The sequence below is a fragment of the Blastopirellula retiformator genome (assembly GCF_007859755.1).
Classification (GTDB): Bacteria; Planctomycetota; Planctomycetia; order Pirellulales; family Pirellulaceae; genus Blastopirellula; species Blastopirellula retiformator.
On sequence record NZ_SJPF01000006.1, the window covers coordinates 57,672 to 173,014 of the forward strand.

Below are 115,343 nucleotides of genomic sequence, written 5' to 3' on the forward strand. Positions count from 1 at the left end.
TGAATATCTTCTACGACGCGTGTAAGGCGGCCTGGGAAATCGATCCCAATGACGACCGAGTGAAAAAGCTGGTCGAAACCAAGCAGGCGATCGACAAGCCGGTGCCGATCGATCCAGCGCAAGAAAAGATCATGCGGGACTTCACCAAGAACCGCCAAGATATGAAATTTGTCCGCAGCAAGCACTTCCTGCTCTTGCACGATACGTCGAGCCGAAAGAGCAAACGGGACAACAAGACCCGGGCCGAAGAGCGTCTGGAACTGCTGGAAACGGTCTACGAAAGTTTCCTGATGAAGTTCTGCCTGGAAGGGGTCGAACTGGAGGTGCCCGACAAGTTACTGATGGTGGTGCTGTTTGCCGAACACCGCGAGTACCTGCAGTTCGTCACGCTGCTGGGCCCCGAGCTGGCGTCGGCGGCCGGGTTCTATCATCGACTCGACAACGTGGCGGTCTTCTACGATCAAGGGACCGACGAATCGTTCGAGGCGCTCAACTTCATCAGCAAGAAGATCCAAAGCGAGCGGGACGAAATCGTCCGCCGTAAAATCAGCGGCATGGCCGATGTGATCCGCTTCGCCGATACGCTTAATCTATTGATCGACGTGAAGCGAGAGAACCTCGACATCGAAGTGGTCAGTCACGAAGCGACTCACCAATTGGCGGCCAATACCGGGCTGATGCCAGAGAACCGCCCGATCCCGACGTGGGCGGCGGAAGGGATGGCGACCTACTTTGAGTCGCCCAAACAAGCGGCCTGGAGCGGCATTGGCGCCGTCAATTCGGAACGGCTCGGCTGGTACCGCGAACTGGCGCCAATCCGCAGCGTCTCGAACATCGACTTTATCGTCAGCGATCAGATCTTCACCCGGGCGGCCAACAACTTCACCACGCTGCACGCCTATGGGCAATCGTGGGCCTTCACCCACTTTCTGATGGAAAAGCACTTCGACAAGTTGATCGCCTACTATCGCGAACTTGGCAAACTACCCGAGGCGACTCACACCACGCCCGACGAGTTGCAGAAGGCGTTTGACAAAGTCTTTGGCCAGAACAAACAGGCGCTCGACGCCGAGTGGCGGGCGTACATGCGATCGTTGCGTACTGATTTGGAGGAGACGTTGGCGAAAGCGCGGTAAGCTACCCGAGAATCCGAGCAACAACTAGCCGTTTCGCGATTCACTATAGCTTGCCTCGAAGAATTTCAACTTCGTCCGCCAAGCTTGGAGCCAATTCATTCAAGCGGCTTGGTATATCACGGTTGCCATGAATTACCGTGAGAACGTAGATCGCTAACTCCGAACGATCACAAACCACCAGATGCCTATTCACGCGATAGAATTGGAGTGTCGCAGAAAACTGGGCTTCGTGCCGAAGTAGATCAGGCTGCTCTTTAATCCGGGCCAGGGCAGACTCTAAGTCGTCTAGATATTTTTCGGATTGGCGTTTTCCGAAATTAGCGGCTGTGTAGGTTCGAATTTCCGCCAAATCAGCCAGAGCGCGATCAGTGAGGAGTAGCTGAACGTTGCCCGCGTTCCTTTTCACTGCCGTACCTTCTTGTTGGCAAGCAACTTTCGCAGGTCGCCCTCAAACGGCGTCGTCCTTCCAGCAATCGCGTCCTGATATCCTTCCAGGATCTTGTCGCGCACTGCCTCGGCCTCTTGCGACACTTTCTGCCGTCGAATGAGATCACGAACAAATTCGCTCGGCGTCGCGAAAAGAGTTCCGTCGCCGCAATTTTGGTCGACAAATGCACGCAACTCGTCGGTAAGCGACAAATTCAATGAACTAGGCATGATCGCTCTCCTTCCCACCTTCCAAGCTAAACGATCGCCCGATATTCGTCAATATTCGTCAAATATCAACCTAAAGAGCGTGAATTCGGACCAGCGACTAAGGTCTAGTCTAACTCGTCGACAGTCGCTGCTCGTTACTCCACCAGCCAAACCCGAGCCACTTTCGTCACCTGAAACCCGCTCGTATCGCCATCCGTTTCTAGCACCAACTTGATCGTTCCGCCGTCTGCTTTTTCGCAAGAGATCACCCTGGCGGCAATTGGCTCAGCAGAGGGCTGTAGACTGGCGTCGGTTGGCGCCACTTTGACGGTCACCGGCGGCGCGTTTGGTTTCTTCCTATCGGTCATTTGCTTCGCCGTCAGTTCACTTCCTTCGCGGAACATCGTTAGCTCCAGATTGCCGCCGTCGACCAGATCAATATAGCCAGGCGCCCCTTCACGGCGATCGCACCATAAATCACGTCGCCAGCAACACTTCCAGCAGATAGGCGTCGTTCCGCCCCGCTTTTAGCCGCTTGTTCTTCACGCCCACCTTGGCCGTTTTGTTGTTCTTCAAGAGGCTCAAACTCGTTCTTCGCAGCAGGCTGAAGTTGATGTCGGCGTTTCCTTTTCGGATGCGGCTTTGGTCCTCGCCGAACGTTACGTCGAGTTGCCAATGCAAACTGTTCTCGATGCTCCAGTGACCGCGGACCGCTTCGGCGAAGCGTTTGCCCGTGAGGTATTTGCTAACGATATAGTAGCGGACGTCGCTTGTCTCTTTGCCGTTTTGCTTGACGATGTTGATCGTCATGCCGATCGCTTTCAACTTCTTCCACTTGCTCGCGTACGGAAAATCATCTGCGTCGATCGGGCAGAGATAATAGTAGCGCGACTCTTCGCGGCCATGCCCTTTCTCGTGCGTTTCGTGACGATGGACTTTCAGCTTCTTGAAGTCGACTTCCATCGCGGCGACGAAGTGATCGCGAATTGCCTGATGCAAGTAACGCTGATTTCCTTTGATCGCCAGGCAATAATCGCCGCCTGCGTCGACGATCTTTGCAGCGATCTCCTTTTGACAGCCCATCGCGTCGATCGTCACCAAACAGCCGGAAACCTCGATGATTTCGAGCAATTTCGGAATCGCCGTGATCTCATTACTCTTCGCGTCGGTCGCTACCTGACCCAGGCTCACATGATTAGCGGTCGCCCAGGCGCTGACCATGTGAATCGCCGCCTTGCTGCTGGCGGCGTCGAAACTGCGCCGCAACGTCTTGCCGTCGATCGCGATGATTTGTCCGTCGGTAATGTCCTGCAGCGCCGTGATCCAACTCAGCAAACACTTCTCCAACTCGGCCGGCTTGAGCGCGCCCAGAATCGCGTTGAATCGATCGTGCGAAGGGACGCCGCTGCTCATGTCGAGAAACTTCGAAAGCCACTCCTTCTTATCCTCCGCCCAATCGGCGATGGCGACAAAATCGTCCGCCCCGCCGAGCACCGCGCAGAGCGACATCGTGACGATGTTGACCAGCGGATAAGTCACCTTCCGCGTGCGCGGATCGGTCAGGTCGGCAAAGTGCTGTTGAATCGAAGCGGCCGAAGAAGACATGCGGAAGACCTCCCTGCAAAGCGAACGCCTGGCGGCGAAACGGACGTCGCGAAATCGCCAAGACGTATTTGCCGGATTATCGCAGATTGCCCATCATGGCGCAATCGCCGTGGGCGCCCCTTCCTTGGTGCTGCGGGCCGAGTGGACGGCGAGTTGTTTATCGCGAAACGCTTCCAGGCTTTCGTCATCCAGATACACATGCCAGGCGACGCGGGTCTTTCCCTCCCCTACTCCATGCGTTTTCGTGCGCAGTTTGTCGCCGAGCTTGATGTCGGCGAAGGTCGCCGGCTTGCCGTTTTTCCAGAACTTGGTTTCGTTCTCGGTATCGAGGAATAGTCCTTCCTGGCGGATGAAGCTTTTGTTTCCCTTCGCCCAGGTGAAGCCGATCCGTTTCTTCTCTGGATCGATGCTCTCAACAAAGAAGTACTCTTTGTGCCCACGGAGCATGTTCATTTCGTCTTGGATATACGTGAGCCAATACCATTGGCCCTGTTGGTTCGGATGCAGCCGAAAGATGGCCCGCTCGCCGATTTTGAAATCGGCCAGTTCGCCATTGGTCGCATGGTGCAGCATCTCGGCATACGGCATCACGGCGAAGGAATAGATCTTGCCGTCCCCTTCCGAGCGAAATGTGCCGGTTCGCGTCTTCAGGTCGACGCTGACCAGTTCGCCCCACATCCGCCGCATCGTCTCAAACGGCACGATCACTTTGCCAGGCGTGATGACTCGCTCCGCCTTCTTCTCCTCGGCTTGCAAAGTGAGGGGCGAAAACGACAGTCCAAGGACGGACAGTAACAGCAAGAGGCGCAGTGCAGACATGGCGAAGTCCCCAAGGAAAGAGGCGGCGGGCATGGGTGTGGAGAGAGTCTGGCAGGCGTCGTGCGGCAAACGCACGGCGTTCTCAGGGGGCTGTTATATACCGACCGCCAGCGCAGGGCGCGAAAACAGAGGCGCCCGCGATCAAAATGCCCAGAGCGAGTCTTATTCGGCCAGTTCCGCTTCGGCGATTCGCTGGGTCAGGTAACGCAGCAAATCTCGAATCGAGATCACCGCGGTAACCCGGCCGTCGACGTCGATGACCGGCAAGTGCCGATAATGACCGACATCCATCTGATGCACAGCAAAGGTGATCGGCGTGCTCTGATCGACCGTTTGCGGATCAGGCGTCATGAACTTCGAGATTGGCTCGGCCAGATGATCCCGATAGTCGGGGCCCACGCGGATGAGCGCGTCTCGTTCGCTGAAGATGCCAATCGGGCGATGGTGGTCATCGGTGATAACCACCGCCCCAATCGCATTGGTCGACAAGACCGTCAGCACGTCCCCCAGCGGCGCATCGGGGGAAGAGGTTAGCGGCATCTTCATCGGCAACTTTTTGATCGTGTCGCGCGAGAGCGCCGCCTCGACGCTGTTTTTCGGACTAGGCTCCAGGGCAAGCGGCTGTCCGCACGCTTCGCACTGGTCGGCACCTTGATAATTTTCTGCGCCGCAGGCGAGACAATACATCGTTATTCCACCGTCCAGGTGTCTCCGGAGTTGAACAATTTGTCGAGGTCCCCTTCCCCTTTCTCGGCTCGGGCTTGGGCGACTTGCTCGTTCAGCAAGTCGTCGTAGCGCGGAGCGTCGACGCACCGCAGCACGCCGATCGGTTCGGGGAATTCAGGATAGCGCATTCGGCTTAGCAAATAAGCGAGGGTCGGCTGGGTAGCCTGTTCGTCGTGGAACAGCAGATCGTCCTCGGTGATCCCTTTACCAAGTTCGACCACCTCGGGATGCATGCCGTTCAGGCGAATTCCCTTGTCTCTATTCTTGCCGAAAATGAGCGGCTTTCCATGCTCAATTTCAATAACATTATCGGCTTTCACCGCTTTGTCGGTTGCGTACTTATAGGCGCCGTCGTTGAAAACGTTGCAGTTCTGATAAACCTCGACGAACGAAACGCCAGGATGCTCAGCGGCTCGCTTCAGAGTGTCGGCCAGATGCTTGATGTGAACGTCAATCGAGCGGGCGACAAAGGTCGCTTCGCAACCAATAGCCAGCGAAAGCGGGCTCATAGGGTTGTCGATCGAGCCCATCGGCGTGCTCTTGGTCACCTTGCCCAGTTCCGACGTTGGTGAATACTGCCCCTTGGTAAGGCCGTAAATCCGATTGTTGAACAGGACGATGTTCAGGTTCACGTTACGACGCACCGCGTGCATAAAGTGATTGCCGCCGATGCTTAGCGCGTCGCCGTCGCCGGTGATGACGAAGACGTTCAGGTCGGGCCGGCAGCTCTTGATGCCGGTCGCAAACGCGGGGGCGCGACCATGGATGCTGTGCATGCCGTAAGTGTTCATGTAGTACGGAAAGCGGCTGCTGCAGCCGATGCCGGAGACGAACACGGTCTTCTCGCGCGGCCACCCCAAGGTCGCCATCACTTTCTTCATTTGCGCGAGAATCGAATAGTCGCCGCATCCGGGGCACCACCGCACGTCCTGATCGCTGCCGTAGTCGCCAGGCTTGAGGACGGGAAGTTCGACGGAAGCCATGATTCAATTCCTTCTGGATATCTCTGTGTCTTTGTATGGTTGGCGGAAAGCGCGTGCGAAAACGGGCCGAGCTTACGGCAGCAGCGTCTTCGCTTTCTCGATGATCTCGGTAACGTGGAACGGCTTCCCTTGAACCTTGTTCAGCGAGACCGCGTCGACCATGTACTGATTGCGAATCAGCAGCGACAACTGGCCCATGTTCAGTTCTGGGATCAACACCTTTTTGAAGCTCCCCAAGATCTCGCCCAGGTTCGCCGGGAACGGATTCAGCCAACGCAGATGGGCGTGGCTCACCTTGTGACCTTCGGCTTGCAGCTTGGTCACCGCCGTGCGGCACGATCCGTAAGGACCGCCCCAGCTAAGCACCAGCAGATCGCCTGACGGTTCGCCCATCACCTCTTGATCGCCAATCAGCTTGGCGACGTTTCGCACCTTTTGAGCGCGGGTGTCGGTCATGTGCTGATGGTTCTTCGGATCGTAGCTGACGTTGCCGGTACCATCCTGTTTTTCCAGGCCGCCAACGCGATGCATCAGACCTGGGGTTCCGGGGATCGCCCACGGCCGGGCGAGCATCTCATCACGTTCGTACGCCATGAACGGCTTCCCTTCGACCGGGCCTTCCGGATGCTTGATCGAAATCGGCTCGAGGTCGTCGAAATTGACGATCCGCCACGGTTCCGAGCCGTTCGCTAGGTAACCGTCGCTGAGGATCATGACCGGCGTCATAAAGCGAGCCGCAACGCGCCACGCTTCGATCGCGACTTCAAAGCAATCGGCCGGGCTGCGAGCGGCGATCACCGGCATCGGGCATTCGCCGTTGCGGCCAAACATCACCTGCAACAGGTCCGACTGCTCGGTCTTGGTCGGCAGACCAGTGCTCGGTCCACCGCGCTGCACGTCGACAACCAGCAGCGGCAATTCCAACATCACCGCCAGGCCCATCGCTTCGCCCTTGAGGGCGATGCCGGGACCGCTGGAGGTAGTCAGCGCCATGTGGCCCGAGTAAGCGGCGCCAATCGCCGAGCAAACGGCGGCGATCTCGTCTTCGGCCTGAAACGTGCGAACGCCGAAGTTCTTGTAACGGCTCAATTCGTGCAGAATATCGCTGGCCGGCGTGATCGGGTACGAGCCGAGGAACAAGTCCTTCTTGCTCAACTTGGCGGCCGTCATCAGGCCCCAAGCCAGCGCCTGGTTGCCGGTCATGTTGCGGTACTTGCCAGCCGGCAACTTCGCTTTGTCGACCTTGTACGAGCTGACGAAGGCGTCGGTCGTTTCGCCATAGTTGCGACCGGCGGTCAGTGCGCGGCGGTTCGCTTCGGCGATGGCCGGCAGCTTCTTGAACTTCGCTTCGATAAAGCGGAGGGTCGGGTCCAGCGAGCGACCGTACATCCAGAAGGCTAGGCCCATCGCAAAGAAGTTGCGGCAACGGTCGGCTTCTTTCTGGCTGAGATCGAGCCCGTCGACGGCGCGGCGGGTCAGGTCGGTCATCGGCACCTTGAACATCTGGTACGAAGCGAGCGAATCGTCTTCCAGCGGGTTCTCGGCATAGCCGGCTTGATCGAGCGACTTCTTGTCAAAGGCGTCGGCGTTGGCGATCAAAACGCCGCCGGCCTTCAGATCGGCGACGTTCGTCTTGAGGGCGGCCGGATTCATCGCCACCAAGGCGTCGACAGTTTCGCCCGGGGTGAAAATGTCGGTCGACGCAAAATGGACCTGAAAGCCGGAGACGCCGGCCAGGGTACCGCGCGGTGCGCGAATTTCGGCGGGGAAGTCGGGGAAGGTCGCGACGTCGTTGCCGGCCAGGGCCGACGTGTTGGTAAGCTGCGTTCCGGCAAGCTGCATGCCGTCGCCAGAGTCGCCGCAAAAGCGGACGGTCGCTTCTTCAATCTGCAGAACAGTTTTGGACTGCTCCGTTTCACTCTCAAATTCCGTGGACATGGTTCGCCTTGCCGCTTGGCTAGTAAATTTCCTCTTCACAAAATTATTCCGTTCCGCATCGCTGAAAGCAAAAATGCGAAACCCTCAATTGCAAAGTCGCAGCGAGACCGGAGATCCCAATTCTCTTCGCTACGCTCCTTCGCGCTCGGCCGAACTTCGCTGCGTGGGAGGCAAGTTGTAAATCGCCTCCGGGAAGTTTTCGACCATAAAGTGCAGCACGCCGGCTGCCGATATCATGCCGACGGCGTGACCGTTGGCGTCGACCAGGGGCAATCTGCGATGCCCGCCAGCCGCCATCTTCTTAATCGCCGCGGCGACGTGATCGTCGCGTCGCACCAACACGACGCTTCGTTTCATCCTCCGCGAAATTGGATCGCTCAACTCATCTCGATCAGCCATCAACTGTAGCGCGTCCCGCTCGGTGAAGATGCCGGTCAGGCGTCCGCCGGTGGTGACCAACACCGCTCCTACCTTGCGGTCGCTCATTTTGCACAGGACGGCGGCGACAGTTTCCGCCTCATCTACCGTTAGTGGAGCATCGGGATGCAAGCGCGTCACCGGCTCTGTCGTCAGCTGTAGCTGGAACTTAGTCATGGATTTCCGCCCTGCCAACGTCAATTGATCGGCATTTCGTCGTCCAAAGCAGGCAAAACAGCCACCTGCAAGCATTGCGAACCGGGAGTTCAAGCGGAGATTAACGGCTCCGTTTTTCGCTCCTGATTCGCTAGTCTTGGCCCCCAAATCGCTATCTGCCTGTTGAAAAATGCCATCGTGGCATTTTTCAACCTCGCCAGGCTCAGAGCATAGCTCTTCGCGGCTCGCAAAATAACGACTTACGTCGTTATTTTGGGATCGCATCCGTGCGATCACGCAGTCCGTCGAGAAAATCAACGGACTGCTATCGAGCGCGTGCGCTGGGCAGGTTGCTGCATGTCGGCGGGCGTCGAGCGTTCTCTCTTCTCGGGGAAGGCAAGGCGCCGAATGATCGCCGACTTGGGCCGTGTGGCCGTCAGGTCGCCGTCGTTTCGCTCTTCAATCTACCAAGGCCGCAACAACCACTTAAACGCAAGATCAGCCCAACTAATCCAGGATTAACAGAATTTAATCTGCCAGTCTATGGCCATTTGGTTTGTCTTCGTCGTCTGGATGCGAATAAAACTTCGAAAGGTCGAAGCCCCCTTTCTGATCTTCCTCGATCAGCTTCAATCGCGATTCAAGCGTGTTGACCCGCTGCGCTAGATTGTGGATCAGATCTTCCGCTTCTACATGCTTTTTGGGCTTAGGTACAGACGGGTATTTAAGCTGCCGCTGCAAAGCGGAAAAGAGCAATAAGGGATCCTTATTGCGGTTTGCTAGCGCGATCCGTCCTTCACGCGTTCCAAAGATGGGCGGCTCGTCGGGCATCGTGCCGTTTCGCCGCCGCGATTGTTGCTCGATATAGTACTCGCTCCGCACATAAATCAGATCGGCCAGATCGATCATTCCGATCCGCCGGCGCAGCGATTCCAGGAAATGCCGCCAATTTTCGTCGTACATCGGATCGCCAGCCATCGCGGCGAGACCGCCGTCGTATTTCAGCCGGTGTCGGCAGAGAACCTCAAACTGATAGACGAACATGGCGGCGGGAGTCGTCTTCTCGGCGGCGCGAAACTCGGCCTCGAGCTTCAAGACTTCTAATGCCACGCGAAAGTCGAATCGCCCCCGATCATCTTCGGCCGCCGCGATCAGAAAGGTCTGATACGGGGCGAAATAGTGCGACAACCGCCGCATCGCCGAGTTGAACAGGCCCAAATGTCGCAACTCCGCCAGGAGAAAATCGATCGCCATTGGCAACTTGGTGGTCGCCAAGATCTCTTCCCGCACCGACTGCAAAATGTCTTGCAGCGGGGCGTTGTCCTCGATCTTTTCACGTAGCGATTGAAAGAAAAACGATTGTTCGATGTACTCTTCGCTCGGCAGCAGCGGAGTTTGCGTCATGGATCGATCGGATCTGCCCAGGCGTTACGGGTCGGTGGCCGCAGGCGTCTGCAGCACTTCATTCAAAAATTTTACCGCTTCCTGCCGAGCTTGGGGACTCATGAATGAGCCGATATGCCCGGCGTTTTCAATTTCGCAGATCCGCGCGACGCAGCCCGCCATATCGAGTTCGGCGCACATCGACTTGACCGCGGTCAGCGGCGCCAGTTCGTCGGCGGTTCCATGAAAGAAGAACATCGGGGGAGTCTTCTCTGAGACAAACTTCGCCGGCGAGGCCTGCCGGTAGATCTCGGGCTTCTCGGCCCGGGTTCCCCCCAGAAAATAGGCGAGTCGAGCGCTTTTCGCTGGTTCCAGCGTCAGATCACAAGGAGTTCCTCCGGCGACGACCGCGCACAGGCCCTGGCTTGGATCGCTGGCCGTCATCGCCGTCAGGCAGATCAAGTGGGCGCCTGCCGAAAAGCCATATCCGGCGATCCGGTTGGGGTCGATGTGATAGTCGGCGGCGTGCTGTCGCAACCAGTCGAGGGCGGTCTTACAGTCGTCGAGCTGAGCCGGAAACTTGTGCATCGGAGCCATGCGATAGCCGATCGACGCCACGGCATAGCCGCTGCGGGCCAGTTGCAGCGCATGGATCGCCATTCGGCTCCGGTCCCCCGCGAGCCAAGCTCCCCCATGGACCATCAAGACCCCGGGAAACGGCCCCTCTCCTTCCGGCAAATAAAAGTCGACCTTCAGGTCCTCCCCCCCAGGGGAAGCGTAAACGACATCGGTAACGATCTTTACCGGCGCTTGGGCCTGAACGAATTTGCCGAAAAATAGAGACGCAAGCGTCAAAAACGCCACGATCTGCCAGCGGTTCCTATTCACAACGACTCCCTGTTCGAGCGATTCGCCTATAATGCAGCAGGTCAAGCTCGCCTGACGTCATTATTAACCGCAGGCAAGCGACGACGTAACGATTTTTCGTCGCCGGCATCGCATATTTTCGGGCGAAAGCGATCCAGCGATCCTTAGACTCTTTTGACGATCTCAACGTTTCAGGTAAACAGCGTGACCCATCGTTTTTCATCGGTTCAGGCGGCCGTCGACGCTATTAGCCGTGGCGAAATTGTCATCGTCGTGGATGCGGAAGACCGCGAGAATGAGGGGGATTTTGTCGCCGCGGCGGAGAAAATCACCCCCGAGGCGGTCAATTTCATGATCACGCATGGGCGTGGAATGCTGTGCGCCTCGATCCTGCCGGACGCCGGCGAGCGGCTCGATCTGCACCCGATCGTCGAGAACAACAACGCGCCGCTGCAAACGTCATTCATCACCCCGGTCGATCATCGCACCAGCAAGACCGGCATCACCGCCAAAGAGCGCTCCGACACCATTCTGGCGCTCGCCGATGCCAACAGCGCGGTCGACGATTTTGTTCGTCCAGGCCACGTTTATCCACTGCTGGCCAAAGAAGGTGGCGTGCTGCGTCGAGCGGGACACACCGAGGCAGCCGTCGACTTGGCTCGCATGGCGGGACTTCGCCCGGCCGGCGTGCTGTGCGAAATCCTCGACGAAGCGGGAGACCGGGCCGACCGCGATCAACTGATCGAACTGGCGAAGAAATTCAAGCTCGAGATCATCTCGATCGAGCAGCTGATCGCTCACCGTCGCGTCAACGAGAAACTGGTCGCCCGAGCCGCCGAGGCCGAACTGCCGACCAAATATGGCCCGTTTCAGATCGTGGTCTACACGGTCTCGTACGAAACGCAAGAGCCAGTGGCGCTGATCTTTGGCGAGCCCGATAAACAGGAAAAGCCCCCGCTGGTCCGACTTCACTCCAGCTGCTTCACCGGCGACTTGATCAGTTCGCTCCGCTGTGACTGCGGCGACCAACTGCATATGGCGCTAAAACGGATCAGCGAAGAAGGCCATGGCGTTCTTGTGTACCTGCCCCAGGAAGGGCGCGGCATTGGGCTGACCCAGAAGATTCGCGCCTACTCGCTGCAAGATAGCGGTCTCGACACGGTCGAAGCGAATCACGCCCTCGGCTTTAAAGCCGACATGCGCGATTACGGCATCGGCATTCAAATCTTGAAAGACCTCGGTCTTCGCAAAATCCGGTTGCTGACCAACAACCCGAAGAAGACCGATGCGTTCATCTACGGCGGATTCGACCTGGAAGTGGTCGATCAGGTTCCGATGGCCTCTCCGGTCAACGAGTTCAACGAGAAGTACCTGGCCACCAAACGCGACAAAATGGGACACACGCTGCCATAGTCGCATGCGGCGCCCGTTTGCGCCGATCATGCCGATCGCAACGGTCAGGCAAAGCGAAACGTTGCAAAAAGGAAGCGCCTGCGGCGACGTGTGGCGTTTTTGCATCGCATAGTTTAGGACGGACCTTTCCCTCCTTTCCGCGATGGCTTCCCTCCAATGCGTGCACTCTCCCTCCTGACGCTGGCCGCTTGCTGTTCGATCGCCCATGCCGCCACCACGGCGGTTCCGCCGGCGCTCGACATGGGCCGAGCCTTGATTGCCTCGGCCGCTCAGGCCGAAGAGGATATCCACGGTCCATCGGAACAGCAACACGCCGAAACCATGGCCCGCTTCCTGGCTCTGCGCCAACAGATCGCCGACCAGCGGCCGCATGACTGGACCGAGATGCTGCTGGAGGATCGCTCGGTTTGGCTGTTTCACGCCATGCATCGAGAGATCCTGACCGGCCGCTTTGACGCCAAAGCCTCCGCCATTTCCGGAGCGCTAAACGGCGGCGACTACAACTGCGTCAGCGGCACGATTCTGTATGTAGCGCTAGCCGATTCGTTGGCGCTACCGGTTGTTCCGCTGCAAATCGAAGGGCACGTCTGGTGCCGCGTCGCCGGCGAAAAGCGGCTCGACGTCGAGTCGACCTGCCCCCAATGGTTCGAATTATCCGAAGAAATGCGGCTTGGCGCCCCCGGCATCGTGGCCGGATCGGCGGCCGCTCCCCTGTCGCGGAAAGCGCTGGTGGCCAAGCTTTACTACAACCGCGCGGTCGATCAGTTGGAGCAGCGCAACTTCGCTGCGGCGATCGACCTGCTGCAGCAAACGCTCAATCTCGATCCGACCGACGCCGCCGCCGAGCAAAACTTGCTGGCCGCCAAGAACAACTGGGCGGTCGAACTCGCCCAGCAGTCCAAGTTCGACGCGGCCGAACGCCTGCTGAAGGAAGTTGCCGACGTCGCCCCCGGCTATGGTCCGCTGCTGGCCAATCGCCGGCATATCCGCATCTTGAAAGTCCGTGAGACTTTGGCCGCCGGAGAGTTCGCCGATGCGCTGGAAACGGCGGTACTGGACGATCCGCAGCACCAACTGCAATTGCGGTTTGAAATCTACCAGGCCTGGCTGAAGTCGCTCGTGCAAGCAGGCAAGCAAACGGCAGCGGAGCAGGTCTTCGCCCAGGCCGAAGTTGAGTTCCAGACCGACTGGCGATCGTCGGTCCGATTACAACGATTGTTGCGATCTCCCGCAGCTACGTAAAAGTATCGGCATTTGTGATTTGCTTACCGGCAGATTTCGACCTACTTATTGATCTGGAGCCGCATCCGATCGTTCATGAGCGAGCGGCCTCGATTTCCCCCGGCGTCGGTTTCTCTTCATGAGAAATCGTTCGTCGCTCGTCCCCTGCACTCGACGTTTCGTCACCCTTTTCTTTCCGCTTAAGACGACTGTCAATACGCATGCTTGTATCTCACGTATGATCTTCTAGCGATTACGATTTGCCAATATTAACAATTGAGAATCGCGCACATCGAGATGGGCGGAATGTGTCGCGGTTCGCAGGACATCGTGGAAAGCCAACGTAACCATGGAGCTATCGACGACTGACTTCACTTCTAGCGATTTCATGGCGACGCCGCTCCGGGTCAATCTGAGCGAGCACGAACATGAGGTCCGCGTGCAGATCCGTTCCATCATTGGAGCCACGAGCAAGAATGCCCGGCTGGCGTACGCGGACCGGCGTCGCGATCAGCGATATCCCTTTCCACATTTGCTGTACGTCACGCCGGTCGATCGCTCGGGCAAGCCGCTCGTCGAAGAGACCGTGGTGGTGGTTGGCAAAACGCTGACCGAGCGCGGCATGGACTTTTACCACCAACAGCCGATTACGCATCGCCGCGTCATCGTCACGATCGAGACTCAGGCAGGCTACGTCGCCAGTTTGCTGATGGATCTCACCTGGTGCCGCTACACGAAACAAGGTTGGTACGACAACGGAGGACGATTCCTCAACACGGTCCTCTCCCCTTTTCCCGAGGGATACTCCCAGATTTAACCGGCGATGTATGTCGCAACCTACGAAAAAGAAGAGCGAGCGTCCCGCTGGGATCGCTCGCTCTTTCTTGTTGGTCAAAGCGGATGTGACGCAGGCGATTAGCCTTCCTTCACTTCCAGCCCGGGGATCGCTTTCTTCAACTCTTCGACTCCCTTGTGGTCGATCTGCGCGAAGGCTATCGAGAGCTTCTTCAGGTTCTTCAGGTTTTTCAGGTACTGAACCGACTCGTTGGTGATATCACCGTTGCTGTTGATCGACAGCTCTTCGAGATTCTCCAGACCGGCCAGGTGCGCCATCGCATCGTCGCCCAAGCCTTGATCGTCCAGGTTCAGCTTCTTCAAGGTCTTCATGTCCTTGATCTGCTCCAGACCATCCGCGGTCACGCGGGTGAACCATAGATTCAACGATTCCAGGGCCGGCAACTTGGCGATATGCTCCATCCCGTCGTCGCCGAACGAGGTTTCGCTCAGGTCTAGCGACTTCAGCTTTTTCAACCCGGTCAGGTTGGCGATGCCCGGGCCTTCGATCGCCGTCTCTCGCAGCATCAAATGCTCCAGATCGGCCATGTCCTTCAGGTGAACCAAGCCTTCGTCGGTGATCAGCGCCCGGTAGAGTTCCAGCTTCTTCAGCTTGGCCAGCGGGGCGAGATGCTTGGCGCCTTCGTCGGTCATCGCGGTGCCGTTGGTCTCAAGCGTTTCAAGTTCGGTCATGTGCGAAATCGCCTCGAACCCGGCGTCGGTAATGTCCGTACCGCGCAGATTGAGGAACTTCATTTTGCTCAAGCCGGCCAGCTCTTTCAGGCCGGCGTCGCTGATTCGGGCGCCTTCCAACCGCAGGACCTGCAGGTTCTTCATCTTGGCGACCGTCGGCATCCCTACGTCATTGACCGCATCGTAACGCAGGTCGAGATACCGCAGCTTCGGCAGCGCCAACATCGATTCCAACGATTTGTTGGTGATGTTGGTGCGACGCAGTTGCAACACCGACAGCTCCGGCAGGGTCGCCAGCTTTGCGACCGCTTCGTCGGTGATCACCGTGTTGGCGGCGCTAAAGTCGCGCAGATCTTTCATCTGCGTGACGTTCTCAATGATCGTCTTGTCGTGAACGTCGGCGCCGTACAGCTTGAGCACCTTTACGTGCTTTAGCTTGCCGAGCGGGGCTAGTTGCTCGTCGCTAAACGACAAGGCCGACATGTCGGCGACCGTCACCACGCCCCGGTCATCCTTGGTCAGGCGTCCCCCCAGTTCTTCGAGCGCCGCGACCGCTTCGGCGTCATCCGGCTCCACTTTCTCTGGCTCGACTTGGGCGGCGCCCCCCCCAGCATCGGGCGTCGACTTGGACGGACAACCAGTCGAAAAAACCAACAATCCAACGGCAAGCCAAACAGGCAAGAATCGCATTAGGCGGGCATCCTCTGTATCGAAGTAGGGGGAACGTAGCGCGAGGCAAAACGTCCTATTTTACGGAAAAACGCCTGCTCTCGCAACGAGCGTACCGGCGGCCGCCAATAGGCGAGAATCAATCTCGGACGATGAAGAAAACGCAAAAAGTCTCAATTACCGTTTCAATTGGTAAGTTTGCTGTGACTTCTTCACCGCCAGCGACATCCAACGACAAGGTATACTCAGGCTGCGCTGCCATCTCCCCCGCGTTTCTTACTAGGAATCAGGAAATCGCCCATGATTCGGTCCGCTTCGTTGTTGCTATTGGCACTGATCACCGTCCCCGTTTCCGCCGCTGATTGGCCCCAATGGCTTGGTCCGCAGCGAGACAGCATCTGGCGCGAGAGCGGCGTCGTCGACAAATTCCCGCCATCGGGCGCTAAGATCAAATGGCGCGTGCCGGTCAGCTATGGCTACTCGGGCCCGGCGGTGTCGGATGGCCACGTTTTCGTCACCGACTATGTCAAGCAATCAGGCGATATCACCAACAATCCTGGGGGCCCCGATGTGCTGACCGGGGTAGAGCGGGTCCACTGCTTGGACGTCGCCACCGGCAAAGAAATTTGGAAATACGAGTATCCCCGCAATTACCGCATCAGCTATGGCGCTGGTCCGCGGGCAACTCCGACCGTCGATGGCGACAAAGTCTACACGCTGGGCGCCGAGGGAGACCTGATCTGCTTTAACGCCGCCAATGGCGAGGTCGTCTGGAAAAAGCTGCTGACGAAAGAATTTAAGTGCGACGCCCCATTCTGGGGTTATTCCTCCTCTCCGCTGATCGATGGCGATACCCTGTATTGCTTGGTCGGGGGCGAAGGCTCGATCGCAGTGGCGTTCGATAAGAACACCGGCAAAGAGTTGTGGCGAGCCCTCTCGTCCACTTCGCAAGGCTATTGCCCGCCGACGATGATCGAGTTCGGCGGCCAAAAACAATTGCTGATCTGGCATCCGCTGGCCCTTTGCAGTTTGAACCCCAAGACGGGCGACGTTTACTGGTCGGTACAGTTGGAACCCTCCTATGCCATGTCGATTTCGCCCCCCCGCCAACAAGGCGACCTGATCTTCGCCGGCGGCTATACCGACGCTAGCGTTCTGCTGAAGTTGACCGATGGTCCTGGCGCCGAGGTCCTGTGGCGCGGTAGCGGCAAAACGTCGATCGCCACCGCCAATGCTCCGCCGATCATGAGCGGCAAGACGATTTATGGCGTCGACGGCGTCAGCGGTCAGCTGATGGCCGCCAAGGTTGAAGATGGCGAGCGTCTGTGGGAAACGCAGAAACCGACCTCGCCCGAGCGTCGCCCCAAGCATGCGACCGCCTTTTTGGTGAAACTGGGTGAGTCGGGCGATCGCTATATCCTGGCGAGCGAAACAGGCGATTTGATCTTTGCCGACCTCACGCCGGAAGGGTACGACGAGATCAACCGCGCCCACATCCTGGAGCCGACCAACGACGCGTTTGGTCGTCCGGTCGTCTGGTCGCATCCGGCGTATGCCAACAAATCGGCCTATCTCCGGAATGATAAAGAGCTTGTCTGCGTCGACCTGGCGGCCGAATAGCCATCGTAGCCGCGCGAACCGCTCCCCAGATTGATCCCTCTAATGCCCCTGGCGGAAACTCGTTTCCGGCGGGGGCATTCCATTTTTGGCCCGTCTAGGAGAAAATCGCCTGTTTGCCTGGGAGCTTTGCTCCCAAGTTGTTCGATCGCTTGACTTTAAACCGAATACTGCGACATGTTTCCTGAAAACCAACAAAACGTGCAATTCCCGCAACTGGAAGCCGAAGTTCTGGATTTCTGGAAGTCGCAGAAGATTTACGAAAAATCGCTCGCTGCGCGGCGTGAAGGGCCCAAGTTCGTTTTCTACGAAGGCCCTCCCACGGCCAACGGCATGCCGCACCCGGGCCACTGCCTGACCCGCGCGATCAAAGACGTCTTCCCGCGATACCGCACCATGCGGGGCTACTACTGCGAACGAAAAGCTGGCTGGGACACCCACGGCTTGCCGGTCGAAGTCGAAGTCTGCAAAGAGATGGGGATCCACTCGAAGGAAGAGATTGAAAACTTCGGAGTCGAGCCCTTCATCCACAAGTGCCAGGCCAGCGTCTGGCGCTACATGCAAGAGTGGGAACGCCTGACCGAGCGGCTCGGCTTCTGGCTGAAGCTGGACGAAGCGTACGTCACCTATCACCAGAGCTACGTCGAAAGCGTCTGGTGGGCGCTGAAGAACTTCTACGATCGCGGGCTCCTCTACCAAGGGCACAAGATCGTCTGGTGGTGGGCGCAAGGTGGTACGGCCCTTTCCAGTGGTGAAGTCGGACAAGGCTATCGCGAAGTCGCCGACCCCAGCGTTTACGTTCGCTTTCCGCTGGTCGACGATCCCAAGACCGCGCTGTTGGTTTGGACGACGACCCCCTGGACGTTGCCCAGCAACCAGTTCGCCGCGGTTCACCCAGAGCTGGACTACTCCACCGTCGAAGACGAAGAGTCGGGCGAGCACCTGATCTTGGCGACCGCGTTGGTCGAGCCGCTGGCTGCCAAGACCAAGAAGACCTGGAAGACCGTCGCCACCTGCAAAGGCGCCGATCTGCTTGGCAAGCGTTACCTGCCGCCGTTCGACTACTACTACAAGACGCTGGGCGACGCCCAAGGGACGCTGGCCGACGGCAAGACGAAGCAGCACTTGGCTTGGCGCGTCGTCGCCGCCGACTTCGTCACCACCGACAGTGGTACCGGCGTCGTGCATCAAGCGCCCGCCTTTGGTGAAGTCGACTACGAAGTCTTGCGTGACGAAGCGGAGCGTTTTGTCGCCGGCGAAGGGCCCGAGTTGATCTGCGCGGTCGGTCCTAACGGCAAGTTCACCGACGAGGCGCCCGACTACAAGGGACGCTGGGTCAAAGAAGCGGACAAAGACATCGCCCACGAATTGAAGGCGAAAGGCCGCTTGTTCCTGCTCGATCAGTATCTGCACGACTACCCGTTCTGCTGGCGGGCCGAAGAAGATCCGCTGATCCAATATCCGCGCAAGAGCTGGTTCGTTCGCACCACGCAGTTCAAAGACGAAATGCTGGCGAACAACAAGCAGATCAACTGGATGCCCGAGCACATCCGCGACGGGCGATTCGGCAACTTCTTGGAATCGAACGTCGACTGGGCCTTGTCGCGCGAACGCTACTGGGGCACGCCGCTGCCGATCTGGGTTTGCGAAGAAACAGGCGAAATGGAAGCGATCGGCAACTATGCCGAACTGGAAGCGAAGCCGGGCGCGACCGGCTTTGAAGTCTGGGAAGCGGCCAAGAAAAAAAATCCCGATCTGGTCGAAGCCCTGAAGATCCACAAACCGTACATCGACGAAATCACCTACGATTCCCCCTTCGCGAAAGGCGCCAAAATGCGCCGCGTCAGCGAAGTTATCGACTGCTGGTTCGACTCTGGCGCGATGCCGTTTGCGCAGTGGGGCTATCCGTACAAGAACGAAGATCGCTTTGCGGAGCAGTTCCCGGCTGACTTCATCAGCGAGGCGATCGACCAGACCCGCGGTTGGTTCTACAGCCAAACGGCGATCAGCACGCTGCTGTTCGGACAAGGTGGCGACGGGCAAACGGTCCAGCACGACTATCCTCATCCGTTTAAGAACTGCATCGTCCTCGGACTGATGCTGGGCGAAGACGGCAAGAAGATGTCGAAGAGCAAGAAGAACTATCGCGAGCCGAACGAGATCTTCGACAAGTACGGCGCCGACGCGTTGCGCTGGTACCTGTTCGCCAATCAGCCTCCCTGGACGTCGATCCGCTACAACGAGCAGTCAATCAAAGACAGCATCCCCGAGTTCCTATTGCGGCTCTGGAACGTCTACAGCTTCTTCACGATCTACGCCAACATCGACGGCTTTGAGCCGGAGACGGCGGTCAGCGGCGAAGCGGGGCAATTGTCGGCGGCCGATTTGGCCAGCGGTAAAGGCTATCGTCCCTATGCCGAGCGAAGCGAACTGGACCGCTGGGTCTTGAGCGAACTGAACAAGGCGGTCGCCACCGTAACCGACCGCATGGACGCCTACGACAACTATGCCGCTTGCGGAGCGCTCATCGAATTTGTCGACGCGCTGAGCAACTGGTACGTTCGTCGCAGCCGCGATCGCTTCTGGAGCGGCGATAAACAATCGCCTGAGAAGCTGGACGCGTACTGGACGCTGTACGAATGTTTGATCACCACCTGCAAGCTGATTGCTCCGTTCACGCCGTTTTTGGCGGAAGGACTGTGGCGCAGCCTGGCCGGCGTCTTCGGCAAGCGGGCGATCGAAAGCGTCCACCTGTGCGACTTCCCGGCGGTGGACGACAAGGCGATCGACGAGCAATTGTCGACCCGCATGAACCTGATCCGCGAAATCTCGTCGCTTGGTCGCAAGGCCCGCATGGACGAGAAGCTGAAGGTTCGACAGCCGCTGTCGCTGGTCGAAGTGGTGCTGGCCGACGCGACGCATCAGCCGTGGCTCGAGTCCCACGGCGGTTTGATCTGCGAAGAGTTGAATGTCAAGGAAGTCCGCTTCACGCAGGAAGGGCAAGAGTACATCGACTACCAGGTTCAGCCGAATTTCAAGCGGCTCGGCCCGAAGATCGGCAAGCTGCTTCCCCAAGTCAAGGCGGCCCTGGGCAAAGCTGATGGCGGCGAACTGTTGTCGCAGCTCGATAGCAGCGGCAAGATCACGCTGGAAGTTGGCGATCAGTCGATTGAACTCGACGGTGAGGACATCCAGGTTCGCCTGCAAGCGAAGCCAGGCTGGGCCGCCGCGCAAGGGAAGATGTGCGTTGTCGTGCTCAACAAAGAGCTGACGCCGGAATTGCTTCGCGAAGGTTACTGCAAAGACCTGGTTCGCTTGATCCAGGATCAGCGGAAAGAGCTCGACCTGGCCTACACCGATCGCATTGAGATCGGCGTCGTGACCGAAGCGGAAGAGCTGCAGGAAGCGCTGACCGAGAACGGCGATTACATCACCGGCGAAACGCTCGGTAACAGCCTCAACGCGAAGGCGTTGGCCGAAGTTGATCCGATCGAATGCGAAATCGGCGACTTCCCCGCCAAGCTGTACGTCAAGAAAGCGTAGCGCATGAGCCACTCTGCCGACAACCCGCTGCGTGTGGCCGTCCTGATCTCAGGCGGCGGCACGACGCTGCGCAACCTGATCGAAAAGATCGCTACGGACAAGCTCTGGATCAAGATCGCCCTGGTCGTCGCTAGCACCGAAAAGGCGAAAGGCCAGCAGTACGCGATCGACGGAGACATCCCGATCTCGGTCGTCGATTGGAAGTCGTTCGATTCAACCGACGCGTTCAGCGAAGCGGTCTTTGGCGGTTGCCGCGCGGCCGGCGTCGACCTGGTCGTGATGGGCGGTTTCCTCAAGCATGTGCTGATCCCGGCGGACTTCGAGAACCGCGTCATCAACATCCACCCTTCGCTGATTCCCGCCTTCTGCGGCGAAGGATTCTACGGCGCCCGCGTCCATCAGGCAGCGCTCGACTACGGGGTCAAACTAAGCGGCTGCACGATTCACCTGGTCGACAACCATTACGACAATGGCCCGGTCGTCGCCCAACAGTCCGTTCCGGTCTTGGCGGACGATGACGCTGACGCACTCGCCGCGCGGGTCTTTGCAGCCGAATGCGAACTCTATCCGCAAGTGCTGCAATGGTTTGCCGAAGGCCGCGTGACGATTGACGGGCGAAAAGTCGCGGTGCGTTAGGCATCTTCACTTTCGAATAGTAGCCCGAAGCGCGAGGGCTTGTTGATTTAATCCAATTTTCCGAAATAGCAGCAGCCTTAGCGCCGCCCGACAAGTCGTAACGGCGCTTAATTGGTTGCAATTTTTGGGTTTGCGATTAAATCGACAAGCCCGCGAGCGAGGGAAATGCGGCCGCAAGTTGCTGTCGAATGTCGAAGCACGAACGACGAAACTATCTCAGTTCGTCATTCCGGTTTCGACATAGGTTATTTAGTCGAACGCATTTCCCTCGCTCGCGCTTCGGGCTACTATTGCGGCTAATCCCGCTTCTCAATCGGGCTCAACGACTCCGTCGGATTCCGACACTCGCCTAGATAGGTCGCCCCGCTCGGCTTCGCCCAGAGCGCCGCATTGGTCAGCACCTGCTGAATGTTGGCGTCGTAGTAGATCGGGTAGGTCTCATGCCCCGGGCGAAAGTAAAAGATCTTGCCGGCGCCGCGGGTGAAAGTGCAGCCGCTGCGAAAGACCTCGCCCCCCTCAAACCAACTGATGAAGATCACGTCGTCGGGCTGCGGGATATCGAAGTACTCGCCATACATCTCGGCATGCGGCAACTCAAAGTACTCGCCGCTTAGCCCGCTGGCGATCGGATGACCCGGCGCCGAAATCCACAGCCGTTCTCGTTCGCCCGCTTCCCGCCAACGGAGCGAACAGCGAGTGCCGAGCAGCCGCTTAAAGATCTTCGAGTCATGCCCCGAGTGCAGCACCACCAACCCCATTCCTTCCAGCACCCGCTGCTGCACCCGATCGACAATCTCATCCTGCACGTCGAGATGCTTGGCATGTCCCCACCAATAAAGCACATCGGTCGCGGCCAGCTTCTCGACGGTTAGTCCATGTTCTGGCTCGCCCAGCGTGGCGGTAGTCACCTCGGCGCCCGCGCCAAGTTTCTCGCGCAAGAACGTGGCGACCGCGTTGTGAATACCATCCGCGTAAAGCTTCCCAACATCCGGATTTTCCCGCTCGTGATGATATTCGTTCCAGATGCAAATCCGCAGCGGTGGGCTCGTCATAAGAATGCTCCTTCCAGGTTCCGACACACAAGAAAGAGTAACAAAGACAAGACGCCCAACACTAGCCCGCTGCGTCAGCGAGGCAATGCGGCCGCAAGTGAATGACTAATGTCTAGATCCTGATGACTAATGAAGAGGGCGTTCTTCCAGCATTGGACATTAGGGCTTAGTCATTCGACATTTCCCTATCCATTCCCTCGCTGGCGGAGCGGACGATTGTTGGGTCTACCGAAACCGCCGCGACGCGCCTTTCACATTCTGCGTGCGATACTGTCCCGGCGTTTGGCCCAGTTCGCGTTTGAAGACCACGCTCATGTATTCCGGGTGATCGTAGCCGGCGAGGGTGGCGATCCGTTCGAGCGGCAGGTCGGTTTCGCGGAGGAGTTGCCGCACTCGTTTCAGCTGGACGGCGCGGATTTCGGACTGCGGCGAACGGCCGATGTATTTGCGGAAGCGACGCTCGAGAATGCTGCGCGAGACCGGGACCTGCTTCAGCACATCTTCGACCGAGATACCGTCGCACGCGTGTTGGCGAATGTACTTCACCGCCGAGGCGACCAACGGATCATCGATCGCCAGCACGTCGGTCGATTGGCGGGTCACCACGCCGATTGGTTCGATCAGCTTGCTCATCTGCTTCGGCTCTTCGCCGCGCATCAAAGCGTCCAACATCGCCGCCGCTTCGTATCCGATCCGCTGCGGATTGGGCATGATGCTTGATAGCGGCGGGTCGCAGAGGTCGCAGACCAGCTCGTCATTGTCGACGCCGATCACAGCAATCTCTTCCGGCACCGCCACGCTGATCCGACGACAAGCGTCCAGCACATGCTGCCCCCGCATGTCGTTACAGGCCATGATCCCAATCGGCCGCGGCAGCGATTCGAGCCAACGGACGATCTGGCTTTGTTGTTCGTCCCAGGTTAGCGCAGTCGTCGTGTCCCAGGGAGAGTGATACTGGTGGAAGTCGAAGCCGGCCTTCGTGACAACCGCCTTGAACCCCTCCTGACGGCGGGTCGACCAATTATGTCCTGTAAATCCGCAGAAGGCGAAATGGCGAAAACCCCTCTCTAGAAGGTGCTGGGCGCCCATCTTGCCGACCGCTTCATGATTGGTGCCGATCTGCGGCAATCCCTGATTGCCGTAGATGTCGGTCAGGTCGACCGTCGGAATCTTCAGGGCGCGAAGTTTCTCAGCCAGACTCGGCGTTGTCGACCGGGTGATGATGCCATCCCCTTCCCATTTCTCCAACCATGCGGGGGGCCGAACAACTAGCTCACGCAGGTCGACGTAGATCGACCAAGGCTCATTCGCCACGACGTATCGATTAATTCCACGTAAAACCTCTCGTCCGTAGACCAGCGACGTTTCGACAATCAGCATCACGCGGTGACGTTCCATGGAGCGTAACAGTTCTCAAGAATCAGCAATGGAAAGAATCTCAAACCGCCAATTATGAACCACGCTGGCAGGCATACGCAATGCGATATTGAGATAGGGAACCCTTTTTTGGGTCTACATTGCCGTTTTTTCCACTTTTCGCGGCCGCGGCAGAACCGTCGCCTGCAAAACTTCTCAATTTCGGATTTCGAAAACTCATTGAATCGAAACGCTCAAACAGGAAGAATTAGATCATGACGTGACCATCCATTGTCCCTTCTGATGATTTCGTCATCCCTGCCTAACGAGAATTCCTGCCGATCACACGTCCTTTCTGACGTTTCCGGAGCATGCAATTGAGACGTTTTATCCCCAAGCTCATCTTGCCGTTGGTTTGTCTTTCGGCGCTTAGCGCAACCAGCTATGGCCAAGACGAAGTTGATTACGCGCGTGACATTCAACCGCTGCTAGCGAAACGATGTTACTCCTGTCATGGCCCCGGCGAGGGCGAATCGGGATTGCAGATCGACACCCGCGAAGGTGCGCTGTCCGAAGCCGACTCGGGCATGGCCGCGATCGTGCCGGGCAAACCGGACGAAAGCGAATTGCTGCGCCGCGTCATGTCGACCGACGAATTTGAAGTGATGCCGCCGGAAGGCAAGCCGCTGAAAAAGGAAGAGATTGATCTGCTGCGTCAATGGATCAGCGAAGGCGCCGAGTGGAAGAAGCACTGGGCGTTTGAAAAGCCGGAACCGCATACTCCGCCCGAAGTGAAGCACGCCGATCTGGTCGAAAACCCAATCGACAACTTTGTGCTCAATCGCTTGGAGAAGAACGGTCTCGAGCCGAACCCCAAAGCGAATCGTCGCACGCTGATCCGTCGCGCCTACTACGACATAACTGGCCTGCCGCCGAGCTATGAAAAGATCGAAGCGTTCGCCGCGGACGAGTCGCCCGACGCCTATGAGAAGCTCGTCGATCGTTTGCTGGCGATGCCGCAATACGGCGAACGTTGGGGGCGTCACTGGCTCGACCTGGTCCGTTTCGCCGAAACCAACAGCTTCGAGCGCGACGGCGACAAGCCTGACGCTTGGAAGTATCGCGACTACGTCATTCGTTCGCTCAACGAAGACAAACCGTACGATCAGTTTTTGATCGAACAGTTGGCAGGCGACGAGTTGCCGAACGCCACGCCCGAATCGATCATCGCGACCGGCTACTATCGCTTGGGCGTGTGGGACGACGAACCTGCCGACCCGCTGCAAGGCGAATACGATCACTACGATGACCTGGTGAACACCACCGGCAAGGCGATGTTGGGCCTAACGATCAACTGCTCGCGGTGCCACGATCACAAGATCGACCCGATTCCGCAGGCCGACTACTACAAGCTGGTCGCCCTGATGCGCGACGTCGCTCCGTATGGCGCCCGCGGCAACATCTCCAATAGCCGCCGCGAGGTCACCTCGGACGAAGTTCGCAAGCAGCATGAAGCGGCCGATCGGAAGATCGGCGACGTGCAAGGTCGACTCGACGACATCTATCGTCAGCTGGTCGACAAGTTGCCGGAAGATCAGCGGCGAGACGCTCGCAACCCGAAGAAGCGTCGTGAGTTCGCGAAGAAGATCGACGAGCTGCTCCCGGCGCAAAGCGAACAATACGCCAAGCTGCGGGAGGAACTGCAAGCCGCTCGCAACGAGAAGAACAAGCTGCCGCCGCGTCAATTTGCGATGGCGGTCAACAAGGCGCTCAATCCGCCGCCGTCGACCCACATCATGATGCGAGGCAACCCGCACGTGCCGGGCGACGAAGTGCAGCCGGGCTTCCCGGAGATCTTCGACGCGCCGGAACCGGAGATTGTTCCGCCGGCCGATGGCGAAACCTCGGGGCGTCGTTTGGCGCTGGCCAAATGGATCGCTTCGCCAGACAACATGCTGACGTCGCGGGTGATGGTCAATCGCTTCTGGCAACATCACTTCGGCCGCGGCATCGTCCGCTCGACCGACAACTTCGGCCAGCTCGGCAACCAGCCGACCCATCCGAAGCTGCTCGACTGGCTGGCTCTCGAGTTCGTCGATAGCGGCTGGAGCATGAAGAAAATGCACAAGCTGATCATGATGTCGCACACCTATCAGATGTCGTCGGCCGGTACCGCAGAAGGCCTGGCGAAAGATCCGGCGAACGATCTGATGTGGCGTCACGACATGCGTCGTCTGTCGGCCGAAGAGATTTACGACTCGTTGCTGGTCGCCAACGGCACCTTCAATGACAAGATGTATGGGCCCAGCTACTACCCGAAAGTTTCGGACGAAGTGAAAGCGGGTCAGTCGCAGCCGGGCTCGGGTTGGCACGACTCGTCGGAAGAAGAACGTGATCGCCGCGCGATTTACATCTTCGTCAAGCGTTCGCTGATTCCGCCGATGCTGGCCAACTACGACTTCCCCGAAACCGACGCTTTGTGCCCAGAACGTTTCGCCACGACGCAGCCGGCCCAGGCGCTGGGGATGCTAAATGGCGCGTTCCTGAATGAGCAAGCCAAAGAGTTTGGCGACGTGTTGCGGAAGGTAGCCCCGGGCGACGTGCGTCAGCAAGTTGCGTTATCGATTGAAAAAGGACTGGGACGTGCGGCGACCGAAGCCGACATCCAATCTGGCGAACAATTGATCGCCAAGCTGAAAGAGAAGCATTCGTTGAGCGACGATCGAGCCCTTGATCTCTACTGCTTGATGGTGCTGAACTTGAACGAATTCATTTTTATTGACTAGCCAAACTGCTTTGCGGCGGCGATCGCTGTGATCGCCGTCACCAACGCAGGAAGGGAGTGACATACGATGGCCAATTCATCACACGGCGACTTTTGCGGTCGGACGCGGCGCGAGTTCCTTTGGGAAGCAGGCGGTAAGTTTACCGGCCTCGCCCTGACGTCGATGCTGGCGCAAGATGGCTTCCTGACGAGCCAAGCGATGGGCTCGGAGTCGGGCAGCACGTTCCGGAACCCGCTGGCGGCGAAGCAACCGCACTTTCCGGCCAAGGCGAAGAGCGTCATCTTCCTGTTCATGTATGGCGGACCGAGCCACATGGACACATTCGATTACAAGCCGAAGCTGTATCCGCTGGATGGCAAGACCGTGCCGGTGAAAACCAAAGGTCGCGGCGGCGCCAAGAACAAAGGTCGCGTCGTTGGTCCGAAGTGGAAATTCAAGCAATATGGCGAGTCGGGGCAGTGGGTCTCGGACCTCTTCCCGAACCTGGCCACGTGCGTCGACGACATCGCTTTCCTGAAGTCGATGACCGCCGAATCGCCGATCCACGGCTCGGCCATGTTGAACATGAACTCGGGACGCATCCTCAGCGGTTTCCCCTGCATGGGTTCGTGGGTTAACTACGGCTTGGGCAGCGTCAACGAAAACCTGCCGGGGCACGTGGTGATGCTTGATCCGACCGGTGGTCCGATCAGCGGCGCCAAGAACTGGTCGAGCGGCTTCATGCCGGCGACCTATCAAGGCTCGATCTTCCGCTCGAAGGGAGCGCCGATCATCGACCTGAAGCCGCCGCAAGGGATCACCCGCGACATGCAGCGCGACATCCTCGACACGCTGAAGGATTCGAACGATCGCCACCTGGCGTCGCGCGTCGACAACACCGACCTGGCGGCTCGCATCGCCAGCTACGAGTTGGCCTACAAGATGCAAGAGTCAGCGCCGGAAGCGGTTGATTTTGCCGACGAGACCGACGACACCCGCAAGCTGTACGGCTTGGACGATCCGCAAACCGAGGAATTCGGCCGCCGCTGCTTGATGGCTCGCCGTCTGGTTCAGCGGGGCGTGCGTTTCGTGCAGCTCTACTCGGGCGGTCACCACAACGACAACAACTGGGACGCCCACGGCGACCTGGAGAAGAACCACAACCGGCATGCCGGTCGTACCGACAAGCCGATCGCCGGTCTGTTGAAGGACCTGAAGCGAACCGGCCTGCTGGACGAAACGCTGGTGATCTGGGGTGGTGAGTTCGGTCGCCAACCGACGGCCGAATATGCCGAAGGAACCGGCCGCGATCACAACTCGTACGGTTTCACCATGTGGATGGCTGGCGGCGGGATCAAAGGGGGCGTCTCGGTCGGGGCCACCGACGAACTGGGCGCCGAAGCGGTCGAACGCCCGCTGAAGGTGAAAGACATGCATGCGACGGTCCTACATCAGCTGGGTCTCGATCCCAATCATTTGAGCTACTTCTACAGCGGCCTGGATCAGAAGCTGGTCGGCGTCGAACATGTCGATCCGATTCACGAGATCGTCTAAAACCCAACTTCAATATCGAAGCAGCGCGAGAGCTGGCCCGCTGGGCCAGCTCTCTTTTTTTGCAAATAGCGTCCCATTTTTTGCAAATGCGCGGTTCCTGGCCTCCGCCGTCGGCCCCTCCTCTCCCTACATTCGTGGTAGGAATGTTAGAATTAAATCTGCAACTTTGGGCGGAAGGATTTCGATTCAGGAGGCAGGACGATGGGCACGACCGTAGATCTCACCCCGTATGGCATTAGTGTCGCGGATGTACGCCGCAATCTAGCCCCTTCGCGGCTTTATGAAGAAGCGATTCGCAACGACGAAAAGGCGGCCATCGCTGATTCCGGCGCCCTGATCGCCTACTCTGGCGTCAAAACCGGACGCTCTCCTCATGACAAGCGAATCGTCCGCTCTGACGAATCGGCCGACGAAATCTGGTGGGGTTCGATCAATATCCAGATCGACGAAGCGACCTACGAGATCAACCTGGAGCGGGCCAAGGACTACCTCAACACCCGCAAGGCGCTCTATGTCATCGACGCCTTCGCCGGCTGGGATCCGAAGTATCGGCTGAAAGTCCGCGTCATCTGCTCGCGTCCGTACCATGCTCTCTTCATGCACACGATGCTGATTCGCCCAACGCCGGAAGAACTGGCCGAGTTCGGCGAACCGGAGGTGGTGATCTACAACGCTGGGCAGTTTCCGGCCAATCAACACACGCCGGGGATGACGTCCAAGACGAGCGTCGACGTTAGCCTTGAAAAACGCGAAATGGTCATCCTGGGTACCGAATACGCCGGCGAAATGAAAAAGGGCGTCTTCACCATGATGAACTACTACATGCCGAAAGTCGGCGTGTTGTCGATGCATTGCTCGGCGACGACCGACCCCAAGTCGGGGCACAGTTCGGTGTTGTTTGGCCTCTCGGGCACCGGCAAGACGACCTTGTCGGCCGATCCCAAACGGCAGTTGATCGGCGACGACGAACATTGCTGGTCGGATGACGGCATCTTCAATATCGAAGGGGGCTGCTACGCCAAGGCGATCGATCTGGCGCCCGATTCCGAGCCCGAGATCTTCCAGGCCCTCCGCTTTGGCGCAGTGCTGGAAAACGTCGTCTACGACGAAGACGATCACCATGTCGACTTTAGCAATACCAGCATCACGCAAAACACCCGCGGCGCCTATCCGATCGAGTTCATTCGCAACGCCAAGATCCCCTGCGTGGCCGGGCATCCAAGCGACGTGATCTTCTTGACCTGCGACGCGTTCGGCGTGTTGCCTCCGGTCAGTCGGCTGACGCCGGAACAAGCGATGTACCACTTCATCAGCGGCTACACCGCCAAAGTCGCCGGCACCGAAATGGGCATCACCGAACCGCAGGCGACCTTCAGTCCCTGCTTTGGCGGTCCCTTCCTGGTCTGGCACCCCGGCAAATACGCTGAGCTGCTGGCCGAGAAAATGGCGAAGCACAACGCCAAGGTCTGGCTGGTCAACACTGGCTGGGCTGGCGGCGGTTATGGCGTTGGCTCTCGCTTCAAGCTGAGCTACACCCGCGCGATCATCGACGCGATCCATGCCGGCACGCTGAGCGACAGCCCCACCGAGACCGATCCCTACTTCGGCCTCGAGATGATCACCGCCGTCCCCGGCGTCCCCGGCGAACTGCTGGTTCCCAAGACCAGCTGGCCTGATTCGGCCTCCTACGCCGCCGCCGCGCAAAAACTGGCGAATCTGTTCACGGACAATTTCCAGAAGTACGCTGGCGGCGTCAGCGAGGCCGTCCTCAACGCGGGCCCTATCAAATAACGACAAATCGAAAATTCCGATGATTCGAGTAGGCCGCCAACGACTTGGCGGCCTTTCTTGCGCAGTGCCCCTTATCTGCGACAAGCGGCCCACGCCGTGGCGCAGCATGTTCCAGGAGTGCAACGCGTTCGCAATCGCATCGTTGTGCTCGAAACCGCACATCCGGCTGCCTGATAAGTCGCCCCATCAGGTAGTCGAATTTGGGCTGGATGCGTACCTTCAAACGCATCCAGCCTTTTTTCTTTTCTTGAAGGCCAACACCTCTTTGGTTAGCCGCGATAGCTGTTGCGATCGGGGTCGACGAAGTCGGCAGGAAGCATCAGGCCGAGGCCGATGCTAGAGCGGCGGCAATTGACGCCGTTTGAGCGTGGATAACCTCCGATGTAATTTCGATCTCGGCTCGATGCTTCCGACGGCTGCGCCGCCCCGATAGCGAGAGCTATCGCGGCTAACCATCTCTTGAACGACGCCTTCTTACGGTTCCCACCACTTCGGGCAATGGGCCGACAGGTTCATCGCCAGGCGCAACACGACCGTCACGATCAGGTAGGACGCGTAAATCATAAACCCAACGAAGAAGTCGACTTCAAAGCAGCCCATCGCCGCCCCAGCCCCAGCGGCGATACAGACCGAGACCCAGAGGAGCAGATACGGGAACTCATCTTCGTTGATTCCGACGTACGGAATTACAAACGCGTACAACCCCCACAGCACCGCGAACGCCATCGAGCAGAGCGCCACGCGGATCCACAAGTCCGTTCCCTGGAACGGCTCCAGCTCATCATTCCGCGCGAACCAATAGGCGCCATAGACAATCGGCAGCGCCAGCGCGAGCGAGCCGATGATCAGGATCGGCGTCTTCGAGGCGTCCTCCATCGGGCGGACCACGAAGTACGCCAGGGCCAACACCAGCAGCGCCGCGAAGAGCACGATCGCCAGGACCGTCGGCGAGAACTTGGCGTCTTCTCGCTTGATCGGTTCAAAGACCAGTCGCCCGGCCGTGTCTTTGACGCCTCCAAACGACTCCTTCTCATGAATCACGACCTGCTCGTCCATCGCCGGCACGCGGATCGTCTTCTTGCAGCTTGGACAGGGCCCCTCTTTGCCGGCAAATTTCTCGCTGACTTCGTACCGTTTAAAACAATGGGGACAAGTAACGCGTATTTTGTTCATGAGGGAGAATATTCCGGTCGAGAAAAGCAGGAAAGTCGCTGCGTCTAGTTTGGCGTCCTACGCCGGCCCGTCAAGCAATGGGAGGGCAAACAACCTTTCGGCCCAACCAATAACGGAAAGACAAGATAAAGTCGTGGCGCTTCTTCATAAATTTGCGTTACACACACTGGCTACTAAACTAGAATATGCGGCAAAAAGCGGCCTCAGATCGATTGCCGCGGTTGTTTGCGATGAGGTATACGTGTCTACATCCAAAGAAAAAGATCTGGTCTTTCTCTGTCCGAACGGACACAAGCTTCACGCCCCGCGTAAGCTGCAAGGACAAGCGGGCCAGTGCCCTCATTGTAACGTGAAATTTCGGGTTCCGGTGGTCGATGGCGAAGATCCCACCGTCGGCGGCGACGCCTCGCGGCTCGATTCGTCCGTCGACGTCTCCAACGCGGCCAACAAACTGATCGGTCCCAGCCTCAGCAGCATCTTTGACTCCTCCCCGACCGAGGTCGGCACTCGCGACGAAGCCGGCGCCTCCAACGTGCTTGGCCCCAGCGCCTCGCGCGGGTCGTCCCCCAGCGTCTTCGGCGCCCACAGCAAGCTCTTTCAAGAGTTTCTCCGACTTTGGAGCCTCCGCCGCGCGGGCGCAACGGTCGAAATTCACCTGCCGGAAGGGGAAATCTACGTCCCTGAGTACTTCTCGCCCTCTCGCTCTTCCGCCGAATTTGGCTTCTTCGCCCGTAGTCCCCAGCCGGGCGACTACGCGATCAATCTGATTCCGTGGCACTGCGTCTGCCGCATCGTGCTGACCGGCATCAAAGAGCTGCCATCCGACTTGGCTGGTTAATCGGCGTTGCACTTGTGCGGTTAACCCCTTAACAGGGTGTATGTTGCGCCGCGATACACGCCTGGGCGAACGCTGCCGGCCACGTTAAAATGGGCCCGCAGAGAAGCAACCCGAGCGACGCGACCAATTCGATAGGCGCCAGGTACAGATGCAGGCAGACTCGACAATCCGCGTCGGCAGAATCCGAGTCGGCGCCGTCCGGTACTTAAATACCAAGCCGCTGGTTCACGGACTGGCCGCCGCCAACCCCGACATTGATCTGTCGTTCGATCTGCCGAGCCGGCTGGCCGATAAACTGGCCAGCGGCGATCTGGACGTCGCACTGATCCCCTCGGTCGAATTCTTCCAAGATCCCAGCTACTCGATCGTTTCCGACGCCTGTATCGCCTGCCGCGGCCCGGTCTGGAGCGTCAAGATCTTCTTCCGCAAGCCGCCGGCCGAGGTTCGCACCTTGGCGTTGGACGAAGGCTCCCGCACCAGCGCCGCCCTTTCCAAAGTCTTGCTATCCGAACGTTTCGACTTGAAACCGCAAACCGTGCCGCTGCCGATCGATTCTGGTTTTGACTCGGTCGACGCCGACGCGGTGCTGATCATCGGCGATCGGGCGATCCACGCCCCGGCCGGCGACTTCGTCGAAATCTGGGATCTCGGCCAGGTTTGGCGACAGTGGTCGGGCAAGCCGTTTGTGTTCGCCGCTTGGGTCGCTCGGCCCGAGTTCGATACGCCGCAAATCGCCGCCGCCCTCTCGGCCGCCCGGGATGCCGGTCTTGCGCATCTGCAGGAAATCGCCGCCGCCGAAGCGCCACGGCATCGCCTGACAGCCGAGCAGTGCTTAACATACCTGCGAGACAATTTACACTTTACCTTGGGGCCCGACGAAGAGAGCGGTTTGTCCCTGTTTCACGCCCACGCGGTGCAGCGAGGTCTAGCGCCGCCGAACGATCGATGGACGCATCATGATTGCGAAGCTACTTGATAAAGCGGTCGCCGGAGAACGTCTGACCCCGGCCGAAGGTTTGCAGTTGCTCCAGTCGCATGACCTGGTCGCTTTGGGCCGGGCCGCCGACGCCGTCACGCGCCGACTCCACCCCGAGGACTACCGCACCTACAACATCGATCGCAACATCAACTACACCAACGTCTGCACCGCGGTTTGCGATTTCTGCGCTTTCTATCGCGGTCCCAAAAGCGAAGAAGGCTATGTCCTCTCGCAAGACCAACTGGTCGCCAAGGTGCAAGAAACGCTGGAACTGGGGGGCGAGCAGATTTTGCTGCAAGGCGGTCTCCACCCCAGCTTCAAGCTCGAGTGGTACGAAGAGATGCTCTCCGATCTGAAGCGTCGCTTTCCCACGGTCAACCTGCACGCTTTCAGCCCGCCCGAGATCTACCACTTCACCAAGGTCAACAAGCTTTCCTTGCGCGAAGTCCTCTCGCGTCTGAAAGACGCCGGCCTCGGCAGCTTGCCAGGCGGCGGCGCCGAGATCCTGGTCGATCGCGTCCGCAACGAAATCACCCGCGGCAAAGTGATGACCGACGATTGGCTTGATGTGATGCGCGTCTGGCACGAGTTGGGCGGACGCAGCTCGGCCACGATGATGTTCGGCCATGTCGAAACGCTCGAAGAACGGATCGAACATCTCGAACGGGTTCGCCAACTGCAGGACGAAACCGGCGGCTTTACCGCATTCATCTGCTGGACCTTCCAGCCCGACCATACCGACATGGCCGACATCGCCCCGTCCGGCTCGTTTGAGTACCTGAAGACGCAAGCGGTCTCGCGGCTCTATCTCGACAACATTCAAAACGTCCAATCGAGCTGGGTCACCCAAGGCCTGAAAATGGGCCAGCTGGCCCTGCTCTACGGCGCCAACGACATGGGCAGCCTGATGATCGAGGAAAACGTCGTCGCCGAAGCCGGCACGGTCCATTACCTGACCCTCGACCAAATCCGCGACTCGATCAGCGAACTCGGCTTCACCCCGCGACAACGCAACGTTCATTACCAATTGATCCCGGTAGAACAAGAAGTCAAAGCGATCGAAGCCAACCGCGCCCGCGATCAACAACTGCTGCAACTCGCGTAACAAGTCGGCAATCGTAGCGCGAGGCGCGAGCGAGGGAAAAGCGACGTCCACTCCCAAGGACGAACGTCGCCCCCGTTCGAACGGCCCCCCTCGTCTTCTTCGCGAACCTTCTTCCGCCACCGCGTCTCTTTGCCGCTGTACCTTTCGCTTCCTCCAACAGACCGACACCCGATGCCCAACGAATGGTCCAAACCCGAGCATTCCCTCGCCTACATGCGGCGCGCCAAACGTCAAACGCAGCGTCAAATGGGGGACGAAACGCTGCTGGCCGAGCTGCCCGCCGATACCCGCCGGGTGCTGGATCTCGGCTGTGGCGCGGGGCATTTGATCGGGTTGGCGCTGCAGCGTTTCCCGCAAGCGACCGGCGTCGGCCTCGACTTCTCGGCGACGATGCTCGACCTGGCCCGCCAGCAGTTCACCGGCGAAACGCGGGTTGAATGGATCGAGCGGAGCCTCGACGATCCTCTCCCCCAGCTTGGCACCTTGGACGCCATCATCTCCAGCTTCGCCATCCACCACTGCAGCGATTCCCGAAAACGAGCCATCTACCAGGAAGCCTTCGCCGAGCTTCGTCCCGGCGGCGTCTTTTGCAACCTGGAACATGTCGCCTCGCCGACGGTGACGATGCACGAAAGATTCTTGAGCGAACTCCACATCCCGCTGGAAGATGACGACCCGTCCAACCAACTTCTCGATCTCCATACGCAACTCACTTGGCTCCGCGAAATTGGTTATGAGGAAGTCGACTGCTACTGGAAGTGGCGCGAAATGGCCCTGCTGATCGGCAAACGCCCAAAGTTGTAGCCCGACGCGCCAGCCGAGGGAATGCGGCGTCCATTCCCAATGACGAATGTCGAAACCAGAATGACGAATCAATTCCCAAAGCCCGAATGACGAACCGGACTGGACGATTCTCATTGTCCCGGGTGGCCCGACCAGTCTGCCAAGACTGGTTGGGTTGCGCAGCAACAAGATGCCTCACCATTCGGTCTGTACAACGACATCCGCAACCATCCCCAATCGCCCACAATCTTCAGGCCCAACGGGCCGGCCCTAAAGTGGCCCAGGGCGAAGTCGCGCTTCGCGACGCAGCCCTGGGTTAGGCGATCGAACAAAACGCCAAGCCCTGCAGGGGGATCTAACCGGCGTCATGTGGGATCGCGACAACATAAATCCGCGCGGCGCCAAACGCCCATCTGCCGCCGGACCGGACCATTTATCTTTTTTAGATCGCCCCCTTGGGGCTTTTGATTCTCGCTTGCAACGTTTACCCAGGGCTGCGTCGCTGGCGCGACTCCACCCTGGGCTACTTTAGCGCGGCCCGTTGGGCCTTTTTTCTTAACCGCTGTTTGCGTATGCGTTTTGGCTGGCCCCTCCGGGGGCTTGGGTCTTCGGGACTGGACTGTCTCGCTGATTCGTGCGGTTCGACGGGACTGGACCGTTTTGATTTTTCGGCGACGGGACTCGTGGACGACTCTTTTTTGTTCGCGGCGTTGTTGATGACTTGATTGTCGACGTCGTTTGGTGGGGTCTTGGTCCGCACAGCGGACCCTACGGGCGGTTTGTGCAACTCGGGCGGACGGGACTGGACTGTTTCGTTTTTTTCGGTCGGTGGACTTGGTTCCTGCTTGACGTTCTTGTCTTCGGCAGGCACGGCCTGCCCTACGCTGGAGGTCGCTTCTTTTTTCAATTGGAAAGTGGCGAAGCCGCTTCGCCGGGCGGGGGTTACTTTTTCGATTTCGCCGGCTTCTTCTAGCCGCTCCCACGCGGCGGCGAACATCGTGCCGTTCATCCCGGCATGTTCGCGCACCGTTTGCTTCATCGCTCGGTCGGGGCCGAGGTTTTCGATCACGACGCGCAGTTTGGCGTCGTGCCGCTCGTCGCGGGTCAGCGCTTCGCGGGCGGCTTGTTCGTTCTTTAGCGACGAAGGGGAACGAACATTGGTCTGCCATCTTCGGCCATTGGCATCATTCAGACGACCTTCTTCGACATCAACGCCCCACAGGTCATCTTGCCCGGCGTCGCCGCCGACGGTTAGCCACAACTTGTGCTGCCCGCTGCCCAGTTCATAACTTTGGCGGCGATTGACCAGCAGCCATTGCCGGGCCAGATCGTGACAGCCGGCGCTTTGCAAGTCGGTCACGTCGAGCGTTCGCGGGCGAATCGTCTTGCGCGTCGCGCAGCACAGAATCGGCGTCGCGCCGCACTCAAGACAACAGCGGATCATCGCCTGCAGGTGCAACGTGTGGGCCTGCTTGGTTTTGGCCGCGACGTCGAGCGGATCGATCATCACCACTTCCAACTCGTACTTGCCGATCCAAGTCCGCAGTTGCCGCAGTTGCGTTTCCAGATTCACGCTCGCCCCTTGCAGCGCGCAGACGAACCGCGGCGTTTCTTCCCGCTGTTTGCTGGTCATCCACCGCCGCGTCAGGTCGACTAGCGATCGCTTCGCTTGTTCGCCGCTGAAGAACCCAACGCGAAATTTTCGCTGGAGCGCGAATCGCCCTAAGAATTTGCAGCCTGTCGACAGGGCCGCCACCAGGTCGACCGCCAGCGACGTTTTCAAACATTTGCTCGGCCCGCAGATGACCGCCGGAGCGCCGCGCGAGAGCACGCCAGGCACCAGCCACTCGACCTCGTTCGCCTGATCGAGCAGTTCGACCGAGGTGAACTCTTGCAGCGGTTTGTTGGTCGCTTCAAACCGGTCGACTGCCGCCTCGATCATCGGATCAGGCACGGCGACCGGAAACATCCCTTCCCCTTGCAACAACTCCCGCATCCGCTCGATCCGCTCACTACGATTCATGATTTTGCCTCCGAGAAAAGTTGAACGCGAAACCGACAGGAATGAGAAAAGAGGCCTGAATGAGAAGCAGGGTCTGGTCTCTTTTTCGCGAGTAAGGTTCCCACACGCGCAGCACGCGACCGCGAAAAAGCGACCTGACCCTTTTTCGAAGCGTGCGCGCAAACGCGCTGCCGTGGTCCGCACCGCGGACCCTACGAATTATTTCGAATCGTGATGTCGAAAACGCTGCACCAAGACACTGCTGGACAAGCCAGCAGTGGCACACGTTTCGAACTAAAAACGACTACGTCAAATGGCCACGGCGAAGAGCGTCGCCGGCCGGCGGGAAGAAACGACGGGCATCCGTCACCCATGTTGCGAGAGGCATTAGCCCAAAAGTCGAGTAATTTGTCAAACTGATTTTGACCCGAGAAAACAAGGGTGAAAACGCACGAAATAGTAGCCCGAAGCGCGAGCGAGGGAAATGCGGACGGAAGCAAAGCGGAAAGCGGAAAAATACTAACCCGAGTCGCGAGCCGAGGGAATGCGGCGTCCATTCCAAAGGACGAATGCCGAACCCCGAATGTCGAATCAAATCCGGATGCCCGAATGACGAACGCCATGAGGCCCGGAGGGCCGGTCCAATCTAGCCTGGGGCGCAGTCGCGCCAGGCGACGCAGCCCCAGGTCAGTGCGTGAAATCAATCGTTGACGTTGGACGGGATCGTTCGTTCGTTTGGATCGCCCCTCCGGGGCTTTCGATCAGGATGGCGACGTGACCTGGGGCTGCGCCCCAGGCTAGGTTGGATCGGCCCTCCGGGCCTGAAAACGGATGGGGGCGTTGTTGGCGGGGCAATCCGGACCTGACCGACATAACAGGGTCCCCTTCTCGGCGACACTCCCTCCACCTCGATTGCACCAGCTTGAGGTGCGTTAGAATCGTCTTTTCTGACGTGACGTTGTTCGTAGTTCTTCGTAAGACAACCTGTTCTCACGAGATAAAGATGGCGAACTTTCGCTGTGAGCGTATTCTACTTCGCCTGAATGAAATGATTCGCGACTTCGACCCCAACGGCGGTCTCGATCACGAAGAGCTCGCTTGGTCGTTAGGGGATCAAACGGATTATGGTCCCAATGATCCGCAAATGTGGGACTACGTCGTTGGGCCGGGTGAACGACCTCGCTGGCACTCCGCGATGGCTGGACTGAATACCTTACGTAGCCTGATAGAGCGTCTGGAGAATCCAGCTTTCTCGGCACAGCGAACGCCCGAAGCGGTTCAATCGCAACTGGTCGCCCTGCGAGCGTTGGAAGAGAAACTGGATCGGATCGATACCTACGATCGGAAGTTCTATCTGTTAGCCAAGGATTTAGGATAGCGGTCTCCGCGCCCTAAATTCCCCTGCACGGCATTTTTCTCGCTGACGGTTTGGGGACAAAGCCCATTTCTTCCTTGCATTCCCCCGGGCGATGCTCGATAACAGACGGACCTAGATCTCACGCGATATCTTGCCTCCTATTCCCGCCTGGAGATCCGCTAATGAAGTCGCCGTTTGGTCTGCTGTCGTTGGTTGTCATCACTTGCCTGTTCGCTCAGTCCTCTTTGGCAGGTGAGTTGCGATTGGCGACGTTTGCAATCGACGCCTCGCCGGAGGTTGGTTCGCCGCTAGCCTACGATCCGACGAAGGAAGTTACCTGGCCGCTTAGTTGTCGCGGGGTGGTGCTGACTGGCGCCGACAAGCCGATCGTGTTGTGTGCGGTCGATTGGATTGGGATTGCGAATGACTCCAGCCGATTGTTTCGCCAAAAACTGGCCGATGCGACCGGGACGACGATCGACCGAGTGGCGGTCCATACCTTGCATCAGCATGACGCGCCCCGTTGCGATTTTGGGGCGGCGAAGATCTTGGCGAAGTACAACGCCGAGAAGGTTCACTACGACGTCGAGTTTCTCCACGAGGTGATCGACCGCGCGGCCGCAGCCGCCAAAGCGTCGCTGCAGACTTCGACGTCGATTACCAGCCTGGCAATTGGTGCGGCCGAAGTGAACGATGTCGCCTCGAATCGCCGGATGCTCGACGCCGAGGGAAAAGTGGCGATCACGCGCTATACCGCCTGCAAGGATCCCAAGATTCGCAGCTTGCCGGTCGGCGTCATCGATCCAATGTTGCGACTGGTCACGTTTTACCAAGGGGAAAAACCGGTCGCCGTGATCACCACCTACGCGACCCATCCGCAAAGTTACTACCGCACCGGCGGCGCCAATCCCGACTTCCCCGGCATGGCTCGCGACATGCGACAAGAGACGACCGGCGTATTTCATCTTCACTTCAATGGAGCTGGCGGCAATATTGGCGCCGGCAAGTTTAATGACGGCTCGCGAGAAAATCGTCAGGTGTTGGCCGACAAAGTCGCCGACGCCATGCGGCGTGCCTGGGAGTCGCAGACCAAAACGCCAATCACCGCCGACGACGTCGGTTGGAACAGCGTCGCCGTTTTGCTGCCGGCCGCGGCGCATCTGGATGGCGAAGCCTTGGCGAAAGAAATCGCCAGCGAAGCGACGCCGCCTGCGTTGCGGGGGCACGCCGCCGACAAGCTCTCGTTTTCCAACAGCTTGAAGTCGGGCGAAAAAATCACGATCGGCTGCTTGAGCTTGGGCGATACCCGCGTCTTATTCATGCCGGGCGAGTTGTTCGTCGAGTATCAACTGGCCGCCCAGCAAATGCGGCCCGACCAGAACGTGTTGATGGCCGCCTATGGCGATTATGGTCCGTTTTACATCGGCACTCGGATCGCCTATTGGCAGGGGGGCTACGAGACCAGCGAGCGGGCGACCAACGTGTCGCCCGAGGTAGAACAGGTGCTGACCACCGCGATCGCGACCCTTCTGGAGGTTCCCGATACCCAAGTTCGGCCCAATGATTTCACCGACACGACCGGACCTGGCCTACCGCAATAGTCGCCCAACGCGATAAACCAGGCAAATCGCGTTGCGTCCACGCATCATAAAACGTTCACTTCTTCGCGGCTTATAGTAGAAATACTGCATCAACGCGGCGATTCTTTGCCAAGTTGCGACAGTATTTTCTCTCTTTGCTCATTTCAATCCGGTATCTTAAAGGTGGGCCTGCCAGAAAAACGGCTTCCTAGATTCGCCAAACGAACGGCTGCGGCGCCCGGCGCTGGCTGACCAGCGCCCCCCCGGCGGCGGCTGTTCTCTCCCACACACAACTGGATTGGAGGTGCGTTGATGACGACATCCGCGAAAGCCCTCGCTGCGCTGCTGCTGCTCGCGATCCCAGCCTACGGCCAAGAGGTAAAACCGCCCACCAAAGAGACGCAACCGGCCGAAACCGCGGCGCCCAAGGCGTCTCTCAACCAAGACGAAACCGCCATTGCGGCGGCGATTGAGTCATACGTGATCGCCTTCAACAAAGGGGACGCAGAAACGCTGGCGGCCCACTGGACGCCTGAGGGGACCTTCACCCCGCCTGGCGGCGAAACGCTAATCGGACGCAAAGCGCTGCAGGAGAGCTTTGCCGCCTACTTCGCCGAAAACAAAGAGGCGAAGATTGAACTGCTGGAGACCGCGGTCACCCAGGTCTCGCCCAGCGTCGCCAAGGAAGCGGGCGTCGCCCGGGTGATTGTGCCTGGCGGCGAGCCGAGCGACACCACCTATACCGCGATCCATGTCAAAACGTCGGAAGGTTGGAAGATCGACAGCATCGCCGAGCAAGCGCCCGCCGCGCTGCCGCCGAGTCATTATGAAGAACTGCAGGCGCTAGAGTGGATGGTCGGCCGGTGGGTCGATGCGGACGAAGCGTCTTCGATCGAGTCGACGACCCAGTGGACCAAGAACCGCAACTTTCTGACGACCTCGTTCAAAGTGGTGGTCGACGGGCAGGTTGAGTTTGAGGGGACGCAGGTGATCGGCTGGGATCCATACGCCCAGACGATTCGCTCGTGGGTGTTCGATTCGGACGGCGGTTTTGGGGCTGGACGGTGGACCAACCAAGGCAACCTGTGGACCGTGCAAACGATCAATGTCCTTTCGGATGGACGCCGCGGCTCGGCAACCCACATCTACGAGTCGATCGACGACAACACGATGCGGTTTGAATCGATCGGCCGCCAAGTCGATGGCGAACTGATGCCGAGCATCCCGCCGGTCACCGTGACGCGCGTCGCTGAGTAAGACTCCGCCGCGTCGTTTCGTTCCCCCAAACATCCCAATAGGAATCTTTCCCATGACTTTCAAATATGCAATCGGCGTCGCCGTCGTCCTGGCGGCTTCCCTTTCCGTAACGGACATATGGGCCCGCGGAGGTCGCTCCGGCGGCGGCGGTGGAGGCGGTCGCGTTGGCGGCGGGGGCGGCATCTCGCGTCCCAGCGGCGGCGGTGGAATTTCGCGTCCCAGCCCGGCGTCGCGCACCCCTTCGATGAGTCGCCCTTCCGCGTCGCGGCCGAGCGTCTCGCGGCCGAACATTTCGGCGCCTAGCGCTTCGCGGCCGAGCGTTTCTCGCCCTGACCATTCCAACCGCCCCAGCATCAATCGCCCATCGACCGGCGGCAATACGCCGAATCTCTCTCGTCCCGATTTGTCGAATCGGCCGAACATCAATCGTCCCACGACCGGCGATCGGCCGAACCTGACGAAGCCCGATCTCTCGAACCGCCCGAACTTGAATCGGCCCACGACCGGTGATCGGCCGAATTTGACCAAGCCTGACTTCGCCAACCGGCCCGACCTGAATCGTCCCGGAAGTGGCAATCGCCCTGACCTGTCGAACCGCCCGAACTTTTCGAGTCGGCCTTCTGGCGACGACCTGAAGAACTTCCTCGATTTGCCCGGCGGGGGAACGCGCCCCGGAACCGGTGATCGTCCTGACTTCGCCAATCGCCCCAACCTGGGCGACAAGACGAACATCGGCGATCGCGTCAATATCGGCGGCGGCGACAAAACGAATATCGGGGGAGATCGCATCAACATTGGAGGCGGCGATCGAACCAACATCAACATCGGCGGCGGCAACAAGGTCAACATTGGCAACCGCGAAAACAACATCAATTCAATTCGCGATCACTGGTCGAACTACGACAACCGCCACTTTGGCAATCGGCCGTTCGGCAACGACTGGTGGGGCAATCCGCACTACCGCAACAATCCGTCCTGGCGGTGGCAAGCCGGTTGGAACCGCTACCCCGGCAACTGGTGCTGGCGACCGGCGGCGTGGGCTTCGTTTGGCACTTGGTTCGTCTGGAACTGGTCACAGCCGGTCGTTTATGACTATGGCACGAACGTCGTTTATCGCGACAACTACGTCTACGTCAACGATCAGCAAACGGTCACTTACGAGCAGTACTACCAACAGGCCGACACGATCGCCGCCAGCATTCCGGCCGAGGCCGATCCTGCCGAAATCGAGTGGATGCCGCTCGGCGTGTTTGCGATCGCCGAAGAGAACGCCGTCGACACCGGCATGCTGATCCAACTGGCGGTCAGCAAAGACGGCATCATCGCCGGCACGTTTTATAACGACGCGACCGACGATGGTCGTCCGTTGCAAGGAATGGTCGACAAAGACTCGCAGCGGGCCGCCTGGAAGTTCGCCGATGGCAAAAATCCGGACATCGTGATGGAGACGGCGATTTACAACCTGACGCAGGACGAATCGACGGCGCTGGTCCACTTTGGCGAGGACCGCACCGAGTCTTGGCTGATGGTTCGCTTGCCAGAACCGGAGTCCGACGCGACGACCAAATAGCGGCGTCGCTGGCCGCAGACAACCGCACCGACCGGGCGATTCCCTACGAGATCGCCCGATTTTTTCGTGCGCGGTCCCGCCAAGCGTCTTGCGCAATTGGGATATATTTATGCGCATCCTATCACTTGGGATTCTCCCTCGCTCAGCCTACCATCGAAGCTATCTCCTGACATAAACTTCGCCCATTTCTCGCTCAGACCGAACTGTATGACGCCGCAGCTTCGCCCTCGACTTCGCTTGCTCGTTTTGCTCACGATCGCCGTCTTCTTCGCTAATTCCCCAGTTAGTGCGAAGCCGCCGGAAGATCGCCAGCAAATCGAAGCGGATTTGGCCGAAGCGCTCCTGCCCGCGCTGAAACGCCATCGAGGCGAAGCGGCGGTCGTCATCAAACATCTGCCTAGCGGCGCGACCTTCGCCTTTCATGGCGATCGCCCTCAATCAACCGCCAGCCTGATCAAGTTGCCGCTGCTGATGGCGCTGTACCAGGCGGTCAACGAGAAACAGGTGACGCTCGACGCGCTGGTCGAAATGAAAAAAGAAGACCAGGTCCCTGGCTCCGGCATTTTGACTGGCCACTTCTCGCCGGGGCTGAAGCTTTCGGTCCGCGACGCCGCTCACCTGATGGTCACCTACTCCGACAACACCGCGACCAACCTGGTCATCGACCAAGTTGGCCTGCCGGCGACCCGCAAGTTGATGAAGACGCTCGATTGCCCCAGCACGCAGCTCAACTCGAAGGTCTTCCGCCGCGACACCTCGATCGACATCGAAAGCAGCAAGCAGTACGGCCTGGGCGTTACCTCGTGCGACGACATGATTCGCCTGCTGGAGCTGCTGCACAAGGGCGAGTTTATAGACAAAGCGACCTCGCAGGCAATCATCGACCAGCTCGCCTTCGTCAACGACAAGTCGAAGGTGACCCGTTTTCTGCCCCCCGGCGTCAAACCGGCGCACAAGACCGGCGCCGTCAATGACGCCCGCACCGACGCCGGTATCATCCCGCTGCCGGAAGGGGCGCTGCTGTTTTGCGTGTTGACGCAGCAGAATGAAGACCGCAGTTGGGGGGACAAGAACGAAGCCGAACTGCTGGCCGCCGAAATCGGCCAGGTCGCTTACCATTATTTCGCCGATGGCAAGATCACCGCACCCGCCCCGACCAGCACGACGCTCGCCCTCGGCGCTGAAGGAGAGTTGGTCGAAGCGCTGCAGCGGACGCTCAACGCCCGGATGAAACCATCGCCCCAGTTAGGCGTCGACGGCGACTTCGGTCCCAATACCGAAGCGGCGCTGATCCGCTTTCAATCGGACAAGGGGCTGATCGCCAATGGCGCCGTCGATCGTCAGGTCTGGAAGGCGCTCGGTCCGCTGGTGACCGAAGACGAAGCGGTCGCCGACATCGCCGAAGTCAACGCCGCCGTCGCCACCAAGGCCCCGGCCGATTCGCTCGAAGGTTTGCCGTTCGTCACGGCCAAGGCCTGGACGGTGATCGACCTCGACAGCGGTAAGACGCTGGGCGGCGACAATGCCGACGGAGTTCGCGACCCGGCCAGCGTCACCAAGATCATGACCGCCTATCTCGTGTTGCAGATGGCCGAGGAATCGCCGGAGTTGCTGGACGAAATCGTCACCTTCTCGCAGCGAGCCGACAAGACGCCAGGCTCAACCTCCGGCTTAAAAGTGGGAGAACAGGTCTCCGTCGGCGAGTTGCTGTACGGCTTGATGCTCCCTTCGGGCAATGACGCGTCGGTCGCCCTGGCCGAACATTTCGGCGATCGCCTATCCCCCGATCCGGCGAAGAAAGGACACGACGGCTTTGTCGCCGCGATGAATAGCCAAGCCGAAAAGCTCGGCATGACCCAGACCGGCTACGCGAACCCGCACGGGCTGACCGCCAAAGGGCATGTCACCACCGCCGCCGATATGGCGAAGCTGGGCCGAGCCGCGATGCAACTGGAGCGGTTCCGCGAGATCGTCGCCACGCCGCAGCGCGGCGCCACCGTCGAGTCAAAGACCGGCTACCAGCGGAACGTCATCTGGCGAAACACCAATCGCCTGCTGCACCAGGAAGGCTATTTCGGTGTGAAGACCGGCACCACCGGCCAGGCAGGCGCCTGCCTGGTTTCCTGCTGCGAGCGAGACGGCAAACGCGTGCTCATGGTGGCGCTTGGTTCCAGTTCGACCGACTCCCGCTACGCTGATACCCGCAACCTCTATCGCTGGCTCTGGAACGAGTTGGCCAGCCAACCGGCCGAACCAGCGAAACCCATTGGCGGCTAACGGCTCTACCGCTTCTCTACTTTGACTGAATTGATACATGCACGACAACCATATATCCTGGCTGGCCGCGGCGCTGGTCACCTTGGCAGGCGTCTCCCCAATCCTGGCCGAGGACTCCACCTTCCAGCCGACTCCTCCCCAGTCGCGCGGCGACGTCGTCCTGACCGACGAAGCGAAGAAGTTGCACGAGGCGCTGCTGATGATCGACGGGCACAACGACATGCCGTGGGAGATCCGCATCAAGGGCTCCAGCGATTTCGACAAGCTCGACATCAGCAAACCGCAACCGAAACTGCACACCGATATTCCACGACTGCGCGAAGGAAACGTCGGCGCCCAGTTCTGGTCGGTTTGGGTTCCGGTGTCGACGGGCTACGATGGCACGGCGCTATTGTCGACGCTAGAGCAGATTGATCTGGTCAAAGCGATGATCAAGCGGTACCCAGACGATATGGAACTGGCCCTGACGGTCGACGATATCGAGCGGATCTCGAAGGAAGGCAAGATCGCCTCGCTGATCGGCGTCGAAGGGGGACACTGCATCGAGGATTCGATCGGCAACCTCGAACGCCTGTATGACCTGGGCGCTCGCTACATGACGCTCACCCACAGCGCCAGTCTCAGTTGGGCCGACAGTTGCACCGGCGAGAAGATCAGCGGCGGGCTCAACCCGTTCGGCGTGCATGTGGTCGAAACGATGAATCGCTTGGGGATGATGGTCGACGTTTCGCACGTTTCTCCGGCGACGGCGCATGCGGCGCTCGACGCCAGTAAGGCGCCGGTCATCTTCTCGCATTCGTCCGCAGCCGCGATCGCCGCATCGCCGCGCAACGTTCCCGACGACGTCCTGAAGCGGATGCCGGAAAACGGCGGCGTCGTGATGGTCAACTTTTTCTCGTCGTTCATCGTGCCGGAATCGGTCGCCCGTTATGAAGAAGGGAAAGCCCTGGAAAAGGAACTGACCGAAAAACATGGCGCCGAGCAGGCGGCCGTTTTGCTGCGTCGCTGGAAGAGCAAGAATCCGCAGCTGCCCGGCAACATCCACGACCTGCTTGACCACATCGATCACATCGTCAAAGTCGCCGGTTGGCGGCATGTTGGCATCGGATCGGACTACGACGGCGTCACGCTGGTGCCGAAAGGACTGGAAGACGTCAGCCGCTATCCCTACATCACGCAAGGTTTGCTCGACCGCGGCTACACGCCCGAGCAGATCAAAGCGATCATGGGCGGCAACCTGATCCGCGCGATGCGCGAAGTCGAAGCGACCGCCAAAAAGCTGCAAGCGCAAGCGGCGGCGAAGTAACGGCAGGCGTAGGGTGGGTGGAGCAAACGCGCCGCCGCGCGCTTGCTCCACCCACTCTACATTGGCTTTAGCGCGGCCCGTTGGGCCTGGTAAGAAATGGGCGAATTTTTAGTCCGCCATCAGCCGTTTTCGGAAGTTCCTCGGCGTTGTTCCAAAACTCTTGCGGAACGCGATCCCAAAGCGGGTGGCGTTGGAGAATCCGCAGGCGAGCGCCACTTCGGTGATCGACATCTCGCGATTACCGAGCAACTCGCGGCCGCGTTCTAGTTGCACGCGGCGGATTTCTTCGGCCGGAGAGCGGCCAAGGTATGAGCGGAATTGCATTTCCAGACTCCGCCGCGAGATCGGCACTTCGCGGAGGACGTCGGCGACGCTGATGCCGCGCTGCGTATGTTTTTGGATGAAGCGGAGCGCTCGGACGATCATCGGGTCGTCGATCGCCAACACGTCGGTCGACTGGCGACTGACCACGCCATGCGGCGAGATCGTCAGCGGCGTAGTCGACGCAGGCTGACCCTCCATCATCCGATGGATCATCGCCGCCGCCTCGTAGCCGATTCGTTCGCAGGCCAGCGAAATCGAAGAGAGCGGCGGCGTTGAAACTTCGCAGAGCAGTTCGTCCGAGTCCCCCGCTAAAATCGCAATCTCGTCCGGCACGCGAATCGAGGTGAAGTGGCAAACCTCGGCCAACTGTCGCGCATGATACGCGTCGACCGCCAACACCGCGATCGGCCGCGGCAGCGAAGTGAGCCAACGATTGACGCGCCGCTGTTGCTCACTCCACTTGATCTTGCGTCCCGCTCGATAGCCAGGCCGGTAGCTCTGGCACTCGAAACCCCGCTGTGTGACCGCTTGCTCAAACTCTTCCCAACGGCGGCTCGAATAGCGCTGACTGGGGGGCGCGAAAAACGCAAAGTTCGTGAACCCGCGAGCGACGAGATGCTCGACCGCCAATTCGGCCCGGGCGCCTTCATTGGTAATCACGCGTCCCACGCGGGGGAGATCGCCATAGACGTCGTCGACGTTGACCGAGGGCAGTTTTTTCTCGACGATTTGATCGGCTTGCAGCCGCGTCGAAATGCGGGCGATGATGCCGTCCCCTTTCCAGCCGTCAGGCAGCGAGGACCGCTGCTCATGGTCGCGGGGATCGATCAGCAGGTGCCAGAACGTATGTTTATCGGCATAACTGGCGATCCCGCGAATGACGCGACGTCCCCAACTCGTCTCGGTCTCGACCATGACGGCGATCTGGCGGATCTGCAGTTTCTCGCCGCGGCGATGCGAATCAGGTTCCATCAAAACGACGTGCCAATGGGTGGTGGTGAACGAGACAAGAGGAGCGGCAGGGCCAAACGTTTCTCCGCAAGGACGACTTGGCGGATGCGCAAACGCGATCTAGAATTCTCTCTATATCACCACGCTTCGGCAAGCCGACTATTTGGAAGCAGATCCTTCGTTCTGCAAAGAGCGGCAGGATTCGCCCTGCTATTTCGTGTAGGATGCCTGTTAGAGCTTTCTATTGACGAACAACCAGACGCCGACTGTTGTGGCAATGAATAAACAACATTTTGCAATTGGGCTGATGAGCGGCACCTCCGCTGATGGAGTCGACGCGGCGCTGATCAGCACCGATGGCGAAAGCGACGTTGATTTTCTCGGCGGGCTCACGCTCCCCTATCCCGAGCAACTGCGGGCTCGCGTGCTCGAGGCTTCGCAGCACAACGTCCGGATCGATGAGCTATTGCGCGTGGAGCGCGAGCTGACGCTCCATCACGTCCAGGCGGTCAAAGCGCTGATCGCGCAACTGGGCGACGCGGCTCGGCACGCGGCGATCATTGGCTTTCATGGCCACACGGTACGCCATTTTCCAGGCGAAGGACTCACGCTGCAGCTGGGCAATCCCTGGCTGTTGGCCGAGCAAACCGGCATTCAGGTCGTCTCCGACTTTCGCCGCCATGACATGGCCCGCGGAGGACAAGGGGCGCCGCTCGTCTCGCTATTCCATCGGGCGATCTTCGCCAACGAAACGGAACCGGTCGTCGTGCTGAACCTCGGTGGCGTCGCCAACGTCACCTGGCTTGGTCCCAACGGTGAGATCATCGCCGGCGACTCCGGCCCGGGGTGCGGCCTGCTGGACGAATGGGTCCAGGAGATGGCCGACATCAGTCACGACGAGGATGGCCGCTTGGCGCTGAAAGGAAAAGTGCACGAAGGGATCGTCCGCGAAGCGCTCTCGGTCGACTTCTTCCGCAAGCCGCTGCCGAAGTCGGCCGATCGATTTGATTTTGATCATGTCGACGTCTCGGGGCTCAGCGTCGAGGATGGCGCCGCCACGTTGTGCGCCGTCACCGTGCAAGCGATCAGCGGCGCCGTTTCTCGGATGGCGCAAGAACCGGCCGTACTATGGGTCACCGGCGGCGGCGTCCATCATCCGGTCATCATGAAGATGCTGGTCGACCGCTTCACAGACGTCCGCTCGATCAGCCAACGGGGCCTCTCGCCCGATACGCTCGAAGCGGAATGCTTCGCCTGGCTCGCCGTCCGCCACCAGCTTGGTCTGCCGCTGACGATCCCAGAAACGACCGGCTGCAGCGAACCGACCATCGGCGGCAGCATCACGCCGCTGCAGTAAAACTAACCCGAGGCGCGAGCCGAGGGAATGCGGCCCCCATCATTTACGGTCCTGCGCCTCGAGTGTGTAAATGATCGCGCCTACCAGCGCTACCTCGTCATTCAAGTCGCGTCCGCTGCCTAGTTCCGCCCACCACGCTTCGCGTGACGCCCCCATTTCGTTCAACCGCCGCGTCGCCCAATACTTCAATTGCCGCATCACTTCTTTAGGATGTACGTCGGCCGCGACCACGACGTGAACGTGATTCGAACGGCAGTTGACCGCGTGAAGGATCCAATTCCGAAAATGGCAGTGATCGCCAATCGCTTGCTCGACGACCTGCCGTTGCTCAAGATTCAGGAATACCTCCTCCTCTTTCATTGACTGCGTCGCCGCTCGTTGCCGAATCTTGTTAGCAGTCCGTTGATTTTCTCGACGGACTGCGTGATCGCACGGATGCGATCGCAAAATAACGACGTAAGTCGTTATTTTGCGAGCCGCGAAGAGCTATGCTCTGAGCCTGGCGAGGTTGGAAAAAGCCACGATGGCAGTTTTCAACAGGCAGTTAGGACGTTGGTCACCGCGAGACTTTTTCACCCACCCGCGATCGTCCCCCGGCAACCAACTGCCGTAGGTTCGCCTTGTCAAGAAATAGGCCAATGGTGCGGGAAGCGGCGGTTCGTTTGGGCGACGAATATTCACATTGCCTACGCTGAAAGAATAGCGAAGTGCGAAGCGTTCGTGTCAATGTAGCAGCCGGGTTGGAGTGGTGCACGCATTCCCTCGGCTCGCGCCTCGGGTTAGTGTTTCTGCGGTTTTACCGCAGAACGTTTAGCTCTCCGGCGAACTGGCCGTTGGCGGCTAGTTCGAGACAGGCATGAGTTGGGTCTTGCAGATGACGCAGCTGGACGGCGATTCTGCGGGCGATCAGTTCCTTTGCGAACTTCTCGCGGAAATAGTCGCCTGATTGGAACAGGCCGCCGGAGATGGTGAGCGGAATGCGGCCGTTGCGGTAGGTAACGAGCGTCAGTTCGATGCGGCTGCGAACGCGTTCGACCAGATCGACCAATTGGCGGATTGCCTGATCAACAAGCAGATCTGCGATCGATTCACCATCGACGGCCAACTCGATTACAGGCTGGGCGAGTCCGGCGATCAAGGCGCGTTGATCCTCGGCCGCGGACAGTCGATCAAGCGCTTCGGTCAATGAGCCGACGTGCCACTGCTGGCAAACCAGAATGGCCATTGGATCAAGCATAGGACCAAACTCCAGCGCCTCTAGCGCACAACGCAACGCCTGCCTACCTAGCGTAAATCCACTCCCCTCATCCCCGATCAAAGGCCCCCAGCCGCCGAGGATGACGATTTGCCCTTCGGCGTCTCGACCGATGCCGACCGAGCCGGTGCCGGCGACAATGCCGATGGCCTGCGTGTCGCTGGTTTCCGATTGCAGCAACGGGATCAGATCAGGCACAACATCGCACTTTGTCGCCACGCCGGCTGACAGAAGGCGTGTAGCCAGTTCGCGACGGAAGGAGAGATCAAGCGTGCCGGCGATCGCCAGCAAGGCCCGCTCACATGTTGTAACGCGAGCGCCCGCTTCTTCTTTGGCCAGCCGAACGCTTTCGACAATGGCGGCGACCGCCGCATCCATTCCGGTGGTGCGTGGATTGCTGCCGCTCGAAACGCCGCGGCCAAGAACATGCAGTTGTCCGCTAGGGCCGACCGCGCCCAGATAGCAAGAGGTCTTCGTCCCCCCGCCGTCGACGCCAAGATAGAAAGTACGCTGGTCCGTGGTTGTTTCGGGCGGCATCGCCGGCGCCTTGTCTTAGGCCGGCGAGCTTCCCTCGCCAGCGGTGCGTAACGCTTGTTTCAAATGGCCGTCCGCTTGTTCCAACAAGCGGCAGGCTTCTTCCGGCGTCTTGTCGGCCAGGTAGACGAAAATCGCCGTCTTCACTTCGCCCCCGCACCGCTTCAGCAACTGATCGGCTTCGGCTTCGCCCAGATCGGTCGCGGCGCCAACGATCCGAATCGCGCGAGCGTGCAACTTGATGTTGCTTGCTCGCAGGTCGACCATCAGGTTACCGAACGTCTTGCCAATTCGAATCATGGCGCCGGTGCTGAGGATATTCAAGACCATCTTGGTCGCGGTGCCTGCTTTCATGCGGGTCGAGCCGCTAACGACTTCGGGACCAACGACCGGCGTGATCGCCAGATCGCAGCGCGACGCCAGTTCGTTATTATCGTTACAAGCCAAGCCAATCGAAAACGCGCCGATCTGCTGCGCGTAGTCGAGTCCGCCAACCACATACGGCGTGCGTCCGCTGGTCGCGATGCCGACGGCGACATCTTTGCCAGAAAGCTGTATGCCCTGCAGATCTTGCACCGCCAGTTCAGGATGATCTTCGGCGCCTTCGACCGCGGTAGTCAGCGCGATCGGGCCGCCGGCGATCAAGCCGACCACCTGCTTGGGATCCGAGTTAAACGTCGGCGGACACTCCGAAGCGTCAAGCACGCCTAAGCGGCCCGAGGTGCCGGCGCCAAAGTAAATCAGTCGCCCACCTTTGGCCAAGCGATCGGCGATGACATCGATCGCATCGGCGATCGGCTGCGTCTGTTTGGCGACCGCTTGAGCGACTCCGGCGTCCTGACCGTTGATCAACTGGACGATTTCATACGTCGTGAAATCATCGAGCGACTCCGAGGCCGGATTAATTGCTTCGGTGGTGAGATGCTTGAGCATGTGAGTCTGCGATGAGTGTCCGACAGCTGAGATATTTTCAACACTTCCGAGTGTAACCGCGGGGTATCGCAATTCAAAGAAAACCTGCGCAAAGCGTAGAAATTACTGCGCTTTTGCGCCTAGCGATCCGACCTTGGCGATATAGACTAACATGGAAAGAAAACCGCGTATCAATCGCCACTTGCGCGTTCGTAGGCAGGGACTGAAATGGCGGTTTTCCCACCTGGCTCCTCGTCGCTCGTTCGGGTCTTTCGCAACGGATTCTATGATCTCTATCGCATCACTGGCGATTTCTCCGGTCGATATCGGCATCATTGGTTGCTACATCGTCGCCACCACGTTGTTCGGCGTCTGGTTGGGGCGGGGACAGAGTTCGACGACGCAGTTTTTCCTCGGTTCCCGCGACATGCCGTCGTGGGCGTTGCTTCTGTCGATCGTCGCTACCGAAACCAGCACCGTCACCTTCTTAAGCGTCCCCGGCAAGGCGTTCATTCCCGGCGGCAACTTCTCGTTCCTGCAACTGGCGATCGGCTACATCATTGGCCGGATCGCGGTGCTGACCTTTCTGTTGCCGCTCTACTTTCGTCATGAAGACTCGACCGCCTACGCGGTCTTGCAGCGGAATTTTGGTCCGTCGACCCGCAAACTCGCTTCGCTCTTCTTCTTGGGAGCCCGCACCCTGGGAGACGGCTTGCGGTTGTTTCTGACGGCGCTGGCGCTACAGCAGGTCGTCGACATTCCGTTTGCAGTCAGCGTGATGATCTTGGCGATCGCTACGGCCGTTTACGCGCTGTGCGGCGGCGTGCGGTCGGTCATTTGGAACGACTGTTTGCAATTCACCGTGTACATGAGCGGGGCGCTGTTGGTGATGGGACTGATTTTCTATCGCTTGCCCGGCGGCTTTGATCAGTACTGGCAATTCGCCGCCGACACGGGTCGCTTGCACCTGTTTGATCTCGCCTTCCTGCCGAGCGACGGTCACTTGACGCTGTGGGCCGGCATCTTTGGCGGCGGCGTGTTGAGCCTGGCGACGCATGGCGCCGATCAGTTGATCGTGCAGCGTTACCTGTGCGCCAAGAATCAACGGGCCGCCGGCTGGGCCCTGTTTTGGAGCGGGCCGATCGTCTTTTTGCAGTTCGCACTGTTCCTGGCGATCGGCGTTGGGCTGGCTTGCTACTTCACGCAGTTCAATCCCGAGATGCTCAGTCTGGCCGGCGATCAAGCGTTCGCCCGGTTCATTGTCGACGACCTGCCGATCGGCGTGCGCGGCGTCATTTTGGCGGCGGTCTTCGCCGCGGCGATGTCGACGTTGTCCAGCTCGGTCAACTCGTCGGCAAGTTCCCTGCTCGATGACCTGGGAGGAGACGCTTGGCGTCACCTGCCCGACGTTCGGCGTCTTCTTCTGGGTCGCAGTTTTACGTTGGTTTTCACCATCCTGCAGGCGGTCGTCGCGACTGGCGCCTATTGGTTCGCGTTCGGCAATTCGGTCGTCGACCAGGCTCTGGCGATCGCCGGATTTTCGGCCGGCCTGCTATTGGGACTTTTTCTGGTCGCCATCGTGATCGGACGGATCCCTAGTTGGCAAGCCAACACGGCGCTGATCTGCGGCGCAATTGTCATTCTGACTATCAAATACTCGACCAACGTCAGCGGCTATTGGTACGCTCCGCTCGCCGCCAGCAGTACGTTTTGCGTCGCCACGCTCTTATCGAAAATTCTTCCCAGCGAAGCGGCGCTGCCGCGAGGAACTCCCGCCGAGGAACACTCATGAAATATCGCTTGTTGATCTGGACCGCGTTGCTCTTGGCGTCCCCTTGTTCCGCCTGGGCGCAACTGCCTCATGCGACGCCGAACGAAGTCGGCATGCAGGCCGACTTTGGCGCCGATATCGAGCGTCAGGTCGCTATCGCCCTTGAAGAGAAGAAGATGCCGGGCTGCGTCGTGTTGGTCGCTCGCCAAGGCAAGATCGTCTTTGAAAAAGCGTTCGGCAATCGGCGAATTACTCCGACGGTCGAAGCGATGACGACCGACACGCTGTTCGATATGGCCTCGATCACCAAGCCGATCGCCACCGCCACCAGCATCATGCAACTGATCCAGCGCGGCGACGTCCGCTTGAACGAGAAAGTCTCGACCTACCTGCCCGAGTTCAAGGGGCATGGCAAGGAAAACGTCACCGTCGAGCAGTTGATGATCCACGTCGGCGGTCTGACGCCTGACAACGCCCTGGCCGACTACAAGAACGGTTGGCCCGAAGCGTACGAGAAAATCTGCGATTTGAAGTTGCTCTCGCCGGCGGGAGACAAGTTCCGCTATTCGGACGTCGGCTTCTTGGTGCTCGGCGAGATTGTCGCCCGGGTTAGCGGCAAGCCGCTTGATCAATACGCAAAAGAGAGTATCTTCGAGCCGCTCGGCATGCAGCAAAGCGGTTACAACCCGTCGCCGGAGCTGTGCGAAAAAGCGGTCACCACCGAAGAGGTCGATGGCCAGTGGCTGAAAGGAACGGTTCACGATCCGCGGGCTCGCGCCATGGGAGGCGTCGCCGGCCACGCCGGTCTGTTTAGCACGGCCGACGACATCGCGATCTACGCTCAGGCGATGCTCGACGCCCGTATCGGCGGCGAGAATACGGTCCTGAATCCGCAGACGCTGGCCAGGATGACCAGCCCGCATGACGCCGTCGGCAACAACCGCGGCCTGGGCTGGGACAAGCAAAGCGTTTACTCCCGCAATCGGGGCGACCTGATGACGCCGGCCGCTTATGGCCATGGCGGCTTTACTGGAACGGCCCTGTGGATTGATCCTGGTTTGGATCTGATCGTGCTGTTCCTCTCCAATCGGGTTCATCCCAACGGCAAGGGATCGGTCAACGATCTGGCGGGCAAGATCGGCACGATCGCCAGCGGCGCTTGTTTACCGAAGGCGCAGACCTCCCCTGCCCTGTCGACCAAGCTCGGCATCGACGTGCTGGCCGACAGCAAATTCGCGGCCTTGAAGGGACAAAAGGTGGGCGTAATCGGCAACCATACCAGCCGCACCAAGTCGGGAGAATCGATCGTCGAACTGATGGCCAATTCGCCCGACGTCGAACTGGTCACCATCTTCAGCCCAGAGCATGGCTTCTTCGGCGCGCTCGATCAATCGGAGATCGGCGACACCGTCGACCCGAAGACCGGCGTGGCGGTGAAAAGCTTGTACGGCAAGACGCGGAAGCCGACGCCCGAAATGCTGAAAGGGATCGATAGGCTCGTCTTTGACATTCAAGACGTCGGCTGCCGGTTCTACACGTACATCTCGACGATGGGGCTGGCGATGGAAGCGGCCGCCGAGAACAACATCAAGTTCGTCGTGCTCGATCGCCCCAACCCGATCAACGGCGTGACGATGGAAGGTCCGATGCTGGACGACGCCAAAGAGTCGTTCGTGGCCTTCCACGCGCTACCGATTCGGCATGGGATGACGATCGGCGAGATCGCCCAGTTGCTCAACGCCGAGAAGAAATTGGGCGCCGACCTGACCGTCGTCAAAATGGCAAACTGGCGGCGCGACGCCATGCTGTTTGATACCGGCCTGCCGTGGCGAAATACCTCGCCCAACATGCGCTCGCTGACCGAGGCCCTGCTTTACCCCGGCGTCGGCATCTTGGAAACGACCAACATCTCGGTCGGTCGCGGTACTGATACGCCGTTCGAGCAAATCGGCGCTCCCTGGATCAACGGTCCCGAACTGGCCGCCGCGATCGAAGCGTACGAGCCCCCGGGCGTACGAATCGTACCGATCGAGTTCACGCCGACCAGCAGCAAGTACGAAGGCGAACTTTGCAACGGCGTCAACTTTGTGATCACCGACTGGGAAACCTTTCGCCCGGTGCAATTGGCCTGGTCGCTGGCCGCCGCACTGAGGAAAACCTATCCCCAAGAGTGGGAAACGAAACGACTGCCGACGCTGCTCGGCAGTGCGTCGGTCCTGAAGCAGATCGAAGCGGGCGATTCTCCCGAGACGATCACCAAGTCGTACCAGGCGGGGCTCGACGAGTTTACCCAACGTCGCGAAGCCTTCCTGCTGTACTAAGCTGGGGCCTATTTTCTATACAGCCGATATGCTTTCTCCTCGGAATGAGCGCAGCCGATTATCGACGGCGGACGTCACTGCTTGCGCATTACGCGGCACGTTCCCTGCTTTTCCCTAACGGTCAATCTGAGCTACGCTGGGTTCTGTCCGTGGACGCCGCGCCAATGCCTTCGCAATGCGACCCGATGGGAGTCAGCCAAGCGTGTCAAACTTGCTCGCCCCGAATTTGCAATCTCGCTACTTTCCCGTTTTCATCTTCGTTTTTTCGGCCTTCTCGTCTGCCTGCATGGGGGAGGACCGCCTAAAGTGGACCGAACTGCCGCCGCTACCAAACCAACTTGGGGTGGCTGGCCCATTCGCCGGCGTCCACCAAAACGGGTTAATCGTCGCCGGGGGCGCAAATTTTCCCCGCCCCGTTTGGAAAAATAGTAAGCAGTGGGTCGACCAGATCCATGTGCTGACGAAACAAGATGGTCAGTACCAGTGGCGCGACGGTGGATCGCTGCCGCGGCCGATCGCGTATGGGGCCAGCGTCTCGACGCCGGAGGGGGTTTTGTGCATCGGCGGAAATGACGCCCAGCAAACCTATCGCGACGTTTTTCTGCTCCGCTGGGATGGCCAGCAAGTCAGCGCGACGCCCGGTCCGCCATTGCCGTCGCCCTGCTCTTACGTACAAGCGGCGCTGATCGACCAAACGGTCTACGTTACGTGCGGGCAAAAAGAGCTGGGTCTGTATAGCGCCACCAACCAACTGTGGGCGCTCGATTTGGCGAATCTATCGGCTACCGATTCCAACGTCTGGCAACCGCTGCCAGCGCTCCCCGGTCCGACGCGGGCCTTCGCCTTGGTCACGGGGCAGCACGATGGCTTTCGCGATTGCTTGTACGTCATCGGCGGGCGTCGTCAGGAGGCCGGCAAGACGCAGTTCTTGCGCGACGTCTGGCGGTACGAACCAATCTCTCGCCAGTGGAAACAACGCCGCGACGCTCCCCGCGTCGTCATGGCAGGCGAGGCGATCGGCAGCGGGCAAAGTCACATCCTGGTGGTCGGCAGCGCCGATGAGAGCAACTTCGATAAGTCGGATGAGTTGCAGGACGATCATCCCGGCTTCCCGCGCGAGGCGCTTAGTTATCACACGATTACCGACGCCTGGTCGACGGCCGGCGAAACGCCCGAAAACCTGGTCACCACCACCGCCGTCCGCTGGGACGGCGCGATCATCTTGCCCAGCGGAGAAGTCCGCCCGCGCGTTCGCTCGCCCCATGTCTGGCGAATTGAGACCGTCTCGTCGACCGCCAGTTTCGGCACGCTCAACTACCTCGTGCTGCTGGTTTACCTGACGGGGATGGTCGGCGTTGGGGTCTACTTCGCTCGGATGAATAAGAACACCGACGACTTCTTCCGGGGCGGTATGCGCATTCCGTGGTGGGCGGCCGGCTGCAGCATCTTCGCCACGATGCTCAGTTCGCTCACCTTCACCGGTCTTCCTTCCAAGGCGTACGCGCAAGACTGGGCGTTTGCGCTCGGCAACTTTGCAATTCCGCTGGTGGCGATTCTGGCCGTCTATGGTGCGCTTCCGTTTTACCGCCGCATCGACGCAACCAGCGCCTACGAATATCTCGAGAAACGTTTCGGCCGCTCGGTTCGCATGTTCGCCAGCGCCAGCTTTGCGCTCTTTCATACGTTTCGCATGGGGGTGGTGATGTCGCTGACCGGACTGGCGCTGGCGATTGCAACGCCGCTGACGCCGGCTCAGTCGGTGCTGCTGATGGGCGTACTAAGCATTCTCTACTGCACGCTTGGCGGTATCGAAGCGGTGATTTGGACCGATACCATCCAGACCTTTGTGCTGCTCGGCGGCGCGGTGCTGGCGCTCAGCTTGTTGATTGCCGGCGTCGATGGCGGGGTGAGCGGCTTTCTCTCGATCGCCACAGCCGAAAGCAAGTTCAACCTGGCCAACTTGCACTGGGATGCGACCGACACGCAGACGGCGCTCTGGGTAGTGGTGATCGGGGCGATCGCACAAAACGTTTCCTCGTACACCGCCGATCAAGCCGTCGTGCAGCGGTACATGACGACGCCGACGCAGTCGCTGGCTGCGCGGTCGATCTGGACCAACGCCGTGTTGGCGGTCCCGGCGACGATCCTCTTCTTTGGCATTGGCACGGCGCTGCACGCTTACTACCAAAGCCATCCCGAAAAGCTTGATCCGACGATCACCACCGATCAAATCTTCCCGCTGTTCATCGCCCGCGAAATACCAGCCGGGCTGGCGGGTCTGATCGTGGCGGGGATCTTCGCCGCCGCGCAGTCGACCGTTTCGACCAGCATGAACTCGACCGCCACCGCGGTCGTCACCGACTTTCTGCGCCCGCTGCGCATCTGTCGCAGCGAACAAGGGTATCTCAACGCCGCCCGGCTCTGCACGCTGCTGATCGGCGTAGCCGGAACGTCGCTGGGACTGATGTTCGCCGATCCGTCGATTCGTTCGTTGTTCGACGCCTTCATGCAGGTGATCGGGCTGTTCATGGGCGTCCTCGGCGGGCTGTTTCTGCTGGGGGCGTTGACGCGACGCACCACCGAAGCCGGCGCCATGATCGGCGCGCTCGTCGGCGCCGGCGTGATGTTCTCGCTATGGAAATACTCTTCCGTCAGCGGGTATCTCTTCACGGCAATCGGCATTACCGTCTGTTTTGTCGTGGGGTACCTGGCCAGTTGTTGTCTGCCGCCTGGCGAAAAGAACCTGGCCGGATTGACGCTGATTGACAATCCTCCGCCGGTTTCTGAATCGCCGACGGCTTACTAACCGACTTTTCGGGATGGCGAAGATGGCGCCTTCGGCGACAAAATCGCGCTGGTCAACGGATTAATGTTCCCCGTTGCCAGACTGCCAGTTCGCGCAAACTCGTCGATTTGCCATTCGCCGCAGCGCCCCCTCAGGCGTACAATTCCCCCAGTAGCGACTATCTCTCTTCTCGCCCCCACATATTGCGGAGCACCACCATGGCGATTCCTGTCCTCGAACTGATCGATCTTCTGTGGGGCAAGTTTCGCGCCATGAATCCTCAGGCCGAGCAGATCGTCGACTTGCTCTCGGCCCGCGGCGATTCTCTACAGAACGACCATATCGCGTTTCGCACCTTCAACGATCCGCGGATCGGGGTTGCGGAACTCGCCAAGTCGTTTGTGGCCGCAGGATACGTCGTGGGCGACGAGTACCACTTTGAGGCGAAGAAGCTGTACGCTCAGCATTTTGAACATCCCGACCCGGCGCTGCCGCGGATCTTTATCAGCGAACTCTTGCTCGAAAAGTTCGACGCGCCGGTTCGCAAGATAGTTGAGCGCATGGTTGATCAAGTCGATCAACAGGTGCGGGATGACAATCACCCGCTTTGCATCGCCGGTCGGATTTGGCAGTCGTCGTATTCAGATTGGCGGCAATTGCGCGACGTCAGCGAGTACGCCGCGTGGATGGCGGCCCACGGTTTCTGTGCCAATCACTTCACCGTCTTCGTCAACGCGTTGACTTCGGTTTCGTCGCTACAGGAACTGAACCAACTGCTGGTGGAACATGGGTTCGAGCTCAATCAGGAAGGGGGCGTGATCAAAGGCTCGCCGGAAGTCTTTCTGGAACAATCGTCGACAATGGCGTCGACCGTGTCGGTCCAGTTTTCGGATGGAGTGCACCGGGTCCCCGGCTGTTACTACGAGTTCGCCCGGCGATATCCGCTCCCCAGCGGCGAACTCTTTTCGGGGTTTGTCGCCAAGAGCGCCGACAAAATCTTTCAAAGCACCGACAGCCGCAGTTAAGCGATCAGTCGCTTGTTTCCCAGAATACGCCCCAACTCATCCAGCGACTCCTCCACTTCGTCGGCCAGTCGCGGGTCGGCCAGGTCGGCGATCGACAGTCGCTCGCGATAGTGCGTCTCGATCCAATCGCTGAGGCGCTGATGGAGTTTGGGGGTCCATAAGATCGCCGGCGGGATCGCCGCCAACTCCTTATCGGTCAGCACGACGCGCAGTCGCAAGCAAGCGGGGCCGCCCCCATTGCGCATGCTTTGCCGGACGTCGACAAACTCGCACTGGGCAATCGGGTTCGTTTCGGCTAGCAGCCGCTCAATCAACTTCCGTGCGGCGTCAGACCGCTCACACTCAGCCGGGCAGACCAGCGTCATCGTCTCGCCGGTTGAGAGCAGTTGGCTGTTAAAGAAATAGGTTCGCACCGCTTCTTCCAGCGGTAGTTCCGCTTCGGAAATCTCGAGCGTCGTCAGCTCACCGCCGAACTTCTCGTTCAACTCTTGCAAGACCGACGCCTGATCGGCGAAGGCGTGCTCGTGCACCAGGTGGACCGACGTGTTGCCGACCGCGATCACGTCGTTATGAAAAACCCCGGCGTCAATCGCGCGGCGGCTTTGCTGGGCCAAGACCGTCCGCTGAGGCCAAAGTTGATGCTGCTGCGAGATCCACTCGGCGGCCAAGCGCGTTTGGCGAGCCGGAAAACGCCCTTCGGCATCGTCCGCTTCCCCTTCCCGTCCATAGACGAACATTTCAACGCCACGATCGGCGTGACGCTGGCAAAACCGGGTATGATTGGCGGCGCCTTCGTCGCTAAAATTCGCCGCGTCGGGCAACGGATCATGCACGACAAAATATCTCGAATCGGCGAAAATTTCGCGTAACATCCGCGTCGTCGGCGCCGCCTCGATCCGCCGATGCGGCATCGTCCGCAGATTGGCTGGCGTCAAATGTACGCGACCGTCGGTCGTGTCGGCGCTCGGCGAAACGGTCGCCGCGTTGGCCGCCCACATCGCCGCAGCGCTGTAGGCGACGCTCAAGAGCTTCGGCTTCTGTTTGGCGACTTGCTTGATCACCTCATGCCGCTCGCCGGTAAAGCCGCACTCGCTTAAACATTCCCAGTGCGGTCGCCGCTGCGGCGGTAAGATCGCTTGCGCCACTCCCATATTCGCCACGCGGCGCATCTTAGCCAAGCCTTCCAAGGCGGCCTGCCGCGGCGATGAGACTTGATGGCGATGCGATAGCGACGCCAGGTTGCCCGCCGACAGTCCGCCAAAATGATGCGTCGGCCCCAACAGGCCATCAAAATTGACTTCGCATGCGGATGTCACGACTGGCTCTCCGGCAACTTGTCGGCCGGAACCAGTCCGGCGACCGGCACGCTGCAAAAGTCGGCGGCGAAATAACCGGCCGGGCGATAGTTGCCGCTGGCGCCGGTTCCTCCGAAGGGAAGCCGGCCGCTGGCCCCGGTGGTCGGCACGTTCCAATTGATCAGCCCCGCGTTGACCTCGCGGCGGAACTGCTCAAACGCCGCCTGGTCTCCGCCCAGCAGCCCCGCCACCAGACCGAAGCGGGTGTCGTTCGCCTCGGCGATCGCCGCCGCGAAATCATCCACCCGCACAACCTGCAGCAACGGCCCAAACATTTCCTCATCCGTTCGCACGCTGCAATGGGTAACGTCGATCAGCCCCGGCGAAAGAAACGCCGCGCTATTTGGCAACTGCCGACTCGCCAACAGCTCGACCGCGCCGCCGGCGATCAAACGCTGTTGTTCGCTCAAGATGCGTTCGGCCGCCGCCGCATGAATCAGCGGCCCCATGAAGGGCTCTGGAATTGCGTCGGCCGCATCAACCACAATTTGGGCAGTCTTTTCTCGCAAGGCGGCGAGAAACTGCTCGCATGGTCCGACCAAGATCAACCGCCGCACGCAGGTACAACGTTGCCCCGAAGTAATAAACGCCGATTGAATCACTTGGTCGACCTGCGTCAGGTTTTCATCCGGCTCAAGCACGACCAATGGATTGTTTCCTCCCAGCTCGAGCGCCAGCAGCACCTCGGGGCGATGGACCAGCGTCTCCCGCAACTTCAGCCCGGTTGGCAGACTGCCGGTGAAGAAGAGCCCCCGCAGGCCAGGGTGCTCGGCGATTCGCCGTCCCGTTTGGGCGTCTCCTTGCAGCAGATTGAAAACGCCCGGCGGCACGCCGGCTTCTTCCCAGAAGCGAGTCATTAGCTCAGCGACGTGCGGCGTCAGTTCGCTTGGTTTGAACAACACGCAGTTGCCCGCCAATAGCGCCGGGACAATTTGTCCGTTGGCGATATGAGCCGGAAAGTTGAAGGGGCCGAATACCGCGACCACGCCCAGCGGACGATACCAGGTTCGTCCGATGCGGGCCTTCAGGTCGATCGACTCTTCGGCACGGCGACGCACGTGGGCATCAATCGTCACCTCAATCTTGCCGACCGTCGCGTCGACTTCTGACGCGGCATCCCACCGCGGCTTGCCCACCTCGGCCGAGATCGCGTCGGCCAGTTCGGTCCGATTCAGACGGACGATTTCGGCGAATGCCCGCAATAGTTCCGCACGAGCTTCGACCGTTTGGACGCCCCAGGCCGAAAGAGCGTCCGAAGCGGCTGCAAACGCAGCGTCAACGTCGGCGCCGGCGGCTGCTGCGCCTTCCCACACCGTCTCTCCGTTGGCAGGATTGGTCGACGCGAACGTCTGCCCTGCCCCATTTTTCCACTTGCCGCCCATGTACAACATGACTACGCCTCCACTCGCAGGTCGACGTATCGCAGCGCATCGCCCGGCCTAACTTGCAACGCTTCGGCCAGCGTCTGTTCGATCACCAAGCCGTCCTCGCGCAGAAAGAGCAAGCCGCCGGCCGCCAGAAAAGGACCGCCAACGGTCGTCGCGATACACCTGCGAAACGCTCCCATGTCTTCAAAATGCGTTTCAATTTCTACAATGGCGTCGACGCGGCTGTCGCGCACCGCCCGGATCTCTTCTCGCTTGCACTGCAGGATGGGGCCGGCTTCAAAGATGTCGACCAGGTCATGCCACTCCAGGCCTTCTCCTTCGAGCAATCGCCGAGCCGGCGCGGTGAAGTGATGGACTTCGCCGATCGACGCTTGAGCCGCCGGCGGAAGGAGTCCGACATAGATCGGATGCCGCGGCATTAGCGTTTCGATGAACTCTTTGTTGTAAAGACTCAGCATGTCGGCGTTGGGAAAGTCGATCCCCAAGAAGTGATGGGCGAGCGAGTCCCAGAACGGACACGATCCATCCTCGTTGATCACGCCGCGCATCTCGGCGATGACTTCGCTCTCGAACAGATCCGGAAAGTTCGCCATGAACAGAAACCGGCAGAGCGAAAGCACCCGACCTGTTCCGCCGCCGCGAAACTCGCTCCGTAGGAAGAGACTGCCGATCTCGGTTGGCCCGTCGTGCTCGCGCACCAGGTACAGGACCTCATGTTCGTACCGCAGGCCCAGCGTCTCCGACTCGTGCACTTCGGTCCGCAGTTGGTAGGCGTAATTCGGTTTGAAGCCGCCGACCTTCGGCACGATGCCGCAGGTACCGACGATCTCGCCGCTCCGCTTTTCCTCCATAACGAACAAGAACAACTCGTGCTGAACGGAATCGTCTTCCATTTGAGAGAAAGACCGCACCGCCTGCTTCATGCGCTTCTCCATCAGCGACTCGTCGCGGGGAAGCGTTGTCAGTCCGGTCGCGGTCAGTTTAGCCAACGCATTGACTTGACTCAGGTCTTCCATTTGAATCGGACGCACGACGAGCAACGGTTCTTGGCTCATGCAGGACTCCCACTCGATTCCTGATGCGAACGCAACAAGGTTTGCTCCAGGATGTCGCAAACCGCTTCGATCTCGTCATCGGAGACCGCCAACAGCGACGGCAGAAAGCGAATCCGAGTCGGATCCGATCCCGCGGCGAAGGCGATCACGCCGGCCGAGAACAGCTCGGTCAACACCCGTTTCGCCGCCGCGGCCGAACCATCGAGCGCCGTCAGCGCCACCATGCCCCCCACGCCGAACGGCCCGCGAATCAGTTCCGGATGGCGCTGATTCAGTTTCTCGAAGCGAATGCAGAACCGACGATGAATTTGGGCATTGCGACCATCCGGGCCATAGAAGCCGCCATGCTGAAGCCGGTCCAGAATGTACTTGGCCGCCAGCAGCGCCGTTGTCGAACTGGTAAACGTCTGGCTCAGCAGTCCTGGTTTGGGGTTCATGGCGCCACCGAACAGCGTCGCGCAAACCTGCGTCATTTTGCCGACGGTCACGATATCGGCGTACTGATCGAGCCCGAGCATCTGATAGGCGAAAGGCGCCAGAGTGCGACCGAAGGTTTGGATCTCGTCAAAATAGATCGGCACGCTCGCGCTACGTAGTTCTTCGCACAGCGCGGCAAAGAACGACTTTGGCGCCGTTCGATAGCCCCCTTCGCCTTGCACCAGCTCCATGATGAAACCGCAATGGGCGCCCGGGTAGCGGGTCAGATACATGCGAAGCGCGGCGACGGCGTCGTGCTGGCTTTCTTCGCCGGCATCAGGATTGTAAAACGGCACGAAGTCGACCGGGATCGTCGCCGGCAGCCCGGCCCGGTATCGCGGCCGATCGGTAATTTGCGACAAAACGATCGAACGCCCGGCGAAGGCATGGTCAAACGCCAAGATGCGGTGTGAGCCGGTCCGATGCTGGAACAAAATCTTCAGCGCGTTCTCATTCGCCATTGCGCCGCTGGAGGTCAAAAAGCAATGGTCGATCGGGGCGCCTTGCCCGCGAGCGAGCGTGACCAACCGCTGGCAAACTTCCAGCGACTCCCGGTTCTGCTGCAGATTCCCCTGCATTACGGTGTCTTCGATCGCCGCATCGGTCAGCACGTCGACCAACTCGGGCAGGCTGTGCCCACAGACATGGACGCCAATGCCCGAGATCATGTCGTACTTGACGCTGCCGTCAGCCAATTCGACCAAACTGCCGCGGCCGATGCCGCTGCCGAGAAACGGATAGTAGAGCGGGTTACCGCGGAGATCGGCGAATTGCGAGAGCGCCGCTTCGTAATCGGCCTGCAGCTCTGGCAGCGGATCGCGACGAGCCAGCTTTTCGGAATGTTCCGCTAGAGCCTCGCGGAGGAGTCGTTTGGCCTCGACGACTCTGGGGTCGGCTTTCAACATTTCCGCAGTCAACTTCGGCTGATCCATCCCACTTGCTCCTAGAGCGTTTTTCTGATCGCTGTAGCGTTTCTGGCGCCGGTGAGGCAAGCTGGTCAAGGCGACCGAAGCAGGCGAATCCTCAAGATTCGTCGATGCAGGTCAACGCCGACCAGCGCGGCCGCAACCAGCCAGAACGATACAGATGGAGGAAAACCGCTCTAAAGGTTGACGACTTTCAATTATACGTGATTGCTCCGAAAAGAAGGGAAAATGTTCTCGCCGAAAGTTCGCCTAATTCCCGGCGCGACTCTTGGTAATTAGGAAACTGGCCGATAGCTTCGCTCGTTCGGCCAGACTGGCCCGCCACATGTATTCGCCGGTCGAGTGGATATTGCCGCCGCGTACGCCCAGCGTGTCGACATTGGGAACGCCCAGGGCGGCCAAGCGGTTTCCATCGCAGACGCCGCCCGATCGCTGCCATTCAAGCCCGATCCCTAACGACTGACCACACTGCTGGAATTGCTGCAACAGCGCTTCTTGCGGCAGGCTCAGCAACTTGGGCGGCGCCGAGAATTGGCCCTCTTGCTGCAGCGTGATCCCGTCACCCGCTGCGCCGCAAATCTTGGCGAGCGCCGCGGAGATCTCCGTCTCCAACTCGGGCCGCGGATAGCGGATATTCAGCCGTACCACGGCGACATCCGGCACGACGTTGTAGGGCGAACCTCCGTCGATCCGCGCAACGTTGAACGTCGCGCCAGGCCAGCGTCCGTTGAGAGCGTGCAACTGCCGAGCGACCTCGGCCGCGGCGACCACGGCGTTGCGTCCCTGGTCAAACTCGCGACCGGCATGCGCGGATCGTCCCCGGGCGATGATCGAGAAATTGCCAGAGCCGCCCCGCTCGCCGACCAGATCGCCATTGGGCAGGCTCGGCTCGTAGACCATGCCGAAGTCCGCCCCGGCGGCGTATCGCCCAAACAGTTCGGCCGAGCAAGGAGAGCCGATCTCCTCGTCGCTGTTCAAAATCACTCGCCATCCCAGCCGGGTATCTCCCGAGGCCTCGACATACCGTTCGAACGCGAGCAGCGCGTACAGTAGGACGACCAGGCCTCCTTTGGCGTCGGCAACGCCAGGCCCGGCAATTTGCTCGTCGGTGCACGTGACCGTTTGAAAGGGGGAGTCGACCGGATAGACGGTGTCGAGATGAATCGCGAGCACCGCTTGCAGCGGCGATTCGGCGCGGCGAGAGATGACCAGCGCGTCTCCAACCGGCATTTCGACCGCTTCGCCGCTGGCGTTGATCTCGTGGTGCGGCGACAGCGGAAGGCGCAAAACGCTGCCGGCGATCTCCTCGAAACTCCGATCGACCTCATCGGCCAGACGCTGAACGCCTGCCAGGTGATAGGTCCCCGTATTAATCGACGCCCAGTCGATAAGCAGCTTTTCCATCGCAGCTTGCTGCGAGTCGAGCCACGTGATAGCTGGGTCCATGATTGAACTCCTTCAATGCCCCACCCCTGCGGCAAACATAGCATGCGAACCATAAGGAAACTATTTTCTGGCGGGGTGAATTTCCTGCTTTGCGCAGCCTCCGATTAAATAAAATCCTTGACGAAGGCCCTCCAAACGGACTATAACCATGCTTCTCTCCTCCACTATTTTTCCCGCCTTTCACACCGCCAATCTCCATGCCACCACGGTACTACCAACTTGGTTTTGCGCTGACGACGTGGATTTGCGCAATCGTCCAGATCGGCCAAGCGGAATCTCCCAGTCACCCACCGTTCGCCAAGGCGATTGAGCCCTACCTGACGAAAAACTGCGTTCATTGCCATGGCGCCGATGCGCAGGAAGGGGACTTCCGCGTCGACACCTTGTCGCAGGATGTCGGCGAAGGGGCCTCGGTCAACCGCTGGCTGGAAGTGATCGAAAAGATCAACAATGGCGAAATGCCGCCCCCCGACGAGGCCGACTTGCCGACCGCCCAGCAAAACGCGGAAATCGTCGAATGGCTGGCCGCGCGCATTGAAGAAGGCCGCACGGCGCGACTCGCCCAGAAACAGCCGGTCTCGTTTCATCGTCTCACCCGCGACGAATACGCCAACACGATCGAAGACTTGTTTGGCGTCCAGTACGGCGTCGCCGACCCCGGCGGGCTCAACGAAGAGCCGGAATGGCATGGTTTTGAACGCATCGGCTCGGTCCTCTCGCTCTCGGCCTCGCATATCGAAAAGTATTATAGCGCCGCCGAAAAGATCCTGGAGGAAGCGTATCCAACCCGGCCGATTCCGCCAACGGTCGTTCGCAAAAACGCCCTGAAACTACGCGGCGGTCCGTCAGGTCAGGTCGTCAAAGAGCTGGAAGAAAAAGGGATCGCCGATCAGGTCCGAGTCGACATGTGGCCCGGCCACGAGATGCAAGGCGGTCGCCCGGGCCCGGACGGCGGCATGCTGAAAAACGGCGGCCTGTTCAAAGTTCGCATCAAAGTGAGCGGCCTCAAACCGCCAGGCGGTCGAGCCCCGCATCTGACGTTCTATGCCGACAAAATCGACCGCCTGCTGTTTGAACAAGACATTCTCGCTCCGGAAGATGAGCCGGCGATTGTCGAGTTTATGGCCGATTTGCCGGCCGGGGGTCATACCTTCAAAATGACCAACGACGTCCCAGGACCGTCGAACCTCCCTCGGTCAGGCCGTCACGGATCGCGTCCCTTCATCAGTCTGGAAGATGGACGCATTCCGTGGCAGCTAAAGCTGACCGACGAAGAAGGTTTGCCCCTTTATCCCTTCCTGATCGTCGATTGGGTGGAATGGGAAGGCCCGCTTGAGCCCGCCGATATCGCCGCCAAACGAGCCCGCTTTATGCCTGCCGAAGATGGCAATAGGGATCAAGCGAAGGCCTGCTTGGCGCGGCTGTGCGACGCGGCGTTCCGTCGCCCGGTCGAGACCGCCGAGCTGGAGCAGTACTACAACATCGTCGAGGAAGAAATCGCCGCCGGCGCCGACTTCCGCCAAGCGATGAAGACCGGGATGCTGGCGATTCTCTGTTCGAAGAACTTTCTGTTCGTCATCGAAGGGGATCTAGCACAGCCGCAAGCGAAACTCAACGACTTCGAGTTGGCGACGCGTCTCTCGTACCTGTTGTGGAGCACCATGCCGGATGAAGAATTGTTCGCCCTGGCCCGCGAAGGGAAATTGCGCCAACCAGAAGTTCTGAAGCAGCAGTTCGAGCGGATGATCGCCGACCCGCGGGCCGAAGAGTTCAGCCAAGATTTCTCGCGGCAATGGCTGCAAATGCACAAGCTCGGCATGTTCCCGCCGAACAAAGAGCTGTATCCCGAATATGATCCGCACCTGGAACGGAGCATGGCCGGCGAGACGTTCGCCTTCTTCCAGGAAGTGCTTCACAAAAACCTGACTTTGCGTGAATTCATCGACTCGGACTGGACGATGGTCAACCCGCGTCTGGCGATTCACTATTCGATCGACGGGATCGAGAAAGACGAATATCAGCGGGTTGCATTGTCGCCCGAGGATCCCCGCGGTGGGCTGCTGACGCAAGCGGCGGTCTTGTCGCTCACGTCCGACGGAACGCGGCAGCGCCCGGTCCATCGGGGCGTGTGGGTCATGCAATCTGTCTTTGGCAAATCGCCCCCTCCGCCGCCGGCCAATGTCGAGCCGATCGAGCCCAACCCGGTCGATTCTCCCAAGGCGACGATTCGGATGAAGCTTGAAGCGCACAAGCACGATCCCAACTGCGCCGCCTGCCACCGCAAGATTGACCCGCTCGGTCTGGCGTTTGACAACTTCGACGCCATTGGACGTTGGCGCGAAGAGGAAGTGGTCCCCCAGGGTACCGGCGCCAATCCGCCGGTCGACCCCAGCGGCGTTTTGCCCGACGGCCGCTCGTTTACGACTCCGCAAGAGTTCAAAAAGCTACTGTTGGCCGACATCGATTCATTCAACCAAACCTTCGTCAAGAAGCTGGCGACCTACTCGCTGCGTCGGGCCATGACGGTCGACGACCGCGCTGATTTGGAAGCGATCGCCAGCAAGAGCAAGGATGCCGACTACCGCGTGCGTGATTTGGTGGAAGCGCTAGTACTTTCCGACCTATTTCAGAAACGGTGACTCATGAGCCACTTCAATTTCAACCGGTGGAGAATTAACCGACGTCACGTCCTGCGAGGGCTGGGGGCGACGTTGGCGCTGCCGCTTTTGAACTGCATGGATTCGGGCAAACTGGTCGCGGGCGAGAACGTCAAAAACGATGCTGCGCCCGCCAAGCCGAAGCGGTCGGTATTCATCTACATTCCCAACGGCGTCAACACGCTCACCTGGCAGATCGAAAAGGCGGGCGCCGACTACGAACTAAGCGGTCCGCTGAAGTCGCTGGAGGAACATCGCAATCAAATCACGCCGATCAGCGGTCTGCACCATCCCAACGGGATCGGCCAGGCCCACGAGTGCGACAAAATCTGGCTGACCGGCGCCAAAATCAGCCAGGAAGGAGGCGCGTTCCGTAATACCGTCTCGGCCGACCAGATGATGGCCGAAGTGACGTCCCCGCATACTCGGTTTTCTTCGTTGGAACTGGCGGTCACCGGCGGCACGCTCGCCTGGTCGAAAGACGGCATTCCGCTGCCGGCCGAACGTCGCCCCAAGCAGATCTTCGATCGCTTGTTCGGCGTCGCACCCGGCGGCGCCGAAGCGGCGAAACGGAATCTGAACCGTCGCGGCAGCGTCCTCGACACGCTGCTGGCCGACGCCAAAGACTTCCGTAAGCAGATCGGTACCGAAGATCGCAACAAGTTAGACGAGTACCTGAACGCCGTCCGCGACGTCGAAAAGCGGACCCGCCGCTCGTACGAATGGCTCGACATTCCCAAGCCGGAAGTCGCCGCGGAAACCAAGAACAAACTGACCCGCGATATTCCCTATTCGGAAGCGGGCGACCTCTATCGCACGATCTACGACCTGATGGTGCTCGCCCTGCGGACCGATATGACCCGCGTCATCACCTGCATGAGCGGCAGCGAAAGCAACGGTCTGGCAATTCCGGAAATCGGCGTCGCCCAATCGCGGCATGAACTGTCGCACCACAATGGCGACCCCGAACAGCTCCGCCGTTTGACGCAGACCGACACCTTCCTGGCGCAGCAGCTTTCGTACTTCATCGGCAAGCTCAAGTCGCACCAGGAAGATGGCGAGACGCTGCTGGATCGCACGATGGTCTTGTTTGGCAGCGGCATGGCCTACGGCCATAGCCACGGCAACGCGAACCTGCCGATGGTGCTGGCTGGCGGCGGCGGGCTGGGCATCAAGCATGGGCAGCATGTCGACTTCAACCTGCCGAAGCTGGGCGCTTACGACTTGACGAACGCTCGCGGACACTACGGCGTCTGCTCGCGTCCGGTCGACAGCGACGCCCATCTCAGCAATTTGCTGCTGACGATGATGCAGAAGATGGACGTGCCGGCGGATTCCTTCGCCGACAGCAACGGCGTCGTTTCAGAAATTTTGGGATAAGTCGCGTGCGAAACTTACTGCTATTGGCGCTGGTCGCCGCTGGTTTCGGCTTCGCTGGTTCTTTGCTGGCGGAAGAGCCCGCCTATCGGACCGACGCGAACGGGGACGAGAAGCTGCCGTGGTATCAGACCGAGCCCGGCAAGTTTCCACCGGTCGACTCGGCCCACTACTTCGCCGGAGAGTTGATCGAAAAGGACCATGTCCATCGGACTGGCGAAATTCGGGTCTCCCGCACCGATGCGCAGCGTCGCCACCACTGGGACGTGCCGATCGAGTTCCGCCTGTTGCCGTACGGATCGCTCAAGTATCACGGAGCGCTCGCCGCTCTCCAAGATATTCCGCTCAACACGCACCTGCATGGTTGGTACTTCGCCAAGGACAAAGACGAAGAGCAGCGAAAATTCTACTTCAATCGTGAGAGCATCGAGTCCGACTTCACCAAGGCGATTCGCCTGATGGACGACTTCAGCTACTACGACGAGCAACAGAAGCTGTTCAACGTGGAAGCGATCGATCTGGAGACGATGAAGCTGACGCTGCGCGGCGTTGATACCGCCAGCGGCGAAGCCGACAAGGAAACGTTCGACATCGACGTTACGCCGGCGACGCGGGTCTACTTGGGCAATCAGTTTGTGACGCTGGACGAGGTCAAACCAGGCCAAAAGATCTTGTACAACCTGACCTGGGCGACCCTCTATGGGATCGGTCGTTGTACCGACCTGTGGCTCGACGAGGAGAGCCGCGAACTTGCGCGGAACCGGCAATTTGAACAACACCGGCTGCATATCAAGTACCGCGGCGTCCCCGGCTGGATCGACGAAGTCGACAACCAGAACCGGATCGTCACGGTGACCTTCTTTGACGGCGTCGATCCGCACATCCTGGAAGAGTTCCAAGTCAGCGGTCCGGTGCATGGCATCGTCGCCGAGCCGACGCTGCAAAGCTATGACCAGGTCAACGATCGCAAAGTCGGACCGGTAGTCGACATTCGCGACGTTCCCAAGGTCCCCGGCAGTAGCGGAAAGCAAGTCAGCTTCAAGCCGCAGCTGCTGCTGGAAGGCTTTCGTCCCGGCAAGATCATCCGCCTGACGCCGGTCGGCTGGCCGATGGTCGCGATTCCGCAGGAAGAGACGCTTTGGCCTGAGCGGCAATAGCGTCCATCGCGCCAAGGGCGCACTTGCCGCCTGGTTTCCGCTTAGCTCCACCTGACGCCGATCGGTCATCGTTGAATCGGCGTCTTCTTTGCGCAAAATTGCTATCGCATTTCTGAACGATTTGCTGTCGTCGCTAGCCGCGCCGAACCGCCATTTTCAGCGTAATCGGCACACCTTAACGCTGGGGGTACTTCCGGCGATTCGGTTCTTGCCGATTGAATCGAAATGACTGACGTTTCAACCGTTAGATTCCGATCTCCCCGTATGACGCGACAGTTTTGCGAAGAACGATTTTCATCCTAGGCAAAGGTAGGCGTGATGCGAAGTAGCGTTTTTGTCCTGATGGCTGCGATGTTGGCGTCGCCGGCGTTCGCCGAAGATGCTTCTACTTCCCCGACCCAGGGTGATGGCTTTTTCGCCGGGTCGGCCGATCGTTTGAGTTGGCCCTACGGCTCACCGCCGGTCTACCGGGTCAGCGATATGGCGACTGAGGTCGCCCCAGTTTCGTTTGAAACGCAACTGACCAGCTCCTGCGATTGCCAGCGCTGCATCCCCTGCGGGTTTGACACCTGCTGTTGCGATCAACGCTGGGCGCATCGCACCGGCGGGTTTGGCGAACTCCTGTATCTACGGGCTCGCGACGCCGAAGTCGCCTACGCTCAGATCCGTGATGGCGCCACGCCGTTTGGTCGCACCGGCACGGTTGATCCGAGCTATAGCACCGGCTTTCGCGTTGGCTTCTGGTCAGCGTGGGACTGCCGCTCGAGCCTGGGCGTTTCGTATACCGGTTTTGACAGCAGCACCAACGACGAGCTGATCACCGACGCCCCGCTGTCGATCGCCTCGCTGGTGATTCATCCGAGTTCGGTCGCCGCCGGCTCGACCGGATTGGAAGCGAACGCATCGCTCGACGTCAGCTTCGACCAGATCGACATTACCTACCGCCGCATCTGGGGCGTCACCGAGAACGCCTCGGTCAACTGGCTCGCCGGCGTTCGCTATGGTCGCATCCAACAGCAGTTCCAATCCGAGATCTCGGTCAACGGCACAACCACCGTCCAGTCCGAGCTCGATTTCGACGGCGTTGGCTTCACGCTTGGCTTTGACGCCGAACGCTACGCCCCGTGCAACGGCTTCCTGATCTATAGCAAGGGGAACGCCGCATTTCTGGCAGGCGAATTCCGCGGCGACTACACGCAGTTCGACTCGACCGACCCGTTGGAAGTGCAAACCAACTGGCAGGCGGGCCGCATCGTGCCGGTCCTCGATCTGGAACTGGGAGTCGGCTGGCAAGGTTGCAACAACCACTTACGGGTGACCACTGGCTACGTCGTCCAGTCGTGGTTCAACACGGTCAGCACCGACGCCTGGATCCAAGGCGTGCAGAACTCAAATTTTGTTGGTCTTAACAATGCAATGACGTTTGATGGTTTGACCGCCAAAATCGAATATGTGTGGTAGAAACCACCGCTAATCAACAAATAACGATAACTAGCTCAACGGAACCTTCTTTTCTGAGAAGGTTCCGTTTTTTTTCATGCGCCTAACTGTTTGGTAGCTCAAGAATCCGCTTGATCCGAAAAATGATTCGGTTACGATCAGCACTGCAAAATCCCCCTAAACTCCCTAATCGCTACTATCCTCACAGGCGGTAATGCCGCCAGGGCCGGCGATGCCTAGCACCTTTTCAGGGGGGTGAGACAATCCAATATCTCTCCAGCTGAGGCGTATCGAACGAAATGAGCTCTTCCAACCAAGGCGGCAAGCGACGTAAGGCTCTCTCGAAAAACAAGCGACGCAAGCAGCAACGGCAGCGTCAGCAGTCGATGCAGGCTGAACATCTGGAAGCGCGGCAGTTATTGGCCGCTGACGTTTTTGTCGACGACAACTGGGCTGGTTTGATGGCTGGCGTTGATCCCGATGGCGCCGGACCGGCGACCGAAATCGGCGTCGACGCGTTCGTGACGATTCAAGCTGGCGTCAATGCGGTTGATCCGGACGGCAAAGTCACGGTCCATGACGGGACCTACGCCGAAAACGTCACGATCAACAAGAACCTGACGCTGCAGTCGGTCAATGGGCGTGGTGCGACGACCATCGACGGCGACAATCTTGGCAGCGAGTTGGGAACGATCTTCGTTACGAATAATACGACCGCCGTGACGATTGAAGGCTTTACGGTCTTAGGAATCGATAGCGACAACCCGGGGATCGAACACGCCGCGATCTATTTTCAAGGCGGGCATTCGGGCGCCAAGATTTTGAATAACGAAGTCGTCGCGCGCGGCGACGCAGGCCTGCAAACCGAATATAGCGCCACGATCGACAACTTTCTGATCGACGGCAACATCTTCTCGGGGCAAACGTTTAACGATCCCAATCCGGCCGGCAACGGGTTTGGCGATCAATTCTCGAAGGAAAACGTGCCGCGTCAGTTGGTCACCATTGGCGGAGGCTCCGGCGGCGGCAACACGTCGAACATCACCTTCATCAACAATGAAATCACCGGTACTGCCGGCGGCCTGAACGACATGGGAGAGGAACAGGGGAACACCCTGGTCACGATCGACTCTCAGTCGGCGACGATCACCGACAACACTTTCGCCGGCACGACCACCCGCTACGGCAGCAGCCTGCGAGCTCGCGGCGACGACACCAAGATAGAAGACAACATGTTCGATCTGTCGAACCAGTCGGCGACCACCAACGCCCTCTTTCTAACGACCACCGGCGGCGGGCTGTCGACCGATCCCGACACGCTGGGCGATGTCGTCGCCAACAACATGTTCGCCAATCCAGTCGTGGCAGTCGGCAACTCGGTCTATCCGACCAGTTCGATCCAGGCCGCGATTGACGCCTCGACGGCTGGCGCCGTCCTGCTGTTCAGCGGCGACTTCACCGAAAACGTCATCGTCGACAAGGCGATTACCCTCGGCGGCGAGTTCAATCTCGATGGCACGCTGAGCGTCACCGATAGCGGAGCTACCCTGTCGGCCGGCTTCAGCCCCGGCATTATCGCCTCGGGCGATTTGTCGTTGACGGCGGGGTCGATTCTGGACGTCGAATTTAACGGGATCGTTACCGCTGGAGTCGACTACGACCAGTACCAAGTGACCGGCACGGTCGATCTAGGCGGCGCCACGCTGTCGCTGACCGGCATGGCGTCTGGCCTCGCCTTGGGTGATCAAATCACCATCATCGACAATGACGACACCGACGCGGTGACCGGCACGTTCGCCGGCCTGACCAACGGTGCCGTCGTCAACCTCGGCGGCGACGACTATCGCATCTTCTACGATGGCGGCGACGGCAATGACGTCGTGCTGGTTCGCGACACGCTGGCCTCACCCGATGTGCTGGTCGACGACGACTTCGCCGGTTCCAGCGCAGGCATGGATCTGGGCGGCGGTTTCTTCTACCTGGTCAACGCCTTCTCGACCATCCAGGAAGGCATTGCGGACGTCGACGCAGGCGGCGTGGTGACAGTTGCCGACGGCTCGTATATGGGCAACGTCACGATCAACAAGAATCTGACGCTGCAATCGGAAAACGGACGCGATTTCACGACGATCACCGGCGATAGCGGCAGCCCGGAATTCGGCACGATTTTCGTCACCAACAACACGACCGCCGTTACGGTCGACGGCTTTACCATCATTGGCATCGACGGTACGCCCGGTCTGGAACATGGGGCCGTTTACTTCCAGGGCTCGCACTCGGGCGCTAAGATCGTGAACAACGACATCGTCGCCAACGGCGATAGCGGCCTGACCACCGAGTACGCCGCGACGATCGACAACTTCCTGATCGACGGCAACATCTTCTCCGGTCAAACCTTCAACGGCGCCAACCCGGCCGGCAATGGCTTCGCCACTCAGTTCAGCGAACCGAATGTCCCGCGTCAGCTGGTCGTGATGGGTGGCGGTACCGGCGGCGGCAACACGTCGAACATCACCTTCACCAACAATCAGATCACCGGTACGGCCGGCGGTTTGAACACGATGGGTGAAGAGCAAGGGAACACGCTGGTGACGATCGACGCCAAGGGCGCTGTGATCACCGACAACACCTTCGCTGGTACGACGACGCGGTATGGAACCAGCCTGCGAGCCCGCGGCGACAACCTCAAGCTGGAAGACAATACCTTCGACCTGTCGAACCAGTCGCCGACCACCTCGGCCCTGTTCCTGACGACGACCGGCGGGGCGCTCTCGACCGATCCCGACACGTTTGAAGACATCTTCGCCAAGAACGACTTCGGCGGTAACGCCTACTTCAACGACGGCACGATCGGCGCCGGGTCGATGCAACAAGCGATCGACAACGCCGCGCCGGGCGACGTCATCTACTTCCTCGGCAACTATACGGACGCAGCCGTCGACATCGACCAGGCGGTGACCGTCGCCGGCGAATTCGACCTGACCGGCACGCTGACCGCCAGCGACCCGGGCGCGATTCTCTCGGCCGGTTTCAGCCCCGGCATCATCTCGACCGGCGACTTGGCGCTGTCGCCGGGATCGAAGCTGGAAGTCGAATTCAACAATCTGGGTATGGCCGGGGTCGACTTTGACCAGTACCAGGTAACCGGCACGGTCGATCTCGGGGGCGCGACGTTCTCGCTGTCGGGTACGGCGATGGGCCTGATGCTGGGCGATCAGATCACCATCATCGACAATGACGACACCGACGCGGTGACCGGCACGTTCGCCGGCCTGACCAACGGCGCCGTCGTCAGCCTGGGCGGCGACGACTACCGCATCTTCTACGACGGCGGCGACGGCAACGACGTCGTGCTGGTTCGCGACACGCTGGCGTCGATGGCCGTGCTGGTCGACGACGACTTCGCCGGTTCGAGCGCGGGCGCCGATCTGGGCGGCGGCTTCTTCTACTTGGTCAACGCCTTCTCGACCATTCAGGAAGGGGTCGACGACGTCAGCGTCGGCGGTACCGTTACCGTTAACGACGGCACTTACGTTGAGAACGTCACGCTCTACAAAGAGCTGACCCTCGTCTCCGACACCGGCCGCGACAATACGATGATCGAAGGGATCTCGGGCGTTGGCGCCTTGGCGACCGTTCTGATCACCTCCGACATGGTAACGCTGGGCCAAACCGGCCAGGGCTTCGCGATCATCGGCATCGACAACGGCATGCCGGGCATCGAAAACGCCGCCGTCTACATCGATAACGATAACGACGGCACGACGATCGAAGGCAACCGCATCACCGCCAACGGCGATTCGGCCCTGTTGTCCGAATACAACATGCAGGTCACCAACCTGACGATCAACGATAACATCTTTGACGGAACCACCTTCAGCGGGACGCCCACCACCGGCAACCAGTTTGTCGACACCAACGTGCCGCGCGGGCTGGTCTACATCAACGGCGGCAGCACCAACGACGACACCGGCAAGACCGCCAACATCATCTTCACCGACAACACGGTCGAGGGAACTGCCGGCGGCCTCGACCCCATGATGATGGAAATCGGTCAATCGCTGGTGACGATCGATTCCAACGGCGCCACCATTACCGGTAACGAATTTACGGGATCGACCTTCGGTAGCGGCGCGGCGCTGACGGCCCGCGGCAAGAACGCCGAGATTTCGGGCAACACGTTCGATTCGACCAACCTTGGCGAGTTCGCCAACGTCCTGTCGCTGCTGAACCGTTCGACCGGCGAACTCTCGATCGCCCCCGACACGCTGTTCGACATCGTCAACGACAACACCTTTGTCGACGGCATGATGGGCGCCAAGACCTACTTCGAGTTCATCCCCGGCATGACGCCGAGCCAAGACAAGTTCGTGATCCGTACGCTGGAACAAAACGGCGGCACGCTGCAAGGCGCCGTTGACGCGGCCCCGAACGGATCGACCCTCTACTTCCTTGACGACTTCGGCCCGTACGTCGAAGACCTGGACGTCAATAAGCCGGTCACCGTCGGCGGCGAGTTCACGCTTGACGGCGAGTTGAAGGCGAGCGCCGTCGGCGCCACGATCAGCGCAGGTTTCAGCCCCGGCACGATCTTCTCGACCGACCTGATCTTGACCGGCGGCTCGATCCTGACCGTCGAAATCGACGACGTCAACGTCGCCGGAACCGAATACGATCAGTACGTCGTCACCGGCACAGTCGACCTGGGAGGCGCGACGCTGGACCTCGTCGACTTGCCGACCGTCTCGACGTCGATGCTCGGCCACGAATTGATCCTGATCGACAACGATGGGGTCGACGCGGTGATCGGCACGTTCGCCGGCTTGGTTGGCGGTTCGGTCATCACGATCGATGGCGAAGATTACAAGCTGTTCTATGACGGCGGCGATGGCAACGACGTCGTGCTCGTTCGCGACTCGGACGTCACGCCGGTCGTGTACGTTGACGACGACTGGGAAACCGGCGTCGCCGCTGGCGACGAGGTGCTGCCAGGCTTCTTCTTCCAGGTCAACGCCTTTGCGACGATCCAGGAAGGTGTCGATGACGTCGATACCGACGGCGAAGTTCGCGTGCTCGAAGGTATGTATGACGCCGGCGCCACCGTGGTTCGCGGCGTGACGATTCAAGGACAAGGCATGACGCCGGGCGACGTCATGGTAACCGATACCGTAGACCACGGTTTCTTCATCAGCACCGCCGGCGACGTGATCCTGCAAAACATGCAGATCCAGTCGACCTTCGGCAACGGCGTTCTCGTCCAGACTGCAGGCTCCCTGCTTCTCGAGGATCTCGTCCTGAACAACAACGCCGATGAAGGCTTTGTCATCGACTTGACGCCCATGGTGACCATCACCGACGTTGAGTACGAAGGCAACGGGCTGGAGAGCTCGGTGACGTCCGTCGGCACGTTCACCTACAACACGACCACCGGCGAAGCCGACGTGATCGACATCAACTCGCCATCGATCGGCGGCGAGGGGAACTTCCAGCACAACCGCGGAGGCGCCTACCAAGACGTCATCGAGTTCAGCGACGTCACGACGATGAACGTCAACACGTTTGAGGGACTCGACCGGTTTACCATCGCTCCGCACTCGACGACCGTCATCAACATCGATGGCGGCGACCCGGTATTTGGCGACCCCGATGTGCCGCCGGGAGATACGCTGGCCCTCTTCCTCGACGGCGTCGACAACCCGGTTATCGGTTCGACGCCCAATGGCTCGGTCACGTCAACCAACCGCGCTCCCATCAACTATGTCAGCATCGAGACGATCATTGTTCCGGACCGGTTCGAGGTGAACGACTCGATCTCGCAGGCGACGATCCTCGGTTCGCCCGAAACGGTCACGCTAACCAATTTGTCGATTCACGACGATACCGATGTCGACTACTTCAGCTATACGGCGCACTACACCGGCAAGCTGTACATCAACTTGCTGTTTGAAGACGTTCCCCAAGGCGACTTGCGACTGAACGTCTATGATCAGTCGGGCGATTTGATCGCCACGGCCGATAACGGCGGCAATGGCGAATACCTGGCGATTCCGACCGTCAGCCAAGAGCGATACTTCATCCAGGTCGAAGCTTCGGGTGACGACGACACCAACATCTACTCGCTGGAACTGGAGAACTTCCAGGCTCCAGCGCCGCATGGGATTTTGATCTCGCCGCTGACCGATACCGGCTCGTCGTCGCTAGACAACGTCACTAACAGTTCGACGCCGCTGATCTACGTTCAGGACGACCTGCTGCAGTTTGTCGATGACAACGGCAACGACCTTTCGGAACCGGCGATGGGCGAACTGCGGATCTTGACCGCCGCCGAAGCCGAAGCTGGTTTGACGGCTGGTTTTGCGGTTCAGGTCTCGATCACCAACCTGACGACCGGCGTGGTGCTCCGCCGCTTCGCCGATGCGGTTGGCCCGGTCGAATCGTCAACCGTTTACGCCTATGACCCGACCGCCTACGGCGACATGCTGGCCGACGGCAACTACCTGATCTCGGCCCGCACGGTCGTCTTCGACGGCCAGACGCCGGTCGCTATGGGGAACGCCAACCTGTCGACGTCGGTCCGCCTGACGGTCGATGCGGTCACCCCGGGCGGTTCGATGCCGAGCCTGGTCGCGACCAGCGACAGCGGTACGGTCGGCGATGACGAAGTGACCAACATTTCGCAGCCGATCTTCCAGGGCACCGGCGAACCGAACACCAAGGTTCTGCTGTTCGCCAACAACAACACCAACCCGATCGGCCAAGGGACGGTCGACGCCCAAGGCAACTGGTCGGTGCAAGTCGCCCCGTTGACCGACGGCGTCTACAGCATCCGGGCCGCCTACGAAGACCTGGCCGGCAACCGCAGCGCTCCGTCGGCGGGCCTGACGGTCGAAATCGACACCCTGGCGCCCAACACGCCGTTCCTCGATTTGATCACCGCCAGCGACTCGGGTCAGGTCAACGACGACAACGTCACCAACGACAACACGTTGACCTTCACGATGACGACGACCGATCCCAACGCGGCGTCGCATCTCTTCGCGACCAACTTCCAGTTCCGGATCTATGCTCGTCCGGAAGGGGGCGCCGAGTTCCTGCTCTACGATTCGTCGACCGATGGCGCTATCCCGGCCGCCAACATCGCCGACGGTCTGACCGACCTGAACCTGCTGACCCGCGAAACCGCCGCCCTGGCGGACGGCCGCTACAACTTCAAGCTAGAAGTCGAAGATCGCGCCGGCAACATCAGCACCGACTACCTGCTGGATGTGAACGTCGACACAATCGCCCCGGCTGGCGACGCCCCGGACTTGCTCGCTTCGAGCGACAGCGGGATGCTTGACAACGACTGGGTGACCAACGTCGACACGCCGACCTTCAATGGAACCGGCGAAGTCAACTCGAAGGTCTTCCTCTACGCCAATGGCGAACTGGTCGGTCAAACGATCGTCAACGCCGACGGCACGTGGAACATCGAGACGACCGCCCTGGAAGATGGCGTCTACACGATCTCGACGGTCTATGAAGATCTAGCCGGCAACCGCAGCGACGCCCAAATCGCCGACATGCAGCTGGAAGTCGACACCTATGTGCCGAACACGCCGTACCTGGATCTGGCGGCCGAAAGCGACACCGGACGGAACGACGAAGACAACGTGACGATGGACAACACGTTGACCTTCAACATGACGACGACCGATCCGAATCAGCTGAACCACCTGTTTGCCGAGAACTACAAATTCCGCATCTATCTGCGGGCTGAAAACGGGACCGAGACGCTCCTCTACGACTCGTCGACCGAGTTCACCTCGGCCGATCCGCTGCTAGACGGCTTCACCAGCCAAGAGCAACTGAGCCGCACGATGGCGGAACTGGGCGATGGCTATCACGACTTCAAGCTGGAAGTCGAAGATCGCGCCGGCAACATCAGCTTCGACTACCTGCTGGACGTGGTGATCGATACCATGGCGCCCGACGCGCCGACGCTCGAAATTGATCCGAGCAGCACCGACACCGGCGTCACCGGCGATCCGAACACGCTGGCCGACAAGATCACCAGCGACTCGAACACCGGCTTTGTCGGCGACGCCGAGTCGAACTCGGTGATTCGCGTCTACGCGACCGATACGCCGCTGGACGCCGCTACGCTCGCCGCTTTGAGCGGGATGTCGTCGGCCGACGTGATCGACTTCCTGAACGGCTCCTACACCGACCAAGGGCTAACCGCCGCCTCGCCGCTGGACGGCAACGACGGCAACCCGGAAGTCGGCTACTGGGAACTGTCCGGCAAATACGATCTGAACAACCCGAACTTCTTCGCGTACGACGGCATCCGTCAGATCGTGGTGACGTCGGAAGATCTCGCTGGCAACATCTCGGCCGTTACCACGCTCGAAATGATGATCGACACGCAGGGCCCGACGGTCGACGGCGTCAGCGTGACCGACGCTCCCGACTACGACCTGTTTGCACCGAAACCGGCCGTCGACGGACCGACCCCGCCGATCACCAGCCTGGACATCGACTTCAGCGATCTGCCGATTCGCCCCGGCGTCCAACTGTTCGCTCCCGGCAACTCGCCCGACGTGACGTTTGTGATCGACGCTTCGGCCAGTACGCTGGGCGGCATCGCCGGCGCCCAAGTGGGCGACCTCAACGGCGATGGAATCTTCAACACGATTCTGGACGCCCAGATCGCCGCCATCATTGAGGCGAACCAACAACTGATCGACGCTGGCCTCGGCGACGTCGCCAACGTCTCGCTGGTGGTCATGCTTAGCGGCACCGCGGTCTCGATCGACTTGGACGTCAACTCCAAGTTCACCACCGCCGCGGCCGACAACAATGGCGACGGAAAGCTGGACCTGATCAACGCCCTGGAGTCGATCAACGCCGGCGGATCGGCCAACTTCACCGCAGGCCTGGAAGCGGCGACGGAGACGTTGGAAAACTCTGGCTTCGCGAACTCGACCGTCCTCTTCTTCGCCGATGGGTTCTCCGGCACGCCGGGCGCCCATACCGCCGCGGCCGCCGAACTGCAAGCCGTTGCGAAGAATATCTTCGCGATCGGCGTCGGCAGCTCGGACCTGGCCGAACTGCAGATCATCGATGCGGACGCCGCCATCTACACGACGACCAACGCGCTGCTCAACACCAGCCCGGTCGCTCCGGTTGTGGTCGACGACTTCGGCTTCCTGTACCCGGCGATTTCCGACGCGACCGCCCTGCAGCCGGGCACGTTCCAGCTGATTGGCGACGCCAACGGTTTGATCCCGATCAAGTCGATCACGATCAACCACGACGTGACGGCCGGCTCGATCGCTCGGTCGACCGTGACGCTCGAGTTCTTCGAGGCTCTGCCGGATGATCGTTACACCCTGACGATCGCCGATTCGCTCTCTGACCCGGCCGGCAACATGCTGGATGGCGAAAGCAACGCCAGCGAACCGCAAGACGACCCGTCGTTCTCGTCCGGCAACGGCGTCGCCGGCGGATCATTCGTGGCCCGGTTCACCATCGACACCCATCCCGAACTGGGCGTCAGCAGCTACGGTACGACGCTGATCGACATCAACGGCAACTTCATCGTCGATCCGCAAAACGGGGACGACACCAACGAAGACCTCGCCTTTGCGATTGGCTTCTCGACCGACGACGTCTTCGCCGGGCAGTTTACGCCGAGCGCCGGAACCGTCGCAGACGGTTTCGATCGCCTGGCGGTCTACGGCAAGGTCAACGGCAAGTTCCGCTTCCAGTTTGACTTTGACAACGATGGCGCCCCGGACGCGACGGTGGTGCAAAACATCCAGATCAACGGCCTGCCGGTCGCCGGCAACTTTGACGGAGACGCTTCCAACGGCGACGAAGTCGGCGTCTACGTCGGCGAAACCGGCACGTTCTGGATCGACACCGATCATGACAACCAGATCGATACTCCGATCCACACTTCGCTGGTCGGCAAGCCCATCGTCGGCGACTGGGACGGGGACGGCTTTGACGACCTCGGCGTCTGGCGGGACGACAAGTTCTCGCTCGACCTGACCGGCGGCGTTCAGAACGGTTGGGACGGCAAGGCGGACCAGACCTTCTGGTTTGGCTTCGAGGGCGTTCGCGAACGCCCGGTCTCGGCCGACTTCAACTCGGACGGCGTCGAAGACCTCGGCCTGTGGGTCCCCGATCAGCAGAACAACACGAGCAACGAAGCGGAATGGTTCCTGCTGATTTCCGACAGCGACGCCAATGGGGCCGCTCGTCCGATCTGGGAAAACCCCGATCGCATGATTCCGCCGTCGCAAGATCCGCTTGGTCGCACCGTGGCGAAGTTCCTGACCGACCCGTTCGGCCCGGATCAATACGCCTCGTTCGGCAATGATATCGGCCTGCCGGTCGTCGGCAACTTCGATCCGCCGGTCGCCGATTCGCCGTCGCAGAACCCAACTCCGACGCCGACGCTCGAGTTCCCAGAGATCAACTCGCCGGGCACGTCCTACGGTTCGACCTGGGAAGAAGCGGCCGACTTGGATCATGACGGCGCCGTCACGCTGATTGACCTGACCCTGCTCATCCGCCAAGTCGGCAGCCAGGCCAGCTTGCCGTCGGACGTCGCTTGGGCGTTTGACTTTGACCGGGACGGCGTCGTCAGCCTGGTCGATCTGACGCAAATGATCCGCAAGATTGGCTCGCAGGCTCCCGCGACGAACCATGGCAATTCGCTAGAAGCGGAAGCGGTGGGCGAGTCGACGGCGACCGATCCGGCTCCGACTACGACCGCACCTTCGACGACTACGACCTACTTCGAGGTCGCCTCGTCGGTTGCCTCGGACGAGGCGGAATCGAAGATCAGCGGCAGCGTCGCCCTGGAAGGGGAAGCGGTCGCCGCCAGCCCGCTCTTCTGGATTCCGTCCGACGCCGACTCGACCGAGTCAACGCCGGTCCAGTCGGCCACCTACCAGGCGGTCGACGCCGAGGTCGCCACGCAGGATGCCCTGGAATCGGAACTGGTCGACGAGCAACTGCTCGACTCGCTGACCGGGGTCGATGGAGAATTCGAAGCGGTCGACGCCTTGTTCACGGACGAAGAAGACGAGTTGGACGACCTGTTCGTCTTCTAGACTCCGCGGGACAAATAAACTCCCCAAAAGCCGGCTTGCGCTTGTCGCCAGCCGGCTTTTTTTGGGGGGGAACGGACAAACTTTGTCAGCCTCCCCTGCCCGGCCGGGTCCCGTTTCTACCGGTTTCTGATGAATCATTTGCGCCGTGTTGCCATTCGATTCCAGCCGACGTGCCCTGCTAGTTTTCGGCAAATTCAAGTAGAGTCTCCGCCGGGGGACCGATATACTGAATAGCACTCCCCCCTCCCCTAACCACACCTCCATTTTCCGACACCTTGTCGATGATCTCTCCCTAAACCACCCATGCCGGAGAGATTCGCCTACTTTCCAACCGTCCACGATTTCGTGCGCGGGCGCCAGGTGATCGACATATCCCATCCTGGAAGGAGCGACCATGCTTGACCGTAGAAGAATGCTACAAGCCGTGGCGACGGGTGCCGGAGCCGCCCTTGGTTTTCCGTTTTCCGCCGACCGTCTGTTGGCTGCCAGCGCTCAAAACTCGACGCCCAAGCGGGTTATCTTCTTCCTACAAAATCAAGGCTTTGATCCAGCGACTTGCGTCCCCAAGGGGATGAAGCACAGCGGTTCGCTGGCCGGCGTCAAGCTTCCCGAGCCAATCAGCCCGCTGGAACCGTACAAAGAACGTCTGCACATCATCAACGGCCTGCATGGCAAGCACACCAGCCCATCGCACAGCGCATTCTTCGGCGCTCTGGGTGGATACCGCGGCGGCGATGGCGTTCCACCAAGCGCTGCGACAATCGATTACGAACTCAGCAACGTCCTGCCGCAGACGCTTCTGCCGCACCTGTGCATCGGTATGGACTCGATGGAGAACATGACCGCCAAGCCGACCCTGGCCACCTTATCGGCCAGCGGCGCCGGGCAGCCGATCTTCATGCACTCCAATCCGAATCTGCTGTACCAAATGCTTTACGGCGGCATCTCGACCGGCGACATTCGTCGTCAACACGAAGCCCGCTCTAGCGCCTTCGACCAGATCAAAAAGCTGGCCGCCGCCAAAGGCGCGTCGCTACCGGCCGCCGATCAACTGCGCTATCGCCAGTACGTCAACGGCTTCAAAGAGATCAACGGACTACGCGAGCGACTCGATACCGTGTCCGATCATCTCCGACAGTTTGCTCCCAAAGTTGACGAGCGTTACGCCCAGCCCGAGTTTGAAACCGATTGGCATGACGCGCTGCTGGAGCTTGGCATTTCGGCCCTCGCCTCCGGCATCACCAACACGCTGACGATTGGATCGGGGCGTGGTGAGATCTTTGGCGCCTGGAAAGGCCTGGGCATTGACCAACAAGGTCACAATCTGGGACACATGTCGCAGCCCGACAATCCGATCTGGACCAAGATTCGCCAGTACAACAGCCGAATGCTGGAAAAGATCATCGATTCGCTTGAGAGCATCCCGGAAGGGAGCGGCACGATGATGGATCACACGCTGATCGTCTACACCAGCAACAACGCCGACAGCCAGCACACCAGCGGCGCCAATTGGCCGGTGATGCTGCTGGGCAATTTCGACGGCGCGTTCAAGACCGGCCGCTTCACGCAGCTGGATGGCAAACGCCCGATCAACGCACTCTATACGTCGATCCTCAACGCCGCCGGCGTCAATTGCGATCGCTACAACATGAGCGAGAAACTCGCCCAGAAATTCGATGCCGGCAACGGCGCGCTCTCGGAAGTGCTGGCATGAGCAAGGTTGGATGCGCCTTGGCGGCGCTGGTGGGGTGCTGTCTTGCGACGGCCGCCTTCGGCGAGACCTACGTCCCTGGCCAGCAGGTGGAGAAAGACTTCCGCGGCTTTGTCGAACCCTTTCTCACCACGCACTGCAACGACTGCCATGGCAAGGACTTTCCCGAAGCCGATCTGACGCTGGAAGGTCTCGGCCCGGTCGACGAAGTGAACGCCGACGTCTGGACCCGCGTTTGGGCGCAGGTCGCACTGAAGGAAATGCCGCCGAAAGAAGAGGAGCAGCCCGAGGTGATCGCGCGGCTACAGTTTGCCGATTGGATCGTCGCCCAGTTGAAGGGCGTGTTGAAAGACAAGGGAGGCTTCGAGGCCCAGCTTGATCCGAACAAGGGAAACTTCGTCGATCACGATCTGCTGTTCGGTCCGCTGCCTGAAGGCATTCAGCTACGGCCAACTTCTTCGCCGGCCCGCATCTGGCGCGTCACGCCGCAAGAGCACATCACCCGGCTCAACGAACTGATCAATACCGAACCGGGGTTCGATCCCCAGAAGCCAGGCCTACGCACCCATGGCGACGCCGTGCCGACCAACCATGGCGGCGAACTGAAGCTGTACTTCGGCGTCGATCGCATCACCAAATGGCAAGGGGGAACGGTCGCCTACGCTACCGCCGTCAAAAGCGTCCCCGCCGTTCTGTCCTCGGCTCGGGCGCACGGTCTGGAAAACTACCCCGACTTTTACTCGGTCAACAGCGCCGAAGCGACTCAAATCCTGGGCATGGCCGACGACATCCTGCGTTACATGGCGCATGGTCCCTTGAGCATCGCCGAGCCCTACCAGATCAGCGACGACACGAAAGCGGTCATGCAGAAATGGGACGGCGACATTCGCGGCCTGCCGACCTCGCTGGTCTACAACACCCAAGTCGTGCGCCCGCTGACTCCGGTCAAAGACTTACTGGAAGCGGAAGAAGTCGATTCGACCCAACTTCAAGCGGCGGTCGATTACGTATTCCAGGCGGTCACCTTCCGTCCTCCCACCAAGCAAGAGTCGCAGGCCTACGTTCAGATCGCCCAACAATCGATCGACAAACTGGGGCAGGAAGATGGCGCGATACTTGGCCTTTCGGCGATCTTCCTCGATCGCGACGCCCTGTTTCGGCCCGAGTTGGCGACGAGCGGAAAGCCGGACGAACATGGCCGCGTGATGTTGCAAGACTGGGAGCTGGGCATGGCGGTCAATCATGCCCTGCGTTACATCCAGCCAGATGAAACTTTGCAGTCGGCGATTGTCGAAGGCCGCCTGCGAACCAAAGAGGACGTCCGGCGTGAAGTCGAGCGAATGTTGGCCGACGACAGCATTCGCAAGCCGCGGGTACTGCAGTTCTTCCGCGACTACTTTGACTACGACCTCGGCGGATACATCTGCAAAGACGCCAAGGCTCTCGGCGATACTGGCGCTGGCGGCGGCAACGCCCACTACAGCGCCATGTTCGACGCCACCGCCAGCACCGATCGCTTGATTGAGCTGATCCTGGCGGAAGACCAGGATGTCTTAAAACGGCTGTTGACCACCGAAAAGATCGTCGCCACGCCTGGCGACAAAGTCTATTACGGCACACGACGTACGCAACCAGACATCGCGGCTTCTCTCAAACAGGAGAAAGAAGCGCTCGCCGCTTGGCTCGAAGAGCACCCCAACGGCAAAGCGGCCGATTTCAAAAAGCGGAACAAGACCAACCACAAGGTGGAAGTCGCCGAACTGTCTGGCCCCAAGATCTTCGCCCGGGTCAGCCGCCGCAGCTTCGGCGCCGGCTCAATGAAGCCCGAGCGGATCCTCGCCACCGCGCCCGAGGGCGAACGACTCGGCATCCTGACGCAGCCCAGTTGGCTCGTCTCCCACTCTGACGCGATGGACAATCATGCCATTCGCCGCGGACGTTGGATTCGCGAACGCTTGCTCGGCGGCGGCATTCCCGATGTGCCGATTACCGTCGACGCGATGCTCCCCGATGAACCGAACAACACCCTCCGCGAGCGCATGCGGGTAACCCGCGAGTCGTACTGCCGGACCTGTCACGAAAAGATGGATCCGCTAGGCTTGCCATTTGAGATGTTCAACCACGCGGGCCTTCACCGCACGACCGAACTCGGCCAGCCGGTCGATACCAGCGGCGAGATCATCGACTCGGGCGATCCGAACCTCGATGGCAAGGTCGACAATGCGATCGACCTGATCAAAAAACTATCCGAGAGCGAACGCGTCGAACAAGTCTTCGTCCGCCACGCGTTCCGTTTCTGGATGGGCCGCAACGAAACCCTGAATGACGCCCCGGTACTACAAGCTGCCGACCAAGCCTACCAGGAAAGCGGCGGCAGCATGAAAGCGCTGCTTACGTCGCTACTGACGTCGGATGCGTTCCTCTACCGCACCCGGGACGAGACGGACGCCCCCCAATAAAAACGCCGGCCTGCGAAGTATCACAAGCCGGCGTCAAAGCGGAGGCGGAGGGATTCGAACCCCCAACGGTTGCCCGCGACGGTTTTCAAGACCGCTCCCTAACCATTCGGCTCGCCTCCTAGCTGCCTGTTGAAAAATGCCCTCGTGGCATTTTCCAACCTCGCCAAGTTTAGAGCATAGCTCTTCGTGGCTCGCAAAATAACGATTTACGTCGTTATTTTGGGATCGCATCCCTGCGATCCAGCAGCCCGTTGAGAAAATCAACGGACTGCTAGGGATTTGCGCCAGCGGCCTTATTGGGCTGCTGGGAAGGGTATTAATGTATCGACGGGGCGGCGGTTTGTCAACGCAACCTAGCCGCCCGTAATGGGTTACAGCAGTGGTCCATGGTCGAAGTGGGGGGCTGACGTTAGGACCCCGATTTTGCCCGGCGGTTCGCGATTGGCGGCGGGGGTGATTGAGGGCGGGTTGGTCATTGACGAAAATCGCGTCAATCGGTATCTTGAGTCGTTTACTACGACAACAACTACCACAATATACAGTGTTTTAGGAGAATCACGTGCCGGTTATTAGCGAACGTGGGAAAGAGCTGAAGCGCCGCCGTCATCGCCGTAAGGCCTACACCAAGTTCAAGGCGATCCTCGCCAAGAACCCGTCGGCCGACATGAAGGCCCACATCGCTTCGAAGCTGCGCAAGATGACTCCTTCGGCCGAACTGCTGATCGAAGAATGGAAGCTCCTCAGCTAGTTTGCTGACCGAGCCCACCGCACAAAAAAAAGCCTTGGCGAAACCGCCAAGGCTTTTTTCGTTTTCTTACGCGGCTAGGCCCGCTTGGCCATGGTTTACGCCGGAGCCGCGCTCGGCGCGAACTTCTTGAACTGGAAGGCGTCGTCGACAAAGTCGATCTGCACGCCATCCCCTTCTCCGATGTCCCCACGCAAGATCTCGGTCGCCAGCGCGTTCTGCAATTGGTTTTGAATCACGCGTTTCAGCGGCCGGGCGCCAAACGTCGGGTCGTAACCTTCCGCCGCCAAGGCGTCTTTCGCCTCGGCGGTGATGGCCAGTTCGATTCCGTTCTCCTGCAGTTGCTTCGCCAGGAAGCTGACCTGCAGTTCGACGATATGTCGCAACTGCACCTGCGAGAGAGGCTTGAACACGATCGTCTCGTCGACGCGGTTCAAGAACTCCGGTAGGAAGTGGGTCCGCAAACTGGCCTGAGCCGCTTCGCGGATCTCGTCGTCGGTTCCTCCTTCCGAGGAAATCTGCTGGATCGCCTGACTGCCGATGTTGCTGGTCATCACCACAATCGTGTTGGTGAAGTCGACCGTGTGACCATGGTTGTCGGTCAAACGGCCATCGTCCAGCACTTGCAGCAGGATGTTGAAGACGTCGCGATGCGCCTTCTCGATCTCATCGAGCAGGATCACGCTGTAGGGACGGCGGCGGACCGCTTCGGTCAGCTTGCCCCCTTCTTCGTAGCCGACGTATCCGGGAGGCGCCCCGATCAGCCGGCTCACCGCGTGCCGTTCCATGTACTCGCTCATGTCGATGCGGACCATCGCCTGCTCGTCGTCAAACAGCACTTCGGCCAGCGCCTTGCACAGTTCGGTCTTACCAACCCCAGTGGGACCAAGGAAGATGAACGAACCGATCGGACGATTGCTCGACTGCAAGCCGCTGCGACTACGACGAACCGCGTTGGCGACCGCTTCGACCGCTTCGTCCTGGCCGACGACCCGTTGGTGGAGTCGTTCTTCCAGCACCAGCAGCTTGGCTCGCTCCGATTCGATCATCCGAGTGACCGGGATTCCGGTCCATTGGCTAACCACTTCGGCGATCTCCTCTTCGGTCACCTGTTCGCGAAGCAAACGCCGCTCCGACCTTTTCTCCTCCTTGTTCGCTTCGGAGTTGTCGACTTCGGCGTCGATCCGCGCGGTCAGCGCGTCCCGCTTCTTCTGCAGCTCGAACAGTTGCTGATAGTCGCTTTCCGAGACTGGCGCGCCGCTGGCTTGCTTCTCTTGAATTGCAGCGTGCATTTGCTGGAACTGAAGCTCCAGCTGCGCCAGTTCCTGACGAACCTTTGAGACGTCCCCCATCCCCAGCTTTTCCGCTTCCCACTGCTCACGCAGCGAAGCGAGCTGACGACGCAGGTCGTTCATCTCCGTCTGGATCTCGGCGCGGCGTTCAACGGCCGATTCCTCGGTCTCTTCGGCCAACTGCCGATCGGCCAGCTCTAGCTGCGTTAGCTGGCGCTGGACGACGTCGATCTCGGCCGGCACGCTTTCCAACTCGATCGCCAACCGGCTCGAGGCCTCATCGACCAGGTCGATCGCCTTATCGGGCAGGAATCGATCCGTGATGTAACGATCCGACAGCTTGGCCGCGGCGACCAGCGCCGAGTCCTTAATCTTGATCCCATGATGCGCTTCGTAGCGAGGCTTGAGGCCGCGCAAGATGGCGATGGTATCGTCGACCGACGGTTCATTGACGTAGACCGGCTGGAAACGACGCTCCAGCGCTGCGTCTTTCTCGATGTACTGGCGATACTCGTCGAGCGTCGTCGCTCCGATACAACGGAGCTGACCGCGGGCGAGCGCCGGCTTCAGCAGGTTCGCCGCATCGGCGCCCCCTTCCGCATTGCCCGCCCCGACGACGGTGTGCAGTTCGTCGATGAACAGGACGACGTGACCGTCTGAATCCTGAACTTCCTTCAGGACCGCTTTCAGACGCTCCTCGAACTCGCCACGATACTTGGCGCCAGCGACCAAGGCGCCCATGTCGAGCGCGATGATCCGCTTGTTCTTCAAGCTTTGCGGAACGTCCCCCTGGACGATGCGCAGGGCCAGCCCTTCGGCGATCGCGGTCTTACCGACGCCCGGCTCGCCAATCAGCACCGGGTTGTTTTTGGTGCGGCGCGACAGGACCTGGATCGTCCGGCGAATCTCTTGATCGCGACCGATCACCGGATCGAGCTTACCTTGGTTGGCCCGCTCGACCAGATCGATGCCGTACTTCTCCAACGCCTGGAACGTCGCTTCCGGGTTTTGATCGGTGACGCGCGAACTACCGCGGACCGATTGTAGCGCCGCCAGCACCTCTTTGTCGGTGACGGCGCTGACCTTCAAGATTTCTTGCGCGGCGCTCTTGACGCGGCTCAGCGCCAAGATCAGATGCTCGGTCGACACAAAGTCGTCCTTCATCACATCCGCTTCGCGCTGCGCGGCCTGCAGCACCTGATCAAACTCGGGAGACAGCGCCGGCTGACCAGCGACGCCCGACATTTTCGGCAAGCGTCCTAGTTCGGTCGTCACCAGATCGGTGATCTGGCTACGGTTGGCGCCAATCTTGTCAAACAGAGGTTTCACCACGCCTTCCGCTTCGCGCAACAGCGCCGCCAGCAGATGAAGCGGGGTCAGCTGCGGATTGCCGGCGTCCATGCAGATGGATTGCGCACTTTGCACCGCCTCTTGAGCCTTGAGCGTGAATTTGTCGAAACGTATCGCCATGGTCCTCGCCTCCTGTTATGAAATCTGCGCACACGGGGAGCGCAGCTACTTTTTTTGTACATCAGTCGCGGAGAAAAATCGCCGCGAAAAAGAAACCGCCGCAAATATCAAAGAGCGGCGCTTGCACCGGCGTCGAGAAAGACGTGAAGCCGGCCGTTTGCCGCAAGAATGGCTGGGGACGGAGGTCTCGTCCCCAGCACGTACGTCTTGCTAAGCAATTAGTCTTTCTTCACTTCAAACTCGGCGTCGATCGCATCGTCGTCGCCCTCAGCTCCGGCCGCTTCGGCGCCGCCGGGAGCTTCCGCTCCGGCCGCCCCAGCCGCGTCGGCGCCTTCGTACAACGCTTTGCTGACCGCGTGCGAGGCCGCTTCCAGTTCGCTGATCGCCGACTTGATTGCGTCGACGTCTTCGCCCTTGGCGGCTTCGCGAGTCTTCTCGATCGATTTTTCCAGCGGCTCTTTGTCGCTGTCGGAAAGCTTCTCGCCGTTTTCTTTGATCAGCTTTTCCAGTTGGAAGCACATCGATTCGGCCTGGTTGCGGAGATCGGCCAGTTCACGCTTCCGCTTGTCTTCGGCGGCGTGCTCTTCGGCGTCCTTCTGCATCCGGTTAATCTCCGACTCGGACAAGCCGGACGACTGCTCGATCTTCACGTGCTGCTCTTTGCCGGTGCCGACGTCCTTGGCCGACACGTTCAAGATGCCGTTCTGGTCCAAGTCGAATTTCACTTCGATTTGGGGCATGCCGCGCGGCGCCGGCGGAATACCGTCCAGGTTGAACTGACCGAGCAAGCGGTTGTCTTCCGCCATCGGACGTTCCCCTTGGAACACGCGAATCGTCACGGCCGACTGGTTGTCTTCCGCCGTCGAGAAGGTTTGCTTCTTTTCGGTCGGAATCGTCGTGTTCCGTTCGACCAGCTTGGTGAAGACGCCGTTGAGCGTCTCGATGCCGAGCGACAGCGGAGTCACGTCGAGCAGCAGCACGTCCTTACGATCGCCCGAAAGCACGCTACCCTGAATCGCGGCGCCAGCGGCGACCACTTCATCCGGGTTCACCCCCTTGTGCGGGTCTTTGCCAAAAATCTTTTTGACCATTTCCTGCACTTTGGGAATGCGGGTCGAACCGCCGACCAGCACCACTTCGTCGATCTCGCCCGGCTTCAGGTTGGCGTCGGCCAAGGCCTTTTCGACCGGCACGCGACAACGCTGAATCAGGTTGTCGGTCAGCTCTTCAAACTTCGAGCGGCTGATCGACACCTGCAAGTGCTTCGGCCCCGACGCATCGGCCGTGATAAACGGCAGATTGATGTCGGTTTGCGATTGCGAGCTGAGCTCCTTCTTCGCCTTTTCGCAAGCTTCCTGCAGACGCTGCAGCGCCATCGTGTCTTGACGCAGATCAACGCCGTTTTCCTTCTTGAACTCATCCGCCACAAAGTGGATCAGCTCTTCGTCGAAGTCGTCGCCGCCCAAGTGCGTGTCGCCATTGGTGCTGATCACTTCAAAGACGGTTCGTTCCCCTTCTTCGTCGCCTTCGGGAGGCGAAACTTCGAGGATCGAGATGTCAAACGTACCGCCGCCCAGGTCGAAGACCGCGATCTTTTCGCTCTTCTTCTTCCCCAGACCATAAGCCAGCGCGGCCGCGGTCGGTTCGTTGATGATACGAGCGACTTCCAGACCGGCGATTTGGCCGGCGTCTTTGGTCGCCTGACGTTGGGCGTCGTTGAAGTAAGCCGGAACGGTGATGACCGCCTTGTTGACCTTGTGGCCCAAGTACGATTCAGCCGCCGCCTTCAGCTTTTGCAGAACCTTCGCCGAGATTTCCTGCGGCGTATATTCAGAGTCGCCAATTTTCACTTTGACGTACTCGTCGGAACCGCCTACGACTTCGTAGGGGATCATCTTCTCTTCGGCGTCGACTTCGTTGTGCCGACGACCCATAAAGCGCTTGATCGAGTAGACCGTCTTCTTGGGGTTGGTGACCGCCTGACGACGGGCCGGTTCGCCGACCAGGACATCGCCCTTATCGGTGAAAGCCACGACGCTGGGGGTCAGTCGGTTGCCTTCCGCGTTCGGAATGACTTTGACCTCAGAACCTTCCATGATGGCGACAACCGAGTTGGTCGTCCCCAGGTCGATTCCGATAATCGCTTCGCCTTGTGCCATGATGTTTATTCCTCCTCTTATGATTCGAGGTCGCCCTCGGTTTGCGTCTATTTGGTGGACGAGCAGTAAATACAGCAAGCGTCATGCCAATGACCAAAAAACCAAGCGATGTGAACTTAAGTCCCTTTCAAACAATCACTTACCCAGTCGCCTGCCATTCCGTTTTTGCGGGCCGATGCCAATTTGGCAGCGGAAATTCCCCGCGCGGCAGATGGGGGTTCGCGATCTTCGGCCGTCGATTACGATAGATGCGAACTCGTTTCACGATCGCCGCTTCGGGCGAATCGGCCCCGGCGGAGAACCGACGAAATGTCGAAAAAGAAGAGCGTCAAACGCTCCACTCCGGCTTCCTTGAAACGGGAAGTCGACCAGTTAGATAAAGAATTAGCGACGCTCCTGCAGCAGCGGGCCGACCTGATCAAGGCCGCCACCCAGTTGGAAGCGGAAGGAACCGCCGTCGATTGTCTGGTCGATGACGATCAGCGGATCGAACAACTGGCCGAGAAGAGCCGTGGAAGCCTTCCCCCAGACGAGCTGCGCACCATCTTCCGCGAAATCTTCAGCGGCTGCCGAACCGTGGCGGCTCGACTGAAGGTGGCGTTCCTCGGTCCTGAGTACAGCTACAGCCATCAAGCCGCGATCGAGCGATTTGGTCAAAGTGCCGAACTTGTCCCGGTCGCCACCATCCCCGCCGTCTTTGAAGAGGTGAGCCGCGGCACTTGCCAGTTCGGCCTGGTCCCGGTCGAGAACTCCAGCGACGGCCGGGTGACCGACACGCTTGATATGTTCGCGCGGCAACCGCTGAAGATCTGCGGCGAAGTCCAACTGCGGATTCATCATTGCCTGCTCTCCAAGTGCGACCGGTCCGCGATCCGCGAAGTCTACAGCAAGCCGCAGGCATTGTCGCAATGCCGGAACTGGCTCGCCAAACACTTGCCGCAGGCCCGCGTTTGCGAGATCACTAGCACTGCCGCCGCCGCGCAGTTGGCGACGCAACAAGAGGGCGTCGCCGCGATCGCCAGTCGCGCGGCCGGGGTGAACTATGGCCTGAACTTCGCCGCCGAGAATATCGAAGACAATCCGCGGAACGTTACCCGCTTTGCCGTGATCGGCAACGAGTCTGGCAAGAAGACCGGCGACGACAAGACGGCGATGATGTTCCAGACCGAGCACAAGCCGGGCGCACTTGCCGACGCGATGAACATCTTCAAGCGAAACCGACTGAACCTGACCTGGATCGAATCGTTCCCGGTCTCGGGCGGCGATCAGGAGTACCTCTTCTTCGTCGAGATGGAAGGGCACGAGAGCGAGATGAAAATCCGCCGCGCGATCGCGTCGCTGGAGAAAAAAACAATCCGCTTCGAGGTGCTTGGATCGTTCCGAAAAATGACGCCGACCGACTAGAGCGTTTTTCTGATAGCTGTCGCGTTTCTGGCGGCGGTGAGGCAAGCTGGTCAAGGCGACCGAAGCAGGCGAATCCTCAAGATTCGTCGATGCAGGTCAACGCCGACCAGCGCGGCCACAACCAGCTAGAACGCCAAAGATTGAAGAAAACCGCTCTAGGGCGACGGTGGCCACGCCAGCGATACCAGGCCTGGCGCCGATTTCATGCGATTACGAATGGAGAGAACATTCATGATCAATACTCCTTCTTTAGGTGTAGCGTCAAACGAATCATGACTTCCTTTAAAGTAAAGGGGATGCCAAAAAACGCCGATCGCCGCCCCCAGTGAAGACGCATCCCCCCGAGCGAACCAACGGCCGATGACCCGTCGCTCGGGGTGCAGTTTTCTTAGCTGCCTGTTGAAAAATGCCCTCGTGGCACTTTCCAACCTCGCCAGGCTCCAGAGCATAGCTCTTCGCGGCTCCCAAAATATCGACTTACGTCGTTATTTTGGGATCGCATCCGTGCGATCACGCAGTCCGTCGAGAAAATCAACGGACTGTTAGAGTTGATCGTTTCGTCCGCCGAGTCAGAGAGGCTGAATTCGCCGCCGGGCGGCCTCCCTATCAGTCGCGTTGGACCAACCGCTTACCAGAAGAAGTTGGGATTGGGGTTCACGATCGCGTTCCGTTCTGGATGGTGCTGCCAGTAGGGACCATAGATCGGGCCGTAGCCGCGGTTATAGCCATACTTCGCGCGGGCGAAGATCGGACCACGATAGATCGGGCCGTAGATTCCTTCGCCACCATGCCAGGCGACCTCTTGTTGCGGGGTCGCAACCGACTGGCCGTCGAATAAAGAAGGCGCCGCCAACGCAAAGGTCAAAGCGACCGTCGCGGCGCACAAACAGATGCGACGTCCCCAGGTTTGCAGATGCGGGCGAGCTTGAGCCGCGTTCATATCACTACTCCGTTAGCGTAAGTGGAGATGCGTTGTCCATCGCCTCCAAACGATAGGACCTAGCCATTGCCAGTCGCCGGCGTCCCATTTCAGACGCGATCTCCGCGCAGACTTACTCGCTGGCAAATTTCGACCTCGATGCGCAGACGTTTACGTTTCGTTCGCCTGCGCATCAGGCGACGCATTACCCAATTAGCTTCGGCGAAGCTTACCAGTAAACTTCGGCGTAAGGCGCCACAACCCGACCGCCATAAGGACTTCCGTAGTAAACGGGAGCGACTGGAACGATCGGAACGACGGGAGCATAGTAAGCCCGACGCACTACAGGCCGATAAACCGGCACGACCGGAACAACCGGCGCGTAGTAAGCGCGATAAACCCGGCGACCACGCCAGGCGACATCGCCGCCTTGACCAGACAGACTAGGACCGGCCAAGCAGACCGCGAGCGTCATCACAGAGACGCCCAAGAGAATCCAATGTCCGCACTTTTGAAATGAACGACGCAGCGAGGTCGTGACCATAGCCTGCAACTTTCAAAGAATGAAACGACTGGGAAAACCTTGCGGCCCCAATTAGTCAGCATAGCCCATTAATCCCCCAAACGAACCAATTTGCAATACACGCCACTCCATAGAAGGGTTTTCGCATCTCGGTTTTCGCGGACCCAAGAGGGCTCAAGCCGCGAGAATCCTCCTCTCGACGGCGGGTCTGATGTCGTGCTATATTGATCGATCCGTTCTTGGCGGCTTGCTGTCATTGATCCGATATCACTCGTTGAACCCATCGCTATCCAGAGGACTGCCCCTGTGAGACGACCTTTTATCGCCGGCAATTGGAAGATGAACTCCACCCGAGCCGATGGGATCGCCTTGGTCCAAGGTATCGCGAGCAACCTTCCGGCCGATTGCTCGGTAGAAGTGGCGGTTTGCCCGCCATCGATCTACCTCGACGCGATCGTCTCGGCGGCTGGCGACAGCCCGATCGGCGTCGGCGCCCAAAACATCTACTTTGAGGCCTCCGGCGCTTTCACCGGCGAAGTTTCGGCCGCGATGCTGAAAGACGTAGGCTGCCAGTATGTGATCCTGGGCCATAGCGAACGCCGCCACATCTTTGGCGAAAGCAGCTCGCTGATCAATAAGAAGGTCCATGCGGCCCTGGCCGGCGGCTTGATCCCGATCGTTTGCGTCGGCGAACTGCTGGAAGAACGAGAATCAAACAAAACGGCTGACGTCGTCGCCGAACAGTTCTATGGTTCGCTGGCCGGCGTCTCGGCCGAGCAGATGGAAACCATCGTTCTGGCCTACGAGCCGGTCTGGGCGATCGGCACCGGCAAAGTCGCCACGCCGGAACAAGCCGAAGCGGTTCACGCCGATCTTCGCAAGGTGATCGCCACTCGATACAATTCGGCCGTCGCCGACAAGGTTCGCATCCAATATGGCGGCAGCGTCAAACCGGACAATGCGGCCGAGCTCCTTTCGCAGCCGAACATTGACGGCGCGTTGGTCGGCGGAGCGTCGATGAAGGCCGACAGCTTCCTCGGAATCATCGCGGGCGCCAAGTAACGCAAGTCCAACGCCCGAAACCTGCAACTACTCACGGATCGATCGATGCAATACTTACTCGGATTTGTGCTGAGCGCACTTTCGCTCTTCCTGATCCTGCTGATTCTCGTTCAGCGCGGACGTGGCGGCGGCTTGACCGGCGCCTTGGGCGGTTCCGGCGGCACTAGCGCGTTTGGCGCCAAGGCCGGCGACACCTTCACCAAGGTCACCTCGATCGTAACGCTGGTCTGGATCCTGCTCTGCAGCGTGGCGCTGGCGACGCTGCAAACCGGCGGCGACTCGAAGCTGGAAGGTGGCGGCGCGACGCCGATCACCACCCCGGGCGCACTCGGCACGGCTCCGGCGGATGGCGAAACGCCTGACGCGACTCCCAGCCGCTTTACCCCGGGCGCGGCCGAAGTCGAAAATGAGGACGACATGAAGGCCTTGGATCAGCCGGCCGCCGATGCCCCGATGGCGGAAACTCCCGCCGCGGAAGCTCCGAAGACCGAGGAAAAGCCGGCCGACTAGTCTGGCTCTCCTTGATAACGACCGCCGCGCGTCTGCCGGCGGTCTCGCCGATCCGCTTTGAAAGCGTCCCGCCCGTGCTGCTTAGTATGACAGGCTTTGGCGAATCGCACGCCCAGCTCAACGGCTTGGCAGTGACCGTAGAAGTCCGCGCGGTCAACAACCGTTACTTCAAGCTGAACATCCGGGGCGCCGAAGGTTACGCTTGCTTTGAACCGCAAATCGAGGCGCTGGTTCGCAAGCACGCCAAGCGGGGCACCATCAACGTCAACTATCGAGTCCATCGCGAAGCGAGCGGCGACGACTTCCGCCTGAACGCCGCGGTGCTGAAGAGCTACCTCGAGCAACTGCGCGGCGTCAGCACCCAATTGGGTCTGGCCGAGACGCCCCACTGGGACAGCCTGCTGCAACTGCCCGGCGTGATCGAAGAGAAGAACTCCGAAGCGATCGATGTCGATTCCGATTGGCCGCTGCTCGAGAAAGTGCTGACCGAAGCCCTGACCCGCTTCACGCAGATGCGTCGCGAAGAAGGGAAGGCGATGGCGGCCGACCTGGCGAGCAACTGCCAGGAAATCGCCGCCCAACTGGCGGAAGTCGAGAAGCTGGCCCCGCAGGTCGTCGAGAATTACCGCAGTCGCATTACCGAGCGGCTGAACAAGCTGCTGGAAGAGTTTGACGTGACGACCGACCCGGCTTCGGTGATTCGCGAAGTTGGCGTCTTCGCCGATCGGACCGACATCTCGGAAGAGATCGTCCGGCTGAAGAGTCACCTCGACCAATATGCGTCGATCATGGCCAAAGAAGATTCGGCGGGTCGCAAGCTTGAGTTCCTGACCCAAGAGATGTTCCGTGAGACCAACACGATCGGCTCAAAGGCGAACGATTCGGAGATCGCCCGCCGCGTAGTGGAAATGAAAACGTGCGTCGAACGGATTCGTGAGCAGATACAAAACGTCGAATGAGTTCCGCTACGGCTAAACCGACCTTACCGCGACGGCGCGACATGGCTTCCTCTCGAACCGGCAAACTGGTGATCCTTTCGGGCCCGTCGGGGTCTGGAAAGACAACCGTGGTGCGAGAGTTGCTCGCCCTGGCCGAGCCGAAGCTGGAACTGAGCGTGTCGGCCACAACTCGGCCTCCCCGGGCTGGCGAAGTCGACGGCCGCGACTATCACTTCCTGTCGAGCGAAGAGTTCCACCGCCGCAAAGAGGCGGGCGCCTTCCTCGAAACGTTTGAGGTGTTCGGCAACGGTTACTGGTACGGCACGCTTCGCAGCGAAGTCGAGCGCCGGTTAACGCAGGGAATTTCGGTGTTGCTGGAGATTGACGTCGACGGCGCCTTGGAAATCGTTAAGCAATTTCCGGCCGCGGTCACTATCTTCCTGAGCCCTGGCAGCTTGGAAGAGCTGGAACGTCGGCTACGTGGTCGCGCCACCGAACCGGAAGAAACGATTCAACGTCGCCTGGCCGCCGCCAAACGCGAGCTGGCCGCGATGGGCCAATACAAATATCAGATTGTCAACGACGTCGGCGCCGTGAACGAAACGGTTCAGCGACTGGCCGAGGTGATTCAAAACGATTCGGGAGACGATGCGCTATGATGGAAGAACTGAAAGAAGAATACATCATCAACAAAGTCGGCGGTCGCTTTAAGCTTTCGACGCTGATCCAGAAGCGACTGGTCGCGCTGAACGCCGGCAGCCGCCCTCTGGTCGACATCCCCAGCGACAACAAGATGGAAATCGTGCTCGAAGAGATCAAGCAGGATAAGATCCATCTCGACATGTCGAACGAAGTCCGCATCACCGGTGAAGGTGACGGCGGTCAATTCTTCGACGACTTCGGCAGCGATCTATGAGCAACCGCTGCGTAGCGATCGGAGTTACCGGAGGCGTCGCCGCTTACAAAACGGCGATGCTGGTCAGCCGGCTGGTGCAGTCGGACGTCGAGGTAACGACCGTTTTAACTACCGCAGCGACCAAGTTTATCGGCGCGGCGACCTTCGCCGCGCTGACCGGCAAACCGCCGGCTCTCGACCCGTTTGACCCGCACTATCCGCTTGGCGCCCATATCGAAATCGCCAAGTCGGTCGACCTGCTTTGCATTGCGCCCGCCTCGGCCAACTTTCTGGCGAAGACCGCTCATGGCGCCGCGGACGACTTGCTGAGCACGATCTACCTGGCGTTTACCGGTCCGGTGCTGATGGCCCCGGCGATGAATGTCGAGATGTGGTCCAAGCCGTCGGTCCAGCGGAACGTGGCGCAACTGGTGGACGATGGAGTCGAAATGATCGGCCCCGGCTCTGGCTGGCTCAGTTGTCGCGATCAAGGCGCCGGTCGCATGTCGGAGCCGGATGAAATCTTCGCCGCGATTCAAACTCGCCTGGCGACTCTCTAATAAAGCAGGGGCGAACATGGCCCAAATTCTGATTACCTCGGGTCCGACACGGCAGTACATCGATCCGGTTCGCTACATGACCAACGGCTCCAGCGGGCGCATGGGCGCTTCGCTGGCCGCCGCCACCATCGCCGCCGGTCACGACGTCACGATCATCTCGGGACCGGTTCAGGTCGACTACCCGATCGAAGCCCGGGTTATTCCGGTCGTCACGACCGAAGAAATGCTGGCCGCGTGCGAGCAAGAGTTCCCCAACTGCGATGGCCTGATCGGGGTCGCTGCGCCGTGCGACTATCGCCCCAAGCGGGTCGAAGGGCACAAGATTGCCAAGACTGGCGAGCCAATCACGCTGCACCTGATCGAGACGCCCGACGTCGTCGCCACGATGGGCGCGCAAAAGAAGTCGGACCAGTGGGTCGTCGGCTTTGCGCTGGAGACTGAAGACGCCCGGTTTCGCGCGCTGGTGAAGCTCGAAAAGAAGAACTGCGACCTGATCGTCTTGAACGGCCCCGAAGCGATGAACGCCGCCGAGAACCAGGTCGAAATCCTCGACCGCGCCGGCACGTCGGTCGCGCTGCTCGCCGGCCGCAAAGAAGAAGTCGCCGCCGGAATCATGGCGGCGATTGCGTCGAAGCTGATGAAGTAGCCTCATCACCGGTTAGCCGCGATAGCTCTCGCTATCGGGGCCGACGAAGTCGGCAGGAAGCATCAATCCGCGGCCTGGAGAAAGCCGGAGGAAACCAAGTACGCTACGTTTGTAGCAGTGGCTGGCGGCCCTACCTGCCTGTTGAAAAATGCCATCGTGGCATTTTCCAACCTCGCCAGGCTCAGAGCGTAGCTCTTCGCGGCTCGCAAAATAACGACTTACGTCGCTATTTTGGGATCGCATCCATATGCGATCACGCAGTCCGTCGAGAAAATCAACGGACTGCTACGCTACGCACTTGGCCTTGATGGCTCCTGCGGCTGCGCCGCCCCGATAGCGAGAGCCTATCGGGGCAACCCGATTTTCTATTCCGGCGGGCACAGGCGTTTCGGGATCGGTCGTGGCTTCCCTGCTTTATCGACGCACGCTAACAGGGTTCGGCCGGTGGCGATGATCTCGTCGTCGCGGCGGACCTCGTAACGGTTCTCGATCCGTACCCCTTTGGCCCGGGTCGTTTCGACCGAGACGCAGAGCAGATCGTCGAAGACGGCCGGCGCCTTGTATTTGCATTCCGCCTCGGCGACCACCAAAAACAGCCCCGACTCTTCCATCTCGCGGTAGCTAAAGCCCAGCTCCCGCAGCATTTCGGTCCGGACGACCTCGAAATACGTGATATAGTTCGCGTGGTGGACTCGCGCTTGGGCGTCCGTTTCCTGGTACCGGACGCGGATGTGCATTTCGTACTTCGTGATCACGACCACTCCGCTGGGCTATCTTTAAGTTGACCGAAGGTCAAGCGTATTCTATAGTTAGGGAAATTGAAAGGCGTCACTCGCCTCCGCTTAAGCGGAGGCGCATCTCTCGACGAAAGGATGTCCATGAGCACTGGCGGCGAATCTGGTACAGATTATTTGACCATGCGCGGACGAGACTACCCCTCTTTGCGCCAATTCACGGTCTTTCTCGAAAACCGCGTCGGGCAGTTGTTGGAAATCGTGCGACGCTTTGAAGGCTCGAACGTTCGCATCGTCGCCCTGTCGATCAATGACGCGACCGAATGTGCGTTCGTCCGCTTTCTGTTGAGCGATCCGGAACAAGGTCGCGAGATCTTGGAACGGGCCGGGCTGGCGCTGATCGAAAGCGACCTGATCGGAATCGAGCTTCCCACTGGTCCACAGCCTCTGCTGCGAGTCTGCACCGCCTTGCTGCAAGCCGAAGTGAACATCGTCCAGGCCTATCCACTGCTCAACACGCCGAACGATCGTCCTGCGGTAGCGCTGATGACCGACAACATCGAAATGGCGATGGAGACGTTGTCCAGGAAAAATTTCCACATTCTGACCGAGAATGACCTGAAGTTCAACGACGAATAATTCGACTCATTCGCGCCAATCCGCACGATCGAAATGATCGCGGACAAAGCGCGACTCTCTTCGCATCTTGGTCTCCGCCGGCCCCATTCGGGCCCTCGCATCATTTAGAATAAACTGCACAATGAGGGATATCGCCGATCCCAGGTTCGCCCGTTTGGCAAGCCGCAGACGCTCCCCTTTCGTCTGGTCGTAAATGATTCACGTTCGCGAACTTGTCAAAGCTTACGACGATCTCCGCCGCGGCAAATTTGTGGCGGTTGATCACGTTAGCCTGTTCGCGATGCCAGGCCAAATCTATGGCCTGTTGGGGCCCAACGGCGCCGGCAAAACGACGGTCCTGCGCATTCTCAGCACCGTCCTCAAGCCCACCAGCGGATCCGTTCAGGTCAACGGCTACGATGTCGTAATGGAGCCCGCCATGGTCCGCCGTCAGATTGGCTTCGTCTCGACCAATACCGCCGTTTACGAGCGGATGACCGCCTGGGAGACGGTCGAGTACTTCGGTCGCCTATACGGGATCGAAAAGGATCAGCTCGACGAGAGAATGAACACGATCTTCCGCCGCCTGCGGATGGACGAGATGCGCGACGTGCTGGGGTCGAAGATGTCGACCGGCATGAAGCAAAAGGTCTCGATTGCGCGAGCGATCGTCCATGATCCCCCAGTACTGGTGTTCGACGAACCAACGCTGGGGCTCGACGTCTTTGTCGGCCGCGCCTTGCTGCAGATCATCGCCGAACTGCGTGAGCAAGGGAAATGCATAATCTTCTCGTCCCACATCATGCGGGAAGTCGAGAAGCTCTGCGACCAGGTCGCAATCATGTACAAAGGAAAAATCCTGGCCGAGGGTTCCCAGGCCGAGTTGCGCGATCGCTACTCGCAGCCTGACCTGGAAGAAATCTTCTTCCACCTCATCGGCGAGCCGGAAGATATGGCCGACTATGCGGGGGCCGAGCAGAGCGAAAACGCATGAGTTGGTCCAACATCAAACTGATCCTGTTTCGCGAACTCCGCGATCAAATGCGCGATCGCCGGACGTTGTTCTCGATCGTCATCTTGCCGGTGCTGCTCTATCCGCTGATGGGGCTGTTGGTGATGCAGGTGATGCAGTTCCGCCAACAAAACCCGGCGCGATTGCAGATCATCGGGGCGGCCGAAATCCCTGACTCTCCGCCGCTGCTGGAGGGTGAAAACTTCTCGGCCGAATTGATGCAGAAAGACTGGTCGCCGGAGATGTTCGAGATCAACATTCTCGAGGCGACGATGGATCCCGATGTGGTCCGGCAGTCGGCGCAAGACGCCATCACCGAAGGCGAGTTCGACGCGCTAATCTACTTCCCGCAAGGCTTCGCCGAGCGGGTCAAACAGTTCCAAGAGCATGTCAAGGACGACAACAAGGCGACGCCTGCCGAGAAAGCGGCCGAGTTTCCTCAGCCGCAGATCTTCGTCAACTCAGCCCGCGAAAAGTCGCTGGTCGCCCGGGATCGCTTTTGGACGATTCTGATGCGGTGGCGCGACGATGTGATCGAACAAAACCTAGCGGCGCATGACGTTCCGCCCGAAGCGACCAACCCGTTTACGGTCGACGAAGTCGATCTGTCGGACGAGCCGGAACGCCGCTCGTTCCTCTGGTCGAAGATCTTCCCCTTTATTGTCGTCGTCTGGGCGCTGACCGGCGCCTTTTACCCGGCGATCGACCTGTGTGCCGGCGAAAAAGAACGAGGCACGCTCGAAACGCTCCTCTCTAGCCCTGCCCTGCGATCCGAAATCGTCGGCGGCAAACTGCTGGCGATCATGACCTTCAGCATCGCCACATCGCTGCTCAATCTCGCCAGTATGGGGATGACCGCGACGTTGGTGATGGGCCAACTGAGCGCGGCCGGCGCCGCTGGTCGACTTAACTTTGGCCCGCCGCCCATTTGGTCGGTCGGCTGGTTGTTGCTGGCGTTGATTCCGATGGCGGCCCTGTTTAGCGCTTTGGCGCTGGCGGTGGCGGCGCTCGCTCGCAGTAGCAAGGAAGGTCAGTATTACCTGTTGCCGCTGCTGATGGTCAACTTGCCGCTGGTGATCCTGCCGATTCTTCCGTCGGTCGAGATCAGCGTCGCCAATAGCTTGATCCCGGTGACCGGCGTCTTGCTGCTGATGAAGACGCTGATGGAAGGAAATTACCACGACGCATTGATCTACGCCCCGATTGTGATCCTGGTCACGTCAATCTGCATCTGGCTCGCAATCCGCTGGGCGATCGATCAGTTTAATAATGAGTCGGTGCTGTTCAGCGAAAACGAACGGTTCGATCTGAAGCTGTGGTTGATTCACCTGTATCGCGATCGCAATCCAACGCCGCTCGCCGGCAGCGCCGTGCTGGCCGGGCTGCTGATCTTGATGGTCCGCTATTTCGCCAGTCCGCTGTTCACGCTGCCGACGACCGGCAGCGGTTTCGTGATGTACATCGTGGCGATCCAGTTTCTGACGATCTTGCTGCCTGTGTTAGCGCTGGCAGCGTTGTTGGCTCGCAGTTGGCGCGAGACCTTCCTATTGAAGCTGCCTCACGTGCTGACGATTCCGGCCGCTGTCCTGTTGGCGTTTGCGGTCCACCCTTTCTCGATCATGCTTGGCTCGTGGGTTCGGAGTCAATTTCCGGTCGACGAACAGACGACGCAACAGTTACAAGACCTGCTAACGCCGGCGCTGGAAGGTTTGCCCTTTGTCGTCGTGATCTTGCTGATGGCGGCCTTGCCGGCGGTTTGCGAGGAGTTCGCGTTCCGCGGGTTTATCCTGTCAGGCTTGCGGCATATGGGTCACAAATGGGGCGCGATTATTATCTCGGCGCTCTTCTTTGGAGCGACGCATGGAATGCTGCAGCAATCGATCACGGCAACGGTGGTCGGCGTTCTGGTCGGCTTCCTCGCGGTGCAATCGCGCAGCCTGTTCGCCTGCATGGCGTATCACGTGACCCACAACAGCCTGGCGATTGGCATGACGGCGCTGCGAGCCGAAGGGGTGGAAGATTCTCATTGGCTCTCGTTCATCTTCAAACCGACGCCGCCAGAATCGGAATTGGTGCTGGCCGAGGTGGTGAACGACGCCTTCCCGTACCAACCCTATCTGGTCGGAACGGCAGCCATCGGCCTGGTGCTCTTGATCTATTACTTCACTACGCTACCAGCTGGCTTATCGGAAGAAGAACGCTTGCAGAAGGCGCTCACCCGCCAGCCATCAGAGACCGCCGCGACGCGACCCGCTTCCAAAGATCCCAGCCAATCGTAAACGCAAGCCGAAGGAGTGCGTTCCTCCGCTTTTCTCCCTAGTCGATCGCTTCGATGGCGTCGGCCAGCAGCTCTTCTAGATTCTTGATCTTCCGCAGGTCGTCGATGATCGCGGGATGGGCGAAGACGCGAACCTTTTTCACGTAATCGTCAAACTGCCGTTTGGCCAGCGTTTCGACCATCGGTGAGACCTGCCCCAGCATGCGGTACTGGTCGAGCTTGGGCGTGAAGATCTCGATGTTGAACTGCACTTCCAGCTTGATCGGCGGGGCGTCGATCAAGATTTCGTGCGGGGCGATCCGGCGGGTCATGGTGGTGCTTAAGCGATTCGCCAGTTCGGCCGACAGTCGCTCGAGCCAGGCATACGGACGCCGCGCGATCAAATCGTAGAACTCGGGGCTCTCGACAAAGCTGTATTCCAAGAGCCGTTTGTAAACGCGTCGCACCGGGCCGAACAAACCGAACAGCAAGTCCCGGGCAGGTCCATTCCCCGCCGCGGCTCGCATCGAGGCGACCATCGGCAACTCGACCTGCCGGAAGAGCGAATCCAAATCAAGCTGATCGTGCAGCATGTAGAACGCCCGCTGGAACATCGCCGTCGCCGAACGAACCGCATGATGCCAGTAAACCTCGCTGAACATCACATACCTGGCGAAGACCATCATCTCGGCGGCGGTCTTCCCTTTGTTGGTCAGCGCCAGTCCGGTTCCTGCTTGATTCAGACAAAGACTGCCGACCAGTCGCTGTTGGTCAAAATTCATGCCGTACGGCACGCCGGCATGCAGACTATCGCGGCGGAGATAGTCCATCTTGTCGACGTCGATCGGCCCCGAGAGGATGCTCTGCAGCACCTGCGTCTTCTTGTTCCGCGGCTTCTCTGACAACAGCGCAACGACGTCGCGGGGATTGATCTGCCAATCGTCGCGCAAACAGTCGGCGATTTCCCCTTCCAGCAAGAAGCTATTGGCGAACATCTCGTGCTGCGGCACGTTGGTCAGCCGCAGGTCTTCGATCGGATGACAAAAGGGCCAATGCCCCAGGTCATGCAGCAGCGCCGCAACGATCAGCAATTCGGCGTCGGCCGGCGTGATGATCTCGGCGAACCGCTCGTCATGGGCCAGCTGCTGCAGATAGAGCAGCGCCGTGCGATAGACGCCGAGCGAATGCTCGAACCGCGTATGGTTGGCGGCCGGGTAGACCAGCGAAACCAGCCCCAATTGGCTGATTTGTTGTAAGCGGCGGAACTCAGGCGAGTCAATTAATTGCCGAACCCGCGACGATAGCGGGACGTCCATCTCGGGGGGAATGCGGACGACCTGGCGTTTAACGTTCAGCCCGGCGACTTCGGGGATGTGCAAAATATCGGTCATTCGCTGGGTATACCCCGTTTTCGGCCAACTGGAAAGGCGACCCGCCGAAACCGCTCAAGTTGCACAAACGGCCGTTTCCGCGAAATTTAACGTTGGTTCGGCCGCCATTGGGGGTTTCGCTTCATAAGGGGAACCTTTGCGCATGGGCCCCGTGCGTCTAGAATACGTGATTTCCCCCCCACCGGCAGCCCATATTCGGGAATCTCCTGTGTTACGAACGCATACCTGCGGCGAGCTACGTTCCGCTCAGATCGGCCTTGAAGTTACTTTGTGCGGCTGGGTCGACAGCTATCGCGACCATGGCGGCGGTCTCTTCATCGACCTGCGCGATCGCTACGGCAAGACCCAGGTCGTTTTCAGCCCCGAAAGTGGCGCCGCCGTGCAAGAGGCTTCCCGCGGTTTGCGTTGTGAAGACGTGATCCAAGTCCGCGGCACGCTGCACGCTCGCCCCGAAGGGACCGTCAACCCGAAGCTGATCACCGGTGAGATCGAGCTCCGCTGCGTTGAGCTGGTCATTCTGAACAAATGCAAGACGCCGCCGTTCTTGCCGACCCAACAAGAGCTGCCCAGCGAAGACCTCCGCCTGAAGCACCGCTATCTCGATCTGCGGCGTCCGGCGATGCAGGAAACGCTGTTGCTCCGCAGCCGCATCATCAAAATGATGCGCGACTATTTTGAAGAACACCAATTCATCGACGTCGAGACCCCGATTCTCGGCCGCAGCACGCCCGAAGGAGCCCGCGACTACCTGGTGCCCAGCCGCGTGCATCATGGTCAATTTTACGCCCTGCCGCAGTCGCCGCAGCTCTACAAGCAGATCTTGATGATGGCCGGCTACGACCGCTACGTGCAGGTCGCCCGCTGTTTCCGCGACGAAGACCTGCGAGCCGATCGCCAGCCCGAGTTCACCCAGCTCGACGTCGAGATGGCGTTCGTCGACAAAGACGACGTCATCGGCATCATCGACGGCCTGGTCCAAAAGACCGCCAAAGAGCTGAAGGGGCTCGACGTGCAGTTGCCGCTGCCGCAGATGACCTTTGACGAAGCGATGGAACGTTACGGCCACGACGCCCCCGACCTTCGCTTTGGCATGGAGCTGATCGACGCCACCGATCTGGCCGGCGAGTGCGACTTCCGCGTCTTCAAGTCGGTCGCCGACGCCGGCAATCGCGTTCGCGGCATCAACGCCAAAGGCGCGGCCGACAAGTACTCTCGCCGTCTGATCGATGAGCTGACCGAGTTCGTCTCGAACGACTTTGGCGCCAAGGGTCTCGCCTGGTTCAAGTGCGAAGCGGACGGCAAGCTCGCCTCGCCGATCGCCAAGCAGTTCAGCGAAGAGATGCTGGACAAGTTCAAAGAACGGTTCGACGCCGAGCCGGGCGACTTGATCCTGATCGTCGCCGACAAATTCAGCGTCACCTGCAAAGCGCTGTACGCGCTACGGAAGCGTCTGGGCTCCGAGCTGAAGCTGTACGATCCGAAGGCGATGCACTTCTCCTGGATCGTCGAGTTCCCGATGTTCGAGCACGACGAAGAGGAAGATCGCTGGGTCGCCATGCATCACCCCTTCACCGCTCCCCGGCCGCAAGACCTGGAACACCTCGGCAGCGATCCCGGCAAGTGCCGTGCAGTCGCCTATGACCTGGTGATCAACGGCAGCGAAGCAGGCGGCGGTACGATCCGTATCCACGACAACAAGGTGCAGCAGCAGGTCTTTGGCCTGCTCGGCATGTCGGAAGAAGACGCCGATGAGCGGTTCGGCTTCTTGCTCGACGCCCTGCAGTATGGCGCTCCGCCGCATGGCGGCATCGCGCTGGGGATCGATCGCTGGGTGATGCTATTCGGCGGGCTCGACAACATCCGCGACTGCATCGCGTTCCCGAAGACGCAGCGAGCCGCCGACCTGATGACCGACGCCCCCGGCGAAGTCGATCGCAAGCAGCTAGAAGAGCTGGCGATCAAAATCTTGCGTCAAGACGAACTGAAGAAGTAGCCGCTACTCGGCCCCCTTCGGCTGTACCTGGCGATAGGTGCGCAGTTCATAATCGAGCACCGGCGACTTGGCGATTAGCTGCCAGTCGTCGCGGCTGGCGATTTCTTCCGCCAGCGGATCGCGCGAGTCGACGATTAGCATCTGCACGCCAAACGCGTCAAACTCTTGTTTGGCGTCGTTCCACTCGGTTGCGTACGTCTTTCCTAGAAACGGACGCTGCGAATAGAAGGAGATTAAGAGGCCATCTTGCCAACGGTCGCCGATCATCGCGACCGGGCCCGAAAACTCTTTGTCGGCCAGCATGTCGGAATAGTTGCGAATCACGCGGCCCGACGCCCGTTCGCTGACGGCGTCGCGCAGCAGAAAGAACCCAGGCCGAGCGCAACAGCCAACCACCAGGTAGACGGCCAGCGCCATCGGCGCCCAATAGCGTGTCCAACTGAAGGAGGGACGCTCGACCTCGACGCGCAAAAGCCATTCAATAAACGCCCACAATTGCCCAACGCAAAGCGGCAACAGGACTGGGGCCATGTAGCGTGGTTCAAACGCCACCGGCAAAAAGCCGCCGGCGTAGATGCCGCAGGTCAAAATCATCCAGACGGCGACGAACTTGCCGCGATGATCGCCAAACACGGCGACCGTGAAGGCGGCGATCACAATCATCGCGGGAAACAGGCCAATCGGGTCGAGCTTCCAGAAGCCTCCCAAGATTTTCTTGCCATTCTCGCGAATATGCTGCGCTTGCCGCATGAAGTTTTCTTTGGACTCTATCGGCGACCAATCGACAAAGTCGAGCTTCTCCGGCGTTTCCCAAACGTTGTAGCGTCCCTCTGGGGCCTCCTGCATTTGCCAGACGACTTTCCAATCGAAGTCCTCGATGCCGACCTGGTAGTGATTGAAGGCGCCGGAGTTGGAAAACGTAAAGCGGGCATACTTTGTCGACAGCGCGCCAACCCACGGACCGCAAACGATCGCGAACAGCGCGATGCCGATTCCCCAACTCGCACAGGCTCGCCAAAACGAAACGTCCTGGCGATCGGCGATCCAGCGAACGCCGACGCAGAAGGTAAAGTGAGCCAGAAAAAATGGAAACGCGTACGACTTTGCGAGAAACGCAATCGCGCCCAAGACGCCCGCAATGGCGGCATGTCGCCAATCGGTCAGCAGTTCGTCGGAAGCCGAGAAGGGGAAATAAAGGAGCAGGAAAAAGGCGAGCGCCACGTCGGGCGTCGTCAACGCGCCGCTCCAGGTGGCGGCGGTAATCGACGTGATCAGCCCGACGATCCACTGACCGCGGGCTTCTATGTCAAAGATCTTGGTCGTCGCCCAAACCGCGGCGGCGACATAACCGACGCCGACAATGCCTTGGGCAATTCGGAAGGCGACGACCGAATCAAGACCGAGCAGGATCATTGGCGACGAGAGCGCTGGTAACAGCGGACTCCAATAGCCGGAAGCCGCTTCCCAGAAGTCGCCGCGGGCGAAGAACTCGGCCTGCTGAACGTACGCGGTTCCATCCGGGCCAATGGCGTACATCACCCACGGGGCGATCATCGCAAAGAGCGCCACAAACAACGCCTGGCAAACGAATACGATCTTCCAGCGTACCACAGCACCGTCGGGGAGAAATGATGGAGGGATCGCCCGACAAATTGGGCGTTTCTCCAAAAGAATAGCCCACGTCTTGGGACGCGGGCTATTGCGTATCGATTTTTCTGAACGAGTCGGTCTTAACGAGCGGCGACGTAAACTCGCATCGAGCGTTCCGGCATGACGAACTTGCCGGAGGCGGGCGGACGCGGGCCGTTCAAATCAGGATAAACGTCGGCCGGCGGTTCGGCGGCGGTGTCGACGAACATCCGCCAGCTGGTCGCTTTGGCGACCGGCGGCAGAATGAACTGCGCCGGCGAGGCGGTCGCGTTCATCACCAACAGCACGTCGCGGCCAACCCCATGCGGGTCGTTCGACTTGTCAGGCGCAGCCAGAACGCAAGTCAGCGATCCTTCGGCCGCATCCCAAGTCACCGCCGTCCCCAAGGCGCTGTACCAGTTGACGTCGTACAAGCCGCGTCGACCGGTTCCCTTGCCGCTGAGGAAGTGCTTTTGCCGGACGGTCGGCTGATCGCGACGGAACGCAATCAACGCCTTGACGAACCGCCGCATGTCGGCGTTCTTTTCGACCAGCTTCCAGTTCATGTAGGAGGTTTCGTTGTCTTGGCAGTAGGCGTTGTTGTTGCCCCCCTGCGTACGACGACATTCGTCTCCCATCAAAACCATCGGCACCCCCTGCGAAAGGAGCAGGGTCGCCATCATGTTCTTGATCTGCCGCACGCGCGTCTTTTCGATGCTGCGACGACGGGTCGGACCTTCCACACCATAGTTGTAGCTGATGTTGTGGTTGTCGCCGTCCCGGTTGTTTTCGCCGTTAGCGTCGTTGTGCTTATCGTTGTACGACACCAGGTCGTTCATCGGAAAGCCGTCGTGCGACGTGATGAAGTTAATGCTGTGATACGGCTGACGTCCGCCTGGTTGGTACAGGTCGCTGGAACCGGCCAAACGAGTCGCCAAGGCGCCAAGCTTGCCGGGGTCGCCGCGCCAGTACGAGCGGATATCGTCGCGGTAACGACCGTTCCACTCGGCCCAACGCAAGTTGGCGAACGAACCGACCTGGTAGGCGCCGGCGGCGTCCCACGCTTCGGCGATGATCTTGGTGTCGGCCAACAGCGGGTCTTCGGCGATCGCTTCGACCAGCGGCGGGTTCGGCACCAGGTTGCCGTTACGATCGCGGCTAAGGATCGACGCCAGGTCGAACCGGAAACCGTCGACGTGGTAGTTGTGAACCCAGTGACGCAGGCTATGGAAGATCATCTCGCGGACGATCGGATGGTTACCGTTGACCGTGTTGCCGCAGCCTGAGTAGTTCTTGTAGTGGCTGCCGCCGTTGGCCAGCATGTAGTAGACCGGGTTCTCGAGCCCCTTGAAGCTCAAGATCGGGCCCATCTCGTTCCCTTCGCAGGTATGGTTGAAGACGACGTCGAGGATCACCTCGATCCCTGCCTGGTGCAGCGCCTTGACCATCTCTTTGAATTCGCGAACCTGACCGCCCGGCTCTTTAGTGGCGGCGTAGCCACGATGCGGCGCAAAGAACGCCATCGTGTCGTAGCCCCAGTAATTGGTGCGGTTCGCCTTTTCGCCGGTCATCATGTCCATGATCGGGAATTCATGAACCGGCATCAGTTCCACCGCGGTCACGCCGAGCGACTTGAGGTACGGAATCTTCTCGACGACGCCGGCGTAGGTGCCCGGGTTCTTCACGCCCGACGTTTCGCTGCCGGTGAAGCCCTTAACGTGCATCTCATAGATGATCGTTTCCGACAGGTCGCGGCGGAGATGGCGGTCTCCTTCCCAGTTAAACTGGTCGTCGACCACCACGCACTTCGGCGGACGGACGATGCCGTCATGCGCGGCCTGGAACGTGCCGGCCAGCGCCTTGGCGTACGGATCGATCAACCGGGCGCGACCGTCAAACAACAAACCGCGGCTCGGATCGTACGGGCCTTCCGCTTGGAAGTGATAGAGTTGTCCGGCCGAAACGCCCGGCACGAAAATGCTCCAGATATCGCCCCAACGATCGGTCTCGCGATCGAAGTCGATAATCTCGCTCGGTTCGGTATCGTCGACCGATTTATAGAGTAACAGCCGCATTGCAGTCGCATTGCGACTGAATACGACAAACTGAACACCCCGCTCGTGCAGCACAGCGCCGTACGGAAGGATGTGGGTAAACTGTAACTCCGGGTGGGGATAAACCATAAGCATAGGTGACGACATTGCTCCTTCGTCAGACAGGCTTCCTCGCATCAGCGATTAAAAGCTAACACCCGACTTCAGAACGTGTCGCTGAATTCACCCCTCGCTATCTTGTTTTTTTGAATCTGGTCGCTCGTTGCATCATCTGGCGAAACAATAGCTTAGGGTAAACGGCAATGCATTACGAAAACCTTGCCGGCCACGACTGACGATGATGCCGTCAGGCGGGCCGAGAAACGGCGCATCCCGTGATTTCCCTCTCCCAGGGATCATAGCAACGATTGGGCCAGCGGGAATAATCGCTAGGGCCGGAACAGCCATTTCGCGGGAATTAAGTCAAAATTCGCAGCGGATTTGCATATCGAACTTCCAGGTGCGGCTCGTTGACAATCGGGACCAGCAGCGGGAAAATAGCCTCTTTCTTCAGCAGCTTGCACGAATAAAGTCAATGGCCAAAGCTACTTACAAAGAGGCTGGCGTCGATCTAGACGTCTATGCCGAGTCGATGTCGCGACTTCCGCGGCTCGTCCACCGCACTCATAGCCCGCGAGTGATGAAGCTCGATGGCGGATTTGCGGGGCTTTTTAAGCTCGATTTCGACAATCCCTTATTCGCTCGCAAGTACGAAAATCCGGTCCTTATTTCCTGCACCGACGGCGTCGGGACAAAGCTGAAAATTGCGGAAAAAACCGGCTTCTACAAGACGGTCGGCATCGACCTGGTCGCAATGTGCGTCAACGACGCCATCTGCTGTGGCGCCGAGCCCCTCTTCTTCCTCGACTACATCGCCATGGGGAAGGATGACCCCGACCTGCTGGAAGACCTGGTCGAAGGGATCACCGACGGCTGCCTGCAGGGGGACTGCGCTCTGGTTGGGGGTGAGACCGCCATCATGCCTGATATCTATCAGGTCGGCGACTACGACATGGCGGGCTTTTGCGTCGGCGTCGCCGAACAGGCCCACCTGATTGACGGCTCGGCGATCAGCGCGGGCGACAAGGTGATCGGCATCGCTTCCAGCGGCGTTCACTCCAACGGGTTCAGCCTGGTTCGCAAAGTGGTGTTTGAGCTCGCCCAGCTGACGGTCGACCAACATGTGGAAGAACTGGGCGAAACGGTCGGCGATGCGCTCCTACGCCCCACCAAGATCTACGTCGCCCCGGTTCGCAAAGTGCTGAACCACTACAAGGTCAAGAACGTCGTTCACGGCATCGCCCACATCACCGGCGGCGGCTTGACCGAGAACATCGAGCGCATCCTGCCGAAGAACGTCGACGTCAAAATCGACGGCCAATCATGGCCCCGCCCGGCCGTCTTCCCCTGGCTGCAAGAGCTGGGCGAAATCGAAGAAGCCGAAATGGCCCGCGTCTTCAACATGGGCATCGGCCTGACGATGATCGTCAGCTCGTACTACGCCAACAGCGTGAAGAGTATGATTGCCGACTGCGGCTTCGAGACGTTCGAGATTGGCGAAGTGGTTGAAGGTAGCGGCAAGGTAACCGTCAGCTAAGTCAAACTTAGAGCGTTTTTCTGATAGCAGTAGCGTTTCTGGCGTTGGTGAGGCAAGCTGGTCAAGGCGACCGAAGCAGGCGAATCCTCAAGGTCAACGCCGACCAGCGCGGCCGCAACCAGCCAGAACGCTAAAGATTAAAGAAAACCGCTCTAGTGGCTTCCAACCTCATTTCCGTGGTAGGTTGGGTGCAGCGCAGCGCTGGCCCAACAATGCGTTCGCAAGCGCAAATGGTGGGTTACGCAAGCGATTTATGCCTGCGAGCACAAGCGGCGTTTTCGCGCTTGCTACACCCATCCTATAATTACTACCCCGGTAAAGAGATTGGAAGCCATGCCTTAAACCGGCGTAGGTTCCGCCACCAATATCGCTTCGAGCGGGTTTGCGAAACCATCCAGCCGAAACGTTATCAGCTTCGCTAATTTTCCCACGGTCAGCGAGCCATAGTTGTGATCAATACCGAGCGCCGCCGCCGGCGTTTGGGTCACCATCTTCAGCCAGGCTTCCGGCGGGATCTCCGGGAACGACTTGGCGGCCAGTTGCACGTCGCGCCATAGCGACAGGTCGGGAGTCGACGCCCGCGAGTCGGTCCCGATCGCCAGCGCGACGCCGCGCCGGTAAAGCTCGGGCAGCGGGTGTTTCGGATGTCCGAAATAGGCGTGCGTTCGCGGGCAATAGACGACGGTCATCCTTTGCGGCCGGGCGGCAACATAGTCGATCGCCGCTTCGTCAAAGTAGTTGCCGTGAATCAGCAGCGTATGATGAGCGACGTCCAACATCTGCAGGTAATCGAGCGGTCCCTTGCCAGGCTCTAGCAAACCGTCGCGCCAGATACCGAACTTCTCGAGCATCTCCCGAAACAGGCCGCCTTGAGAATCGAGCAGTTCCAATTCGTCTGGCGATTCGGCCAAGTGCATCGCCAGCGGCGTTTTCGACTCGGCCGACAATTGCGCGGCGGCCGCGACAACGTCGAAATTTACCGAATAGGGCGCATGCGGGCTCAGCCCGACCGGCACTCCGCGCGACTTGCCTTGCTGCAGATGCCGCTTGGCGTTATCGAGCAACTCG

General features: G+C 59.7%; 80 protein-coding genes and 1 tRNA gene (2 of these 81 cut by a window edge). 46 read left to right on the forward strand and 35 right to left on the reverse strand.

Annotated features, from left to right (window positions below; translation table 11 throughout):
• Positions 1 to 1,136 carry the 3' portion of a DUF1570 domain-containing protein gene (locus Enr8_RS22215; RefSeq protein ID WP_146435949.1) on the forward strand. It extends 319 nt beyond the left edge of the window, so 1,136 of the gene's 1,455 nt are visible here — the last part of the coding sequence; its start codon lies off the left edge, out of view; it ends in the stop codon at positions 1,134 to 1,136.
• Between the two features lie 43 nt (positions 1,137 to 1,179).
• Here the strand turns inward: Enr8_RS22215 and Enr8_RS22220 are convergent, their stop codons facing one another.
• The 11 genes from Enr8_RS22220 to Enr8_RS22270 form a co-directional block, all read right to left on the reverse strand.
• On the reverse strand, positions 1,180 to 1,542 hold the full coding sequence (locus Enr8_RS22220; protein WP_146435951.1) for a type II toxin-antitoxin system RelE/ParE family toxin: 363 nt from the start codon (positions 1,540 to 1,542) through the stop codon (positions 1,180 to 1,182).
• Positions 1,539 to 1,793, reverse strand: coding sequence for a ribbon-helix-helix domain-containing protein (locus tag Enr8_RS22225; protein WP_146435953.1), 255 nt, complete (start codon positions 1,791 to 1,793; stop codon positions 1,539 to 1,541). The genes Enr8_RS22220 and Enr8_RS22225 overlap by 4 nt, the downstream gene beginning before the upstream one ends.
• A 134-nt stretch (positions 1,794 to 1,927) precedes the next feature.
• A complete protein-coding gene (locus Enr8_RS22230) occupies positions 1,928 to 2,176 on the reverse strand; it encodes a hypothetical protein (RefSeq protein WP_146435955.1) in 249 nt (82 codons plus the stop codon).
• A 73-nt stretch (positions 2,177 to 2,249) separates the two neighbouring features.
• Entirely contained in the window at positions 2,250 to 3,377 is a 1,128-nt protein-coding gene (locus Enr8_RS22235; protein WP_146435957.1) for an ISAs1 family transposase, read from the reverse strand.
• A gap of 93 nt (positions 3,378 to 3,470) precedes the next feature.
• Positions 3,471 to 4,196 carry a hypothetical protein gene (locus tag Enr8_RS22240; protein ID WP_186767809.1) on the reverse strand — a complete coding sequence of 242 codons (726 nt, stop codon included), beginning with the start codon at positions 4,194 to 4,196 and terminating at the stop codon, positions 3,471 to 3,473.
• A gap of 162 nt (positions 4,197 to 4,358) precedes the next feature.
• The gene (locus Enr8_RS22245) at positions 4,359 to 4,883 is read right to left on the reverse strand and encodes a CBS domain-containing protein (RefSeq protein WP_146435959.1); all 525 of its coding nucleotides are present in this window, start codon (positions 4,881 to 4,883) and stop codon (positions 4,359 to 4,361) included.
• A gap of 2 nt (positions 4,884 to 4,885) precedes the next feature.
• Positions 4,886 to 5,905 carry a 2-oxoacid:ferredoxin oxidoreductase subunit beta gene (locus Enr8_RS22250; protein WP_146435961.1) on the reverse strand — a complete coding sequence of 340 codons (1,020 nt, stop codon included), beginning with the start codon at positions 5,903 to 5,905 and terminating at the stop codon, positions 4,886 to 4,888.
• A gap of 72 nt (positions 5,906 to 5,977) precedes the next feature.
• Entirely contained in the window at positions 5,978 to 7,843 is a 1,866-nt protein-coding gene (locus Enr8_RS22255) for a 2-oxoacid:acceptor oxidoreductase subunit alpha (RefSeq protein WP_146435963.1), read from the reverse strand.
• Positions 7,844 to 7,972: 129 nt separating this feature from the next.
• Positions 7,973 to 8,437, reverse strand: a complete 465-nt coding sequence (locus tag Enr8_RS25600) for a CBS domain-containing protein (protein WP_186767810.1) — start codon at positions 8,435 to 8,437, stop codon at positions 7,973 to 7,975.
• A 507-nt stretch (positions 8,438 to 8,944) separates the two neighbouring features.
• Positions 8,945 to 9,820 carry a hypothetical protein gene (locus tag Enr8_RS22265; RefSeq protein WP_146435967.1) on the reverse strand — a complete coding sequence of 292 codons (876 nt, stop codon included), beginning with the start codon at positions 9,818 to 9,820 and terminating at the stop codon, positions 8,945 to 8,947.
• A 24-nt stretch (positions 9,821 to 9,844) separates the two neighbouring features.
• Positions 9,845 to 10,687 (reverse strand): alpha/beta hydrolase, encoded by an 843-nt coding sequence (locus Enr8_RS22270; RefSeq protein WP_186767811.1) that lies wholly within the window; start codon positions 10,685 to 10,687, stop codon positions 9,845 to 9,847.
• A 183-nt stretch (positions 10,688 to 10,870) separates the two neighbouring features.
• On the opposite strand from Enr8_RS22270, the gene ribA reads away from it, so the two are divergent.
• From ribA to Enr8_RS22285, 3 genes are all read left to right on the forward strand, one after another.
• A complete protein-coding gene (gene ribA, locus Enr8_RS22275) occupies positions 10,871 to 12,079 on the forward strand; it encodes a GTP cyclohydrolase II (RefSeq protein WP_146435971.1) in 1,209 nt (402 codons plus the stop codon).
• A gap of 156 nt (positions 12,080 to 12,235) precedes the next feature.
• A complete protein-coding gene (locus Enr8_RS22280) occupies positions 12,236 to 13,321 on the forward strand; it encodes a tetratricopeptide repeat protein (protein ID WP_146435973.1) in 1,086 nt (361 codons plus the stop codon).
• Positions 13,322 to 13,649: 328 nt separating this feature from the next.
• Positions 13,650 to 14,117 (forward strand): hypothetical protein, encoded by a 468-nt coding sequence (locus tag Enr8_RS22285; RefSeq protein WP_146435975.1) that lies wholly within the window; start codon positions 13,650 to 13,652, stop codon positions 14,115 to 14,117.
• A 98-nt stretch (positions 14,118 to 14,215) separates the two neighbouring features.
• Here Enr8_RS22285 and Enr8_RS22290 read toward each other — a convergent pair whose 3' ends face one another.
• Positions 14,216 to 15,517: a leucine-rich repeat domain-containing protein gene (locus tag Enr8_RS22290; RefSeq protein ID WP_146435977.1), complete on the reverse strand. Its 1,302-nt coding sequence runs from the start codon at positions 15,515 to 15,517 to the stop codon at positions 14,216 to 14,218.
• Between the two features lie 279 nt (positions 15,518 to 15,796).
• Between Enr8_RS22290 and Enr8_RS22295 the strand changes: the two genes are divergently transcribed.
• The 3 genes from Enr8_RS22295 to purN all read left to right on the forward strand — a co-directional run bounded on the left by Enr8_RS22295 (position 15,797) and on the right by purN (position 21,292).
• A complete protein-coding gene (locus Enr8_RS22295; protein ID WP_146435979.1) occupies positions 15,797 to 17,116 on the forward strand; it encodes a PQQ-binding-like beta-propeller repeat protein in 1,320 nt (439 codons plus the stop codon).
• 174 nt (positions 17,117 to 17,290) lie between these two features.
• The gene (gene ileS / locus Enr8_RS22300) at positions 17,291 to 20,656 is read left to right on the forward strand and encodes an isoleucine--tRNA ligase (protein WP_146435981.1); all 3,366 of its coding nucleotides are present in this window, start codon (positions 17,291 to 17,293) and stop codon (positions 20,654 to 20,656) included.
• Between the two features lie 3 nt (positions 20,657 to 20,659).
• Entirely contained in the window at positions 20,660 to 21,292 is a 633-nt protein-coding gene (gene purN, locus Enr8_RS22305; RefSeq protein ID WP_146435983.1) for a phosphoribosylglycinamide formyltransferase, read from the forward strand.
• 296 nt (positions 21,293 to 21,588) lie between these two features.
• Here purN and Enr8_RS22310 read toward each other — a convergent pair whose 3' ends face one another.
• Together Enr8_RS22310 and Enr8_RS22315 are read right to left on the reverse strand one after the other, a co-directional pair.
• Complete coding sequence (locus Enr8_RS22310; RefSeq protein ID WP_146435985.1) at positions 21,589 to 22,344, reverse strand: ThuA domain-containing protein; 756 nt, start codon at positions 22,342 to 22,344, stop codon at positions 21,589 to 21,591.
• Positions 22,345 to 22,569: 225 nt separating this feature from the next.
• Complete coding sequence (locus Enr8_RS22315) at positions 22,570 to 23,742, reverse strand: XylR family transcriptional regulator (RefSeq protein ID WP_146435988.1); 1,173 nt, start codon at positions 23,740 to 23,742, stop codon at positions 22,570 to 22,572.
• A gap of 329 nt (positions 23,743 to 24,071) precedes the next feature.
• Here Enr8_RS22315 and Enr8_RS22320 point away from each other — a divergent pair, with 329 nt between their 5' ends.
• From Enr8_RS22320 to pckA, 3 genes are all read left to right on the forward strand, one after another.
• On the forward strand, positions 24,072 to 26,486 hold the full coding sequence (locus tag Enr8_RS22320) for a PSD1 and planctomycete cytochrome C domain-containing protein (protein ID WP_146435990.1): 2,415 nt from the start codon (positions 24,072 to 24,074) through the stop codon (positions 26,484 to 26,486).
• A gap of 66 nt (positions 26,487 to 26,552) precedes the next feature.
• A complete protein-coding gene (locus Enr8_RS22325; protein WP_146435992.1) occupies positions 26,553 to 28,019 on the forward strand; it encodes a DUF1501 domain-containing protein in 1,467 nt (488 codons plus the stop codon).
• A gap of 201 nt (positions 28,020 to 28,220) precedes the next feature.
• Complete coding sequence (gene pckA, locus Enr8_RS22330) at positions 28,221 to 29,810, forward strand: phosphoenolpyruvate carboxykinase (ATP) (protein WP_146435994.1); 1,590 nt, start codon at positions 28,221 to 28,223, stop codon at positions 29,808 to 29,810.
• A gap of 474 nt (positions 29,811 to 30,284) precedes the next feature.
• Here the strand turns inward: pckA and Enr8_RS22335 are convergent, their stop codons facing one another.
• Entirely contained in the window at positions 30,285 to 30,983 is a 699-nt protein-coding gene (locus Enr8_RS22335) for a hypothetical protein (RefSeq protein WP_146435997.1), read from the reverse strand.
• A 241-nt stretch (positions 30,984 to 31,224) separates the two neighbouring features.
• On the opposite strand from Enr8_RS22335, the gene Enr8_RS22340 reads away from it, so the two are divergent.
• The 4 genes from Enr8_RS22340 (at position 31,225) to Enr8_RS22355 (ending at position 34,709) form a co-directional block, all read left to right on the forward strand.
• Positions 31,225 to 31,821, forward strand: a complete 597-nt coding sequence (locus Enr8_RS22340; RefSeq protein ID WP_146435999.1) for a hypothetical protein — start codon at positions 31,225 to 31,227, stop codon at positions 31,819 to 31,821.
• Positions 31,822 to 31,969: 148 nt separating this feature from the next.
• Positions 31,970 to 32,797: a menaquinone biosynthetic enzyme MqnA/MqnD family protein gene (locus tag Enr8_RS22345; protein ID WP_146436001.1), complete on the forward strand. Its 828-nt coding sequence runs from the start codon at positions 31,970 to 31,972 to the stop codon at positions 32,795 to 32,797.
• Positions 32,778 to 33,905 carry a cyclic dehypoxanthinyl futalosine synthase gene (mqnC, locus tag Enr8_RS22350; protein ID WP_146436003.1) on the forward strand — a complete coding sequence of 376 codons (1,128 nt, stop codon included), beginning with the start codon at positions 32,778 to 32,780 and terminating at the stop codon, positions 33,903 to 33,905. The genes Enr8_RS22345 and mqnC overlap by 20 nt, the downstream gene beginning before the upstream one ends.
• Before the next feature lie 171 nt (positions 33,906 to 34,076).
• Positions 34,077 to 34,709, forward strand: a complete 633-nt coding sequence (locus tag Enr8_RS22355; protein ID WP_146436006.1) for a class I SAM-dependent methyltransferase — start codon at positions 34,077 to 34,079, stop codon at positions 34,707 to 34,709.
• A 502-nt stretch (positions 34,710 to 35,211) separates the two neighbouring features.
• Here Enr8_RS22355 and Enr8_RS22360 read toward each other — a convergent pair.
• Positions 35,212 to 36,711, reverse strand: a complete 1,500-nt coding sequence (locus tag Enr8_RS22360) for an AAA family ATPase (RefSeq protein WP_146436008.1) — start codon at positions 36,709 to 36,711, stop codon at positions 35,212 to 35,214.
• 982 nt (positions 36,712 to 37,693) lie between these two features.
• On the opposite strand from Enr8_RS22360, the gene Enr8_RS22365 reads away from it, so the two are divergent.
• The 6 genes from Enr8_RS22365 to Enr8_RS22390 all read left to right on the forward strand — a co-directional run bounded on the left by Enr8_RS22365 (position 37,694) and on the right by Enr8_RS22390 (position 46,037).
• Complete coding sequence (locus Enr8_RS22365; RefSeq protein WP_146436010.1) at positions 37,694 to 38,068, forward strand: hypothetical protein; 375 nt, start codon at positions 37,694 to 37,696, stop codon at positions 38,066 to 38,068.
• Positions 38,069 to 38,229: 161 nt separating this feature from the next.
• Positions 38,230 to 39,648, forward strand: coding sequence for a hypothetical protein (locus Enr8_RS22370; protein ID WP_146436012.1), 1,419 nt, complete (start codon positions 38,230 to 38,232; stop codon positions 39,646 to 39,648).
• A gap of 291 nt (positions 39,649 to 39,939) precedes the next feature.
• The gene (locus Enr8_RS22375) at positions 39,940 to 40,884 is read left to right on the forward strand and encodes a YybH family protein (protein WP_146436014.1); all 945 of its coding nucleotides are present in this window, start codon (positions 39,940 to 39,942) and stop codon (positions 40,882 to 40,884) included.
• Between the two features lie 52 nt (positions 40,885 to 40,936).
• On the forward strand, positions 40,937 to 42,454 hold the full coding sequence (locus tag Enr8_RS22380) for a hypothetical protein (RefSeq protein WP_146436016.1): 1,518 nt from the start codon (positions 40,937 to 40,939) through the stop codon (positions 42,452 to 42,454).
• Positions 42,455 to 42,661: 207 nt separating this feature from the next.
• The gene (locus Enr8_RS22385) at positions 42,662 to 44,731 is read left to right on the forward strand and encodes a serine hydrolase (protein ID WP_146436018.1); all 2,070 of its coding nucleotides are present in this window, start codon (positions 42,662 to 42,664) and stop codon (positions 44,729 to 44,731) included.
• Between the two features lie 37 nt (positions 44,732 to 44,768).
• Positions 44,769 to 46,037 carry a dipeptidase gene (locus Enr8_RS22390; protein ID WP_146436020.1) on the forward strand — a complete coding sequence of 423 codons (1,269 nt, stop codon included), beginning with the start codon at positions 44,769 to 44,771 and terminating at the stop codon, positions 46,035 to 46,037.
• Positions 46,038 to 46,145: 108 nt separating this feature from the next.
• Here the strand turns inward: Enr8_RS22390 and Enr8_RS22395 are convergent, their stop codons facing one another.
• Complete coding sequence (locus Enr8_RS22395) at positions 46,146 to 47,333, reverse strand: AraC family transcriptional regulator (RefSeq protein ID WP_146436022.1); 1,188 nt, start codon at positions 47,331 to 47,333, stop codon at positions 46,146 to 46,148.
• Positions 47,334 to 47,589: 256 nt separating this feature from the next.
• On the opposite strand from Enr8_RS22395, the gene Enr8_RS22400 reads away from it, so the two are divergent.
• Positions 47,590 to 48,669, forward strand: a complete 1,080-nt coding sequence (locus Enr8_RS22400; RefSeq protein ID WP_146436024.1) for an anhydro-N-acetylmuramic acid kinase — start codon at positions 47,590 to 47,592, stop codon at positions 48,667 to 48,669.
• Positions 48,670 to 48,708: 39 nt separating this feature from the next.
• On the opposite strand, the gene Enr8_RS22405 is transcribed toward Enr8_RS22400, so the two are convergent.
• From Enr8_RS22405 to murQ, 3 genes are all read right to left on the reverse strand, one after another.
• On the reverse strand, positions 48,709 to 48,972 hold the full coding sequence (locus tag Enr8_RS22405; RefSeq protein ID WP_246120230.1) for a transposase: 264 nt from the start codon (positions 48,970 to 48,972) through the stop codon (positions 48,709 to 48,711).
• Positions 48,973 to 49,465: 493 nt separating this feature from the next.
• Entirely contained in the window at positions 49,466 to 50,461 is a 996-nt protein-coding gene (locus tag Enr8_RS22410; RefSeq protein ID WP_146436028.1) for an N-acetylglucosamine kinase, read from the reverse strand.
• A gap of 15 nt (positions 50,462 to 50,476) precedes the next feature.
• The gene (gene murQ / locus Enr8_RS22415; protein WP_146436030.1) at positions 50,477 to 51,391 is read right to left on the reverse strand and encodes an N-acetylmuramic acid 6-phosphate etherase; all 915 of its coding nucleotides are present in this window, start codon (positions 51,389 to 51,391) and stop codon (positions 50,477 to 50,479) included.
• A gap of 265 nt (positions 51,392 to 51,656) precedes the next feature.
• Here murQ and Enr8_RS22420 point away from each other — a divergent pair, with 265 nt between their 5' ends.
• The 4 genes from Enr8_RS22420 (at position 51,657) to Enr8_RS22435 (ending at position 59,272) form a co-directional block, all read left to right on the forward strand.
• A complete protein-coding gene (locus Enr8_RS22420; protein ID WP_186767812.1) occupies positions 51,657 to 53,162 on the forward strand; it encodes a sodium:solute symporter family transporter in 1,506 nt (501 codons plus the stop codon).
• Positions 53,159 to 55,462, forward strand: a complete 2,304-nt coding sequence (locus Enr8_RS26320) for an exo-beta-N-acetylmuramidase NamZ domain-containing protein (RefSeq protein ID WP_146436035.1) — start codon at positions 53,159 to 53,161, stop codon at positions 55,460 to 55,462. Before Enr8_RS22420 ends, Enr8_RS26320 begins: the two co-directional genes overlap by 4 nt.
• 202 nt (positions 55,463 to 55,664) lie before the next feature.
• Entirely contained in the window at positions 55,665 to 58,268 is a 2,604-nt protein-coding gene (locus Enr8_RS22430; RefSeq protein WP_456236737.1) for a sodium:solute symporter family transporter, read from the forward strand.
• A 197-nt stretch (positions 58,269 to 58,465) separates the two neighbouring features.
• Complete coding sequence (locus tag Enr8_RS22435; RefSeq protein ID WP_146436040.1) at positions 58,466 to 59,272, forward strand: DUF1338 domain-containing protein; 807 nt, start codon at positions 58,466 to 58,468, stop codon at positions 59,270 to 59,272.
• On the opposite strand, the gene astB is transcribed toward Enr8_RS22435, so the two are convergent.
• The 5 genes from astB to Enr8_RS22460 form a co-directional block, all read right to left on the reverse strand.
• A complete protein-coding gene (gene astB / locus Enr8_RS22440) occupies positions 59,269 to 60,588 on the reverse strand; it encodes an N-succinylarginine dihydrolase (RefSeq protein ID WP_146436042.1) in 1,320 nt (439 codons plus the stop codon). The two genes, Enr8_RS22435 and astB, sit on opposite strands and share 4 nt — an antisense overlap.
• The gene (locus tag Enr8_RS22445; RefSeq protein ID WP_146436044.1) at positions 60,585 to 62,018 is read right to left on the reverse strand and encodes a succinylglutamate-semialdehyde dehydrogenase; all 1,434 of its coding nucleotides are present in this window, start codon (positions 62,016 to 62,018) and stop codon (positions 60,585 to 60,587) included. The genes astB and Enr8_RS22445 overlap by 4 nt, the downstream gene beginning before the upstream one ends.
• Before the next feature lie 2 nt (positions 62,019 to 62,020).
• Positions 62,021 to 63,070 (reverse strand): arginine N-succinyltransferase, encoded by a 1,050-nt coding sequence (locus Enr8_RS22450; protein ID WP_146436045.1) that lies wholly within the window; start codon positions 63,068 to 63,070, stop codon positions 62,021 to 62,023.
• Complete coding sequence (locus Enr8_RS22455) at positions 63,067 to 64,479, reverse strand: aminotransferase class III-fold pyridoxal phosphate-dependent enzyme (protein WP_146436047.1); 1,413 nt, start codon at positions 64,477 to 64,479, stop codon at positions 63,067 to 63,069. Before Enr8_RS22455 ends, Enr8_RS22450 begins: the two co-directional genes overlap by 4 nt.
• Before the next feature lie 243 nt (positions 64,480 to 64,722).
• Positions 64,723 to 65,919 carry a hydrolase gene (locus tag Enr8_RS22460; RefSeq protein ID WP_146436049.1) on the reverse strand — a complete coding sequence of 399 codons (1,197 nt, stop codon included), beginning with the start codon at positions 65,917 to 65,919 and terminating at the stop codon, positions 64,723 to 64,725.
• Positions 65,920 to 66,116: 197 nt separating this feature from the next.
• On the opposite strand from Enr8_RS22460, the gene Enr8_RS22465 reads away from it, so the two are divergent.
• The 7 genes from Enr8_RS22465 (at position 66,117) to Enr8_RS22495 (ending at position 87,828) form a co-directional block, all read left to right on the forward strand.
• Entirely contained in the window at positions 66,117 to 68,558 is a 2,442-nt protein-coding gene (locus tag Enr8_RS22465) for a DUF1592 domain-containing protein (RefSeq protein ID WP_146436051.1), read from the forward strand.
• A 3-nt stretch (positions 68,559 to 68,561) separates the two neighbouring features.
• Positions 68,562 to 69,956, forward strand: a complete 1,395-nt coding sequence (locus Enr8_RS22470) for a DUF1552 domain-containing protein (RefSeq protein WP_146436053.1) — start codon at positions 68,562 to 68,564, stop codon at positions 69,954 to 69,956.
• Positions 69,957 to 69,961: 5 nt separating this feature from the next.
• Positions 69,962 to 71,110, forward strand: coding sequence for a hypothetical protein (locus Enr8_RS22475; protein ID WP_146436055.1), 1,149 nt, complete (start codon positions 69,962 to 69,964; stop codon positions 71,108 to 71,110).
• A 318-nt stretch (positions 71,111 to 71,428) separates the two neighbouring features.
• A complete protein-coding gene (locus Enr8_RS22480; protein ID WP_146436057.1) occupies positions 71,429 to 72,571 on the forward strand; it encodes an Lpg1974 family pore-forming outer membrane protein in 1,143 nt (380 codons plus the stop codon).
• 278 nt (positions 72,572 to 72,849) lie between these two features.
• Positions 72,850 to 83,658, forward strand: a complete 10,809-nt coding sequence (locus Enr8_RS22485) for an Ig-like domain-containing protein (protein WP_146436059.1) — start codon at positions 72,850 to 72,852, stop codon at positions 83,656 to 83,658.
• A gap of 394 nt (positions 83,659 to 84,052) precedes the next feature.
• Positions 84,053 to 85,372, forward strand: coding sequence for a DUF1552 domain-containing protein (locus Enr8_RS22490; protein ID WP_146436061.1), 1,320 nt, complete (start codon positions 84,053 to 84,055; stop codon positions 85,370 to 85,372).
• Complete coding sequence (locus tag Enr8_RS22495; RefSeq protein WP_146436063.1) at positions 85,369 to 87,828, forward strand: DUF1588 domain-containing protein; 2,460 nt, start codon at positions 85,369 to 85,371, stop codon at positions 87,826 to 87,828. The genes Enr8_RS22490 and Enr8_RS22495 overlap by 4 nt, the downstream gene beginning before the upstream one ends.
• Positions 87,829 to 87,867: 39 nt before the next feature.
• On the opposite strand, the gene Enr8_RS22500 is transcribed toward Enr8_RS22495, so the two are convergent.
• Positions 87,868 to 87,947, reverse strand: a tRNA-Ser gene (locus Enr8_RS22500).
• Between the two features lie 440 nt (positions 87,948 to 88,387).
• Between Enr8_RS22500 and Enr8_RS22505 the strand changes: the two genes are divergently transcribed.
• Positions 88,388 to 88,576, forward strand: a complete 189-nt coding sequence (locus Enr8_RS22505) for a DUF6800 family protein (RefSeq protein WP_146436065.1) — start codon at positions 88,388 to 88,390, stop codon at positions 88,574 to 88,576.
• A 95-nt stretch (positions 88,577 to 88,671) separates the two neighbouring features.
• On the opposite strand, the gene clpB is transcribed toward Enr8_RS22505, so the two are convergent.
• Entirely contained in the window at positions 88,672 to 91,335 is a 2,664-nt protein-coding gene (gene clpB, locus Enr8_RS22510; RefSeq protein WP_146436068.1) for an ATP-dependent chaperone ClpB, read from the reverse strand.
• A gap of 218 nt (positions 91,336 to 91,553) precedes the next feature.
• A complete protein-coding gene (gene dnaK / locus Enr8_RS22515; RefSeq protein ID WP_146436070.1) occupies positions 91,554 to 93,494 on the reverse strand; it encodes a molecular chaperone DnaK in 1,941 nt (646 codons plus the stop codon).
• Positions 93,495 to 93,803: 309 nt separating this feature from the next.
• Here dnaK and pheA point away from each other — a divergent pair, with 309 nt between their 5' ends.
• Complete coding sequence (gene pheA, locus Enr8_RS22520) at positions 93,804 to 94,898, forward strand: prephenate dehydratase (RefSeq protein ID WP_146436073.1); 1,095 nt, start codon at positions 93,804 to 93,806, stop codon at positions 94,896 to 94,898.
• 628 nt (positions 94,899 to 95,526) lie between these two features.
• On the opposite strand, the gene Enr8_RS22525 is transcribed toward pheA, so the two are convergent.
• Together Enr8_RS22525 and Enr8_RS22530 are read right to left on the reverse strand one after the other, a co-directional pair.
• Complete coding sequence (locus Enr8_RS22525; RefSeq protein WP_146436075.1) at positions 95,527 to 95,838, reverse strand: hypothetical protein; 312 nt, start codon at positions 95,836 to 95,838, stop codon at positions 95,527 to 95,529.
• 208 nt (positions 95,839 to 96,046) lie between these two features.
• Positions 96,047 to 96,361, reverse strand: coding sequence for a hypothetical protein (locus Enr8_RS22530; RefSeq protein WP_146436077.1), 315 nt, complete (start codon positions 96,359 to 96,361; stop codon positions 96,047 to 96,049).
• Positions 96,362 to 96,646: 285 nt separating this feature from the next.
• Here Enr8_RS22530 and tpiA point away from each other — a divergent pair, with 285 nt between their 5' ends.
• The 7 genes from tpiA to Enr8_RS22565 all read left to right on the forward strand — a co-directional run bounded on the left by tpiA (position 96,647) and on the right by Enr8_RS22565 (position 100,951).
• Positions 96,647 to 97,402, forward strand: coding sequence for a triose-phosphate isomerase (tpiA, locus tag Enr8_RS22535; protein ID WP_146436079.1), 756 nt, complete (start codon positions 96,647 to 96,649; stop codon positions 97,400 to 97,402).
• A 45-nt stretch (positions 97,403 to 97,447) separates the two neighbouring features.
• Positions 97,448 to 97,912, forward strand: coding sequence for a preprotein translocase subunit SecG (gene secG / locus Enr8_RS22540; RefSeq protein WP_146436081.1), 465 nt, complete (start codon positions 97,448 to 97,450; stop codon positions 97,910 to 97,912).
• Between the two features lie 74 nt (positions 97,913 to 97,986).
• Positions 97,987 to 98,871, forward strand: coding sequence for a YicC/YloC family endoribonuclease (locus Enr8_RS22545; protein WP_246120213.1), 885 nt, complete (start codon positions 97,987 to 97,989; stop codon positions 98,869 to 98,871).
• A 41-nt stretch (positions 98,872 to 98,912) separates the two neighbouring features.
• Entirely contained in the window at positions 98,913 to 99,509 is a 597-nt protein-coding gene (gmk, locus tag Enr8_RS22550) for a guanylate kinase (RefSeq protein WP_146436083.1), read from the forward strand.
• Positions 99,506 to 99,766: a DNA-directed RNA polymerase subunit omega gene (locus tag Enr8_RS22555; protein WP_146436086.1), complete on the forward strand. Its 261-nt coding sequence runs from the start codon at positions 99,506 to 99,508 to the stop codon at positions 99,764 to 99,766. The genes gmk and Enr8_RS22555 overlap by 4 nt, the downstream gene beginning before the upstream one ends.
• The gene (locus Enr8_RS22560; RefSeq protein ID WP_146436088.1) at positions 99,763 to 100,305 is read left to right on the forward strand and encodes a flavoprotein; all 543 of its coding nucleotides are present in this window, start codon (positions 99,763 to 99,765) and stop codon (positions 100,303 to 100,305) included. Before Enr8_RS22555 ends, Enr8_RS22560 begins: the two co-directional genes overlap by 4 nt.
• 16 nt (positions 100,306 to 100,321) lie before the next feature.
• Positions 100,322 to 100,951, forward strand: a complete 630-nt coding sequence (locus Enr8_RS22565; RefSeq protein ID WP_146436090.1) for a phosphopantothenoylcysteine decarboxylase domain-containing protein — start codon at positions 100,322 to 100,324, stop codon at positions 100,949 to 100,951.
• A 365-nt stretch (positions 100,952 to 101,316) separates the two neighbouring features.
• On the opposite strand, the gene Enr8_RS22570 is transcribed toward Enr8_RS22565, so the two are convergent.
• On the reverse strand, positions 101,317 to 101,706 hold the full coding sequence (locus Enr8_RS22570; RefSeq protein ID WP_246120214.1) for an acyl-CoA thioesterase: 390 nt from the start codon (positions 101,704 to 101,706) through the stop codon (positions 101,317 to 101,319).
• 123 nt (positions 101,707 to 101,829) lie between these two features.
• Between Enr8_RS22570 and Enr8_RS22575 the strand changes: the two genes are divergently transcribed.
• The 3 genes from Enr8_RS22575 to Enr8_RS22585 all read left to right on the forward strand — a co-directional run bounded on the left by Enr8_RS22575 (position 101,830) and on the right by Enr8_RS22585 (position 105,594).
• Complete coding sequence (locus Enr8_RS22575) at positions 101,830 to 102,324, forward strand: acetolactate synthase (protein ID WP_146436094.1); 495 nt, start codon at positions 101,830 to 101,832, stop codon at positions 102,322 to 102,324.
• Between the two features lie 193 nt (positions 102,325 to 102,517).
• Positions 102,518 to 103,297 carry an ABC transporter ATP-binding protein gene (locus Enr8_RS22580; RefSeq protein WP_146436096.1) on the forward strand — a complete coding sequence of 260 codons (780 nt, stop codon included), beginning with the start codon at positions 102,518 to 102,520 and terminating at the stop codon, positions 103,295 to 103,297.
• Positions 103,294 to 105,594, forward strand: coding sequence for an ABC transporter permease subunit/CPBP intramembrane protease (locus Enr8_RS22585; RefSeq protein ID WP_146436098.1), 2,301 nt, complete (start codon positions 103,294 to 103,296; stop codon positions 105,592 to 105,594). Before Enr8_RS22580 ends, Enr8_RS22585 begins: the two co-directional genes overlap by 4 nt.
• Before the next feature lie 37 nt (positions 105,595 to 105,631).
• On the opposite strand, the gene Enr8_RS22590 is transcribed toward Enr8_RS22585, so the two are convergent.
• Positions 105,632 to 106,963: an HD domain-containing protein gene (locus Enr8_RS22590; protein ID WP_146436100.1), complete on the reverse strand. Its 1,332-nt coding sequence runs from the start codon at positions 106,961 to 106,963 to the stop codon at positions 105,632 to 105,634.
• 208 nt (positions 106,964 to 107,171) lie between these two features.
• On the opposite strand from Enr8_RS22590, the gene aspS reads away from it, so the two are divergent.
• A complete protein-coding gene (gene aspS / locus Enr8_RS22595) occupies positions 107,172 to 108,956 on the forward strand; it encodes an aspartate--tRNA ligase (protein WP_146436102.1) in 1,785 nt (594 codons plus the stop codon).
• A gap of 3 nt (positions 108,957 to 108,959) precedes the next feature.
• Here aspS and Enr8_RS22600 read toward each other — a convergent pair whose 3' ends face one another.
• Both Enr8_RS22600 and glgX read right to left on the reverse strand, forming a co-directional pair.
• Positions 108,960 to 110,567, reverse strand: a complete 1,608-nt coding sequence (locus Enr8_RS22600; protein WP_146436104.1) for an ArnT family glycosyltransferase — start codon at positions 110,565 to 110,567, stop codon at positions 108,960 to 108,962.
• Between the two features lie 119 nt (positions 110,568 to 110,686).
• Complete coding sequence (gene glgX, locus Enr8_RS22605) at positions 110,687 to 112,774, reverse strand: glycogen debranching protein GlgX (protein ID WP_146436501.1); 2,088 nt, start codon at positions 112,772 to 112,774, stop codon at positions 110,687 to 110,689.
• 439 nt (positions 112,775 to 113,213) lie between these two features.
• Here glgX and purM point away from each other — a divergent pair, with 439 nt between their 5' ends.
• Positions 113,214 to 114,275, forward strand: a complete 1,062-nt coding sequence (gene purM / locus Enr8_RS22610) for a phosphoribosylformylglycinamidine cyclo-ligase (protein WP_146436106.1) — start codon at positions 113,214 to 113,216, stop codon at positions 114,273 to 114,275.
• A gap of 338 nt (positions 114,276 to 114,613) precedes the next feature.
• Here purM and Enr8_RS22615 read toward each other — a convergent pair whose 3' ends face one another.
• On the reverse strand, positions 114,614 to 115,343 hold the 3' portion of the coding sequence (locus Enr8_RS22615) for an amidohydrolase family protein (protein ID WP_186767813.1). Its footprint extends 464 nt past the window's final position; 730 of the gene's 1,194 nt are visible here — the last part of the coding sequence; its start codon lies beyond the right edge, outside the window; its stop codon occupies positions 114,614 to 114,616.

Coding starts and splice junctions, on each gene's coding strand:
- Enr8_RS22225 (WP_146435953.1), bottom strand. CDS start 1,793: ATGCCTAGTTCATTGAATTTGTCGCTTACCGACGAGTTGCGTGCATTT.
- Enr8_RS22230 (WP_146435955.1), bottom strand. CDS start 2,176: ATGTTCCGCGAAGGAAGTGAACTGACGGCGAAGCAAATGACCGATAGG.
- Enr8_RS22235 (WP_146435957.1), bottom strand. CDS start 3,377: ATGTCTTCTTCGGCCGCTTCGATTCAACAGCACTTTGCCGACCTGACC.
- Enr8_RS22240 (WP_186767809.1), bottom strand. CDS start 4,196: ATGTCTGCACTGCGCCTCTTGCTGTTACTGTCCGTCCTTGGACTGTCG.
- Enr8_RS22245 (WP_146435959.1), bottom strand. CDS start 4,883: ATGTATTGTCTCGCCTGCGGCGCAGAAAATTATCAAGGTGCCGACCAG.
- Enr8_RS22250 (WP_146435961.1), bottom strand. CDS start 5,905: ATGGCTTCCGTCGAACTTCCCGTCCTCAAGCCTGGCGACTACGGCAGC.
- Enr8_RS22255 (WP_146435963.1), bottom strand. CDS start 7,843: ATGTCCACGGAATTTGAGAGTGAAACGGAGCAGTCCAAAACTGTTCTG.
- Enr8_RS25600 (WP_186767810.1), bottom strand. CDS start 8,437: ATGACTAAGTTCCAGCTACAGCTGACGACAGAGCCGGTGACGCGCTTG.
- Enr8_RS22265 (WP_146435967.1), bottom strand. CDS start 9,820: ATGACGCAAACTCCGCTGCTGCCGAGCGAAGAGTACATCGAACAATCG.
- Enr8_RS22280 (WP_146435973.1), top strand. CDS start 12,236: ATGCGTGCACTCTCCCTCCTGACGCTGGCCGCTTGCTGTTCGATCGCC.
- Enr8_RS22285 (WP_146435975.1), top strand. CDS start 13,650: ATGGAGCTATCGACGACTGACTTCACTTCTAGCGATTTCATGGCGACG.
- Enr8_RS22290 (WP_146435977.1), bottom strand. CDS start 15,517: ATGCGATTCTTGCCTGTTTGGCTTGCCGTTGGATTGTTGGTTTTTTCG.
- Enr8_RS22295 (WP_146435979.1), top strand. CDS start 15,797: ATGATTCGGTCCGCTTCGTTGTTGCTATTGGCACTGATCACCGTCCCC.
- ileS (WP_146435981.1), top strand. CDS start 17,291: ATGTTTCCTGAAAACCAACAAAACGTGCAATTCCCGCAACTGGAAGCC.
- purN (WP_146435983.1), top strand. CDS start 20,660: ATGAGCCACTCTGCCGACAACCCGCTGCGTGTGGCCGTCCTGATCTCA.
- Enr8_RS22310 (WP_146435985.1), bottom strand. CDS start 22,344: ATGACGAGCCCACCGCTGCGGATTTGCATCTGGAACGAATATCATCAC.
- Enr8_RS22315 (WP_146435988.1), bottom strand. CDS start 23,742: ATGGAACGTCACCGCGTGATGCTGATTGTCGAAACGTCGCTGGTCTAC.
- Enr8_RS22320 (WP_146435990.1), top strand. CDS start 24,072: ATGCAATTGAGACGTTTTATCCCCAAGCTCATCTTGCCGTTGGTTTGT.
- Enr8_RS22325 (WP_146435992.1), top strand. CDS start 26,553: ATGGCCAATTCATCACACGGCGACTTTTGCGGTCGGACGCGGCGCGAG.
- pckA (WP_146435994.1), top strand. CDS start 28,221: ATGGGCACGACCGTAGATCTCACCCCGTATGGCATTAGTGTCGCGGAT.
- Enr8_RS22335 (WP_146435997.1), bottom strand. CDS start 30,983: ATGAACAAAATACGCGTTACTTGTCCCCATTGTTTTAAACGGTACGAA.
- Enr8_RS22345 (WP_146436001.1), top strand. CDS start 31,970: ATGCAGGCAGACTCGACAATCCGCGTCGGCAGAATCCGAGTCGGCGCC.
- mqnC (WP_146436003.1), top strand. CDS start 32,778: ATGATTGCGAAGCTACTTGATAAAGCGGTCGCCGGAGAACGTCTGACC.
- Enr8_RS22355 (WP_146436006.1), top strand. CDS start 34,077: ATGCCCAACGAATGGTCCAAACCCGAGCATTCCCTCGCCTACATGCGG.
- Enr8_RS22360 (WP_146436008.1), bottom strand. CDS start 36,711: ATGAATCGTAGTGAGCGGATCGAGCGGATGCGGGAGTTGTTGCAAGGG.
- Enr8_RS22365 (WP_146436010.1), top strand. CDS start 37,694: ATGGCGAACTTTCGCTGTGAGCGTATTCTACTTCGCCTGAATGAAATG.
- Enr8_RS22370 (WP_146436012.1), top strand. CDS start 38,230: ATGAAGTCGCCGTTTGGTCTGCTGTCGTTGGTTGTCATCACTTGCCTG.
- Enr8_RS22375 (WP_146436014.1), top strand. CDS start 39,940: ATGACGACATCCGCGAAAGCCCTCGCTGCGCTGCTGCTGCTCGCGATC.
- Enr8_RS22380 (WP_146436016.1), top strand. CDS start 40,937: ATGACTTTCAAATATGCAATCGGCGTCGCCGTCGTCCTGGCGGCTTCC.
- Enr8_RS22385 (WP_146436018.1), top strand. CDS start 42,662: ATGACGCCGCAGCTTCGCCCTCGACTTCGCTTGCTCGTTTTGCTCACG.
- Enr8_RS22390 (WP_146436020.1), top strand. CDS start 44,769: ATGCACGACAACCATATATCCTGGCTGGCCGCGGCGCTGGTCACCTTG.
- Enr8_RS22395 (WP_146436022.1), bottom strand. CDS start 47,333: ATGGAACCTGATTCGCATCGCCGCGGCGAGAAACTGCAGATCCGCCAG.
- Enr8_RS22400 (WP_146436024.1), top strand. CDS start 47,590: ATGAATAAACAACATTTTGCAATTGGGCTGATGAGCGGCACCTCCGCT.
- Enr8_RS22410 (WP_146436028.1), bottom strand. CDS start 50,461: ATGCCGCCCGAAACAACCACGGACCAGCGTACTTTCTATCTTGGCGTC.
- murQ (WP_146436030.1), bottom strand. CDS start 51,391: ATGCTCAAGCATCTCACCACCGAAGCAATTAATCCGGCCTCGGAGTCG.
- Enr8_RS22420 (WP_186767812.1), top strand. CDS start 51,657: ATGATCTCTATCGCATCACTGGCGATTTCTCCGGTCGATATCGGCATC.
- Enr8_RS26320 (WP_146436035.1), top strand. CDS start 53,159: ATGAAATATCGCTTGTTGATCTGGACCGCGTTGCTCTTGGCGTCCCCT.
- Enr8_RS22435 (WP_146436040.1), top strand. CDS start 58,466: ATGGCGATTCCTGTCCTCGAACTGATCGATCTTCTGTGGGGCAAGTTT.
- Enr8_RS22445 (WP_146436044.1), bottom strand. CDS start 62,018: ATGTTGTACATGGGCGGCAAGTGGAAAAATGGGGCAGGGCAGACGTTC.
- Enr8_RS22450 (WP_146436045.1), bottom strand. CDS start 63,070: ATGAGCCAAGAACCGTTGCTCGTCGTGCGTCCGATTCAAATGGAAGAC.
- Enr8_RS22455 (WP_146436047.1), bottom strand. CDS start 64,479: ATGGATCAGCCGAAGTTGACTGCGGAAATGTTGAAAGCCGACCCCAGA.
- Enr8_RS22460 (WP_146436049.1), bottom strand. CDS start 65,919: ATGGACCCAGCTATCACGTGGCTCGACTCGCAGCAAGCTGCGATGGAA.
- Enr8_RS22465 (WP_146436051.1), top strand. CDS start 66,117: ATGCCACCACGGTACTACCAACTTGGTTTTGCGCTGACGACGTGGATT.
- Enr8_RS22470 (WP_146436053.1), top strand. CDS start 68,562: ATGAGCCACTTCAATTTCAACCGGTGGAGAATTAACCGACGTCACGTC.
- Enr8_RS22480 (WP_146436057.1), top strand. CDS start 71,429: ATGCGAAGTAGCGTTTTTGTCCTGATGGCTGCGATGTTGGCGTCGCCG.
- Enr8_RS22485 (WP_146436059.1), top strand. CDS start 72,850: ATGAGCTCTTCCAACCAAGGCGGCAAGCGACGTAAGGCTCTCTCGAAA.
- Enr8_RS22490 (WP_146436061.1), top strand. CDS start 84,053: ATGCTTGACCGTAGAAGAATGCTACAAGCCGTGGCGACGGGTGCCGGA.
- Enr8_RS22495 (WP_146436063.1), top strand. CDS start 85,369: ATGAGCAAGGTTGGATGCGCCTTGGCGGCGCTGGTGGGGTGCTGTCTT.
- clpB (WP_146436068.1), bottom strand. CDS start 91,335: ATGGCGATACGTTTCGACAAATTCACGCTCAAGGCTCAAGAGGCGGTG.
- dnaK (WP_146436070.1), bottom strand. CDS start 93,494: ATGGCACAAGGCGAAGCGATTATCGGAATCGACCTGGGGACGACCAAC.
- pheA (WP_146436073.1), top strand. CDS start 93,804: ATGTCGAAAAAGAAGAGCGTCAAACGCTCCACTCCGGCTTCCTTGAAA.
- Enr8_RS22525 (WP_146436075.1), bottom strand. CDS start 95,838: ATGAACGCGGCTCAAGCTCGCCCGCATCTGCAAACCTGGGGACGTCGC.
- Enr8_RS22530 (WP_146436077.1), bottom strand. CDS start 96,361: ATGGTCACGACCTCGCTGCGTCGTTCATTTCAAAAGTGCGGACATTGG.
- secG (WP_146436081.1), top strand. CDS start 97,448: ATGCAATACTTACTCGGATTTGTGCTGAGCGCACTTTCGCTCTTCCTG.
- gmk (WP_146436083.1), top strand. CDS start 98,913: ATGGCTTCCTCTCGAACCGGCAAACTGGTGATCCTTTCGGGCCCGTCG.
- Enr8_RS22555 (WP_146436086.1), top strand. CDS start 99,506: ATGATGGAAGAACTGAAAGAAGAATACATCATCAACAAAGTCGGCGGT.
- Enr8_RS22560 (WP_146436088.1), top strand. CDS start 99,763: ATGAGCAACCGCTGCGTAGCGATCGGAGTTACCGGAGGCGTCGCCGCT.
- Enr8_RS22565 (WP_146436090.1), top strand. CDS start 100,322: ATGGCCCAAATTCTGATTACCTCGGGTCCGACACGGCAGTACATCGAT.
- Enr8_RS22575 (WP_146436094.1), top strand. CDS start 101,830: ATGAGCACTGGCGGCGAATCTGGTACAGATTATTTGACCATGCGCGGA.
- Enr8_RS22580 (WP_146436096.1), top strand. CDS start 102,518: ATGATTCACGTTCGCGAACTTGTCAAAGCTTACGACGATCTCCGCCGC.
- Enr8_RS22585 (WP_146436098.1), top strand. CDS start 103,294: ATGAGTTGGTCCAACATCAAACTGATCCTGTTTCGCGAACTCCGCGAT.
- Enr8_RS22590 (WP_146436100.1), bottom strand. CDS start 106,963: ATGACCGATATTTTGCACATCCCCGAAGTCGCCGGGCTGAACGTTAAA.
- glgX (WP_146436501.1), bottom strand. CDS start 112,774: ATGCTTATGGTTTATCCCCACCCGGAGTTACAGTTTACCCACATCCTT.
- purM (WP_146436106.1), top strand. CDS start 113,214: ATGGCCAAAGCTACTTACAAAGAGGCTGGCGTCGATCTAGACGTCTAT.